This window comes from Arthrobacter sp. YAF17 (genome assembly GCF_052113365.1).
Taxonomy (GTDB): Bacteria; Actinomycetota; Actinomycetes; order Actinomycetales; family Micrococcaceae; genus Arthrobacter.
Map to the genome: position 1 here is coordinate 1 of NZ_JBFRDB010000004.1, position 114,348 is coordinate 114,348.

Annotated in this window: 99 protein-coding genes, 3 tRNA genes and 1 pseudogene; 43 read left to right on the forward strand and 60 right to left on the reverse strand. The window is 65.7% G+C overall.

Annotation, left to right across the window (positions count from 1 at the left end; genetic code table 11):
* Positions 1–138 precede the first annotated feature (138 nt).
* On the forward strand, positions 139–2,847 hold the full coding sequence (locus AB4Y67_RS05130) for a LuxR C-terminal-related transcriptional regulator (protein ID WP_441404712.1): 2,709 nt from the start codon (positions 139–141) through the stop codon (positions 2,845–2,847).
* A gap of 255 nt (positions 2,848–3,102) precedes the next feature.
* Here AB4Y67_RS05130 and AB4Y67_RS05135 read toward each other — a convergent pair whose 3' ends face one another.
* The 9 genes from AB4Y67_RS05135 to AB4Y67_RS05175 all read right to left on the reverse strand — a co-directional run bounded on the left by AB4Y67_RS05135 (position 3,103) and on the right by AB4Y67_RS05175 (position 14,258).
* Entirely contained in the window at positions 3,103–4,086 is a 984-nt protein-coding gene (locus AB4Y67_RS05135; protein ID WP_441404713.1) for a glycosyltransferase, read from the reverse strand.
* A 446-nt stretch (positions 4,087–4,532) separates the two neighbouring features.
* Positions 4,533–5,843: a M18 family aminopeptidase gene (locus tag AB4Y67_RS05140; RefSeq protein WP_441404714.1), complete on the reverse strand. Its 1,311-nt coding sequence runs from the start codon at positions 5,841–5,843 to the stop codon at positions 4,533–4,535.
* Between the two features lie 39 nt (positions 5,844–5,882).
* Positions 5,883–6,791: an intradiol ring-cleavage dioxygenase gene (locus AB4Y67_RS05145; RefSeq protein ID WP_441404715.1), complete on the reverse strand. Its 909-nt coding sequence runs from the start codon at positions 6,789–6,791 to the stop codon at positions 5,883–5,885.
* 209 nt (positions 6,792–7,000) lie between these two features.
* Positions 7,001–8,428: an amino acid permease gene (locus AB4Y67_RS05150; protein WP_441404716.1), complete on the reverse strand. Its 1,428-nt coding sequence runs from the start codon at positions 8,426–8,428 to the stop codon at positions 7,001–7,003.
* Positions 8,429–8,693: 265 nt separating this feature from the next.
* Positions 8,694–9,449 (reverse strand): response regulator, encoded by a 756-nt coding sequence (locus tag AB4Y67_RS05155; RefSeq protein ID WP_441404717.1) that lies wholly within the window; start codon positions 9,447–9,449, stop codon positions 8,694–8,696.
* Positions 9,446–10,771 carry a sensor histidine kinase gene (locus AB4Y67_RS05160; protein WP_441404718.1) on the reverse strand — a complete coding sequence of 442 codons (1,326 nt, stop codon included), beginning with the start codon at positions 10,769–10,771 and terminating at the stop codon, positions 9,446–9,448. Before AB4Y67_RS05160 ends, AB4Y67_RS05155 begins: the two co-directional genes overlap by 4 nt.
* 31 nt (positions 10,772–10,802) lie before the next feature.
* Positions 10,803–11,684 (reverse strand): ABC transporter permease, encoded by an 882-nt coding sequence (locus AB4Y67_RS05165; RefSeq protein ID WP_441404719.1) that lies wholly within the window; start codon positions 11,682–11,684, stop codon positions 10,803–10,805.
* A 2-nt stretch (positions 11,685–11,686) separates the two neighbouring features.
* Positions 11,687–12,631 (reverse strand): ABC transporter ATP-binding protein, encoded by a 945-nt coding sequence (locus AB4Y67_RS05170; protein ID WP_441404720.1) that lies wholly within the window; start codon positions 12,629–12,631, stop codon positions 11,687–11,689.
* Between the two features lie 130 nt (positions 12,632–12,761).
* Positions 12,762–14,258: a bifunctional phosphatase PAP2/diacylglycerol kinase family protein gene (locus AB4Y67_RS05175; RefSeq protein WP_441404721.1), complete on the reverse strand. Its 1,497-nt coding sequence runs from the start codon at positions 14,256–14,258 to the stop codon at positions 12,762–12,764.
* A gap of 120 nt (positions 14,259–14,378) precedes the next feature.
* Here AB4Y67_RS05175 and AB4Y67_RS05180 point away from each other — a divergent pair, with 120 nt between their 5' ends.
* On the forward strand, positions 14,379–15,092 hold the full coding sequence (locus AB4Y67_RS05180) for a phosphatase PAP2 family protein (RefSeq protein ID WP_441404722.1): 714 nt from the start codon (positions 14,379–14,381) through the stop codon (positions 15,090–15,092).
* Here AB4Y67_RS05180 and AB4Y67_RS05185 read toward each other — a convergent pair.
* The 6 genes and pseudogenes from AB4Y67_RS05185 to AB4Y67_RS05210 form a co-directional block, all read right to left on the reverse strand.
* Positions 15,028–16,341, reverse strand: a complete 1,314-nt coding sequence (locus AB4Y67_RS05185) for an MFS transporter (RefSeq protein ID WP_441404723.1) — start codon at positions 16,339–16,341, stop codon at positions 15,028–15,030. The genes AB4Y67_RS05180 and AB4Y67_RS05185 overlap by 65 nt on opposite strands.
* A pseudogene (locus AB4Y67_RS05190) lies at positions 16,287–16,985 on the reverse strand (DeoR/GlpR family DNA-binding transcription regulator); the annotation flags it as partial. The gene AB4Y67_RS05185 and the pseudogene AB4Y67_RS05190, both read right to left, overlap by 55 nt.
* A gap of 185 nt (positions 16,986–17,170) precedes the next feature.
* Positions 17,171–18,853, reverse strand: coding sequence for an ABC-F family ATP-binding cassette domain-containing protein (locus AB4Y67_RS05195; RefSeq protein ID WP_441404724.1), 1,683 nt, complete (start codon positions 18,851–18,853; stop codon positions 17,171–17,173).
* A 50-nt stretch (positions 18,854–18,903) separates the two neighbouring features.
* Positions 18,904–20,913, reverse strand: a complete 2,010-nt coding sequence (locus tag AB4Y67_RS05200) for a penicillin-binding transpeptidase domain-containing protein (RefSeq protein WP_441404725.1) — start codon at positions 20,911–20,913, stop codon at positions 18,904–18,906.
* 115 nt (positions 20,914–21,028) lie between these two features.
* Positions 21,029–21,685, reverse strand: a complete 657-nt coding sequence (locus AB4Y67_RS05205; protein ID WP_441404726.1) for a response regulator — start codon at positions 21,683–21,685, stop codon at positions 21,029–21,031.
* Complete coding sequence (locus AB4Y67_RS05210) at positions 21,682–23,025, reverse strand: histidine kinase (RefSeq protein WP_441404727.1); 1,344 nt, start codon at positions 23,023–23,025, stop codon at positions 21,682–21,684. Before AB4Y67_RS05210 ends, AB4Y67_RS05205 begins: the two co-directional genes overlap by 4 nt.
* A gap of 186 nt (positions 23,026–23,211) precedes the next feature.
* On the opposite strand from AB4Y67_RS05210, the gene AB4Y67_RS05215 reads away from it, so the two are divergent.
* Positions 23,212–24,333, forward strand: a complete 1,122-nt coding sequence (locus AB4Y67_RS05215) for an ABC transporter permease (RefSeq protein ID WP_441404728.1) — start codon at positions 23,212–23,214, stop codon at positions 24,331–24,333.
* A gap of 42 nt (positions 24,334–24,375) precedes the next feature.
* Positions 24,376–25,077, forward strand: a complete 702-nt coding sequence (locus AB4Y67_RS05220; RefSeq protein WP_441404729.1) for an ABC transporter ATP-binding protein — start codon at positions 24,376–24,378, stop codon at positions 25,075–25,077.
* A gap of 30 nt (positions 25,078–25,107) precedes the next feature.
* On the opposite strand, the gene AB4Y67_RS05225 is transcribed toward AB4Y67_RS05220, so the two are convergent.
* From AB4Y67_RS05225 to AB4Y67_RS05245, 5 genes are all read right to left on the reverse strand, one after another.
* Positions 25,108–26,547 (reverse strand): phytoene desaturase family protein, encoded by a 1,440-nt coding sequence (locus tag AB4Y67_RS05225; RefSeq protein ID WP_441404730.1) that lies wholly within the window; start codon positions 26,545–26,547, stop codon positions 25,108–25,110.
* Entirely contained in the window at positions 26,540–28,009 is a 1,470-nt protein-coding gene (locus AB4Y67_RS05230; RefSeq protein WP_441404731.1) for a glycosyltransferase family 87 protein, read from the reverse strand. Before AB4Y67_RS05230 ends, AB4Y67_RS05225 begins: the two co-directional genes overlap by 8 nt.
* 172 nt (positions 28,010–28,181) lie before the next feature.
* Complete coding sequence (locus AB4Y67_RS05235) at positions 28,182–28,322, reverse strand: hypothetical protein (RefSeq protein ID WP_346925904.1); 141 nt, start codon at positions 28,320–28,322, stop codon at positions 28,182–28,184.
* Positions 28,323–28,975: 653 nt separating this feature from the next.
* Positions 28,976–29,560 carry a histidine phosphatase family protein gene (locus AB4Y67_RS05240; protein WP_441404732.1) on the reverse strand — a complete coding sequence of 195 codons (585 nt, stop codon included), beginning with the start codon at positions 29,558–29,560 and terminating at the stop codon, positions 28,976–28,978.
* A complete protein-coding gene (locus AB4Y67_RS05245) occupies positions 29,561–31,027 on the reverse strand; it encodes a CCA tRNA nucleotidyltransferase (protein WP_441404733.1) in 1,467 nt (488 codons plus the stop codon).
* Positions 31,028–31,197: 170 nt separating this feature from the next.
* On the opposite strand from AB4Y67_RS05245, the gene AB4Y67_RS05250 reads away from it, so the two are divergent.
* The 5 genes from AB4Y67_RS05250 to trxA all read left to right on the forward strand — a co-directional run bounded on the left by AB4Y67_RS05250 (position 31,198) and on the right by trxA (position 37,122).
* Positions 31,198–31,746, forward strand: coding sequence for an NUDIX hydrolase (locus AB4Y67_RS05250; protein WP_441404734.1), 549 nt, complete (start codon positions 31,198–31,200; stop codon positions 31,744–31,746).
* Positions 31,747–31,815: 69 nt separating this feature from the next.
* Positions 31,816–33,864: a murein biosynthesis integral membrane protein MurJ gene (murJ, locus tag AB4Y67_RS05255; RefSeq protein WP_441404735.1), complete on the forward strand. Its 2,049-nt coding sequence runs from the start codon at positions 31,816–31,818 to the stop codon at positions 33,862–33,864.
* Positions 33,865–34,035: 171 nt separating this feature from the next.
* Positions 34,036–35,622 (forward strand): ABC transporter substrate-binding protein, encoded by a 1,587-nt coding sequence (locus AB4Y67_RS05260; protein WP_441404736.1) that lies wholly within the window; start codon positions 34,036–34,038, stop codon positions 35,620–35,622.
* Positions 35,623–35,799: 177 nt separating this feature from the next.
* The gene (gene trxB / locus AB4Y67_RS05265) at positions 35,800–36,756 is read left to right on the forward strand and encodes a thioredoxin-disulfide reductase (RefSeq protein ID WP_441404737.1); all 957 of its coding nucleotides are present in this window, start codon (positions 35,800–35,802) and stop codon (positions 36,754–36,756) included.
* A gap of 39 nt (positions 36,757–36,795) precedes the next feature.
* The gene (trxA, locus tag AB4Y67_RS05270; RefSeq protein ID WP_224048054.1) at positions 36,796–37,122 is read left to right on the forward strand and encodes a thioredoxin; all 327 of its coding nucleotides are present in this window, start codon (positions 36,796–36,798) and stop codon (positions 37,120–37,122) included.
* A gap of 5,244 nt (positions 37,123–42,366) precedes the next feature.
* Here trxA and AB4Y67_RS05275 read toward each other — a convergent pair.
* The 8 genes from AB4Y67_RS05275 to rpmH all read right to left on the reverse strand — a co-directional run bounded on the left by AB4Y67_RS05275 (position 42,367) and on the right by rpmH (position 48,058).
* The gene (locus tag AB4Y67_RS05275) at positions 42,367–43,593 is read right to left on the reverse strand and encodes a ParB/RepB/Spo0J family partition protein (RefSeq protein ID WP_441404738.1); all 1,227 of its coding nucleotides are present in this window, start codon (positions 43,591–43,593) and stop codon (positions 42,367–42,369) included.
* A 68-nt stretch (positions 43,594–43,661) separates the two neighbouring features.
* Positions 43,662–44,729 (reverse strand): ParA family protein, encoded by a 1,068-nt coding sequence (locus AB4Y67_RS05280; RefSeq protein ID WP_441404739.1) that lies wholly within the window; start codon positions 44,727–44,729, stop codon positions 43,662–43,664.
* Positions 44,730–44,815: 86 nt separating this feature from the next.
* Positions 44,816–45,466 carry a 16S rRNA (guanine(527)-N(7))-methyltransferase RsmG gene (gene rsmG, locus AB4Y67_RS05285; protein ID WP_441404740.1) on the reverse strand — a complete coding sequence of 217 codons (651 nt, stop codon included), beginning with the start codon at positions 45,464–45,466 and terminating at the stop codon, positions 44,816–44,818.
* 16 nt (positions 45,467–45,482) lie between these two features.
* Positions 45,483–46,085, reverse strand: a complete 603-nt coding sequence (locus tag AB4Y67_RS05290; RefSeq protein WP_441404741.1) for a Jag family protein — start codon at positions 46,083–46,085, stop codon at positions 45,483–45,485.
* On the reverse strand, positions 46,085–47,065 hold the full coding sequence (gene yidC / locus AB4Y67_RS05295) for a membrane protein insertase YidC (RefSeq protein ID WP_441404742.1): 981 nt from the start codon (positions 47,063–47,065) through the stop codon (positions 46,085–46,087). The genes AB4Y67_RS05290 and yidC overlap by 1 nt, the downstream gene beginning before the upstream one ends.
* A 16-nt stretch (positions 47,066–47,081) precedes the next feature.
* Positions 47,082–47,477 (reverse strand): membrane protein insertion efficiency factor YidD, encoded by a 396-nt coding sequence (gene yidD, locus AB4Y67_RS05300; protein ID WP_441404743.1) that lies wholly within the window; start codon positions 47,475–47,477, stop codon positions 47,082–47,084.
* Entirely contained in the window at positions 47,470–47,880 is a 411-nt protein-coding gene (gene rnpA / locus AB4Y67_RS05305) for a ribonuclease P protein component (protein ID WP_441404744.1), read from the reverse strand. The genes yidD and rnpA overlap by 8 nt, the downstream gene beginning before the upstream one ends.
* A 40-nt stretch (positions 47,881–47,920) precedes the next feature.
* Complete coding sequence (gene rpmH, locus AB4Y67_RS05310) at positions 47,921–48,058, reverse strand: 50S ribosomal protein L34 (RefSeq protein ID WP_003800212.1); 138 nt, start codon at positions 48,056–48,058, stop codon at positions 47,921–47,923.
* 463 nt (positions 48,059–48,521) lie between these two features.
* Between rpmH and dnaA the strand changes: the two genes are divergently transcribed.
* The 11 genes from dnaA (at position 48,522) to AB4Y67_RS05365 (ending at position 60,797) form a co-directional block, all read left to right on the forward strand.
* A complete protein-coding gene (gene dnaA / locus AB4Y67_RS05315) occupies positions 48,522–49,943 on the forward strand; it encodes a chromosomal replication initiator protein DnaA (protein ID WP_056428740.1) in 1,422 nt (473 codons plus the stop codon).
* Positions 49,944–50,473: 530 nt separating this feature from the next.
* Positions 50,474–51,598, forward strand: coding sequence for a DNA polymerase III subunit beta (gene dnaN / locus AB4Y67_RS05320; RefSeq protein WP_441404745.1), 1,125 nt, complete (start codon positions 50,474–50,476; stop codon positions 51,596–51,598).
* Positions 51,599–51,691: 93 nt separating this feature from the next.
* Positions 51,692–52,576 (forward strand): phosphogluconate dehydrogenase (NAD(+)-dependent, decarboxylating), encoded by an 885-nt coding sequence (gene gnd / locus AB4Y67_RS05325; protein WP_441404746.1) that lies wholly within the window; start codon positions 51,692–51,694, stop codon positions 52,574–52,576.
* Positions 52,577–52,602: 26 nt separating this feature from the next.
* Positions 52,603–53,820: a DNA replication/repair protein RecF gene (recF, locus tag AB4Y67_RS05330; protein ID WP_441404747.1), complete on the forward strand. Its 1,218-nt coding sequence runs from the start codon at positions 52,603–52,605 to the stop codon at positions 53,818–53,820.
* On the forward strand, positions 53,813–54,376 hold the full coding sequence (locus AB4Y67_RS05335; protein ID WP_441404748.1) for a DUF721 domain-containing protein: 564 nt from the start codon (positions 53,813–53,815) through the stop codon (positions 54,374–54,376). The genes recF and AB4Y67_RS05335 overlap by 8 nt, the downstream gene beginning before the upstream one ends.
* 412 nt (positions 54,377–54,788) lie before the next feature.
* Complete coding sequence (gene gyrB / locus AB4Y67_RS05340; protein WP_441404749.1) at positions 54,789–56,870, forward strand: DNA topoisomerase (ATP-hydrolyzing) subunit B; 2,082 nt, start codon at positions 54,789–54,791, stop codon at positions 56,868–56,870.
* Between the two features lie 61 nt (positions 56,871–56,931).
* A complete protein-coding gene (gyrA, locus tag AB4Y67_RS05345; RefSeq protein ID WP_441404750.1) occupies positions 56,932–59,643 on the forward strand; it encodes a DNA gyrase subunit A in 2,712 nt (903 codons plus the stop codon).
* On the forward strand, positions 59,640–60,290 hold the full coding sequence (locus AB4Y67_RS05350) for a DUF3566 domain-containing protein (protein WP_441404751.1): 651 nt from the start codon (positions 59,640–59,642) through the stop codon (positions 60,288–60,290). Before gyrA ends, AB4Y67_RS05350 begins: the two co-directional genes overlap by 4 nt.
* Positions 60,291–60,388: 98 nt before the next feature.
* Positions 60,389–60,462: transfer RNA gene (locus AB4Y67_RS05355), tRNA-Ile, on the forward strand.
* Positions 60,463–60,532: 70 nt separating this feature from the next.
* Complete coding sequence (locus AB4Y67_RS05360) at positions 60,533–60,649, forward strand: DLW-39 family protein (RefSeq protein WP_224048067.1); 117 nt, start codon at positions 60,533–60,535, stop codon at positions 60,647–60,649.
* Between the two features lie 72 nt (positions 60,650–60,721).
* Positions 60,722–60,797, forward strand: a tRNA-Ala gene (locus AB4Y67_RS05365).
* A gap of 77 nt (positions 60,798–60,874) precedes the next feature.
* Here the strand turns inward: AB4Y67_RS05365 and AB4Y67_RS05370 are convergent.
* Positions 60,875–61,243: a cupin domain-containing protein gene (locus tag AB4Y67_RS05370; RefSeq protein ID WP_441404752.1), complete on the reverse strand. Its 369-nt coding sequence runs from the start codon at positions 61,241–61,243 to the stop codon at positions 60,875–60,877.
* Positions 61,244–61,357: 114 nt separating this feature from the next.
* Here AB4Y67_RS05370 and AB4Y67_RS05375 point away from each other — a divergent pair, with 114 nt between their 5' ends.
* Positions 61,358–62,272: a DMT family transporter gene (locus AB4Y67_RS05375; RefSeq protein ID WP_441404753.1), complete on the forward strand. Its 915-nt coding sequence runs from the start codon at positions 61,358–61,360 to the stop codon at positions 62,270–62,272.
* A gap of 24 nt (positions 62,273–62,296) precedes the next feature.
* Here AB4Y67_RS05375 and AB4Y67_RS05380 read toward each other — a convergent pair whose 3' ends face one another.
* Both AB4Y67_RS05380 and AB4Y67_RS05385 read right to left on the reverse strand, forming a co-directional pair.
* Positions 62,297–63,172, reverse strand: coding sequence for a glycosyltransferase (locus AB4Y67_RS05380; RefSeq protein ID WP_441404754.1), 876 nt, complete (start codon positions 63,170–63,172; stop codon positions 62,297–62,299).
* A gap of 156 nt (positions 63,173–63,328) precedes the next feature.
* Complete coding sequence (locus tag AB4Y67_RS05385) at positions 63,329–64,309, reverse strand: hypothetical protein (RefSeq protein WP_441404755.1); 981 nt, start codon at positions 64,307–64,309, stop codon at positions 63,329–63,331.
* 156 nt (positions 64,310–64,465) lie between these two features.
* Between AB4Y67_RS05385 and AB4Y67_RS05390 the strand changes: the two genes are divergently transcribed.
* Together AB4Y67_RS05390 and AB4Y67_RS05395 are read left to right on the forward strand one after the other, a co-directional pair.
* Complete coding sequence (locus tag AB4Y67_RS05390; protein WP_441404756.1) at positions 64,466–65,011, forward strand: peptidylprolyl isomerase; 546 nt, start codon at positions 64,466–64,468, stop codon at positions 65,009–65,011.
* Positions 65,012–65,020: 9 nt separating this feature from the next.
* Positions 65,021–65,899 (forward strand): rhomboid family intramembrane serine protease, encoded by an 879-nt coding sequence (locus tag AB4Y67_RS05395; RefSeq protein WP_441404757.1) that lies wholly within the window; start codon positions 65,021–65,023, stop codon positions 65,897–65,899.
* 1,528 nt (positions 65,900–67,427) lie between these two features.
* On the opposite strand, the gene AB4Y67_RS05400 is transcribed toward AB4Y67_RS05395, so the two are convergent.
* Positions 67,428–68,033, reverse strand: a complete 606-nt coding sequence (locus AB4Y67_RS05400; protein WP_441404758.1) for a DNA-3-methyladenine glycosylase I — start codon at positions 68,031–68,033, stop codon at positions 67,428–67,430.
* A gap of 120 nt (positions 68,034–68,153) precedes the next feature.
* On the reverse strand, positions 68,154–68,405 hold the full coding sequence (locus tag AB4Y67_RS05405) for a cell division protein CrgA (protein WP_441404759.1): 252 nt from the start codon (positions 68,403–68,405) through the stop codon (positions 68,154–68,156).
* 284 nt (positions 68,406–68,689) lie between these two features.
* Here AB4Y67_RS05405 and AB4Y67_RS05410 point away from each other — a divergent pair, with 284 nt between their 5' ends.
* Positions 68,690–69,331, forward strand: coding sequence for an aminodeoxychorismate/anthranilate synthase component II (locus tag AB4Y67_RS05410; protein ID WP_441404760.1), 642 nt, complete (start codon positions 68,690–68,692; stop codon positions 69,329–69,331).
* Here AB4Y67_RS05410 and pknB read toward each other — a convergent pair.
* Genes pknB through AB4Y67_RS05445 form a run of 7 tightly spaced genes read right to left on the reverse strand, consistent with a single transcriptional unit; the run spans position 69,328 to position 78,964 of the window.
* Positions 69,328–71,304, reverse strand: coding sequence for a Stk1 family PASTA domain-containing Ser/Thr kinase (gene pknB, locus AB4Y67_RS05415; protein ID WP_441404761.1), 1,977 nt, complete (start codon positions 71,302–71,304; stop codon positions 69,328–69,330). The two genes, AB4Y67_RS05410 and pknB, sit on opposite strands and share 4 nt — an antisense overlap.
* Before the next feature lie 6 nt (positions 71,305–71,310).
* Complete coding sequence (locus AB4Y67_RS05420) at positions 71,311–73,122, reverse strand: protein kinase domain-containing protein (RefSeq protein WP_441404762.1); 1,812 nt, start codon at positions 73,120–73,122, stop codon at positions 71,311–71,313.
* On the reverse strand, positions 73,119–74,576 hold the full coding sequence (locus tag AB4Y67_RS05425) for a peptidoglycan D,D-transpeptidase FtsI family protein (RefSeq protein ID WP_441404763.1): 1,458 nt from the start codon (positions 74,574–74,576) through the stop codon (positions 73,119–73,121). The genes AB4Y67_RS05420 and AB4Y67_RS05425 overlap by 4 nt, the downstream gene beginning before the upstream one ends.
* Entirely contained in the window at positions 74,573–76,024 is a 1,452-nt protein-coding gene (locus tag AB4Y67_RS05430) for an FtsW/RodA/SpoVE family cell cycle protein (protein ID WP_441404764.1), read from the reverse strand. Before AB4Y67_RS05430 ends, AB4Y67_RS05425 begins: the two co-directional genes overlap by 4 nt.
* Positions 76,021–77,739, reverse strand: coding sequence for a PP2C family protein-serine/threonine phosphatase (locus AB4Y67_RS05435; protein ID WP_441404765.1), 1,719 nt, complete (start codon positions 77,737–77,739; stop codon positions 76,021–76,023). The genes AB4Y67_RS05430 and AB4Y67_RS05435 overlap by 4 nt, the downstream gene beginning before the upstream one ends.
* Before the next feature lie 2 nt (positions 77,740–77,741).
* Complete coding sequence (locus AB4Y67_RS05440) at positions 77,742–78,221, reverse strand: FHA domain-containing protein FhaB/FipA (RefSeq protein ID WP_441404766.1); 480 nt, start codon at positions 78,219–78,221, stop codon at positions 77,742–77,744.
* On the reverse strand, positions 78,218–78,964 hold the full coding sequence (locus tag AB4Y67_RS05445) for an FhaA domain-containing protein (protein WP_441404767.1): 747 nt from the start codon (positions 78,962–78,964) through the stop codon (positions 78,218–78,220). The genes AB4Y67_RS05440 and AB4Y67_RS05445 overlap by 4 nt, the downstream gene beginning before the upstream one ends.
* 376 nt (positions 78,965–79,340) lie before the next feature.
* On the opposite strand from AB4Y67_RS05445, the gene AB4Y67_RS05450 reads away from it, so the two are divergent.
* A tRNA-Leu gene (locus AB4Y67_RS05450) sits at positions 79,341–79,423 on the forward strand.
* 80 nt (positions 79,424–79,503) lie between these two features.
* On the opposite strand, the gene AB4Y67_RS05455 is transcribed toward AB4Y67_RS05450, so the two are convergent.
* Positions 79,504–80,193: a TetR/AcrR family transcriptional regulator gene (locus tag AB4Y67_RS05455; RefSeq protein ID WP_441404768.1), complete on the reverse strand. Its 690-nt coding sequence runs from the start codon at positions 80,191–80,193 to the stop codon at positions 79,504–79,506.
* A gap of 185 nt (positions 80,194–80,378) precedes the next feature.
* Between AB4Y67_RS05455 and AB4Y67_RS05460 the strand changes: the two genes are divergently transcribed.
* The 4 genes from AB4Y67_RS05460 (at position 80,379) to AB4Y67_RS05475 (ending at position 84,869) form a co-directional block, all read left to right on the forward strand.
* Positions 80,379–81,782, forward strand: a complete 1,404-nt coding sequence (locus AB4Y67_RS05460; protein ID WP_441404769.1) for a flavin monoamine oxidase family protein — start codon at positions 80,379–80,381, stop codon at positions 81,780–81,782.
* 48 nt (positions 81,783–81,830) lie between these two features.
* The gene (locus AB4Y67_RS05465; protein WP_441404770.1) at positions 81,831–82,745 is read left to right on the forward strand and encodes a universal stress protein; all 915 of its coding nucleotides are present in this window, start codon (positions 81,831–81,833) and stop codon (positions 82,743–82,745) included.
* On the forward strand, positions 82,742–84,262 hold the full coding sequence (locus AB4Y67_RS05470) for an APC family permease (RefSeq protein ID WP_441404771.1): 1,521 nt from the start codon (positions 82,742–82,744) through the stop codon (positions 84,260–84,262). The genes AB4Y67_RS05465 and AB4Y67_RS05470 overlap by 4 nt, the downstream gene beginning before the upstream one ends.
* Before the next feature lie 124 nt (positions 84,263–84,386).
* A complete protein-coding gene (locus tag AB4Y67_RS05475) occupies positions 84,387–84,869 on the forward strand; it encodes a pyridoxamine 5'-phosphate oxidase family protein (RefSeq protein WP_441404772.1) in 483 nt (160 codons plus the stop codon).
* 71 nt (positions 84,870–84,940) lie between these two features.
* On the opposite strand, the gene AB4Y67_RS05480 is transcribed toward AB4Y67_RS05475, so the two are convergent.
* Together AB4Y67_RS05480 and AB4Y67_RS05485 are read right to left on the reverse strand one after the other, a co-directional pair.
* Entirely contained in the window at positions 84,941–85,579 is a 639-nt protein-coding gene (locus AB4Y67_RS05480; RefSeq protein ID WP_441404773.1) for an NADPH-dependent F420 reductase, read from the reverse strand.
* Between the two features lie 67 nt (positions 85,580–85,646).
* Positions 85,647–86,279 (reverse strand): hypothetical protein, encoded by a 633-nt coding sequence (locus AB4Y67_RS05485; RefSeq protein ID WP_441404774.1) that lies wholly within the window; start codon positions 86,277–86,279, stop codon positions 85,647–85,649.
* A 156-nt stretch (positions 86,280–86,435) separates the two neighbouring features.
* On the opposite strand from AB4Y67_RS05485, the gene AB4Y67_RS05490 reads away from it, so the two are divergent.
* Positions 86,436–86,819: a VOC family protein gene (locus AB4Y67_RS05490; protein ID WP_441404775.1), complete on the forward strand. Its 384-nt coding sequence runs from the start codon at positions 86,436–86,438 to the stop codon at positions 86,817–86,819.
* A gap of 58 nt (positions 86,820–86,877) precedes the next feature.
* Here AB4Y67_RS05490 and AB4Y67_RS05495 read toward each other — a convergent pair whose 3' ends face one another.
* Positions 86,878–87,282, reverse strand: a complete 405-nt coding sequence (locus AB4Y67_RS05495) for a DUF5997 family protein (protein WP_441404776.1) — start codon at positions 87,280–87,282, stop codon at positions 86,878–86,880.
* Positions 87,283–87,372: 90 nt separating this feature from the next.
* Here AB4Y67_RS05495 and AB4Y67_RS05500 point away from each other — a divergent pair, with 90 nt between their 5' ends.
* The gene (locus AB4Y67_RS05500; RefSeq protein WP_441404777.1) at positions 87,373–88,125 is read left to right on the forward strand and encodes a LysR substrate-binding domain-containing protein; all 753 of its coding nucleotides are present in this window, start codon (positions 87,373–87,375) and stop codon (positions 88,123–88,125) included.
* A gap of 21 nt (positions 88,126–88,146) precedes the next feature.
* Here AB4Y67_RS05500 and AB4Y67_RS05505 read toward each other — a convergent pair whose 3' ends face one another.
* The 5 genes from AB4Y67_RS05505 to AB4Y67_RS05525 all read right to left on the reverse strand — a co-directional run bounded on the left by AB4Y67_RS05505 (position 88,147) and on the right by AB4Y67_RS05525 (position 92,733).
* Entirely contained in the window at positions 88,147–88,482 is a 336-nt protein-coding gene (locus AB4Y67_RS05505; protein WP_441404778.1) for a hypothetical protein, read from the reverse strand.
* A gap of 109 nt (positions 88,483–88,591) precedes the next feature.
* Positions 88,592–89,401, reverse strand: a complete 810-nt coding sequence (locus AB4Y67_RS05510; RefSeq protein ID WP_441404779.1) for an ABC transporter ATP-binding protein — start codon at positions 89,399–89,401, stop codon at positions 88,592–88,594.
* Between the two features lie 9 nt (positions 89,402–89,410).
* Positions 89,411–90,451: an ABC transporter substrate-binding protein gene (locus tag AB4Y67_RS05515; protein ID WP_441404780.1), complete on the reverse strand. Its 1,041-nt coding sequence runs from the start codon at positions 90,449–90,451 to the stop codon at positions 89,411–89,413.
* Positions 90,452–90,492: 41 nt separating this feature from the next.
* Positions 90,493–91,371 (reverse strand): ABC transporter permease, encoded by an 879-nt coding sequence (locus AB4Y67_RS05520; RefSeq protein ID WP_441404781.1) that lies wholly within the window; start codon positions 91,369–91,371, stop codon positions 90,493–90,495.
* A 261-nt stretch (positions 91,372–91,632) separates the two neighbouring features.
* A complete protein-coding gene (locus tag AB4Y67_RS05525) occupies positions 91,633–92,733 on the reverse strand; it encodes a LacI family DNA-binding transcriptional regulator (protein ID WP_441404782.1) in 1,101 nt (366 codons plus the stop codon).
* A 178-nt stretch (positions 92,734–92,911) separates the two neighbouring features.
* On the opposite strand from AB4Y67_RS05525, the gene AB4Y67_RS05530 reads away from it, so the two are divergent.
* Genes AB4Y67_RS05530 through AB4Y67_RS05540 form a run of 3 tightly spaced genes read left to right on the forward strand, consistent with a single transcriptional unit; the run spans position 92,912 to position 96,131 of the window.
* Positions 92,912–94,081, forward strand: coding sequence for a Gfo/Idh/MocA family protein (locus AB4Y67_RS05530; protein ID WP_441404783.1), 1,170 nt, complete (start codon positions 92,912–92,914; stop codon positions 94,079–94,081).
* On the forward strand, positions 94,081–95,295 hold the full coding sequence (locus AB4Y67_RS05535; protein ID WP_441404784.1) for a dihydrodipicolinate synthase family protein: 1,215 nt from the start codon (positions 94,081–94,083) through the stop codon (positions 95,293–95,295). The genes AB4Y67_RS05530 and AB4Y67_RS05535 overlap by 1 nt, the downstream gene beginning before the upstream one ends.
* The gene (locus AB4Y67_RS05540) at positions 95,292–96,131 is read left to right on the forward strand and encodes a sugar phosphate isomerase/epimerase family protein (protein ID WP_441404785.1); all 840 of its coding nucleotides are present in this window, start codon (positions 95,292–95,294) and stop codon (positions 96,129–96,131) included. Before AB4Y67_RS05535 ends, AB4Y67_RS05540 begins: the two co-directional genes overlap by 4 nt.
* 38 nt (positions 96,132–96,169) lie before the next feature.
* Here the strand turns inward: AB4Y67_RS05540 and AB4Y67_RS05545 are convergent, their stop codons facing one another.
* Positions 96,170–97,627 carry an MFS transporter gene (locus AB4Y67_RS05545; RefSeq protein WP_441404786.1) on the reverse strand — a complete coding sequence of 486 codons (1,458 nt, stop codon included), beginning with the start codon at positions 97,625–97,627 and terminating at the stop codon, positions 96,170–96,172.
* 176 nt (positions 97,628–97,803) lie between these two features.
* Between AB4Y67_RS05545 and AB4Y67_RS05550 the strand changes: the two genes are divergently transcribed.
* The 8 genes from AB4Y67_RS05550 to AB4Y67_RS05585 are packed head-to-tail and all read left to right on the forward strand — an operon-like array spanning position 97,804 to position 103,979.
* A complete protein-coding gene (locus AB4Y67_RS05550) occupies positions 97,804–98,106 on the forward strand; it encodes an urease subunit gamma (protein WP_441404787.1) in 303 nt (100 codons plus the stop codon).
* 9 nt (positions 98,107–98,115) lie between these two features.
* Entirely contained in the window at positions 98,116–98,445 is a 330-nt protein-coding gene (locus AB4Y67_RS05555) for an urease subunit beta (RefSeq protein WP_441404788.1), read from the forward strand.
* Complete coding sequence (ureC, locus tag AB4Y67_RS05560) at positions 98,442–100,241, forward strand: urease subunit alpha (protein ID WP_441404789.1); 1,800 nt, start codon at positions 98,442–98,444, stop codon at positions 100,239–100,241. The genes AB4Y67_RS05555 and ureC overlap by 4 nt, the downstream gene beginning before the upstream one ends.
* Positions 100,242–100,260: 19 nt before the next feature.
* Entirely contained in the window at positions 100,261–100,743 is a 483-nt protein-coding gene (gene ureE, locus AB4Y67_RS05565) for an urease accessory protein UreE (protein WP_441404790.1), read from the forward strand.
* Complete coding sequence (locus AB4Y67_RS05570; protein WP_441404791.1) at positions 100,724–101,413, forward strand: urease accessory protein UreF; 690 nt, start codon at positions 100,724–100,726, stop codon at positions 101,411–101,413. Before ureE ends, AB4Y67_RS05570 begins: the two co-directional genes overlap by 20 nt.
* Before the next feature lie 33 nt (positions 101,414–101,446).
* Positions 101,447–102,064: an urease accessory protein UreG gene (gene ureG / locus AB4Y67_RS05575; protein WP_441404792.1), complete on the forward strand. Its 618-nt coding sequence runs from the start codon at positions 101,447–101,449 to the stop codon at positions 102,062–102,064.
* Positions 102,061–102,927, forward strand: a complete 867-nt coding sequence (locus tag AB4Y67_RS05580; protein ID WP_441404793.1) for an urease accessory protein UreD — start codon at positions 102,061–102,063, stop codon at positions 102,925–102,927. The genes ureG and AB4Y67_RS05580 overlap by 4 nt, the downstream gene beginning before the upstream one ends.
* On the forward strand, positions 102,927–103,979 hold the full coding sequence (locus tag AB4Y67_RS05585; RefSeq protein ID WP_441404794.1) for a HoxN/HupN/NixA family nickel/cobalt transporter: 1,053 nt from the start codon (positions 102,927–102,929) through the stop codon (positions 103,977–103,979). The genes AB4Y67_RS05580 and AB4Y67_RS05585 overlap by 1 nt, the downstream gene beginning before the upstream one ends.
* Here AB4Y67_RS05585 and AB4Y67_RS05590 read toward each other — a convergent pair.
* From AB4Y67_RS05590 to AB4Y67_RS05620, 7 genes are all read right to left on the reverse strand, one after another.
* Positions 103,962–104,957: a DUF4862 family protein gene (locus AB4Y67_RS05590; protein WP_441404795.1), complete on the reverse strand. Its 996-nt coding sequence runs from the start codon at positions 104,955–104,957 to the stop codon at positions 103,962–103,964. The two genes, AB4Y67_RS05585 and AB4Y67_RS05590, sit on opposite strands and share 18 nt — an antisense overlap.
* A complete protein-coding gene (locus tag AB4Y67_RS05595) occupies positions 104,954–105,742 on the reverse strand; it encodes a fumarylacetoacetate hydrolase family protein (protein ID WP_441404796.1) in 789 nt (262 codons plus the stop codon). Before AB4Y67_RS05595 ends, AB4Y67_RS05590 begins: the two co-directional genes overlap by 4 nt.
* On the reverse strand, positions 105,743–106,492 hold the full coding sequence (locus AB4Y67_RS05600) for an amino acid ABC transporter ATP-binding protein (RefSeq protein ID WP_441404797.1): 750 nt from the start codon (positions 106,490–106,492) through the stop codon (positions 105,743–105,745). It lies immediately after the preceding gene.
* Entirely contained in the window at positions 106,489–107,190 is a 702-nt protein-coding gene (locus AB4Y67_RS05605) for an amino acid ABC transporter permease (RefSeq protein WP_441404798.1), read from the reverse strand. The genes AB4Y67_RS05600 and AB4Y67_RS05605 overlap by 4 nt, the downstream gene beginning before the upstream one ends.
* 8 nt (positions 107,191–107,198) lie before the next feature.
* Positions 107,199–107,999 (reverse strand): transporter substrate-binding domain-containing protein, encoded by an 801-nt coding sequence (locus AB4Y67_RS05610; protein ID WP_441404799.1) that lies wholly within the window; start codon positions 107,997–107,999, stop codon positions 107,199–107,201.
* A gap of 172 nt (positions 108,000–108,171) precedes the next feature.
* Positions 108,172–109,590: an amidase gene (locus AB4Y67_RS05615; RefSeq protein ID WP_441404800.1), complete on the reverse strand. Its 1,419-nt coding sequence runs from the start codon at positions 109,588–109,590 to the stop codon at positions 108,172–108,174.
* A complete protein-coding gene (locus AB4Y67_RS05620) occupies positions 109,587–110,261 on the reverse strand; it encodes a GntR family transcriptional regulator (RefSeq protein ID WP_441404801.1) in 675 nt (224 codons plus the stop codon). The genes AB4Y67_RS05615 and AB4Y67_RS05620 overlap by 4 nt, the downstream gene beginning before the upstream one ends.
* A 134-nt stretch (positions 110,262–110,395) precedes the next feature.
* On the opposite strand from AB4Y67_RS05620, the gene AB4Y67_RS05625 reads away from it, so the two are divergent.
* Positions 110,396–111,433, forward strand: a complete 1,038-nt coding sequence (locus AB4Y67_RS05625; RefSeq protein ID WP_441404802.1) for a bile acid:sodium symporter family protein — start codon at positions 110,396–110,398, stop codon at positions 111,431–111,433.
* A gap of 18 nt (positions 111,434–111,451) precedes the next feature.
* Here AB4Y67_RS05625 and AB4Y67_RS05630 read toward each other — a convergent pair whose 3' ends face one another.
* The 3 genes from AB4Y67_RS05630 to AB4Y67_RS05640 all read right to left on the reverse strand — a co-directional run bounded on the left by AB4Y67_RS05630 (position 111,452) and on the right by AB4Y67_RS05640 (position 114,327).
* Positions 111,452–112,819: an MFS transporter gene (locus AB4Y67_RS05630; RefSeq protein ID WP_441404803.1), complete on the reverse strand. Its 1,368-nt coding sequence runs from the start codon at positions 112,817–112,819 to the stop codon at positions 111,452–111,454.
* An 84-nt stretch (positions 112,820–112,903) separates the two neighbouring features.
* Positions 112,904–113,374 (reverse strand): RpiB/LacA/LacB family sugar-phosphate isomerase, encoded by a 471-nt coding sequence (locus AB4Y67_RS05635; protein ID WP_441404804.1) that lies wholly within the window; start codon positions 113,372–113,374, stop codon positions 112,904–112,906.
* Between the two features lie 8 nt (positions 113,375–113,382).
* Positions 113,383–114,327: a ribokinase gene (locus AB4Y67_RS05640; protein WP_441404805.1), complete on the reverse strand. Its 945-nt coding sequence runs from the start codon at positions 114,325–114,327 to the stop codon at positions 113,383–113,385.
* Positions 114,328–114,348: the final 21 nt, after the last annotated feature.

Sequence of the window (114,348 nt, forward strand, 5' to 3'; positions counted from 1 at the left end):
CTCCAACCCCGAGCGTGACCCGGGCCTTCGTTTTGCAACAAGCGTTGGCGTGCGGAGGTATTTATGTCAGTTCGGGACCTGGTTCTTCTCATCGGAAACCCCGGCTGAATGGTCTCTCGGGGTGGAATGGGGGCAGTCATGGTTTTGTTTGGCCGCAACAAGGAACTTGCGCGGATTCGTGCGCTAGTTCGTTGTCCAAGGGAATCCGCCCTGATTGTCACGGGAGGACACGGCAGCGGCAAGTCGTCATTGCTGGCCGAGGTTCCGAAATTGCACGAGCACCGAACAGTTCTCCTCCGGGCCAATCCTTCGGAATCCACCTGGCGTTTTTCCGGCCTGACTGCGTTGCTCCACGGAATCGATGACCCCGCACTCGAGCCCCTGGTCGACTATGTGGCATCCTCACCGCGCGGAAACCTCGACGCCGCAGACCTGTCGACGATGCTCCTCTCGGCCCTGCGGCAATGGTCTGGGCACCGGACGGTTGTAGGTATTGACGACGCTGAGGATCTGGACTCTGCCAGCCAGACTGTTCTCGGCTTCCTGGCCCGCCGTCTCGCGGGCACGGGGCTTGTGCTCATGCTCAGCATGCGCGGCGAGTCGCCGGACAGTCCGTTTGCCCGGATGGCCACTATTCACTTGGAGAATCTGAGCCATAGCGACACTGTGAGAATGCTCGAATCCACGACATCTGGACAGGTCGGCCAGACGGCTATCCATGCTATTGCCGCGGCCACTCACGGCAATCCTTTGGCATCGATTGAGCTCTACGATGAGCTGATAAGGCGCCAAGTCCAGGAGAATTGCGCCCTCCCCGTCCCTTTGCACTGGAATGGAAGCTTCGAGCCTGATCTGGTGGCATCGATTTCGGGGCTTTCGCCGCTTGCGCGGCGGGCAGTTGATCTCCTTTCCCTTTCTTCCCGGAGCAGCGCCAGCCTTCTGGAAGAAATGCCGGGGGACCTATGGGCGGGCGTGGATGAAATTGTTTCCGCCGGAATCGCCGTCCGAACCGGATCGCATGTCAGAATTCAGAACCAAATGCTGCGGGCCCATATTTTCTCGGCTATGCAGCCGGCGGAAAGAACCGCACATCACCGCGAGTTGGCTGCGGCCGCCGAAACCGCGGATCACCAGGCGTGGCCGTGGCATCTGAGCTACACCCCGGCGATGCGCCGGGACACGTCTTTCAGCCTGCTCCGGCATGCCGTTGAGCTTGTGCGGGCGGAGGAGACGCCATCCGCGGTCGAGTACATCGAGCGGGCCCTCGCCATCAACCCCTCGGAGGCGGAGACCGCTGCCAGGCTGGGCACGGTCGCGGAGCTGTTCTTCAGCAGAGGTGAATTCGTCCACGCGAAACGCTATCTGGACTGGGCCCAACGGATCACGAAAAACCGGGCCCTGACACTTCGGCTCACCGGGCTCGATTTCCAGATCGAACTGATGAAGGGCAATTCCATGAGGCCGAGCATGATGATTCGGCTGATCAAGGAATTCGGGCATCACGATCCGGGACTCTCTGCCTGCCTGCTGTCCGTCGGTGCCCTGCACATGGCTGAACGTTGGCAGGTCGAGGACGCCGGGCAACTGTTGGAGCATGCGGAGCAATTCCTGGGTGAAGCATCCGGCGAATCCGTGGCCGTGAACCAGCGCGCAAGGCTTCTGGCTGACGCCGTCAAGGGGAGCGTCGACCGGATCTCGCGAACTGCCGACGGCGGCGCCACCAGTTCCCCCGCGTCGCTGCTGCTCACGGGGCGCGTCCTGACGTATTCGGAGAACTACGAAGGAGCCCGCGACCTCTTTTCCCTTGTCCGGAACTTGAGCGCGGCCAGGGATGGGAACTGGAGTGAGACTGCAAGGTACTTCGCCGCCGACAACGAAATCCGCGCCGGAAACTTCCGTTCCGCCGTTGCACTCATCGACGAGATTGCCCGTTCTGCTTCCAGCCAGCAGTATCACCGCGGGATGCGCAACAATTTCCTACTCTGGCGGGCCCATTCAGTCGGTGACACGGTGGAGGCTCAGGCTTGTCTCGCAGAGGCCCAGAAGTTTGTCAGCGCCGACGCGCCTCCGCGGACGGTAGCGCAATTGTTCGCGTGGCAGGGGCATTTTGCGCTGATGCGCGGCGATCTTGAAGAGGCGGGTGCCCTACTGTCCAGGGCTGCCGAAATTGGCATGGACTTCAGCAACCCCGCCCTTTTGCGCTGCGAGTCGGACCTGGTTGAAGTGCTCGTCAGGTCAGGTCAACGGCGCGAGGCCACCCGTGCCCTCACCAGGATGGAATACAGGTCAGCCGGCCTGAAATCCAGATGGCTGCTGATGGCCGTGTCCCGCTCCCGCGCCTTGGTCGCGGAGGGGGAACGCTCCCTGGAGCTCTTCGTTCAGGCCCTGGATTCGTGGCAGAAGGACGATTCCCTCTTCGAGCGGGCCAGAACGCTTCTTTGCTACGCCGAGCGGCTGGAGTCTTCCGGCAGGCACAAGGACGCCAAGAACGCCCTTCTGAGGTCAAAGGCGCTTTTCGAAGAGTCGGGCGCCGCGTCCTGGACACAACATCTCGACGCCAGGTTGCTTGGCGACGGCGTGGGGAATACTCCGGAGATCCAGAGCCCGGCCCTGCTGCTGCTCTCGGACCAGGAGCGCGAACTTGTTCAGCTGGTGGCCCGGGGCCGGCGCAACAAGGAGATCGCCGCGACGCTGTTCGTGTCCGTTAGAACGGTTGAGGTGCGCCTCACCGCGATTTATCGGAAGCTGGCGGTCCAGTCCCGTTCCCAATTGACGTGCCTCGTGTCGGCCGTGGGAACCTCGCCATCACCGGAGTTGGCCCGCGAGGCGTCCCCGTTGGCTGTTTAGCGACCCCTCTGTTGTCCACGATCTAAGTGTTCTGCCGGAGCGGGCTGAGCCGCGTCCTCGGAATGGGGGCGCAGCCCCGCCATGTTCGTGGAGGCCACCTGCACAATCCCGCAGACTTCCCCTTCTCGGACCAAACGGACCGGTAAGTGGACCCGTCCTCATCGAGCAGCGTCGGGACAACCACCCCCAGCATTCTCGTGGGCCTGCCTGCCGCCCTCGAGTCCAGCGACCCGCCATTATGTTGGGGTGCCTGCGCTAGGGTTCTCCTTGGCTGCCTCGGCCACGGGACCAAAAACTCCTCAGCTGGTCCGCCCCCACCCGAACCGACACGGGCGGAAGCGCCGTTGCGGCCCCCTTCCCGACCGATTTGTGCGGCTCYAACTGGGCCACTTCGTCAAGCACTCCGTTTCCGCTGCCCGACAACTCAAGGGCCCTGCCGAGGCCCCTGCTAAGAATTTCCCGGGCAAAGTGCTCCTGGTGGTCATCCACATGCTCACCGTAGTGCGCCGACCGAACGGCTAGAACCGGAACGGCGCCGTTGTCCAACGCCTGCAGGACAGAACCCACACCGGCATGGCAAACAAACACGTCTGCCTCCCTAATGAGTTGCCCCATCTCCACCCAGGGCAATTCACGGTGTGCCGCTCCGCGCAGGTCATGACGTGACGTTGCCCCGAGCTGCCAGGTCACTGAACAGTCGTCGGGAAGCATCGCCTTCATCGCATCGACGGCCCGGTCGAATCGATACGGCTGGATGGTGCCCAGGCTAATCAGCACATTCTTGACCGGGGTCCCGCCGCCCCGAGACCGGACTTCCCAGTTGTCCAGCACGGATCCTGCGTATTTCCACCGGTCATTCGCCCAGCGTTCATATTGAGTGTAGGTCCGCACGGCAGGAAACAAGCCAAGGATCCGCCCCGTGGTGGACGCCGCGTGTGTTCTCGCCAAACTCTCCACATAAAGCGCTCGGACCCCCATCGCGGAAGCAACCGGCAAGAAGGAGACGGCTACTGCGGCTCCGGTGCTCACTACGTAGTCGAAAGACCCACTTCGAAGAATTCTGTATGCGGTCAGTAGCGTGCGCAGGGTGCCCAGCACATCCCGGGTTCCAACGGGGGAAATGAAGTGCACATTGTGGCCGGCGAGCATGGACTGGGCCTGAGGGGTGTCAAAGGTGACCCACATGGATTCTGGGTCCGGATCCGGATACAAGTCGGCAATCTTCTTCAGTTCGGCCAAGTGTCCACCGCTTGAAGATACCCACAAGACACGCTTGCCTGGCGCGATCAGTCCGCCCAATGTGGCCGTCACGATCTTTCAGTCCCAGAACAGGCGGACGAAAACCGGGTGCGGGAGAAAAATCCTAACGCAGACTTCATTTTCGGCTCCATCAGTCGCGGCACAACCACGCAGCGGCATGATCCCGGGGTCTACACACCCCTGTTCCTGCCAGCGGCACCGGCTTCCCGGTACCTGCTGTCGCGTTCAGCTAGTTGTTACGGGTGTCCTGCGGGTGGTGAGACGGTAAGTCTCTCCGCCATGCGGCCCGGAACCATTGGGCCGCATGCCCACGGGGCATCCGTATTTTTCCACCGTAGGCTTGGCCGGCCTCATCCACTAGGCAAGTCGGGAGACAATGTGGCTATCCGCACCAACTTTGTGGTCCGGATAAACAGCCCGGAGCCCTACGCCCGCGTGCGGAAGAAAACTTCCGTCACCTTCGCGAGCCGGTAGGGGTCCTCTACGCCGCAAAGTTCACGGGCGGAGTGCATCGAGAGCAGGGGCACGCCGACGTCGACCGTCCTGATGCCGAGCCGGGTCGCGGTGAGCGGCCCGATCGTCGAGCCGCAGGGCATCACGTTGTTGGAGACGAACTCCTGGTACGGGATGCCGGCGTCCGCGCACAGCCGCGCCCAGAGGGCGGCGCCGGTGGCGTCCGTGGCGTAGCGCTGGTTGGCGTTGATCTTCAGCAGCGGGCCGCCGTTCAACACCGGCCGGTTGGCCGGATCGTGCCGCTCGGCGTAGTTGGGATGGACGGAGTGCCCGGCGTCGGCGGAGACACAGAACGACGCCGCGAACGCCTGCCGCCGCTGGCTCGCCGAGGCGCCCAGGCCGTCGGAAATTCGCACCAGCATGTCCTCGAGGATGGGTCCGCTCGCGCCGGAACGGGAGGCCGAGCCGATCTCCTCGTGGTCGAACGCGGCCAGCACGGCGATCGGAGCCCCGGCCGGCAGGGGCCCGGCGGCATGGTTGATCAGCGCGGCAAGCCCGGCATGGGTGGCCGAAAGGTTGTCCAGCCGGCCGGAGGCGAAGAACTCGCCCTTCGCGCCGAACACGGCGGGGGCCTGGGTGTCCGCGATGACGACGTCGTAGCCGCCGATCTGCGCTGCGTCCACGTCCGCGCCCGCAACCCGGTCCGCCAGCAGCCCCAGCAGGTCTTCGCCCGCCGGATCCCCGAGCCCGTAAACCGGGTTCATGTGCTGCTGCTTGTCCAGGGCCAGCCCCTCGTTCACGGCGCGGTCCAGGTGGATGGCCAACTGCGGGAACCGCAGCAGCGGCCCCGTGGCGGTCAGGTGCTGGGTGCCGTCCCGCATCACCAGACGCCCGGCGAGCTGCAGTTCGCGGTCCAGCCAGGAGTTGAGCAGCGGACCGCCGTACACCTCGACGCCGGCCTGCAGCCAGCCGAACTTGCCGGTGGTGGGTTTGGGTTTGAGCTTGAACGACGGCGAATCCGTGTGGGCGCCCAGGATGTGGAAACCGGTGGTGGGACCGGCCGACGGCGGCGTCACCCAGGCGATGATCGCGCCGTCGCGGATCACGTAGAAGTTCCCGCCGCCGTCGGCCGTGTCCCAGGGCTGCAGTTCATCGAGGGCGGTAAATCCTGCCCCGTCGAGCCGGCGGGCGGCCTCGTGGACGGCATGGAAGCTCGACGGCGACGCGGCGACGTACGCGCCGAGGTCCTGGATGTGGGCTGCGGCGCTGGGCTGTGAAGGCATGGCTCCGAGTCTAGCGCCGCGCCGCTGGCCGTACGGTGCCTACACGGTGACGTTGAGTCCGGCCGTGTACCCGCCGGGCACCGATCCGGTCATCGTGGCGAGCTGGTGGATGCCGCCGTCGTCGCGGAACACATTGTCCGACTTCAGCGTGGTCCGGGGGAAGTTCCGGGCGCTGGCTTCATACCCGGCCGAGGCGTAGACGTCCTTGCAGGCGGCGTCCGTCAGCGCGATCTGGGACACCGCGAGGACCTGCCCGGCCGCCGTCGCATTGTCCATGGACTCGAAGACCTCGAAGTGGATGTGCGGCCAGCGCCCGCTGTACGCGCCGGGGAAGACCGTCCGGAAGGTGACCTGGCCGTTGGCGTCGGCCTCCTGCACGCCGCGGAGGTAGTTCTCGTTCTTCAGTCCGGCGTCGTACATGGAGTATTTGCCGTCCTTGTCGCAGTGCCAGGCGTACACGGCGGCCCCGGCCAGGGGTGCGCAGCCATTGGCGTTGTCGAGCAGGGTCAGGGTGACGGTGAGTGGCACGCCGTCGGCCGTGGTGCTGGAGGTTCCGAAGCTGGAGGTGATGTCCTGCCGGACCACGCCCGACGCCGCCAGCACATTGGGGCCGTTGGAGCCGTCGCCAGGATACGGGCCGGCGGTCTCCTGGGGGATTTCCACGCCGCACTCGGCGATCGCGCGGGTCAGCGTGGGCGAGGCGGAGGGTGTGCCCGTAGCCACCGCGCTGCCGGATGCTGCCGGCGTCGATCCCTCCGTGGCCGCGGCCGTCGCGGACGCGGCGCCCGTGGACGAGCCGCCCGGGGTGCAGGCGGCGAGGGCGGCGGCCGTGCCGGCACCAAGGAACATGCCCAGCGAGCGGCGGCTCATGAGGGTGGCGAGGTCGAATTCGAGGCCGCGGTCGTGGTTGGGGTGCGGTTCGTGCGGCGGCTGCGGAGTAGAGGTCATGCGTCCATGTAACCGCGGCGCACTATGCCCCGGCTAGGGCCTTCCTGTGAGGGCGCTGTGGTTGGAGCGGGAGCAGTCCCAGCCGCCGGCCGGTCGCGGGACATGCCCTCCCCTGGGAGCGTCGAACGGACATAGTGGCATTCTGTCCAACGCTCCGCGGCAGGAATGGGCATGTCCCGCGGTGCGGACGAGCCCGGTGCCTCCGGAAGCTACGACGCCGGTCCGGCACCCACCGTGGCGTCCTCGGCCGGTGCTTCCGCGGGGGACCCGGCGGGCGCCCCGGTCTTGGTCCCGTTCTTGCGGTACCGCCAGAGGCCGACACCCACGACGACGGCGGCGAGGGCCAGGGAGAGCAGCAGCGATTCGCGGGTGGAATCCAGGACCACCATGCCGACCAGCAGCGCGACGATGCTGACGATCGCCACCCAGGTCAGGTAGGGAAAGAGCCACATCTTGAGCTGGAGGTCCTTGGCCGCGGCGCCCATGCGGCGGCGCAGAATCAGTTGCGAGCTGGCGATCACGAGCCACACGAACAGGGCGATGGCCCCTGAGGTGTTTACCAGGAACAGGAACACAGTGTCCGGGGCGATGTAGTTCAGGCCGACCGTAATGAAGCCCACCACGGTGGAGGCCAGAACGGCGGCAGCCGGAACGCCCCGCTTGGAGATCCGCATCCAGGACTTCGGCGCGTCACCGCGGCGGGAGAGCGAGAACAGCATCCGGCTGGCGGTGTACAGGCCCGAGTTGAGGCAGGACAGCACGGAGGTCAGCACCACGATGTCCATGATGGTGCCGGCGCCGGGGATGCCGTAGAGCTCAATCACGGCAACGTACGGGCTCTTGGCCACGGAAGCAGAGTTCCAGGGCAGGAGGGTGACCACGATCGCGATGGAGCCGATGTAGAAGACGAGGATGCGCCAGACGGTCGATTTCACGGCCTTCTTGACAGCGTCAACGGGGTTCTCGGATTCACCGGCGGCGATGGTGGCGATCTCGGCGCCGAAGAAGGAGAAGACAACTACGAGGATGCCCGCCAGTACCGCGCCCGGACCGTTGGGCATAAAGCCGCCGTTTTCCAGCAGGTTGCTCACGCCGGGGGCAGGAACGCCCGGGATGAAGCCCAGGATTGCGGCAACGCCGAAGAGCAGGAACAGCACGATCGCCGCGACCTTGATGGAGGCGAACCAGAACTCGAACTCGCCGAAGGACTTCACCGAGCCCAGGTTGGTCAGGGTCAGCAGCACCATCAGGAGCAACGCCCAGACCCATTGGTCGATCCCCGGAACCCAGCGGTGCATGATCGCCGCCCCCGCGGTGGCCTCGATGCCCAGCACGATGATCCAGAACCAGGCGTACAGCCAGCCGATGCTGAACCCCGCCCAGCGGCCCAGGGCCTTGTCCGCGTAGGTCGAGAACGATCCTGTTTCCGGGTTGGCCGCGGCCATCTCACCCAGCATCCGCATGACCAGGATGACGACGAGTCCCGCCGCCGTGTACGCGACCAGGATGCCCGGGCCCGCCTGCTGGATCGCCGCGCCGGAGCCGACGAACAGTCCGGCGCCAATCACGCCGGCGATGGCGATCATGGACAGATGCCGGGGTTTCAGGGATTTGGAGAGCTGTGGGTCAGCCTGCATGAAGCGCCGTCCTTCGTGGATTGTTCGGCCCGCGGTGGATCGTGGAAAAGTTGTGCGGCGGACCACATTGACGTTTCACACTAGACCGGGCCGGGAAGCCCCCGTTCTGTGCAATCCCACAAATGACGGACGGGCTATCCGGGCACAACTCCAGGAACAGGGCCCATGAGACAAGAAAAGTTGCCTCATAGGCAATTCGGCAATGTGCCTGAAACCACTCTTTCAGGCTCCCCGCCCTGGCAAGCCGGCCTCGCCGGCCCTCGAATCAGTAGTCCGGATTGCTGGGCACCACCAGGCCGGTCTCGTATGCGTACACCACGGCCTGGACCCGGTCGCGCAGGTGCAGTTTGTTGAGGATCCGGCGCACGTGTGTCTTCACGGTGGCTTCGGAGAGGAAGTAGCGGTGCGCGATCTCGGCGTTGGAGAGCCCCTCGGCCATCGCTCCAAGCATCTCGGTTTCGCGCGGGGTCAGGTCCTCCAGCAGCGGATCCCCTGCCGGCCGGGCCCCGCCGGACGAGGCGGGCGATCCCTGGCCCGTGGCGCCGCCGGGTGCTGCCCCTGCGCGGCCGCTCCGGACGTACGTTTCCAGCAGCCGGCGGGTGATCCGGGGTGCCACCACCGCGTCGCCGCTCGCCACCACCCTGACGGCGCTGATCAGTTCGGCAGGCGCCACATCTTTGAGCAGGAAGGCCGAGGCGCCGGCCTGGAGCCCGGCGAAAGCGTATTCGTCGAGGTCAAAGGTGGTCAGGATAATGACCTTTGCCCGGGCACCGGAGGCGGTGAGGGCGCGCGTGGCCTCGATCCCGTCGAGCACCGGCATCCGCACATCCATCAGGACGACGTCGGGCGCGAGGAGCCGGACCTGGCGCACTGCCTCGGCGCCGTCGGACGCCTCGCCCACAATCTCCAGATCATCCTCGCCCTCCAGGATCAGGCGGAAGCCCATCCTCAGCAGCGGCTGGTCATCCACCAGCAGGATACGGACCGGACCGGTCCCGCTCAGCGGTTCCGAATGACTCATGTGCCCTCGCTTTCGTTGTTGCCGTTCCAGTGCAGGACGGCGTGGACGCGCCAGCCGCGGTCGGAGCTGCGTCCGGCCTCGACGGTTCCCGCGTAGATCCGGGCCCGCTCCAGCATGCCGGCCAGGCCCCGGCCGGAGCCCACGGACCCGGAGGAATCCCGCACCGGCGCCGCTGATCCGCCCGTGTCTACGGAGCCCCTGCCGTCGTCGACGACGTCGATGGTGACTGTGGACCCTTCCCGGGCAACGGCCACATCCACCCGGCCCAGGGAACGTCCGTAGCGCAGCACGTTGGTCAGCGACTCCTGCAGTATCCGGTAGACCGTCAGCTGGAACGCGGCGTCGTCCGGCAGCGATGGTCCGGTGTGGGTGTAATGCAGCGGCAACCCCGCGGCGCGGAAGCCTTCCAGCAGTTTCCCCAGATTGTCCCCGGCCACGAGCGGTTCCCGGGGGGCTTGGCCGGGGGCCGCGTCGTCGCGCAGCACGCCGAGGACGCGCCGCATGTCCGCCAGCGCAGTGCGGCCGGTGCGGGAGAGTTCCCCGAGGACTTCCGCCGCCCGCACCGGATCCTTCTTGACCACGACGGCGGCCCCGTCCGAAAGGCTGACCATCACCGTCAGTGAATGTGACACGATGTCGTGCATTTCCCGGGCGATTCGGTTGCGCTCCGTGACCGACCCGAGTTGGGCGGCCCTCGCGGCCCAGGCGGCAATCTCATGCTCATGCTCGCGCCGCTGACGGACCGAAATACCAATCCCGGTGGCAATGACGTTGGTGAGGGTGATGCTCACGGCGGCCGCAATGCTGCTGATGAGCTGAAAGTTCTCGGGCGTGCTCACTCCCATGTCCGGCAGCCGGCCATCCAGCGGACCAACAGCCAGCTGGAGATACAGAAACAGCAGCGGAGCCGTAGCTGCGGCCAGGGTCACCAGCGCGAAACGCCGGCTGCGCACCACCGCTACGGCGTAGAGCGCAAACCACAACCCGGCAGAGATGTTGGAGCCCCACGGGTGAAGCAGCGTCACGCCCACCTCGAGCAGCGTCACCACGGCCACCACGGGCACGGGATGGCTCCGCCGGAACGACAGCGCCGCCGCGGCCGCCGCGAGCAGCACGGCGACCAGCCAGACGCCGTCGCGCATTGATTCCGCCGCGGTGGGGGTGACCAGCAGCAAGTAGATGGCCACGACGACGGCATCCATGGCACGCGGGTGCTGGAACAGGTAGCGCCGGATCCGGCCCCGGTGCCGGGCGGTGATTTCAGCGAAGGACGCGTCAGCCTGGCCGGCTGGCGCGTCCTTCACTTCAACTGCATCGGTCATGCTCTGAGCCTAGACGGTGGTCCCGATGGGCTTAGACGTCCCGCTTCTTCAGCAGCACGGCGGCCAGGACCACCGGAATAACGACCCAGGCGCCCAGCACGAGGGCGGCCTGCCAGGCCTCCAGCGTGTCCGGAACGTGCTGCACGGCCGTCATCGGTTCGACAGTGTTCCCGGGCAGGTACTTGCGGGCCTCGACGAAGAAGTCGCCGGGGATCAGCTGGAAGGCGATCGGTGCCACGAAGAACAGCCCGACCAGGCTCATGATGCCGCCAGCGGAGTTGCGGATCAGTGAGCCCAGGGCCATGCCGATGGCGGCAACGGCGGCGACGTAGAGGCTGTTGACCAGCAGCATTTTCACCGACTGCGAGCTGGCCAGGTCCAGGTTCAGGTTGTAGTTGTCCAGAATCGGCAGCGACACAAGGCCGGCCAGGTACACGGAGGCCGCGGTGAGGACAAACGCCGTCACCATGACCACGAGCAGCTTGGCGGCGAACGCCGGAATCCGCTTGGGGACGGCCGCGAAGGTGGAGCGGGCCATGCCCGTGGTGAACTCGGAACTCATCAGCAGCACGCCCAGGGATCCCAGGATCAGCTGGGCGAACGCGATGCCGGACGTGGGGACGCCGACGGCGAGGTCCCCGCCCTGCGCGGCGAACGCGGCGGCGGCCTGCGGGTCGGATGCCGCGGCTTCGGCGAACTGTCCCGTGCCCCAGGCCGAGAGGGCTCCGAAGCCCACAACGACCAGGACGGTGCAGCCGAGCAGAATCAGCGTGGACAGAAGGGTGCGGAACTTGATGAATTCCGAGTTCAGCACCCGCAGGAAGCTGGGTCCCGGGCCGGTGCTGAGGCTGTCGCCGGCAGGGGTGCCGGCGTGGGCGCCGCGGCGGGAGGGTTCGAGGGTGGTGGAGCTCATGGCTAGTTGCCTCCGGTCTGGGCGGGGGCGGCAGCGCCCGTGGTGATCAGCGAGTGGTATTCGACCTCATCCTTGGTCAGTTCCATGTAGGCCTCCTCGAGGCTGGCCTGGAGCGGGGTGAGTTCGTAGAGCATGACGTGGCTGTCCAGGGCAGCGCGGGCGATCTGGCGCGGATCCAGGCCGGTGACCTCGAGCAGTTCGTGCTCCTGGAGCTCCACGGACACGCCGTCGCCGGCGAGCAGGTGCATCAGCTGGTCCGGCTGGTCGGTGCGGACGCGGGTGCGGATCCGGCCCTTGCCGTTGATGATGTCCTGGATCGGCGCATCGGCGATGATCCTGCCGCGGCCGATCACAATCAGGTGGTCCGCGGTCACGGCCATCTCGCTCATCAGGTGGCTGGAGAGGAACACCGTGCGCCCCTCGGAGGCCAGATACTTGACGAGGTTGCGGACCCAGACGACGCCTTCCGGGTCCAGGCCGTTAACGGGCTCGTCCAGGATGACGGTCTGCGGGTCGCCGAGCAGCGCCGCGGCGATCCCGAGCCGCTGGCCCATGCCGAGCGAGAAGCCGCCGACCTTTTTCCTGGCCACATCGGCCAGGCCGGTCATCTCGATGACTTCGTGCACGCGCTTCTTGGGAATGCTGTGCGTGGCGGCCATGGCCAGGAGGTGGTTGTATGCCGAGCGGCTGGTGTGGACGGCCTTGGCGTCGAGCAGCGCGCCGACGTCGCGCAGCGGCGCCGCGTGCCGGGCGAACGGTGCGCCGTTGACGGTGACGGTTCCCGACGTCGGCCGGTCCAGTCCCATGATCATGCGCATGGTCGTGGACTTGCCGGCCCCGTTCGGGCCCAGGAAGCCGGTGACCCGGCCGGCTTCGACAGTGAAGTTGACTCCGGCGACGGCGGTCTTTTCGCCGTAAACCTTGGTCAGGCCTCGTGCTTCGATCATGGAAGCGTTCCTTTACCTAGCAGTGGGGTGTGTACACACCACGCTACCGAGGTGGAAGGCGGAATTCGCCGGTCTCAGGGATGATTCAGGGTCGAATCAGGGTAGTCCGGGAGGATGACGGCGCAGGCAGTCAGGATGCCGGCGAGTAATACGTCAGCGCGCCCGGCAGAACGGAGAACTCAACGCTGCGGACCCCGGGCATGACCTCGCCGTCCACCGCCAGGACCATGGTGGTATCCCCCGGTTCCACGCGGATACTGCTTCTTTCGCTGAGGTGGGTGATCCGGGAGGTGGCAACGGTTCCGGTCAGCACGGACCAGAGCAGCCGGAGCCGGGCGAAGGATTCATCCGCCGTGATCAGCCGGAGGTCGAAGACACCGTCGTCCAGGACGGGCCGGACCAGCGGGGCATGGTCGCGGGGGTAGTACCTTCCGCGGCCAACGTAGAGGATCCAGAGTTTGTGCCGCACCCCGTCGACGATCAGGGTGGTGGGTGTCCCGGCGGCAAAGGTCCGGAACATCGCGATCACACCGGCCACGGGTTTGCCCAGCGATGGCTGCAGCAGTTCGCGCCGGCGCACCAGGTTCGGATAGAGGCCGATGCTTGCCGTGTTGAGCATGGTCAGATGCAATACCTCGGGGCTGTCGGGGAGTCCGCGCTCCACGGCCACCAGGCCAAGATCCGCCCGTGCGGCTTCGCCGCGGGTCGCGGCGGCAACAGCGGCCGTGAGGCTGGGGGTTCCGGCATCCCGGGCGAAGTGGTTCAGGGTCCCGCCCGGCAGGACCAGGAGCGGGAGGGAGTGCTCGACGGCGGTCGCAGCGGCGGTGCCGACTGTGCCGTCGCCTCCCCAGACGCCCAGGGCCACGACACCGGGCCTCGTGGCGACCCGGGAGATTTCGGCGACCAGGTCCCCGTCCTGGCCGACCTCCTTTATATACGCCTTGGGGAATATTTTTTGGAGGGCGTCGGTCGTTTCCTCGGCGTAGGAGCCGCCGAGGGTGTTGACCACAATGGCCAGACCTTCGCCCTCTGGCAGCTCTGCGGCTTCCACGGGGGTCCGCCGGACCTCGGGGAAGGGCGGCCGCACAGGCCACCACCTGCGGGTCGCCATGGCCGCCCCCGCCCCGATCGCCGATCCGAAGAAGACATCCGAAGGCCAGTGCGCTCCCGTGTGGACCCGGGAGTAGGCGACGCCCGCCGCGAGCGGGGCCAAGGCGGCGCCGAGGGCAGGCCGCACGAGCCCGACACCGAGGGCGAACGCCACGGCAGAAGCGGAGTGCCCCGAGGGCATGGAGGAGCTGGTGGGCTGGGGATGGACGAACCTGAACGCAGGAAGGTGCTCCGGCAGCGGGCGTGCCCGCGGCAGCAGGGTCTTGAAGCCGAGGTTCGTGACGGCGGAGGCCACGGCCTGCGCCAGCAGCCCGTGGAGGGCGGCCCGCCGCGTCCTCCCGGGGAAGAGTGCCAGGGCGGCCGCGATGCCGATCCAGAGCTTGCCATTGTTCGCCGCGGCGGACAGCTGCCGGAAGAACTCGTCGTGGCTGCCCGCCGGGAGGCCGGACACGGCGCGCACCAGCTTCCGGTCGAGTCTCTCGAATCGGCCCGGCGCCTTCCTCAGAATGCTACGCATCCGACCACTTTACTGCCGGCGCGGGCAGGTACGCAGTCAACTGAGGGAGGGGGAGTCGGGGAATGGTGCGGCGGCGGGTTCCGGCAGGGCCCGGCCGGCCCTGTTGGCTAGGATGGGGCAATGACCCGAGTGCTGGACCCTCAGCGATTGTCAACGGGCCGCGTGCTCGCGGCCAGCACCGTACTGCTCACTCTGGGCGTGGTCTTGGGGGGCCTTCTGGTGGCGGACGTGAGGCTGCCTCCCTTCCAGGGCGTGGACGAAGGCTGGTCCCGCTGGATCACTTCGCTGCGCAGCCCGTTCTGGGACGGAATCAACGGTTTCCTCAACGTGGCCGGCTACCGGGGTGTCCTGGTGGTCCACGGGCTGCTGGTCGTGGCGCTGCTGCTGCGGAGACGCCCGCAGACTGCCATCTTCGCTGCTGCCGCCGGCGTCGCCGTCCTGGTTTTTACGCAGATCCTCAAGGCCGGGATTCTCCGGGACCGGCCGGAGAACACGATTGTCCTGACCGACACCGGGTCCTTCCCCTCGGGGCATGTGGCCAGCACCGCGGCGTTCCTGGTGGTGGTGGCCCTGCTCGTGGGGCGCGCCTGGGTATGGGTCCTTGCCGGACTTGGCGTGCTCGTAATGATGATCAGCCGCACGTACCTGTCCGCGCACTGGCTGATGGACACGGTTGGCAGTGTATGTCTTGCCGTTCCGGTGGTGCTCCTGCTCTGGCTGTACTTCCAGAACATATGCATCCAGGAGAATGCAGACGCCCGGCGGCTGCTTACCTGGCGTGCAAGGGCTTCGCGGCGCCGGCGAGCAGCAGCGCACCCAGAATCGGAATCATGATGGCCAGCAGCGCCAGCCGGATTCCGATCAGGTCACCGAGGTAGCCCAGCAGCGGCGGGCCGGCCAGGAATGCGATGTATCCGATCGTGGAGACCACCGACACGCGCGCGGCCGCGTACTTCGGGTCATCGGCTGCCGCCGACATCCCCATCGGGAAAGCGAGGGCGGCCCCTGCTCCCCAGAGCACCGCGCCGGCCGTGGCCACCCAGAGGTCATCGGCCAGGACGAAGAGCCCCAGCCCTGCGGCCGCGGCGGCCATGCTGGTGCGCAGCACAGCCACCCGGCCGTAGGCGTCGATTGCCCGGCCGCCAAAAAAGCGCACTGCGGTCATTGCCAGCACAAAGGCGGCAAACAGCAGCGCGCCGGTGGACTCCGTGGCGTCCAGCCCGTCCACCGCGGCCTTGGCGATCCAGTCGTTGCCGGCACCTTCGGTGAGCGTCGCACCCAGCACCACGACGCCGATTAGCAGCGTGCGTCCGTCCGTCCAGGCCGAGCGGCCCTTGGCTTCCTTCGATTCCCCAGCCGCGGGAGCGGGGGCCGGGGCGTGCGGCAGGAAGTAGCGCGGCGCGACAAAGGTCAGAACGGCAACGATGCCGGCGATCACCAGCAGGTGCGCCGGGAGCCCGACGCCGAGTCCCGCCAGGCCCGCGCCGATCAGGGCGCCAAGGAACGCGCCGCCGCTGAATGCGGCATGGAACTGCGGCATGATGGTGCGCCCGAGTTTGTGTTCCACGTCAGCGCCCTCAATATTCTGGGACACGTCCCAGAGCCCGATCCCCATGCCGAAGAAGAACAGTGCGACGCCGGTCCCGGGGACGGACTCCGCCAGCAGCGCCAGCGCCACACCGACGCCGGCCACGGCGGCGACCAGGCCTGCGCCCCGGACGGCATTCGCCGTCCCGATGCGGCCCACCACGTGGCCGGCGGTGGGCAGGGCTATCAAAGAACCCCCCGCCACGCACAGCAGCAAGGTACCCATCTGCCCCGAGGAGATATGCAGGATCTCCGTCACGGCAGGGATCCGGGCGGCCCAACTGGCGAACACGAGCCCGTTGATTCCGAAAATCAGGAAGGTCGCCGCGGCGGCGGCATTAAGTTGCGGGCGGGTTGCCGTCTTGGTCATACGATCACTACTTCCACCGAGTGTTGGGCGAGCTGGGCAAGTTCTTCGGGACTCAGGTGCTTGTCCGTGACGAGGACGTCCACGGCGGCCAAGGAGGCGACAAGCGCAACGGCGCTGGCGTTCCATTTGCCTGCGGAGCAGGCCACGATCACCCTGCCCGCGGATTCCAGGCCGGCACGTTTGACGGCCGCATCGTCAAGGTCGTGGGCCAACAGTCCGTCCCGGAGGTCGAGCGCGCAGGGCGTCACGACAGCCGTATCAAACCGCAGCGAGCGGATGTTGGATTCCGTCATGGGCCCGCGGAAGGACAGTTCCCCGGGGGTCAGGGTCCCGCCCGGCAACAGCAGTTCGGGACGCCGGCCGGCAGCCGCGCCGCCGTCAGCAATCGCGTTGACGGCCTGCAGCGACATCGGCATCAGGGTCATTTCCCGTTGCCGCAACTGGCGGGCGACCTCGGTGGCCGTGGTGCCGCTGTCCAGCCAGACATGGGAGCGGTCCTTGAGCAGCGCGGCGACGCCGGCTGCAATCCGAACCTTGACGGCATGGTCCTCGAGTTCGCGCTGGCCGTACTCGGGATTCCCGCCCCGCAGCATCAGGCTCCGGGCGCCGCCGTGGACGCGGCGGAGAACGCCGTGGAGCGCCAGTACGTCCAGGTCACGCCGGATCGTGGCACCCGAGGCACCACATTCGGTCATGAGCTCTTCGACCGTCACGTGCTCCCGGTGACGCAGCAGCTCACCGATGCGGCGGTGGCGCTCTTCAGTACTCATGAACAAATGCTAACGCAGGATGCTCATTTGATCATTTCGCTGCGCATCAAACCCCTGGGCAGCACCGGGACCAAGCAAGCGAACGGCCCGACGCTCCCTCACATTTCGCACGAAAAACGCCAACGCTCCCTCACTAGGTGAGGGAGCGTCGGCGTCAAACGTGCCGGATGTGAGGGAGGGACGGCCTAGCGGGCGCGCTCCACGCGCTTCTCGTCCCAGACCGGCTCGGCCGATTCGTAGACCTTGCCGTCTGAGCCGAAGACCAGGAAACGGTCGAAGGTCCGGGCGAACCAGCGGTCGTGTGTGACGGCCAGGACCGTTCCTTCGAAGTGGTCGATGGCCCGTTCCAGCGCCTCGGCCGAATGCAGGTCGAGGTTGTCCGTGGGCTCGTCGAGCAGCAGCAAAGTGGCGCCGGAGAGCTGAAGGAGCAGGATCTGGAACCGGGCCTGCTGGCCGCCGGAGAGGGATTCGTACTTCTGCTCCGACTGCGAGGCCAAACCGTACCCGTCCAGGGCGCCGGCCGCAGCCTCGCGTCCCAGCCCGGAGCGGTGTTCGTCGCCCCGGTGCAGGATTTCCAGCAGGGTCTTGCCGAGAAGATCGGGCCGGACATGGGTCTGGGCGAAGAAGCCGGGCCGGATGCGGGCGCCGAGTTTCACGGTGCCCTCGTGCGGCACCTCGGCGATCTCGACGTCGGACACCGGCAGGTGCTCCCGTTCCGGGTCGGTGCCGCCGGTGGCGAGCAGCCGCAGGAAATGGCTCTTGCCGGAGCCGTTGGAGCCGAGCACCCCGACCCGGTCCCCGAACCAGACCTCGGTCGAGAACGGCTTCATCAGCCCGGTGAGCTCCAGCTTTTCGGCGACGACGGCGCGCTTGGCGGTGCGGCCGCCCTTGAGCCGCATCTGCACGTTCTGCTCGATCGGCAGCGCCTCGGGCGGGCCGGCCTCGAGGAACTTCGCGAGCCGGGTCTGCGCCGCGTGGTACCGGTTGGCCATGTCGGAGCGGAACGCGGCCTTGTTCTTGTACATGTTGACGAGTTCCTTGAGCTTCACGTGCTCCTCGTCCCAGCGCTTGCGCAGCTCCTCAAAGCGGGCGTTGCGGTCCGCCCGGGCATCCACGTAGGTGCCGAAGCCGCCGCCGTGGATCCAGGCGCCGGCGCCGTTGATGCCCGGCTCGAGGGTAACGATGCGGCCTGCGGCGTTGTTGAGCAGCTCGCGGTCGTGGCTGATGAAGAACACGGTCTTCTTCGACTCGTTCAGCTTCGACTCAAGCCAGCGTTTGCCCGGCACGTCGAGGTAGTTGTCCGGCTCGTCGAGGAGCAGGAGCTGGTCGGGGCCGGCGAACAGCGCCTCGAGCACCAGGCGCTTCTGCTCGCCGCCGGAGAGGCTCGACGCCGGACGGTGCTGCGCGCGGTCGAAGGGCAGGCCCAGGGCGGCCATGCAGACCTCGTCCCACACGGTCTCGACGTCGTAGCCGCCAGCGTCGCCCCAGTCGACGATCGCCTGCGCGTACTTCATCTGGGTGGGCTCGTCGTCGTGCTCCATCATGGCCAGTTCCGCCTCGTCCACGGCGCGGGCGGCGGCGGCGAGGGCGGGCGGGGCGGCGGAAACGAGGAGGTCACGGACCGTGGACTCGTCCCGGACCTGGCCGACGAACTGGCGCATGATGCCCATGTTGCCGGAGCGCCCGATCACTCCTTCGTCCGCTATGAGGTCGCCCGAAATGATCCTGAACAGCGTTGTCTTGCCGGTTCCGTTGGGCCCAATCAGTGCCGTTTTGGAGCCGTCCGGGACCTTAAAGGTCACGCCGTTAAGCAGCTGGGTGCCGTCGGAGAGGAAGTAATCAATATTGGAAACGTCAATATGAGCCACACTTCCATCCTCCCACGGCCGGGCCGCCCGGCCGTGGGTGCGGGGTGGTGTCAGCCTGCAGCGGTGAGGAATTCCTTGAGCAGCGGCCCGGACACGGTGGCGCCGAGCCCGCCTTCCTCGACGAACACGGCGACCGCCAGGTCCCCGTGCACGGCCACGATCCAGGCGTGCGTCTTGGGCGGGTTGTCGGAACCGAACTCGGCCGTTCCCGTCTTCGCGGCCACCGGGGCGCCCGGAACGGAGGCAAGGAATCCGGTGTGGCCGGAGGTCACCACCGCGCGCATCATGTCCGCCAGGGCGGCGGCCTCCGCTGCGGTGACCGGCGTGCCGGAGGTCGCCGCCGGGGCGGGGGAGGCCGACGACGGCGAACCGGCTGATGCGGCAGCCGACGCCGTCGAACCCGCCGACGGGGTGGCTGCGGCGCCGGTGGCTGCCCCCTCATCGGCCCCGGGGTTCAGGACAAGCTGCGGCGCCACAGGTGAGCCTTTGGCGACGGAACCGGCCATGATGGCGGCGGCCAGCGGGGACATAAGCACCTTTCCCTGGCCGATCATCGAGGCGGCGTGCTCGGTCCCTGACGCGTCGCCCGGAACCGAACCGAGGAAAGCGCCGGCCCCCAGGGCGGGGGCCTCCACGGCGACACCCAGGGACGTGGCAGCGGATTCCAGCTGGGCCTGGCTGACCTTGTCCCGTGCGTTGATGAAGGCGGTGTTGCAGGAGTGCGCGAAGGCATCGCGCAGCGTCACGGAGCCCAGCGAGGAGGCCGGGTAGCCTTCGGCGTTCTTGAAGGTACGGCCGTCGACGGTCAGGGTTGCGGGGCAGTCCACCGTGGAATCCGGGGTCATGCCGTTGCGGATCATGGCCAGGGAGTCCACGATCTTGAAGATGGAACCGGGGGCGTACTGGCCCAGCAGCGCAGTGTCGTAGCCGTTGCTGCCCGGGCCCGAGGCGGCGGCGAGGACGGCGCCGCTGGAGGGCCGGAGCGCGACGATGGCCGAGGCCGGGCCGACCTTGGCGAGAATGTTCTCGGCCAGCTGCTGGAGGTTGGGATCCAGGGTGGTCTGCAGCGGAGTTCCGACCTTCATCTCAACCTGGAAGAGGACCCGGCGTCCGCCGTTGAGCAGGGCCTGGCGTTCCTCGGCGGTGAGGCCGGCCTTTTCGGCGAAGACCTGGGTTCCGTCGCTGCCGCGCAGCTTCGCATCGTATTGCTGCTGGAGCCCGCCGCTGCCCGTTGTGACCCCGGCCCTCAGCGCTCCGCCGGATTTCTCGATCTGTTCGGCGTTGGCCTCGGCCGCGGTGCCCAGCAGGGCGCGGGCGAAGGTGCGGGTGGGGGCCAGGGGGAGGAAGTCGCGGATGGCGCGGGCGCCGGGAATCTCGCCGATCTGGTTGTCGGAGATGGTCCTGCCGTCCTCGCGCAGCGTGATGGCGGTGACAAAAGCCTCAGGACCGGCCGCCTGGACCTGCTGGGCGTAGGCCGCGGGGTCCACGCCCACGAGTCCGGCGAGCTGCGTGGCGGACGCCGCCGGGTCGGCGGCAGCCAGGAGCGGTTTGTCGATGCCGACGTTCACGACGGGCCGGTAGGTGACAAGCTTGGCGCCACCGGCACCCAGGATCTCCGCCCGTTGCGGGGACTGGGACGAGGTGCCAAGGATTTCACCCGCGGCCAGCCCGGGAACCAGCGTCGCCGGGTTCCAGACGGTCAGCCACTTGTCGCCGGACTTCTTCAGCTCGGCGTAGGTGGTGTATTTCCACTCGCCGGAGCCGATCTTCCAGCTGTAGTTCAGCGGGACGGTGGCGGTGTCCTTCTCCAGTGTCAGTTCGCCGCTTTCGACCCCTGGCTTGACCGGGTCCAGTGCCTTGAAGACCTCTTTGAGCTGCTCGTTGGCCGCCCCGGAGTCCTTGCCTTCGAACGCGACGGAGCCGACGTCGACCGCCGCGACAGCGGACGCCAGTTGCTTCGCCGCGTCCTGCGCGCCGGCGCGGCCGTCGGAGCAGCCCACCAACGAGCCGCCGATTATGAGCCCAACCAGGGCAAGTGAAAGTTTTGATGAGTTCCCCATCGCGCCATTATGCACCGGCCACCGGACAATTCCGTTGTCACAATTGTTCAGCAGGCTGCACGGCTGGCACCGGGTGACCGGGAAGGAGCGCTGCGGCCCGGGTCAGGGAGGCCGCTCAGAAGCGCCGGATGATCCTGCGCTGCGTCGCCACGGAGATGGCGGCGGTGCGGTTGTCCACCCCGAGCTTGCCGTAGATATGCACGAGGTGGGTCTTCACCGTCGCCTCGGAGATGAACAGCTGTTTGGCGATGGCCCGGTTCCCCAGGCCGGTGGCGAGCAGCTCCAGCAACTGAATCTCGCGGGCGGACAGGGCCGGTTGCGGATTGCGGATCCGGCCCATTAGACGGGCGGCCACCTCCGGGGCCAGCGCGGTCTGGCCTGCCGCGGCGGAGAGCACCGCCTGGCGGATCTGTTCCGGCGGCGCGTCCTTGAGCATGTAGCCGCTGGCCCCGGCTTCGACCGCGGCGAGGATGTCTGCGTCGGAATCATAGGTGGTGAGGATGAGCACCGGCGGGGCGGGCTGTCCGGCCTCGCCGGCCTTGATCCTGCCTGTCGCCGTGACGCCGTCCATGCCGGCGCCCATCTGCAGGTCCATAAGCACGACGTCGGCCGGCTCGCCGAGGGCATGGAGCCGGGAGAGCTCGGCGATCGCCGCGCCGCCGTCGGACGCCTCGGCGGCAACCGTGATGCCCTCGAAGTCGCCCAGCATGGCCTGCAGTCCGGCCCGGACCACCGGGTGGTCATCGACCAGGAGCACGCGGATGTCGTTCACGGGTCGTTCCTTGCCGCTGGATCCCCGAGCGGGAGCCGGATAGCCACTACCGTTCCCTCGCCGGGTGCGGATTCGATGTCCAGGCTGCCGGCCAGCGCCGTCACCCGCTCCTGGAGCGACTTGAGCCCGTATCCCGAGCCGTCGGGGCGGCCGGCAGGGGCCGTGACCGCCGCGGGATGGAACCCCGCGCCGTCGTCAAAAATATCCATCGCCACTTCGCTGCCGAGGAAGGACAGGGTTACGACGGCGGTGTCCGCCTTGGCGTGCACCCACACGTTGGCGAGGCTTGCCTGCGCGGCCCGCAGCAGGGTGGTCCGGTACGGGTTGGGCAGTTCCACCGGGATCCCCTCCAGGTCGAAGCGGCAGTGCAGCCGGGCGCCGCGGGCGGCTGCTTCGGTTTCGGTCTTTTCACAGAGCCGGCGCAGGCTGTTCACCAGCGGATCCTCCGGTGAGGTGCCCTCCGGATTCTCTGCGTTTTCCGAAAGGGCGGGGGGCTGCAGGCCGCGGACGAAGCTGCGGGCCTCGGCCAGATTGGCCGACGCGGTCTCCTGGACGGTCCGGAGCCGGTGGCGGGCCGTGGCGGTATCCCCGTCGTCGAGCGCTTTCTCCGCCGAACGGCCCATCAGCACGATGCTGGAGAAGCCCTGGGCCAGCGTGTCGTGGATCTCGCGTGCCAGCCTGGCCCGCTCGGCGAGCGTCCCGGCGTCGTGCTGGCTGCGGGCAAGTTCGGCGCGGGTGCGGCGAAGTTCCTCGGCCGCGAGCCGCTGGCTTTCGGCTTCCAGATAGAGCGCCCGGTACGCCAGCCCCGTGATCACGGCAAAGGCTGCCCCGAATGCCGGCCCCAGCACCATGGGCAGCTGCAGGGCACCCCCGTCCGCTCCGGTGTTGTGGAACCACAGGGCAACGATGACCAGCACCGTGCTCAGCGTGATCGCCGGCAGCGCCAGCCGCAGCGGCAATATGTGCAGCTGCAGGAAGAAGATCGGGAACGCCAGCCACACGAAGTCGGCGCTGGTCCAGATCAACAGCAGCCAGAGCAGGCAGACGGCCCCCAGCCACAGCGGCGAGTACGGCCGGGGATCGAAGTGGGATGGATCCGTGGAGTGGCGTTTCTCCAGGACGGTGCCCAGCAGGTAGACAGCGGCGAGCACCAGCGCAAGTCCCAGGCTGAGCCAGTCCGCGCCCCGGAGTCCCGGGCCTGCCAGCCGCGCAACAGCGACGAGCAGGAGCACGGCGAAGCCGCTGTGGAGGCACACCCGGAGGACGCGCAAGATCACGGCAGCATTCCTCGTGCCGCCCGGGGCGGCCTCCGCCGGCGCGCTGTGAGCCTTGTCCTCCATGCCTTCAGCGTAGTGCCGGGCCGGGCCGGCACCGCCGGAAATCCCCGCTGCGGCGCCACTATCAACCATTTGATTGACCCGCCCGTCAACCACTCCACCCGGAAGTCCCGGTCATGCGGCCGATGCCTGCCCCGCACCGCGGCGGAAGGCTTGAGGCAAGGCCACAACCCGTTGAAAAGGACTCTTATGTATCTCGCTCTCCGCGACCTCCGCTTCGCCAAAGGACGTTTCCTTTTGATGGGCGGTGTCGTCGCGCTCATCACCCTGCTGCTGGTGCTGCTCTCCGGACTCACCGCCGGTCTGGGCAACCAGTCGACGTCGGCCCTCGCCGCGCTGCCGGCGGACCAGATCGTCTTCGGGGCTCCCGCCGGGGACACCGCCAAGGCATCGTTCACCGAGTCCGAGGTCACCCGCGGTCAGCTGTCGGAGTGGGCAGCCCGCGACGGTGTCGCGCACGCAGAACTGCTCGGCATCAGCCAAAGCCGTTTCCAGGCGGTTGGCCCCGACGGAACCCCCTCCGGGACGGCCAGCGTGGCAGTCTTCGGAACCGACAGGACCGACGCCACCGACGGGTCCGGTGCGGCCGGCCTGGCGCCCCGTCCCGTGGCCGAAGGAACGGTGGTGATCGGCGCCAGCCTCGCCGAGGACCTCGGCCTGCACACCGGCAGCCGCGCCACCGTCGGCGGAACCGAACTGACGGTGTCCGGCGTCGTCCCGGACCAGTGGCATTCCCATACCGGCGTCGTCTGGACCACACTCGGCGACTGGCGGACGCTGGCGCATATCAGCGGGAACGACGCCGCCGCCACCGTCATCGCGGTGACCTCCGACGGCGGGCACACGCTCGACGACGACGCCGCCAACGCGGCCGCAGGGACGGTCAGCACCACCCGGGACGGGTCGTTTCAGGCCCTCGGGTCCTACAAGAGCGAAAATGGCTCCCTGTTGCTGATGCAGGCATTCCTGTACGGGATCTCGGCCCTGGTCATCGTGGCCTTCCTGACGGTATGGACCGTACAGCGCACGCGGGACGTCGCCGTCCTGAAAGCCCTGGGCGGCTCCTCCGGATACATCCTCAAGGACGCCATGGTGCAGGCGGCGATCGTGCTCCTCGCCGGGGCGCTGGCCGGGGGCGCTGCCGGCATGGCCGGCGGCGCCCTCGCCGGCAGCGCCGTGCCGTTCCTGCTGACCCCGCAGACCACGCTCCTGCCGGTCGGGGGCATCGTCATCCTGGGCCTCGCCGGGGCTGCCCTGGCGGTGCGGAGCATCACCCGGGTGGATCCGCTCCTGGCCCTCGGCGGCAACTAGCGCCCTGCACACCCCATCAACATTCCTGGAAAGGCATACACAATGAACACCGCCCTCAACCTCGTCAACGTCACCCTCGAATACCCCGACGGCGACGGCAGCCTCAAAGCGCTCGATGACGTCAACCTGAGACTCGCTGCCGGGGAATTCCTGTCCCTTGTCGGACCGTCCGGCTCGGGAAAATCCTCCCTCCTGGCCGTCGCTTCCACGCTCGTCAGGCCCACCGCAGGCCTCGTGCTGATCGGCGGGACCGATGCCGGCGGGCTGTCCGAGGCGGACCGCACCTCTCTGCGCCGGGAAAGGATCGGCATCATCTTCCAGCAGCCCAACCTGCTGCCGTCCCTCACAGCATTGGAACAACTGATGATAGGTGACCACCTGCGGGGCAAATCTGCGCGGGAGGCCGCCAGCCGCGCTGCAGCGCTCCTGGACCTCGTTGGCCTGGGCCCGGCGGCCGACAAACGGCCCCACCAGCTCTCCGGAGGCCAGCGGCAGCGGGTCAATATTGCCCGTGCCCTGATGGGGGATCCTGCGGTGCTGCTGGTGGACGAACCAACGGCCGCCCTGGACCAGGAACGCAGCGGGGCCATCGTGCGGCTGCTGCGCCAGGTCACGGACGAGTTCCGGGTGGCGACGGTCATGGTCACCCACGACACCGGTTTCGTCCCGCTCACCGACACGGTGGCCAGCATGCGCGACGGCAGGCTCTCCGCGCTGCAGCCGGTCAGCCCGGCCCTCGCCTGAAGGCAGGCCCGTTGCGGTGCCGCGGAGCCCCTACATTCCGAGGTGAGGCACCGCGAGGCCGAATATGTCCTTCAAGGCATATCTTGCGGCGTGGAATCCCGGCATGCCGGTCACGCCCGGGCCCGGCGGTGTGGAGGAGGAACACAGGTAGACGCCGGGCAGGGGCGTCCGCCAGGGGACCGGGCCCAGCACAGGCCGCCGGATGATCCCCCGCAGGTCCATCAGGCCCGCGCTGAAGTCCCCGCCGACGTAGTTTTCGTTGTACTCGCCCAGTTCAGCGGCCGTCGTGACGCGATGACTGACCACCAGGTCCCGGAACCCCGGGGCGAAGCGCTCCAGCTGGGCGATCACGGCCCCGGCCATGTCCACGGTGGACCCGGCCGGTACGTGGCAGTAGCTCCAGAGGATATGCCGGCCCCCGGGCGCCCGTCCGGCGTCGAAGCGCGAAGGCTGGGAGACCAGGACGTAGGGCCGGTCCGGGTGCATGCCCGCGGCAACGAGGTTTTCTGCCGCGGCCATCTCCGCCCGGGTGCCGCCCACGTGGACGGTGCCGGCGTCGGCCAGTCCGGACGCCGCCCACGGGACCGGACCGGAAAGGATGAAGTCGACCTTGCAGGCCGCGTTTCCGAACCGGAACGACTCGAGCGCGCGGCGGTAGCGGTCGGGGAGCGTGCCGCCGGCCAGTCTCAACAGGCCGGGTGGTGCCACGTCCAGCAGCGTGGCGCGGACCGGAGGCAGCTCGGCCAGGGATCCGATCCGGGCCCCGGTTTCCACGGCCCCGCCGTGCGCTTCAATGTCCGCCACCATGGCCTCGGCGATCGCCGCGGAGCCTCCTGCCGGGACGGGCCAGCCGACAGTGTGGGCCAACGTCCCCAGCATGAGGCCTGCTCCGGCCGCGGCGGGGGCCGGCAGTTGCGACACGGCGTGCGCGGCGACCCCGGCCAGCAGCGCGGGCGCCAGCTCCTCCCGGAACCTCAGACCCCATAGCGGTGAGCCCTGCTCCAGGACCCGGGCACCGAACAGGGCGGCCGCCACCGGGTCCTGCGGAATGCGCAGGAGCTGGTTCAGCGTCAGGTCGGCGATGCCGTCCGCGCGCTGCACGAGGGGGGCCATCAGCCGTCCGAAGGCGCCGCCGTCGCGCCCGAGATCCGCAACTGTCCGCTCGAGGGAGCGGTACGCCAGCGCAGCCCGCCCGCCGTCGAGCGGTGTGCCGTAGGAGACCTCGGGGACCTCCAGCCTGATCCGCCGGGACAGCTCGAACTGCCGGAAGAACGGCGAGGCCAGGGCCATCGGGTGGACCGCCGAGCACACATCGTGGAAGTGGCCGGGCTCGATGAGTTCGGCGGTGCGGAGCCCGCCGCCGGGGGTGGGCGCGGCCTCGTAGACGTGCACCTTCAGTCCGGCGCGGGCCAGGGTCACCGCCGCGGCGAGCCCGTTCGGTCCGGATCCGACGACGGCGACATCAGGCATCCGCGGCCGCCCGGCGCCAGGGCAGCACGGAAGCCGAGGGGCGCCGCAGGTCCACCCGCAACCGGTCCGGAACGCCTTCGAACGGCCCGCCCTGGGGATCATCCATCCCGTGCCGGCGGACCACATCATAGGTGGGGTCCCAGATGTCCCAGACCACCCGGGCCATCAGGTAACCGGTGGCGATCATGTGGAACACCACGGCGAGGACGTAGTAGGGCATATCAATATTGTGCTGGGCCACCCCGCCGCTCGTCACCTGCCCGAGGTACATCCAGACGGCCGCCCAGTGCAGCGCTTCGAAGGTCTGCCAGACCAGGAAGTCCCGCCAGCGCGGGCGGGCCAAGGCAAGCAGCGGAATGAGCCAGATGACGAACTGCGGCGAGTAGACCTTGTTCGTCAGGATGAACGCGGCGACGATCAGGAAGGCGAGCTGCGCAAGCCGCGGCCGGCGGGGCGCTGCCAGGGCAAGGACCCCGATCAGCACGCAGGCCAGCACGAACAGGTTCATTGCCAGGGTGTTGATCGCTTCGGGCTGCAAAGGGAACCAGCCCAGCCGCCCGGCGACTAGGTTGTAGGCAAACCAGGGTGAGCTGTAGCCGGCGGGCCGGTCCTCGGTGAACTGGTAGAAGTACTTCCAGCCCTCCGGATTCGCGGCGGCAACTGGGAGGTTGACGGCCAGCCATGCGGCGGCGGCGGCACCGGCAGTGACCAGGATGCCCCGGATCCGTCCGGTGCGCAGGGCAAGGAGCAGGACCGCACCAAGGACCAGCACCGGGTAGAGCTTGGTTGCGGTGCCCAGCCCGATGAAGATCCCGGCCAGCACGAGTTTGTTCCGGGAGAAGCAGTACATGCCCAGCGCCAGCAGCCCGACAGCCCACATGTCCCAGTTGATGGTGCCTGCCAGGATGATGCCGGGGGCCAAGGCCACCATGGCCGCGTCCCACGTGCGGCGCCGGGCCATGCGTGCCGTGGCAAGCACCGTGACGATCCAGACGGCCAGGATCAGGGCGGCGTTGATGTCGAAGTAGGCCAGGATGCGGGTGGCCGAGACGCCCTCACCGGGAACCAGCAGGGCCGTCGCGCCGGCAATGAACCCCATGAGGACGGGATATTCGAAGAACGTCCCCGGCGTGATGAAGGGGAAGGCGCCGTCACCGAGGCCGCGATTCTTGAACAGCTCCGGGAAGTCCGAATAACACGTCGCATAGAACTGGCCCGGGGTTTCCCAGCCCTTCGTGCGGCAATAAGACTTGAGGAGGATTCCGATCACGGAGGCCAGGACGGTGAGCAGGATCAGGACGCGTTCCACGGTGAAAAATCCCGGGGCGACGACGCCGGGGGCGGAGCGGTGGCCCAAGGGTCCGCCGATCAGCTCTGTGAAGTTCCTCAACAAGGGGTCGCTGCGGCTCGGGATGACCAGTCGGACGCGTCTGCGGTGCTCCGGCGGCTTTGTCTCCTGCATGTCCCCGAGCTTACCGGGGCAGCTGCGGCCAGCCGTGCCGCGCCGGGCCGGCGGCTCAGCAGGCGCTGAAGACGGCGCTTAAACGGGGGAGCCCACGCGTCGCCGCGTGGGCTCCTTGCGGATCAATTCCGGGATCAGTCATCAGTACTTCCTTCGATGGCCGGGACGTGCCTCAGCGGATGAGGCCCATCTGGTGCATAACGACGTAGACGTCTTCACGCTTCTGGTCGAGGAGTTGTCCGTTGAACAGCGTCGTGTGCCGTGGGGCCGGCTTGAGGCTCAGGCGCAGGAGCGACTGGAGTTTCTGTTTCATGGTGATCACCTCCCGTCGGCGTCTCGTGCCGCGTGCTCGGGGTGTGGTGCTGGCAATAGTCACGGTGGACCTTTCGTTGGTGCTAATGGGAACGGGAAGTAATTGGGCATGCCAATTAAGGTCTCTGTGAATTGAGGAAGAAAAGGCCTAAATTGGGCATAAGAATGCCCGGCGCTAATTAAACGATTTCGCAAAAGCGAAAGGATGGCCCCTGGACGCGAGAGTGCCGCAACCCCAACAAGAAGCTGGGTTCCGAACTTTGGGGATGCTGCGCAACCGCGTGGTTCCGCCTGGGTCAGTCCGCTGTTACGGAACTCCCGGGAAGGGGAGTGCCGGCATCGCCGTGGCTCCGGGCCTTAGGTTAGAAAACCAGGACGCGGGCTGAAGGGTCAGGAGGCAGTCGGGCCGAAATTTGGGCGCGGTTCAGCGACAGAGGCCGGGGTGGCGGCGGTGCTATACATCCATCCGCTAGTCAAAGTAATCATTTTTCCCAACCTCCTTTTCTGTTTTGACGTGGCTCCGGCTGACTGGCCGGGCGACGCGCGCCTCGACCCCGGCAAGACGCTCTGGGGTCAGAAATAAAAATACACCACAAATGCCGCACTTGACTACAGCATTCATAAACTTTCTTGAAGTTATTTTCTAAACCGCATTCACAGGCCCCAGCGGACAACTGCCGGGGTCTTCTTATCCCAGCCCAGCGTGCACACTTTCGCGGTTCCCAGGACGAAATGCCGGCCCTCGTGGGGATCGAGCCCCAGCCACCGGGCGGTGAGGATCCGGGAGAAGTGGCCATGGGCTACGACCAGCACGTTGTCCAGGCCCGATTCCAGCACCCGTGCCACGATCTTGTCCGCGCGCGCGGCGACGTCGTCGAGGGCTTCGCCGTTCGGCACGCCGTGGGTCCAGATCAGGTATTCCGGATTGTCCTTGCGGATGAGGTCCGAGCTGATGCCCTCGTAGTCGCCGTAATCCCACTCGACCGCGAGCGGCTCCAGCTGGGCGTCGGGGAAGCCGGCCAGTTCCGCGGTCCGTCGGGCCCGCCGCAGCGGGGACGTCAGCACCAGGTCAAAGTCGACGGCGTCGAGCACCTTGCGTGCCTCCACGGCCTGCTGCTCACCCTCCACGGTGAGGGGGAGATCGGTGAGGCCGGTGTACTGGCCGCTCTTGGACCATTCAGTTTCGCCGTGCCGCAGGATCCACAGCTGCGGGCGGGGGGCGTTGGTAGGTGCAATCACTTAGGACTCCTCAGTTGAGAGCGGAGCGGCGGACTCGGGCTGTGCCGCCCACCATTCGTGCAGTTTGGCTTCGGCCTGGGCGGGATCCAGCGGGCCATGCTCCATCCGTTCCTCCAGGAGGAACTTGTAGGCACGTCCGACGACGGGTCCGGGCTTGAGGCCCAGGAGTTCCATGATCCGGCCGCCGTCGAGGTCCGGGCGGACGGCCTCCAGCGATTCCTGCTCACGCAGGGCCGCGATCCGCGCCTCGAGGTCGTCGTAGGCGAAGGCGAGCCGCTCGGCCTTGCGCTGGTTCCGGGTGGTCACGTCCGAGCGGGTCAGCCGGTGCAGCCGCTCCAGCAGCGGGCCGGCGTCGGTGACATAGCGGCGGACGGCGGAATCGCTCCAGCCCGCGTCGCCGTAGCCGTAGAAGCGCATGTGCAGTTCCACCAGCTTGGCCACGGCCTTGGTGGTCTCGTTGTCGAAGCGGAGCGCCTTCATCCGTTTGGACGTCAGCTTCGACCCGACCATGTCATGGTGCCGGAAGCTCACGGCGCCGCCCGGCTCGAAGCGGCGCGTGGCGGGCTTCCCGACGTCGTGCATCAACGCCGCGAACCGCAGCACGAAGTCCGGTCCCGGCACGGCGCCGTCGGCATCCGTTTCGAGGGCACCGGCCTGCTCCAGGACCTGGAGCGAATGCTGGTAGACGTCCTTGTGACGGTGGTGTTCATCCGATTCAAGGCGCAGGGCGGAGACCTCGGGCAGCACGAAGTCGGCCAGCCCGGTGTCCACGAGCAGGTCCACGCCGGCGCGGGGGTGCGCCGCGCAGATGAGCTTGACCAGCTCCTCGCGGACGCGCTCCGCGGAGATCATGGTGATCCGTTCCGCCATCCGGGACATCGCGGCGCGGACGTCCTCGTGCACCGTGATGCCCAGCTGGGCGGCGAAGCGGGCGGCGCGCATCATCCGCAGCGGATCGTCGGAGAACGAGGATTCCGGGGCGCCCGGGGTGGCCAGGACGGAAGCGTGCAGGTCGCGGACACCGCCGAACGGATCCACGAGCTCCAGCGCGGGGAGCCGCAGTGCCATGGCGTTGATCGTGAAGTCGCGGCGCAGCAGGTCATCCGTCAGCGACTTCCCGAACGCAACCACCGGTTTACGGGAGTCGGGATCGTACGCCTCGGCGCGATAGGTGGTGATTTCGATCTGGAAACCGGCCTTGCGCATCCCGATGGTGCCAAAGGCGCGCCCGATCTCCCAGTAGTTGTCAGCCCACTTCCTGATCAGGGAAACCGTCTGGTCCGGTGTGGCGTCGGTGGTGAAGTCCAGATCGGGGGATACCCGGCCCAGGAAGAGATCACGCACCGGCCCGCCCACAAGGGAGAGTTCATGGCCGGCGTCGACGAACCGCTGCCCCAGCTCCAGAACCACAGGGTCTACCTGGAAATCAACGGTGTGCGAGTCAGTCTCGTGATGTACGTGCGCCATAGTTTCTTAAGCTTGTCAGAAATCCCGGCCAGCACCACACCGAATCCCCCGAAGTCCGGCCGTTGTCACCCGAACGCGGGGGCGGCGCGGGCGATCCACTTTCCCGGCCGTCCACTTTCCTGCCATGTTTAGGTCATCAAGTGCAGACAAGAGTCGTTAGAGTGGACTTCATGGCCCATCCCGTACCGAGCGCTCCCGGCAGGAGGACAAACGCACCGTTGCCGTCGGCAATAGGTGCCAACGTCGCGCCGGTGCAGCACTCCGGACAGGCCTCCCTCCCCACCGTGGAGGAAGTCTCCGCCGGCGGCGTCGTGGTTGACACGTCCGACGCCGAGCTCCGGGTTGCGATCATCGCCCGACTCAATCGCGGCGGACGGCTCGAATGGTGCCTGCCGAAGGGCCATCCGGAGGGAAAAGAAAGCAACGAGGAAGCCGCCGTCCGCGAAATCGCGGAGGAAACCGGCATCGAAGGCAAGATCCTCGCGCCGCTGGGAAGCATCGACTACTGGTTTACGGTCAGCGGACACCGCGTCCACAAGACCGTCCATCACTACCTGCTCCAGGCCACCGGCGGCGAACTGACGATCGAGAATGATCCCGACAAGGAAGCTGTCGACGTCGCCTGGATCCCCATCAATGAGCTCGCCCGTAAGCTCTCCTTCCCGAATGAGCGCCGCATTGCAGACCTCGCCAAGGAAGTCCTGCCCGATCACCGCTAGGGCCACGCAGGCCCCCTTAATCGACCCCGATGGCGCCTTAAGCAGTGCCCGGGTGAGACGATGAAGACGATGTCATCAGCCAAACCCACCCCAGCGCACTCCGGCCCCGCCGATTCCAATGCTGTCCAATCCGGAGAGGTCCGTTCCAGCGCCATCATGGCCGCGGGAACGCTGGTCTCGCGTTTCCTGGGATTCGCCAAAACCTGGATGCTGGCGGCCGCCCTCGGGTTGGGCTCCACCGTCAACGACACGTTCATCAACGCGAACAACCTGCCGAACCTGATCTTCCTGCTCGTGGCGGGCGGCGTCTTCAACGCGGTCCTGGTGCCCCAGATCATCAAGGCAAGCAAGGCTCCGGATGCGGGAGCGGACTACATCAGCCGGCTGCTGACGCTTGCGGTGCTGGTGCTGCTGACCCTCACGCTGGCGGTGACGCTGCTGGCGCCGTGGGTCATCGAGCTGACGACGCAGGGCTACTCCCCGGAGCAGAAGGCCCTCGCTGTGTCGTTCGCGTTCTGGTGCCTTCCGCAGATCTTCTTCTACGGGCTGTATGCCCTGCTGACCCAGGTGCTCAACGCCCACGGCGCGTTCGGGCCCGCGATGTGGGCGCCGATCCTGAATAACATTGTCGCCATTACCGGCCTCGGCATGTTTATCTGGGCCTTCGGCGCCAACGCGACCAACCCCCACACCCTCGACACCTGGGGTTCGACCCAGACCTTCCTGGTGGCCGGATTCTCGACCATCGGTGTGATTGCCCAGACCGCGATCCTCTTGATCCCGGTGTTCAGGCTCCGGCTCGGCCTGCGCCCACGCTTCGGCTGGCGCGGGGTCGGACTGGGCCAGGCCGCCAAGCTGAGCGTCTGGACCCTGGCGACGGCCGCCGTCGGACAGTTGGCATTCCTTTATGTCATGCGCATCGCCACGATTCCGGGTGCGGAGCGGCTCCGCCTGGAACAGGCGGGGGATCCGGCCGCGGACACGATGCCGGGCAACGCCGTGCTGGAGGTCGCGAGCCAGCTTTACCTGCTCCCACACTCCATCATTGCGCTGTCGCTGGCCACGGTGCTGTTCAACCGGATGACCCGGGCCTCGCAGGCTGGGGACCGGGCTGCGCTGCGCAGCGCGCTGTCCCACGGGTTGCGGACCATGGCTGTGGCCACGGTGTTCGGGGCGCTGGCCTTGTTTGCGCTGGCCGGACCGCTGGGTATGTTCTTCTCCGGCGGAGTGAAGCAGGACGGCGCCATGCTGGCCCAGACCCTCACCATCCTGGCCCTCAGCACGCCCTTTATGAGCGCCAACTTCATGATGTCCCGCGTGTTCTACGCCAACGAGGATGCCCGGACGCCGTTCTTCATCCAGCTGGTGCTGGCCACGGTGAATGTGGTTGCCGCCTTCACCATCCAGTTCCTGCCTTTCGACCAGATCATTTTCGCCATCGCCACCCTCTACACCGGCGGCAATATCCTCTCGGTGATTGTCAGTGCGGTCTTCCTGCGCCGGCTCCTGGGACACCTGGACGGCCCGCGGATTGCCAACTCCTATATCCGGATGGGTTACGCCGCGCTGGGTTCGGCCCTGGCCGGGGCGGGGGCTTTGTGGCTGCTGGGAAGCTACAGCCCGGACGGCTTTGCCTGGAGCACGCCGATCGCGGCACTGGTGACGATCGTCGTCGTCGGGCCCGTCATGCTGGCGGCGTACCTGCTCCTGCTCAAGCTGTTCCGGGTGACCGAACTGAGCGACCTGCTGCAGCCGCTGCTGGGCCGCCTGCGCCGGCGGGGGGCTGCCGGGCCTGCGGCCGGGGGCGGTCCGGAAGGTCCAGCCGTGCCCCGCACAAGGCCGGAACGTGCCACGGTCTCGGTGGACACCGGACTCATTCCGAGAATTTCGGGGGAATTCGACGCCGCCTCCTTCCGTGCTGGGCCGGACCTTGGAGAACAGGACGAGCGGGCCGGACGCGTCGGACCGGAGGGCGGCTACCTGCCTGCCGAGGATCTGCCCAGCACCGCTGAGGGCGGCTTGGGCCGGGGGGATGTCCCGCTGCCCGGGCGCCGAACGTACCAAGGACCGGCCGGGCACAATCCCCATTTTCCGTTTGGCGGCAAGAAGAAAAAATAGCATCCGGCAGGGTTAGCAGCGCCGTGTTTCCGCGGCGCGGACACTGCATCGGCTAGGATCGAAGACTAACAAGGGGAGTTGCAGACCAGGGGTCCACCGGCTTACCGGAGGACCTGTGGTCACTGATGAAGTGATCAGTTCGGCAACTCCCGGACAGTCTAGGAGGAGCCCGTGTCCCACCCGATCGATGTCGGATCAGTACTAGGTGGCCGTTACAAGGTCACTGCCACCGTACTGACCTCACATGACCAGGATCTGGTGCTGGACGGTGTGGACCAGGTACTGAACCGTGCCGTGAGCATCCTCGTGGCCGGACCCGGCAACGCGGATCAAGTGGCGCAGAGTGCCAGGGAAGTCGCCACCGGTGAGCGTCCCGGCAACGTGCAGATCCTCGACCTTGGGGTCAGTGAGGCGACGACTTACCTCATCACTAACCACACCTCGGCCGCCGACCTGCTGGACCTAGTTGTGTCCTCCAACCCGCCCTACATCGAACCGTTCTTCACGGACACACTGGGCAGCGAAATCTTCGGCCAGGCGCGTTCCCAGGAACCCGAAACCTACGACGGCCTCTACGACGAGGAAGAAGTCGACGCCGACTACATCAACTACGGACGGAACCAGCCCGCCGCCCCTGCATCCGGTGCCGCTCCGGCTGCACAGCCGGCTTCGCCCGCACGCGTGCCTTCGCGTCCGGGGACCTCACCCGCTGCCGGTGCGGCTGGCGTGGCTGCCGCCGCTGGCGCCGGTGCTGCTGCAGCGGCGGCGTCCTCGAAGGCAAAGTCCCCCGAGACTGCACCCCAGGAAGCCACCCCCCATGTGACGGCGCCCCAGCCGGTGCAGGGAGGTACCTCCGGTTCCGGTGCAGCCGTCTCCGGGCCGCCGGCTCCCGCCGAATCGCCCAAGGTTTCACTGTGGTCCGACGACGACTACGGTCACACGGACGACGAAGACCGGCAGACCTCGCACCAGGGCCATACCACCAAGTCCGCCGCCCTGGCCGGTGCCGGCGCCGCGGACCGGGCCCCGGGATTCTTCCCTGGTCCGGCCCGAAGCGGCGACTCCGCGGAGGATGACGAGTACTACGGCAAGGATGACGAGCCCCGGCGCGAGCCCCGCTCCATGCGCTGGCTGGTGGGCGGTCTCCTGGCGGCGGTCCTCGTGGTGGGCCTGGTTCTTGCTGTCACCAATCTTGGCAGTCTCTTCAAGGCCACGCCGCAGCCCAACGCCGGCGGCAACACCTCCACCAGTGCCCCCGGTGCGACTTCGGCAGAGCCGTCCGCGACCGGCAGCCCTGCGCCGGTCACCGGTCCGCCCGCCATTGAGGGCGTCACGCGACTTGGCGACTTCGATTTTGCCGGAACCTACGACGGCGATCTAGTCAAGACCTTCGACGGCAACGCCGCCAGCTATTGGTCGGACATGGAATTCGCCAATGAAAACTGGGGTGGCTTTGCCCCCGAGGGTGTCCCGCTGGTGGTCAAACTGAAGACACCGGCCGAGATTTCCTCGGTGACCCTGAGCCAGTTGGGGGCCTCGGGCGGCAGCATCAGTGTGTTCACCAACGACCGCCCGTCCCTGGACGGCGCCAAGCAGGTGGGCAGCAACAGCTTCACCTCCCCGGATCTGACGATGCCCCTGCCGGAAGCCGTCAAAGCGCAGTATGTCATCGTCCAGATCAAGAGCCTGCCCAAGCTGGCGGCGCCGAAGACGCGCTTCGGATTTGGCTTGCGTCTGGCCGAAATCAAGGTCCAGTAGCTGGCCCGTAACCCAGGCAGTAACCCCGCAGTCCTCGGTGCCAAAACGGTACCCTGAGTGGTGGCGTCCTCCCGTGACGCCCCGTCCGACCGGAATATTCAGCGCCGTACAGTAGTTGTGCCATGTGGCCGGCTACCACAGGCGGGCGCATCGACAAAGGAAGAGGTTCACCGTTCAGTGAGCAACGCAGAAAACACCGCGTCCGAAGTACGTGATGTCATCATCGTCGGCTCCGGCCCCGCGGGCTACACGGCCGCGGTGTACACGGCACGCGCCAATCTGAAGCCGCTGATGCTGGCCGGATCGGTAACCGCCGGCGGCGAGCTGATGAACACGACCGACGTCGAGAACTACCCGGGATTCCCGGATGGCATCATGGGCCCGGACCTGATGGAGAACTTCGAGAAGCAGGCCGCCCGGTTCGGCACGGAAATCCAGTTTGAGGACGTCACCGACCTGGATCTCGACGGCGACATCAAGACGGTCACGATCGGCTCGGGGGAGACATTCCAAGCCCGGTCCATCATTCTGTCGACAGGTTCTGCCTACCGCGAGCTCGGCCTGCCCAACGAGAAGCGCCTCTCCGGCCACGGCGTCAGCTGGTGCGCAACCTGCGACGGTTTCTTCTTCAAGGATCAGGACATCGTCGTAATCGGCGGCGGTGACTCCGCGATGGAGGAGGCACTCTTCCTCACCAAGTTCGCGAAGAGTGTCACGGTCGTCCACCGCCGCGATTCCCTTCGTGCCTCCAAGATCATGGCCGACCGCGCCCTGGCGCACGAGAAGATCAACTTCATCTGGAACAGCGGCGTCGAGGACGTCCTTGGACAGGACAAGGTCACCGGACTCCGGCTGAAAAACCTGGTGGACGGCACCGAGACCGAACTCGCCGTCACGGGCGTCTTCGTGGCGATCGGCAACGATCCCCGCACCGAACTCGTCAAGGGCAAGCTGGACTTGACCCCTGAGGGGACGATCGCCGTCGACGGCCGCACCTCCAAAACCAGCGTGCAGGGTGTCTTCGCCGCCGGTGACGTTATCGACCCCACCTACCGCCAGGCCATCACCGCGTCGGGCTCCGGCTGTGTAGCCGCCCTCGACGTTGAGCACTACCTCGCAGATTTCCACGCCTAAATCGGCGCGCAGCAACCAACCGAAGAGAGAGACAGGGCTATGAGCAACGCAAAAGACGTAACAGACGCTAGTTTCAGCACTGATGTACTGGCATCCGCCAAGCCGGTCATCGTGGACTTCTGGGCCGAATGGTGCGGCCCGTGCCGCAAGCTCGGGCCGATCCTCGACGAGATCTCCGTGGAGTACAGCGAGAAGGTGGACGTCGTCAAGGTAAACGTTGACGACAACCCCGCGATCGCGGCGCAGTACGGCATCACCTCCATCCCCGCCGTCTACTTGTTCGAAGGCGGAGAAGTGAAGGGCACCGTCATCGGCGCCCGCCCCAAGCAGTTCTTCGAGAAGGAATTCGCGGACGTCCTGTCCTAAGTTCCTCTATTGGTCAGCGGGCAACCGCTAATACCGACTTTGGGTGGCCTCACTTCCTGACCAGGAAGTGGGGCCACCTTTTTCGTGCGTAGTGTTCTGTCGGCCGGCACGCAGGACCGATGGTCCTAAGAGTCGTGGGTCGGCCGCGGAGCACGGGTCACAGTCGAACACGGTTGTTTTAGGCACTTGAATTGCCCTCTCCGGATCTGGTCGCATTGGCCAACTCACGATCGCACGGGCAGGGGAGACCCACAGCGGCTCACGCTCAGCGCCCGGCTCGCTTGGGGTCCTCGAAGACAGACGCCGCAGGAAGCGGTTGAGACCCCACGGGGGCCGGCCGATCTGCGTGCCTGTTTCACGTGAAACGACACCGTCTCTTTTCTGGCGATCCCCGCCTTGGCCGGAAGGCCAGGCAGATCGGGGGTTCTCTGTGTTTCACGTGAAACATTGCTGTCGCCGTTCGCCTCAGCGGACCAGCGCAGAAGCCGCCTCACAGCCGAAAAGACTAGTGGCCGCTTGGCCGCTCGTCTAATAGAACCGGGCTCGTTAGTCACCGGCTGCACAGCTCTGTTCTGGATCGGTCGTTGACAATTCAGGGTCAGCACAGATGCCGTCAACCGGAAAAGGCATACTTTAATGCAAACTCACTTGTTGCCAGACGTGTTTCAGGATATCGCAAGGACCTCCAACCGTGAGCGACCAGGATTCCCGCACAACATGTCGCATCTCACTCTGGAGTCACCGCGCATCCCTGATCGGGCCGTCGCGTGCCAAAGGAAGCTGCCAGCTGGGGGAGCTGCACCCAGCCAGTGAGGCCAGCATCAGGGCAGTGGGGCAATGTCCGCCGCCACAGCCCCCTAACTCGCATCGGCTCTCTAAGATGTCTTGCAGCAGCCGCCAAGCCCCAAGCCGCAACCAGCATGAAATCGATCACTGACACATGACTGCTCCGGCGGCTCGTCCGCAATGACACAAACACACGCGCCATGTTTCACGTGAAACTGCCACTCACGCGCGGGGGAAGGTAGAAGACCCAGGAATCGTGAACTCTGGACGAAGTCGGAATTTCGGTTCGATATATGAACCTTCTGTCCGCCGCCGCCGGGTAAATCAACCCAACATTCAGTCGTGTTTCACGTGAAACGGCGTCGACGGAAGCGATGCTCCTGAAAGCGCGGTTTGAGTAGGGAACTCTCAGAAGCAAGGCAGTGATGCGATACTGAACTCTCAGATATGGTCTTCTCATCCCAAGGTGAAATATCCGGAGGGGGCGCTACGCGCAATCCGTTAGTCTGGGGCCCTAGAGTCAGTTGCCGCAGACGCGAACCGTGCACGGTCCAAGCGTCCGCGGGCCGCCGTTCATCCGATACTTCATGCAGCCCACTCGGCTTATGGATAGGCCTCCCAGGGGCGCCGGACGTGTCAGTGTTTCACGTGAAACACAACCGAAAGCCCCAACGGCACCGTGCTAGCCACGACGTAGACTACGTTCCTGTTGGGATCCATGAGCCAACCAGTTCATAACTAGCCGCATCGAGGCCGCGATGGACTTTAGCGGCAGCACGTTGCAACCAGTCAAATGAACCGCTAAAGAAAGTAGTGAGGTTTGGGGGGCACGCGGAGCCGGTAAGCCATCAGCACGAAGATTCCGCAGCCTATACCGACAGGTAGCGCCCGCCACCCGGCCCAGCTGGCCACAGCCGGGCACACGGCACACACGACTCACCGGAGCGACCGCTCCGACGGAGCGCGAGGCAGCCCTGTCGTTGGCCCTAAACAGCGCACAACTACGCACTACATAGACACCTCCGCGGTCGGGCACTCCAGAACGCAGCCCGCTAGTCGGGTACACCGAACCGACACGTATCCCAACTAGGGACGGCATGTGCACTTGCATGCTTCTTCTGCAATGTTGGTAAGCGGCCAAAGGAAGCTGTTTGCCACCGCCTCGAGGGCGGACCACAGAGGCTGCATCCACGGCTCCTACGCGCAGTACCCTGAGGCGCAACGGCAGCCTGAAGGGCCGGCCGGGAAGGGGACGGGGCAGGTAGGGGAACAGAGGGTGCTCCACCGAGAGTTGGGCGGCGGCCTTTCGAAAGCACCGCCTTTCGTTCAGCGTGCTGTCTGCCGCCCGCATTTTGTGCCAGCCACCAGGTTCGAAAGCGCGGTCCCAGAACGCGCTTCGCATCCCAGCAGCAGATTCGGCCCCGCCTCAGGATCCAACATCCGGCTGCCTGGTGCTTGGTGCTTGGTGCCCACTCTCAGCAGCCACAACCCTCAAGATCCAGTCGTTCGCGTGATGCCGAGCGTGCTGGATCCACAGCATCTGCCGGCCCTCGCATGCGAGTCGGACTCCAAGAAGCAAATGGGCGCACCAGACAGTTGGAACGTATGACGCCCGGGCGTTGTCGCTGCCATCCCGCTAGCGTCGACTCTGGCTCCTTTATCACCGAACTGCAGCCATTCGATGACCGCCATCGGTTCGACCGAAAGCTCCCCTCTCCGTACCAGCGGGACAGTTTCCACAGGGTTCTCCACAGAAGTTATTCACATAGTTATCCACAGACAGTGAGGGATTCCTCACAGCTGAATATTTGGGTCGGGCGATGTGCACAGGGCAGGGATATTGTCCTCGCTCCGATGCACAGCTCAAGTCCGCCACTGACTTCAGTGGCCACCACCTGAGCCCGTGCCTGACTGCATCAGGTCTGGTCCACGAATTCGGTGATTTTCGACGCATAATTAACCAGCAACGGGGGATTTATGAAACACGGGCGGGTGTGAATCAATTCACTGAAAGAGCATCGAAATTGTTCCACGTGAAACGGTGTGGGCGCGAACGGTAGGGCGGGTGCTGGCGTCATCGTCCCGGCAGCGACATCGTCGGAGGTCAGTGACGTACGCGGCGTCCATCCACAAAGTAATCCACAAAGTTATCCACAGCGATATCCACCGGTCTATCCACCGGCCGTCATGACATCCTGCTAACGCCGGATCGGATGCTAGCGGACGAAGCGGGTCAAAGCAGCACCCCGAATCAAGACGAGCTTCGAACCGGGAGTCCCACAGTGGCGGACGAAGACTTGGTTCAATCCTCGATCTCGGACACCCAAACAGGCAGAGTCCCTGGCCCATCCTGCGCAGCACCGCTTCCGCTGGCGAAGGCGGAGTCCCACTGCGTCCCGGGTTCCCAACAGGAGGCGCCAGCCGGGCAACGCCGATGACTGGATGCGGGGGAGCACCCAGGGAGCACCAGTCTCGCCAGCGCGACAATTCCCAAGCTCGGCCTGTGTGACTGATGCCTGACTCGATGATCTGCCGCAGAATGAGCGCCAGCTACCCCATCCGGAGCAGGAGACACAGGTGGGGGGACAGGTGCCACTTTCGATCGACGATGGCCGAGCCCGGAGGCGGGGAGTTCCGCTGCTTCCAGGAACGCGAGGGAAGGTTCCGCTGCTTCTCGGAACGGGAGGAAGATTCCGCTGCTCCCAGGAACGGAAGCAAGATCCCGCAGCTTCCCAGAACGAACGGAGGCATATTCAGTCGTCTCTAAAATCCGATCGCAACGTGGATGCAAACGCCGCCCCGGCCGCGGCGATGTTCTGCCGTGTGGGGGCTGCAGCCGAGACCCTCACACTGTTCCCTTCACTACCAGCAATAAACACCACGTGAAGCCTAGTCCACTGACGGGCCGGCAGAACAGCGGTGACTACTCGCCCTCACTGCCCGGGAATCCCGCCTGCAGCACCCAGTTTGAAGCGGCTGATGTCCCTCGGCGCCGGCACAGTCCCAGTGCCCAGTGTCCTCATCTCTACTTCGGGCGAAGTCCGCCAACAGGAGGAGCAGGACTCATTGGAAAGATGCTACGCCCGGTGCATGCGCTGTGGTGTTCCCCGTTCCATATTCTGCGGCCCATGGAAGTCGGCACCACGGGCCTCCAAAGTGTTGGTTGCCGTACCTAACCCGTATTGCCTATTGCCGACCAAGAGTGACCGCGCTGTTCAGGCTGCTGGGCCAGCCCCGTCTACCGGCTGGGCTGCCAACGCGATCTAGAACGGGGGATTCCGTAGCCTGGAGGCGTTCTGTCAGTCCCTGGGGGGACCAGACGGCTCCTGCCCCCTCCTGATGCCAATAGCTGGCAGGCTGAGCCCTGTACGGCGTGACAGCCCTTGGAGGCCTGGAACAGTCTGCTGCGCTGTCCGTGGGCGTCCCATTGCAGGCGTCGACGCAGTTTGGAACCCGGACATCAGAAGCGAGGAAGCCTCGGAGCGGGCCGGGACCATCTCACCGAAGCCTGAATGTTTCACGTGAAACCGCACCGTTCATCCATACAGAATCCACGACCCCCTCCGTCGCCGGCGGATAGCACGCGAATCCGCGGACAACTCCTGCCCGGACCATTCAAGGGGCGACTCTCCTCAGCACGTGAATCCCATTGACCGTTGCATCAGGATGAGAGGAAAGGCGTGGGAACTCCATGAGTCGGGGCAGTGCGGGCTTTGGACCTCTCGCAATGGCCCGCAGATTGCGGCCGCGGAGCTATCCATAACGGAAAGACATCCAACTCAGGTGATTTTGCTGTATCTGCCTCCTCGTTCCACACTCTTCAGGTCGGACCCGAGGGGCGGGGGTTTCACGTGAAACACTGACTCTATGCTGTCTGTCCGGCAACGGTTGGCTCCCTTGTAGGTCCGGGTAAGCCCAGGCCAGGAATAGAATACACGGACCCGTTGACCGCGATTGCCCCGCTTTTAGGCCTAGACGGCCCTAAAAGTGCCATGGGCGACATCGTTGGCCTCCGATAGGGTCCAGCATGGAGGCCCTGACTTGAGCCATACCCATAGGGCGACTGAAAGAGCCAAGAGGCCCCGGGGCCCCGGGCCCGGTCTGTGTGGTGTACACCCTCGAATGTCGCCGGCCCAGCCCTCAGGAATACCACATGGCGATCCCGTCTCGGCCTTTGCACGCTAATCGCGGCCGAGAACCTACCGAGTGCTGCACTTACAAGGTGTCAGCAGAACCCGGAAGGAGGATCCGGGAGGGCATCTCACCTGCAGCTCATCTATGTGCGCAGGCAATCCGAGCAGATCCGCGCGAATTCAACGCCGGATGAAGTCACGCATGTCCAATACAGCCGCATGCAATGTGTCTCTGAACCAGAGATATCAACCAGCTCCAAAGCGGAAAACAACAAAAGAAGGGGCCCGTTTCACGTGAAACGGGCCCTTCTAAACTCTGGTGACGCTAGTTGGGCGACCCGGGCGTCAGCACATCCATGATCCGGTTAAGATCTTCCACGCTCGCGAACTCGATGCTCACACGTCCCTTGCGCGCGCCAAGGGAAATCTTGACGTTGGTATCGAGCCGGTCGGAGAGGGACGATGCCAGGTAATCCAGGCGTTCGTGCCGTGCACCGGGCCGCGGGATGTTGTTCTTCTGCGCTGCGGCAGGGTTCTGGTAGAGCGTCACTGCTTCTTCTGTCGCCCGAACCGACATGCCTTCAGCAACAATCTTCTGGGCGAGGCGTTCCATGGCAGCAGCGTCCGGGAGTGCCAGCAGGGCACGGGCGTGGCCGGCAGAGATGACACTTGCAGCGACACGGCGCTGGACCAGCGGCGGCAGCTTGAGCAGACGGAGGGTGTTGGACACCTGGGGACGCGAGCGTCCGATACGGTCAGCCAGTTGTTCGTGGGTGGTGCCGAAGTCCTCGAGCAGCTGCTGGTAGGCGGCGGCCTCTTCGAGTGGATTCAGCTGGCTTCGGTGCAGGTTTTCCAGCAGGGCGTCGCGAAGGAGGTCATCATCGGTGGTGTCACGGACGATTGCGGGGATGGTTTCGAGGCCAGCGGCCTGAACTGCCCGCCACCGACGCTCACCCATGACGAGCTCGTAGGGTTCGCCACCCTTTTCAGTTGAAGTCCGGACCACAATTGGCTGGAGGACGCCGATTTCGCGCACTGAGTGAACCAGCTCTGCCATGTCGTCCTCGTCGAAGACTGAACGCGGCTGCTTGCGGTTGGGGTGAATGTCGGTGACCAGGATTTCCGCGAAACGGACGCCCGGCACCTCAACGAGTTCAACTCCCTGATCATCCTCGTCGGGAGCGGCCACGGGTTCTACTTCGGACACTGTGCCGGACGAAGGCTTGGGCGCGGGAACCGGGGGCACGGCTTTGGCGGCAGGGGCCTTTCTCGCCGGAGCCTTCTTCGCGGCAGAGGCACTCTTCGAGTCCGGGGCGTCTGCTGGCGCAGCAGACTTCGGCGACGGCGCCTGCGACTCTGCAGCGACATCCTCGTCAGGGGCGACAACGGTCTCTTCCGTTTCAGGCATCTCGGCAGCAGGCGTCCGCTTCCGGGCTTCAGGGAAGAACAGATCCACGGGACGGGACGGCGCTGAACCGTTTCCGGACGCCGCGGCGGAACTTGGAATGAGTGCCCCAAGTCCACGGCCGAGGCCGCGTCGCTTATCGCTCATGGATAAATCCCTCCATTGGAAGAGCCTGGCATCACCGGACTCTAGCTAGTGCAATTCTTGAAAAGATTCTAACGTTCCGCGATTTCGGCTGCGGCTTCCAGGTAGGACAGTGCCCCGCTGGATGAGGGATCGTAGGTCATCACCGTCTGCTGGTAGCTGGGAGCCTCGGAAATGCGGACCGAACGGGGAACCACCGCTCCGAGGACCTGCTCCGGGAAGTGTTCCCGTACTTCGGCGGCAACCTGGGCGGCAAGGTTGGTGCGGCCGTCGTACATGGTGAGGAGGATGGTGGAGACAACGAGATCGGCGTTCAAGTGCTTCTGGATCATTTCGATGTTCTTGAGCAGCTGGCTCAGTCCTTCGAGGGCGTAGTACTCGCACTGGATCGGAATGAGCACCTCGTTGGCCGCGCAGAACGCGTTGACGGTCAGCAGACCCAGGCTCGGAGGGCAGTCGATGAAGATGTAGTCCAGCCGCTCCTCACCGTTCTTGGCGCGTTCCTTGGCGTACACGTCGATGGCGCGGCGGAGACGCTGCTCGCGGGCGACGAGACTGACCAGTTCAATTTCTGCGCCGGCGAGGTGGATCGTGGCCGGCGCGCAGATCAGGTTGTCGATGTCCGGGCAAGGTGCCACAACATCCTGCAACGGAATGTCGTTGATGAGCACGTCATAGATGCTGTCAACGTCGGCGTGGTGTTCGATTCCGAGGGCCGTCGAGGCATTGCCCTGCGGATCGATGTCGATGACCAGCACGTTCAAGCCGGCGGCCGCCAGGGCAGCGGCAATGTTGACCGTGGTGGTTGTCTTGCCGACCCCGCCCTTCTGGTTGGAGACGGTGAAGATGCGGGTCTTCTCCGGTTTCGGCAGCTCACGCCCCAGGAGCCGTTCGCGCCGCTTATTCTCATGGGCGAGCTCGCGGGCGATGGGACTGGAATCGTCGATGGAGTCCAGCACATTTCCGCTGGAGACAACAGATGTTTCACGTGAAACGCTTGCCATACCGGTTGTCTTCGCAACTGCAGCCGTGTGATTTCCGGAGTATTCGTGAGCGATGACAGGCGCAACAAAGGCCCGCGCGGACCCCAGGGACACAAACGGGGGGATCCGTTGTGTGGAGGCTTCGCTACTGGTCACTGTGACACACTCACTCTCGTTCGGCTCTTGCTGCCGGTTACTAGCCTAACCTCTTACCCTTGGACTCCGAGGGCACCGGGCTGATGCTAGGCAATCTTTTGAGGCTTATTCACAACGATTCGGACTACGGTGGTGGGTTCCTCAAGGAGGTCCTCGCCCACCAGGACGACAGACGTCTGGGTGCCGCCGAGCTTGCGGATAACCTTGGCGGCTTTTTCGATTTCCTCGCCTGCACTGCGTCCCTTGATGGCGACTACTTCACCCTTGCCCGCCAGGAGCGGAATGGTCAGTCCGGCGAGGTTGGAAAGTGCTGACACGGCACGTGCCGTCACGACGTCGGCGTTGACCATACCAACCGCGAGCTCAGCGCGGGTGCGCATGATCGTCACATTCTCGAGTCCGAGGTCGTCCACGACTTCCTGGAGCCAGATGACCCGGCGTTCCAGCGGTTCGATCAGGGTCAGTTCCAGATCGGGCCGGGCAATGGCCAGGCACAGGCCGGGCAGTCCGGCACCGCTGCCGACGTCGGCCACGTGGCTTCCCTCGGCAATCTGGCTTTCGATCACTGCGCAGTTCAGGACGTGGCGGCTCCACAGCCGCGGAATTTCGCGGGGACCAATGAGGCCCCGCTCCGTTCCTGAGGTGGCCAGGTGCTCCACATAGCGCTCCGCCAGGTCCAAGCGGTCGCCAAAGATCTTCTGTGCTGCCTGCAGTTCGGTAGCGGTGATTTCAACCATCAAGCTATCCGGCGGTTCAGTCTGCGGAAACGACGATGTGGCGGTCAGCGCCTTCGCCTTCGGACTCGCTGATGAGTCCCAGGTCAGCTACGGCGTCGTGCACGATCTTCCGCTCGTAGGCGCTCATCGGCGCCAATGCCACGGTCTCGCCGGATTCCTTGACGGAAGCGACGGCGTCCTCTGCTATCTTCTGCAGCTCGCCGGCCCGCTCTGAGCGGTAGCCGTTGATGTCCAGCACCAGCCGGGAGCGGTTTTCCGTTGCGGACAACACGGCCAGGCGGGTCAGCTCCTGAAGCGCTTCGAGGACTTCGCCGTCCTTGCCCACCAGGTTCTCGAGACCGGCTGCTTCTTCCTCAGCGACGATCGAGATGTAGGTGCGGCCGTTGCGGACCTCAATGTCGATGTCGCCGTCGATGTCGGCAATGTCCAGAAGTTCCTCGAGGTAGTCGGCAGCGACGTCACCCTCCTCTTCCAGGCGGCTAGCTGACGTGCCCTTGCCCTCCGAGTCCTCGGAGCCTTCTTCAGGGTCCTGGCCGGCGTCCTGGACCGCCGTCAAGGCGCCGTCCTGGTCCTCGATGGCTTCGGCGGAAATAGCGTTTTCGGTGCTCTCGGCGGACATTACTTCCTCTTCCTGTTCTTACGTTGTGGCTGGACGCGCTGGCTCTTGGCCACGATGGCGGCAGCGGCAGCAGCTTCGGCGGCTTCGGCCTCAGCCTTCTTAGCTCCCGTCAGGGGCAGGGCCGGCAGGCCTTTCGCGGCGCGGCGCTCAGCCAGGGCCTTGGCAGCGGGGGATCCCGGCGTCGGCATGCGGCGGATGACAAAGAACTGCTGCGCCATGGTCCAGAGGTTGGTGGTGGTCCAGTAAATCAGAACACCGATCGGGAAGTTGATGCCACCCACACCGAAGACGATCGGCAGGATGTAGAGCATCATCTTCTGCTGGCGCATGAACGGGCTGGCCATCGCCTCTTCAGACATGTTCTTGGCCATGATCTGCTTCTGCGTGATGAACTGTGAGGCCGTCATGGCCAGGATCATCACAATCGACAGGATCCACACGGCCACGACGTTGCCGCCGGGAGGCGTACCGTGCAGCAGGGTCGCGGAGAGCGGGGCACCGAAGATGCTCGACTCGTCAAACTGCACCACCTGCTCGTGGCTCATAGCGCCGATGCTCTTGCCGCTGTTGGCCGCCGTCGTAATGCCGGAGAGGACCTGGAAGAGGGCGAAGAAGAACGGCATCTGGATCAGCATGGGCAAACACGCCGAGAACGGGTTGGTGCCGTGCTTCTTGTACATGGCCATCTGTTCCTGCGCCATGGCCTGGCGGGACAGCTGGTCGGTCTTTCCCTTGTACTTGTCCTGAAGCTTCTTTAGATCAGGCTGCAGGAGCTGCATGCCTCGCTGGGCCTTGATCTGCTTGACGAACACGGGAATCAGGGCGGCCCGGATCACCAGCACCAGCCCGATGATGGACAGGGTCCACGTCCAGCCATTGGCGGCGGGCATGCCGATGGCGCTCAGGCCATCGTGGAAGACCACCATAATGGCGGACACAAGCCACTTGAACGGAAACATGATTGTTTCAAAGAAGTCCATACGATATCCCTATTCGTCAGGCCGCAGAGCGGCCTTCTCCATCAGTCTGAGCAACCAGGTACTTGTCCGGGTTGTTCAGCACAACAATTGTGGGGGTGCGGTCCGAGGGCCACTCGCATTTGCCGGCGGGGACATGGTCCACACCACCGGCGTTCCAGGGATGGCAGCGCAGCAGGCGCTTGGCCGCCAGCCAGCTTCCCTTGACCGCGCCGTGGACCGTGATGGCCTCAAGCGCATAGGCGGAACAGCTGGGAAAGAAGCGGCAGACCTGGCCGTACAGCGGTGAGATCACCTTGCGGTAGGCCAGAAGCAGCAGAATGAGGATATTGCGGGGCAAGTTCCAGACTGCCCGGCCCAACCAAACGGCTGCGGATCTTGCAGGAGGGACGACGGCGGCAGCAGAGTTATGCACGCGGGGTCCCTTCCTGTGGTGTCTCGTAAGAAACTGAAGAACCAGCCTTAGGAAGGCGGCTGCCCAGCCTTTTCATGTTGCTTTCAAGCGCGGCGTCATAGTCAGATCGCAACTGATCAAAGCTGGCACCGGCCGAGGCGGGCAGGGCCCGGACCACGATCGCGAAACCGCTGCCATATTTCTGCAATGACAACGCGCCGACTTCTCTCAGTCTCCTCTTAACGAGGTTCCTGACAACAGCGTTCCCGACACTCTTGGAAACGATGAATCCGATCCGGCTTGGTTCATCGGCAGCGAGAGCTGCCGTATATAACACTACGTTCCGGCGTCCATTGCGGACACCGGAACGTACAGTTGTTGAAAAATCGGTTGATGTCCTCAGACGGTTGCGGGTGGCCAGCACCGTTAAACTCGCACAGGGATGTGGACCGACGAGTCAGTATTTAAGCCGACAGTTCGGTGCGGCCCTTGCCACGACGGGCTGCCAGGATGGCACGGCCGGCACGGGTACGCATACGAAGGCGGAAGCCGTGCTTCTTGGCTCGACGGCGGTTATTCGGCTGAAAAGTCCGCTTGCTCACGTTAGTTACTCCAGTGGGATCAAAGGGGCGCCCACCCGATCAAGGGGAAGAACTGGTCGACGCTAAGTTTTGTATGTGCCGCTTCCCTCGACTCGCACGACGCAGGGCATCGGGAAAGATTCAAATGAGGCGAAAAGCGTACACATGGGACTTCACAACGTTAGGGCTTGCCGCCCTCCTGAGTCAAACCGGGGGTCGCCCCACACACTTTCCCCAGCTGTGGCTAACTGCCGCCGCAGCCTGTGGATGAAGTGGGTCACGTGGCCCGATTCCGAACTACAACCGTGTGATTATCCACAGGACAGATCCCAGCTATCTTCTGCTCTTTTCATCCCCTAGAGTGTCCCAGTAGCCGATTATCCACGGACTGTGCATAACCCTGTGGATTAAGCCGGGGCCAGCACACTGGTTCAGGACTTGTGGCTGCACGTAATGCAGGCAAGCAAGTTTGAGGAACTGATTGATGACAGTAGACGAAGCCAACCAAGCCAACACTGTCGGAAGTTCCTGGCGCCGGGTTGTGAGCCTGCTGGAAAACGACCACCGTGTATCACCGCGGCAGCGTGGCTTCGTCATCCTCGCCCAGGCCCAGGGCCTCATCGGTTCCACCCTGCTGGTGGCCGTGCCGAATGAACTCACCCGTGAAGTGCTGCAGACGCAGGTGAAGGAAGCCCTCGACGACGCCCTCCGGAACGTCTTTTCCGACGAAATCCGCTGCGCGATCGATGTCGATACCGATCTGGTGCCGCTCCACACGGAGCCGGAACCCGCCGTCGAGCTGTCCCTCGTGGCAGATCCCTCGGTCGAACTGAAGCCGCAGCCGATGCTGCCGAGCACATCCCACGAATTCGGCCGCCTCAACCCGAAGTACGTCTTCGACACCTTCGTGATCGGCTCCTCCAACCGCTTCGCCCACGCCGCTGCCGTCGCCGTCGCCGAAGCGCCGGCCAAGGCCTACAACCCGCTGTTCATCTACGGCGACTCGGGACTCGGCAAGACCCACCTGCTCCACGCGATCGGACACTACGCCCGCCGGCTCTACAGCGGCATCCGGGTCCGCTACGTCAATTCCGAGGAATTCACCAACGACTTCATCAACTCCATCCGTGACGATGAAGGCACCAGCTTCAAGACGACGTACCGCAACGTCGACGTCCTGCTGATCGATGACATCCAGTTCCTGGCCGGCAAGGACCGGACCCTGGAAGAGTTCTTCCACACCTTCAACGCCCTGCACAACAACAACAAGCAGGTGGTCATCACCTCCGATCAGCCGCCCAAGCTGCTCGCCGGCTTCGAGGACCGGATGAAGTCACGGTTCGAGTGGGGCCTGCTGACCGATATCCAGCCGCCGGAACTTGAGACCCGGATCGCGATCCTCCGGAAGAAGGCCCTCAGTGAGGGCCTGTCCGCCCCTGATGACGCCCTCGAGTACATCGCGTCGAAGATCTCAAGCAACATCCGCGAACTCGAGGGTGCCCTGATCCGCGTCACCGCCTTCGCCAGCCTCAACCGCCAGCCGGTCGACGTTGCACTGGCCGAGATGGTGCTCAAGGACCTCATCACCGATGACGGGGCCCAGGAGATCACTTCCGCGCAGATCCTGACCCAGACTGCCGACTACTTCAAGCTCAGCATGGAAGAGCTCTGCAGCAAGTCACGGACCAGGACTCTGGTGACTGCCCGGCAGATCGCCATGTACCTGTGCCGCGAGCTCACGGACATGTCCCTTCCCAAGATCGGGCAGGAACTCGGCGGCCGCGATCACACCACGGTCATCCACGCGGACCGCAAGATCCGTGAGCTGATGGCCGAACGCCGCGTGATCTACAACCAGGTGACCGAGCTGACCAACCGGATCAAGCAGCAGCAGCGCAATTCCTGAGCTGTTCCTGACCTGACCGGACGCGCACTCTTACCTTATTAACAGGCACCTGTGGACAAGCCTGTGGATAGTTAAGGGGACAACCGCGGTTAATGGGCTTAAAACCCTTAAGGCATCTGTGGATCGGCGGAACGGCCAAAAATGTTATCCCCATCCACACCCTGTTTAAAACCTCCTCCGCCCACAGTCCATGAACAGGGCTTAACCGCGGAATCGCACCGCCAAACAGGGTTATCCACAGTATCCACAGCAGTTATTAACACTACTAATCCCTAGAAAATGAAATTCCCTCAAATAACAACTTCCCTCCGCACTCCGCACGCAGCCCAGGACTGTCCCGGCCCCGGCCGGAAAGCGGCACTGGGCCGGGACGGCCGAACCACACGGATGTAAGCCGGGGATGGGAGAATCACACTTCTTGCGGCTAAGCTGTCTGCAGTGTGTCCGTCCTGGACACTTTTGTAATTCCTTGCCGGGCCGGTGGCCCGGCCACCAGCGATGACAGCAGCAATGAAAGGCGGCACCCTTCCGTGAAGTTCAGAGTCGAACGGGACGTCCTGGCAGAAGCCGTGACCTGGGCCGCCCGGTCGTTGTCTCCGCGGCCGCCAGTACCCGTACTTTCCGGCCTGCTCCTCAAGGCTGAAGCCGGTACCGTCAGCCTCTCGAGCTTCGACTACGAGACCTCCGCCAGGCTCGAAATCCCTGCTGACATCACCACCGAAGGCACGATCCTGGTCTCCGGACGCCTGCTTGCCGACATCTGCCGCAGCCTGCCCTCCGCACCGGTCGACATCGAGACCGACGGCAACAAAGTCACCCTCACCTGCCGCCGAAGCAGCTTCCACTTGGCCACCATGCCGGAAGCCGAATACCCGCCCCTGCCCGCTTTGCCCCCCATCAGCGGAACCGTCCAGGGCGATTCCTTCGCCCAGGCCGTCTCCCAGGTGATCATCGCGGCGAGCAAGGACGACACCCTGCCCATCCTCACTGGCGTGCGGATGGAGATCGAGGACGACCTCATCACGCTGCTGGCCACCGACCGCTACCGTCTGGCCATGCGCGAAGTCCCCTGGAAACCCGTCACTCCCGGCGTCTCCACCAGCGCACTGGTCAAGGCCAAAACCCTCAACGAGGTCGCCAAGACCCTCGGCGGCAGCGGCGACATCAACCTTGCCCTCGCCGACGACGACAGCCGGCTCATCGGCTTCGAAAGCGGCGGCCGCACCACGACGTCGCTCCTGGTCGACGGCGACTACCCCAAGATCCGCTCGCTCTTCCCCGAGTCCACACCGATCCACGCGACCGTGCAGACGTCCGAACTCGTCGAAGCGGTGCGCCGTGTCTCGCTCGTGGCTGAACGCAACACACCGGTCCGGCTCGCTTTCACCCAGGGCCAGCTGCACCTCGACGCCGGCACCGGCGAAGATGCCCAGGCTTCGGAAGAGCTCGAGGCCCAGCTCACCGGCGAGGACATCACCGTCGCCTTCAACCCGCACTACCTGATCGAGGGCCTGAGCGTCATCGAGACGAAGTTCGTGCGGTTCTCGTTCACCAGTGCGCCGAAACCGGCAATGATCACGGCACAGAACGACGCCGACGGCGAGGACCAGGGCGACTACCGCTACCTGGTCATGCCTGTCCGCCTGCCCAACTAGTCCCCACCGCCACCCTCGCCTCGCAAGCTCGGCCAGGGAACCCTGGCGGCGTGGGCCCACCCCGAAATCCCAGCGCAGAAAAGAGTTCATACCGTGCACATCGGACTAATCGGCCTTGGAAAAATGGGTTTCAACATGCGCGAGCGGCTGCGCAAGGGTGGAATCGAGGTCACCGGTTTCGACCGTAATCCGGACATCACCGACGTCGCGAGCGTGGACGAACTGATTGCCGCCGTGCCCTCACCGCGGCTGATCTGGGTGATGGTCCCCTCCGGCGACATCACCGACGCCGTCATCACCGAACTTGGCACCAAGCTCGACGCCGGTGATCTCGTGATCGACGGCGGCAACTCCCGTTTCACAGAGGACCAGAAACACGGCGCCGCGCTGGCTGAGAAGAACATCCGTTTCGCTGACTGCGGTGTATCCGGCGGGGTCTGGGGCCTGCAGAACGGCTATGGCCTTATGGCCGGCGGGGATGCCGCCGACATCGACCGCGCCATGCCCGTCTTTGACGCGCTCCGTCCCGAGGGCGACCGTGCGGACAGCTTCGTCCACGTCGGAGGGATCGGCGCAGGCCACTACGCCAAGATGGTCCACAACGGCATCGAGTACGGGCTCATGCAGGCCTACGCCGAAGGCTACGAACTCCTGGCCGCAAAGGACATCGTCACCGATCTTCCCGGCACCTTCCGCGCCTGGCAGAAGGGAACCGTGGTCCGGTCCTGGCTCCTGGATCTTATGGTCAAGGCCCTGGACGAAGATCCCGGACTGGAATCGATCGACGACTACGTCGAGGATTCCGGTGAAGGCCGGTGGACCGTCGAAGAGGCTATCGCCAACGCCGTGCCCGCTCCGGCCATCACGGCGGCACTTTTTGCCCGCTTCTCCTCCCGCGAAGACAATTCCCCGGCGATGAAGATGGTTTCCGCGTTGCGCCACCAGTTCGGCGGGCATGCGACCCGGCCGGCCAAATAGTCCTGCCCTGAAATCCTGAACCCGGCGTGTACCTAGAACAACTTTCGCTCACTGATTTCCGCAGTTATGCCCAGGTGGAACTGAGTTTCGAGCCCGGCGTCACCGTGCTGGTCGGTTCCAACGGCATCGGCAAGACCAACCTGATGGAAGCCATCGGCTACCTGGCCTCTCTGAGCTCCCACCGGGTCAGCTCCGATGCCCCGCTGCTGCGCTTCGGCAGCGAACGGGCCCTGATCCGCGCCAAACTTGTCCGGGGCGAGCAGTCCACGGTGCTCGAACTCGAAATCAGCAGCTCGCGCGCGAATCGCGCCCGGATCAACCGCAGCAACCCGGTCCGGGCCCGGGACATCCTTGGCATCTGCCAGACCGTGTTGTTCGCCCCGGAGGACCTGGCCCTGGTCAAAGGCGATCCGTCCAGCCGGCGCCGTTTCCTCGACGAGCTCCTGGTCAGCCTTATGCCGCGGCACGCGGCCACCCGGAGCGACTACGACCGGGTGCTGAAGCAGCGCAATGCGCTGCTCAAATCCGCCCGCGCCGGCAAATTCACGAGCGGCCACGAAGCCACCCTGGACGTCTGGGACCAGCACATGGCACGGGCGGGGGCCGAGCTGCTGCATGCCCGGCTCGAACTGGTGGAACGGCTCCGCCCCCACCTCAACAGCGCCTACGCGCAGCTCACTGACGGTTCCAAGGAAGCGGGGGCCATTTACCGCTCCACGCTGCAGGGAGCGCTGGAGGACGACGGCGGCATGCCGGCTGCCGATTCAGCTCCGGGCGACGGGCCGGCCGAGGACCTGCGCCAGCTCTCCGTTGACGAGCTCACCGAGCGCTACGTGAAGGCCTTCGCAGTGTCACGCCGCAAGGAACTGGAACGCGGGATCTCCCTCGTAGGCCCGCACCGTGACGAACTTGAACTCATCCTCGGCGCGGCCCCCGCGAAGGGTTACGCCTCGCACGGTGAAACCTGGTCCATGTGCCTGTCCCTGCGCCTGGCCTCGTACTACGTGATGCTCGATGATGCCCGTACCGGCGGATCCGCACCCATCCTGATCCTGGACGACGTCTTTGCCGAGCTTGACGTCCAGCGGCGGCGTAAACTGGCGGCAATAGTATCCGGCGCCGAGCAGGTGCTCGTGACTGCCGCCGTCGAGGATGATATCCCGGTGGAACTGGCCGGGCGGCGGGTGAAGGTTATCCCCGGAGGGATCGACGAGGAATCGATGAGCGGGAAGGTCGATGAATAAGGATACCGACGGCGGCCTGCAACCGGGACGCGATCCCGACGACATCGATGCTGCCCAGTCGGCCCTGAACAGGATGCGTGAGGCGGCCGCTTCCCGCGGTGAAATCCGGCGCAAGGCCCCGCCGCGTCCTGGCGCCACTCCGCAGAAGACCGGCCGGAGCACCAGCAGTACCCGCGGCTTCGGACAGTTTCACGGCACCGGCCGGGACCCGATGGGTCTTGGCAAAGTGGTCGGACGACTCGTCGCGGAACGCGGCTGGAGCTCTCCCGTGGCAGTCGGCTCGGTGATGGCGGAATGGGCAACCCTCGTGGGCCCGGAGATTTCCGCCCACTGCACGCCGGAAAGCTTCACCGACACCACCCTCCACGTCCGCTGTGATTCCACCGCCTGGGCAACTCAGCTCCGCCTGCTCAGCATCAGCCTGCTGGAGAAGTTCCGCACCGAACTCGGCGACGGCGTCGTGACCAAGATCCAGGTCCTCGGCCCTGCGGCGCCGAGCTGGCGCAAGGGCGGCCGGACCGTCAACGGACGGGGACCGCGGGATACGTACGGATAACTCCGGCGGCCCGGGAATCACTGGATCTGAAGCACTCCTTGCAAAACTCTTGAAAAATCTGCGAACGGCATGTAGGGCGCTCAGACGGCCGGGGGCCGTATAGGAACCTCATCCCGGTACCCCTGGAGCCTTGCAGGTGGAGTCTGTGGCCTCCCAGCGGCACTTTCCTTCCCGTTTGGGCCTCCAGAATGCGGGTTTCGCCCCTATAACACGGTAGAATCGTGGAAGATAACTGGGCGCCGGTGAAACGTTGACTGAGTCCGTTTCCGACGCAACATCCGCGTGCGGTAGACGGATCCTCGAGCCAGCAGCACCACCGGTGTCATCAGTGACGTGCCCGTTGGCAGTGGCTGTTTCCTCCGGGAAGCGGCAACGGCCGGCCTTTAGCGAAAAAGAGGAGTCGAAAGCGCCTGTGGCTAACGACAATGCAGAGATCCCGGCAGTGGACCCAGTAGCGGCAGAAGCGGTCACCCCGCCGGAGGCCGCGACTCCCCACGGCTACGGCGCCAGCGACATCACGGTGCTCGAAGGCCTGGAGGCTGTCCGGAAACGTCCCGGCATGTACATCGGCTCCACCGGTCCGCGTGGTTTGCACCACCTGGTCTATGAAGTGGTGGACAACTCGGTTGACGAGGCCCTGGCCGGGTACTGCACCCACATCGAGATCGTTTTGCAGGCCGATGGCGGGGTCAAAGTGGTCGACGACGGCCGCGGCATTCCGGTCGACATGCACCCGACGGAGCACAAGCCCACCGTGGAGGTCGTAATGACCATCCTGCACGCCGGCGGCAAGTTCGGCGGCGGCGGCTACGCCGTGTCAGGCGGCCTGCACGGCGTGGGCATCTCCGTGGTCAACGCGCTCTCGAGCCGGGTCGACACCGAGGTCCGCCGGCAGGGCCACGTCTGGCGGATGTCCTTCGCCGACGGCGGCAAGCCGCAGGGCAGCCTGGTCAAGGGCGAGGAGACCACCGAGACCGGCACCACCCAGACGTTCTACCCCGATGCCGGCATCTTCGAAGAGACGGATTTCGACTTCGAAACGCTCCGCGCCCGCTTCCAGCAGATGGCCTTCCTGAACAAGGGCCTACGCATCACGCTCACCGATGAAAGGCAAGCGGCGGAGGAACCGTCCGAGGACGGTGACCTCGATCTCGACGTCGTCCGCACCGAAGGTGAAGTCCCCGCAGAGTTCCACACGGTGGTTTACCAGTACGACAACGGACTGCTGGACTACGTGCAGCACCTGAACTCCGGCAAGAAGGTCGATGTGGTCCACGAGGACGTCATCGCTTTCGAAACCGAGGACACGGAACGGCACATTGCCCTGGAAATGGCGATGCAGTGGACCAACGCGTACTCCGAGAGTGTCCACACTTACGCCAACACCATCAACACCCACGAAGGCGGCACCCACGAAGAGGGTTTCCGCGCCGCGATGACCTCGCTCATCAACCGCTATGCGCGGGAGAAGAGCATCATCAAGGAAAAGGACGACAACCTCACCGGCGACGACATCCGTGAAGGCTTGACGGCCGTCATTTCGGTCAAGCTGTCCGAACCGCAGTTCGAGGGCCAGACCAAGACCAAGCTCGGCAACTCCGAGGTCAAGGGCTTCGTCCAGCGCGTCGTTACGGACGGACTCGGCGACTGGCTGGAGCGCAACCCGGGCCCGGCCCGCGACGTCATCCGCAAAGCCATCTCCGCCGCCCAGGCCCGGATGGCAGCCCGGAAGGCCCGCGACAACGCGCGCCGCAAGAGCCCGCTGGAGTCCTTCGGCATGCCGGGCAAACTCTCGGACTGCTCGTCGAAAAACCCGGAAAAGTGTGAGGTCTACATCGTGGAGGGCGACTCCGCCGGCGGTTCCGCCAAGCGCGGCCGCAACCCCGAGACCCAGGCCATCCTCCCGCTGCGCGGCAAGATCCTGAACGTGGAGCGGGCCCGGCTGGACAAAGCGCTGGGCAACGCCGAAGTCCAGTCCATGATTACCGCGTTCGGCACGGGAATCGGCGAGGACTTCGACCTGAGCAAACTGCGCTATCACAAGATCGTTCTGATGGCCGACGCCGACGTCGACGGCCAGCACATCACGACCCTCCTGATGACGCTGCTGTTCCGCTACATGCGCCCGCTGATCGAGAACGGCTACGTCTACCTCGCGCAGCCGCCGCTGTATCGGATCAAATGGTCCAACGCCCCGCACGACTACGTGTACAGCGACCGGGAACGCGATGCGCGGCTGCTCTCCGGCCAGGCCGCCGGCCGCCGTATTCCCAAGGACAACGGCATCCAGCGCTACAAGGGACTCGGCGAAATGGACTACACCGAGCTGTGGGACACCACCATGGACCCGGATCACCGCACCCTGCTGCAAGTCACCATGGACGACGCCCTGGCCGCGGACCAGACCTTCTCCACCCTGATGGGCGAGGACGTTGAATCGCGCCGAAACTTCATTCAGCAGAACGCCAAGGACGTTCGGTTCCTGGATATCTGACAGCCGCCAGACGGCTTGATATTCCCGAACTGATATATACCTGAAACGGAAAATATAGACTATGAGTGACGAAACACCAGAAGTTCCGGCCGGACCGGCCGACGGCGAGACCGTAGTTGAGGGCACCGTACTGGACACCGATGTGCTGACCGACCGCGTGGAACAGGTTGACCTGCAGACGGAAATGCAGCGCTCCTACCTCGACTACGCGATGGCTGTCATCGTGGGCCGCGCCCTTCCGGATGTCCGCGATGGGCTCAAGCCCGTGCACCGCCGTGTGCTGTATGCGATGTTCGACGGCGGCTACCGCCCGGAGCGCTCCTTCAACAAGTGCGCCCGTGTGGTCGGCGAAGTCATGGGCCAGTACCACCCGCACGGTGACACCGCCATCTACGATGCGCTGGTCCGCCTGATCCAGGACTGGACCATGCGCTACCCGCTGGCGCTGGGCCAGGGCAACTTCGGTTCTCCCGGCAACGACGGGGCAGCAGCACCGCGGTACACCGAAACGAAGATGGCCCCGCTGGCCATGGAGATGGTCCGCGACATCGACGAGGAAACCGTCGATTTCCAGGACAACTACGACGGCAAGAACCAGGAACCCACCATCCTGCCGGCCCGCTTCCCGAACCTCCTGGTGAACGGTTCCTCCGGCATCGCCGTCGGTATGGCCACCAACATCCCGCCGCACAACCTCCGCGAGGTTGCCGACGGCGTCCAGTGGTACCTGGCCAACCCCACGGTCAGCCGCGAGGAACTGCTCGAAGAGCTGATCGTGCGCATCAAGGGGCCCGATTTCCCGACCGGCGCCACGATCCTGGGCCACAAGGGGATCGAGGATGCATACCGCACCGGCCGTGGCTCGATCACCATGCGAGCCGTGGTCAACGTCGAGGAACTCCAGGGCCGCACGTGCCTGGTGGTCACCGAGCTGCCGTACCAGGCCAACCCGGACAACCTGGCGATCAAGATCGCCGAGCTGGTCAAGGACGGGAAGATCTCGGGCATCGCCGACCTGCGTGATGAAACCTCGGGACGCACCGGCCAGCGCCTGGTGATCGTGCTTAAGCGCGATGCCGTCGCCAAGGTGGTGCTGAACAACCTCTACAAGCACACCCAGCTGCAGGACAACTTCGCCGCGAACATGCTGGCTATCGTCGACGGCGTTCCCCGCACGCTGAGCCTGGATGCGTTCATCCGGCACTGGGTTACCCACCAGATGGACGTCATCGCGCGACGGACCCGCTACCGCCTGCGCAAGGCAGAGGAAGAAGCGCACATCCTGCGCGCCCTCCTGAAGGCGCTGGATGCCTTGGATGAAGTGATTGCGCTTATCCGCGCCTCGAGCACCACCGAAGCCGCGCGCGACGGCCTGATCGAACTGTTGGACATTGACGAGCTCCAGGCCCGCGCCATCCTGGACATGCAGCTGCGCCGGCTCGCCGCCCTGGAGCGCCAGAAAATCCAGGACAAGCACGCCGAACTAGAAGCTGCGATTGCGGAATACAACTCGATCCTCGCCTCCGAGGAACGCCAGCGCCAGATCATCAGCACCGAACTGGCCGAGATCGTCGACAAGCACGGCGATGACCGCCGCACCAAGGTCCTGCTGGGCTTCGACGGCGACATGTCGATGGAAGACCTGATCCCCGAAGAGGAAATGGTTGTCACCATCACCCGGGGCGGCTACGTCAAGCGCACCCGCAGCGACAACTATCGCTCGCAGCAGCGCGGCGGCAAGGGCATCAAGGGCGCACAGCTGCGCGGCGACGACGTCGTCGAGCACTTCTTCGTGACCACCACCCACCACTGGCTGCTGTTCTTCACCAACCTTGGCAGGGTTTACCGCGCTAAGGCATACGAACTCGTGGAAGCCGGCCGCGACGCCAAGGGCCAGCATGTGGCGAACCTCCTCGCGTTCCAGCCGGACGAGCACATCGCCCAGGTGCTGGACCTGCGGGATTACCAGCAGTCGCCGTACCTGGTGCTGGCGACCAAACGCGGTTTGGTGAAGAAGACCCGCCTGGAGGACTACGACACCAACCGCTCCGCGGGAGTCATCGCAATCAACCTGCGCGACAGCGACGAGCTGGTCTCCGCCCAGCTGGTCTCCGAGACGGATGACCTGATGCTCGTCTCCCGCATGGGCCAGTCGATCCGCTTCACGGCCACCGATGAGGCGCTGCGCCCGATGGGCAGGGCCACCTCCGGCGTCACGGGAATGAAGTTCCGCGAGGACGACGAACTGCTGGCTGCCGACGTCGTCACTGACGGTTCCTTCGTGTTTATCGTCACCGAGGGCGGCTATGCCAAGCGCACCGCCGTCGAGGAATACCGCCTCCAGGGCCGCGGCGGCCTCGGCATCAAGGTGGGCAAGTACCAGGAGGAGCGCGGCCACTTGGTGGGTGCGCTGATCGTGCAGGAGGAAGACGAGGTCCTGGTGGTTATGGAAGGCGGCAAGGTGGTCCGGTCATCCGTGGCCGGAGTGCCGGCCAAGGGCCGCGACACCATGGGTGTTATCTTCGCCAAGCCGGATAAGAACGACCGCATCATCGAGGTGGCGCGCAACAGCGAACGGGGCCTCGAAACCGACGAAGTACCCGAAGAGGATGGCGCCGAAAGCCAGTCATCGGCGGCTGATGACGTAACGTTGGCTGAAGAAACCGGATCCTTCGAGGGGTCCGCAGCGGAAGAATCAGCACCGGCCCCGGAGTCAGATGAGTCATCAGGCAATGCCGAGCTGGACGAAGACAACACCGGAGGTAACGCGTGAGTAATTCCGACTCATATCCCAAGCCGAACACCGGCGTTCCCGGCGGAGTGCGGCAACCTGCCGCCGCACCGCGGGTCAGCGCCCCGTCCCGCCCCGAGCAGCGCCCGGGTGTAGCGGGCGGCGCCAACGGTGCGGCCCAGCGGCCTCAGGTGCCGGGACAGCGTCCCGTACAGGGACGCCCGGCGGCTCCGGGCCAGCGCCCGGTAACCCCGGGACAACGTCCGGACCAGAGCCGTCCGGGCCAGAGCACCGCAGGGCTGATCAAGCCGGCGCCGAAGGCCAAGGTCCGCCGTGCCCGCCTGCTGGTGAGCAAGGTCGACCCCTGGTCCGTCCTGAAAATGGCCTTCCTGCTTTCCGTGGCCCTCGGCATCGTGACCGTCGTGGCCGCGATCGTGCTGTGGACGGTCCTGGACCTGACCGGAATCTTCGATCAGGTCGACGGCCTCCTGGGAACCCTGGCCGGTTCCGAGGGCGGCGGCTTCGAATTGAAGAAGGTCGCCTCGCTGGGGCAGGTGGCATCCTTTGCCACCATCATCGCCGTCATCAACGTCGTTCTGCTGACGGCGCTGTCGATGCTCTCGGCGGTGTTGTACAACATCTCGGCCACCCTCGTGGGCGGCATCGGCGTCACCCTGACGGACGACTAAATCCCGTAGTTTTCCCGGAATTTTCCCGGGGAAATGCCTCGATTTGAGATCGGGCCGGGATGTGCTGTAAAGTCGTATCTCGGCCCGATGAGGCATCGGGGCGTATAGCTCAGGCGGTTAGAGCGCTTCGCTGATAACGAAGAGGTCCCAGGTTCAAGTCCTGGTACGCCCACGGAATCTGTACTGATTCAAGTGGAGGTTCGGTTGATACTTGTTTATCGCTGAACCGGAACGGGGTGCATGTGAAGAAGTTGCTCGTTGTTGCAGCTACGATCGCAGGCGTCCTGCTCTACAAGAAAGTGCAGGAATCCGAAGCCCGGAAAACGGTCTGGAGCGAATCAACCGATACGGTTGACTAGCCCGGATTCCCCGGATCGGCAGTTGGAAAACAGCCCGTCGAACTAGGGTATGATTGTCGGGTTGCTTCTTATGGGGGCATGGCGCAATTGGTAGCGCACCTGCTTTGCAAGCAGGGGGTTCGGGGTTCGAGTCCCCGTGCCTCCACCATAGGAAAGGCCCCGGATCGCAGAAATGCGGTCCGGGGCCTTTTGCATGCCCGGCCCRGACTGCCGGGCAGCGGCTTCTCATTCCTTGGGTTTGGCGTAGTCATCCATGCCCTGCCAGTCGATGAAAACGTATGGCTCGTCACCGACGACCCAGGCGTCGTGCCCCGGCGGGATGAAGCCGTAGTCGCCCGGGCCATACTCCGTCTCCTCGCCGTCGTCCATAACGACCTTGAGCCGGCCTGAAATCGTGTAACCCTTGTGGGCAATCATGCAGCTGTCGGTCTGGGCGATCGGCTTAACGTGCTGCGACCACTTCCAACCGGGCAGGAACGTCGCACGTGCCACGGCGCCGGCGTCGAGGTTCACAAGCTCTACCTGGCCCATCCCGTCCTTGACGGGACGGGTTTCCTCCGGATTGTCCAGGCTCTTGCGGATGGTTGAAGCCATGATGGTCTCCTTTGCGGATGGTGGTGAGACCGGATTTAAGACTGGCACCGCCATATTTCGCCGTCAAGAACCCCTCTTCCGCCGAGCGCGCCAAAGCCCCACTACTGTGGGATCGTGAACTTCTTCCTTGCCGCCGTGGGCGTCCTCGGCGTGGCCTCCTCCGGGCCGCTTATCGCCGCTACCCTGGGGGCAACCTCCGTCAGCGCCCTGGCAATCGCCTTTTGGCGCAATGCGATCGGGTCGGTCGTCATGGCCGGACCCGTGCTGGTCCGGGACCCGCGCCAGTTCGGCAGGGTCACCGGCCGGGAGTTCCGCTGGTCACTGGCGGCAGCCGTCGCCCTGGCCCTGCACTTCGCCTGCTTCATCACCTCCCTGCAGCTGACTTCCGTCGCGGCAGCCACTGCCCTCGTCTGTCTGCAGTCCGGCTGGATCGCCATTTTTCAGCTCTTCCGGGGCGTCAGGCACCGCTGGCCGGTCCTGGCCGGGCTGGGGATAGCTTTCGGCGGCGTCATTGCGATCACCGGATTCGACATGGGCACCTCCCCGGATGCGCTGCTTGGTGACCTCCTGGCGCTGGCGGGCGGCGCCCTGGCGGGCATCTACACCCTGGCCGGCGGCCAGGCACGGCAGACCATGGGCACGGGCGTTTACACGACCCTCTGCTACGGGATGTGTGCGGCCGTGGTCGCCATCCTGGCGCTGTTCTCGCAGCAGCCCCTCGCGGGCTTCGAAGCCGCCGGCTGGGTCGGCATCCTGGCGATTACGGTGTGCGCGCAGCTGATCGGGCACACCGCCTTCAACCACCTGCTCGCGACGATGAGCCCGCTGCTGGTATCCATGATCATCCTGCTCGAGATTCCCGGTGCGGCGCTGCTCGCTGCGGCGTTCCTGTCAGAGACCCTGCCGGCCGGGACCTACGCCGGGCTGGCGATGATCCTGGTGGGGCTCGCCGTCGTCGTTGTGGGACAGCGGGGCTCCCGCTCCGTACGGCGCGGTGCGCCCCCTCTGGCCGAGCTCGGGACGGACTGACGACGGCGGCAGCGGCGCCGTGCGCTACTGGCCGCCGCGGCGGGCGGGCTGGGCCGTGTTGACCGTGTGGATGGCGCGCAGCAGCTTGGCCGGGAAGTACACGGAGAAGAACACCACCATGGGGGCCTTGAGCGCCATCTTCTTGACGTTGTGCGCCTTGTACGTGCGGTCGAAGCGCGTCACGTAGTAGCGGTAGTCGCGGGGGGAATCTTCCAGGCGGCGTGCGGACATGCCGGAGACCATCTGCGGCCAGTACTGGATCCGGAGCTCATTCTCGGCCAGGTGCAGGGACAAATCGATGTCCTCATGCATCTCATCCTTCTCATCCCGGCACGTCTCCAGGCGGATGATCTCCCAGGCTGAGCGGCGGAGGGCCATGTTGGACCCGAAGAGGAAGTGGTACTTGTGCTTGGCCAGCCTGAGCATCAGCTGGCGCATCTTGTCGTCGGCCTTCAGGCCGAAACGCCGCATGGGCATGTCGTAGTAAACCACCGGACCGGTCGCGGCATGGACGGACCTGTCCCGGAAGGCTTTCTGCACCTGTTCGACCCAGTCGGGCTCCAGCACGGAGTCGGCATCGATCCGGCCGAGGATGTCTCCGGTGGCGTGGTCGAGGCCAAAGTTGCGGGTGGGGATCAGGCCCTGTTCCAGATCCTGGCTGAGCAGGATGATGGGGCTCTCCGGATATTCCAGTTGCATCTGCCGGACGATATCGGCCGTGCGGTCCTTCGACATGTTGTCGACGACGATGATCTCGTGGGCCGGGACAGACTGGTACACGGCTGCGATGAGGCACTGCCGGATGACACTTTCCTCGTTATACGCCGGGATGACGATAGACACAGCCGGCATCTGCACAGCATCGTGTAAGGCATCCTCAGAGGATTTTTCGGGTGACATCCCCCCAAATTTAGCACCACACGGGTTTTTTCTGCCCGATACCGGGCAACGGACCGGCTACGAACTGGTAAACATCGCGCACAAGAAAAGGGAGGGATCCCGCCTGTGGCGGAATCCCTCCCTCAATGGCTCACTGAAGCCGTGGGTGCAAGCTGCTTAGGCGCCGGTGTTTTTGTCCGACCCGTTGTTAAGGCTCGCAGCGATGTTGCGGACTGCGGTCTTCGCGTCGGTAGCAACCTTGGCGGAAGCGTCTTTGATGTCCTCGGCAGCGTCCTTGGCTGCGTGCTTAGCCTTGTCGTCGGCGTCCCCGGCGGACTCGGCGACATCAGCCGAGGCGTCCGCAGCAGCGTCGGCGCCGGCAACTGCGGCCGCGCCAGCCTTGGCGGCAGTCGCCTGTACGGAATCCTTGACATCGTTGACGGTGGTGGCCGGCACCGGGGCGGGCGTCACCGGAGCCGGTGTCTTCCAGGGATCCTCGACCGGTTTGGAAGCCTTCCACGCAGCAGCAGCGGCGGCCGCGGCCGCGGCGATGATGCCGAAGATCAGCCACCCGCGGTGCTTGGACTTCTGCGGTTTGGCTACCTCTATATTGACGGCCTTGCCGGCCTTCCTCGCAGCTACCTTTACGTGCCCTCCGGCGGTCTTTGCCTGCTCCTGGACGGCGTGGATGATTCCAGCGTCACTGAGCCTCTGCGCAACCGCGTCGACGTGGGCCGGAGCACTCTCGAGCGTACGGTGCACGGCGTCGGACGCCTGGCCGAGCTGGGTGGAAAGCCTCGGCAGGTATTCGACGACGACCCGGTCCCGCGCGTTGGCGATGACCGGGGTGGCCTTGTCCACGGCCTCATGCAGGCGCGGGGTGGCTCCCTCAACGGCGTCGCTGATTTTCGGGGCGAGGTGCGCCAGGCTGTCCTGGAGACGCGGAGTTACCGTCGCGACGCCGTCGGCAAGGTTGTAGGCCGCGGACTTGAGGCCTTCCTGGATCTTGGGAGAAGCGGTATCCAGGCCCTGCTGCAGACGCGGAACGGCCCAGCTGACTGCTGCCTCAACCCGGGGGGTTGCCCAGTCTTTGGCGTTCTCTACTCCGGTGCTGACGGAATTCTCAAGCTCCCGGGCAATACGATCCGTTTTCTTCACAACTACCTCCCGATTAATGTGACGGTTCTGGAGTTAGCCTACGTGTCCCAGACCTCACCGGCTATTCTTCGGGGCTGATTTTAGGGGGATTTCACCCAGCGCGGAACTGGCGGAGGGGCCATGTGCGTAGGGGCGCGCCGTGGAAGAATGGGGCCTATGACTGCCATCGCAACCGCAAAAGCAACCATCCACACGAGCATGGGCGACATTGTCGTCAACCTCTTCGGCAACCACGCCCCCAAGACGGTCGAGAATTTCACCGGACTGGCCACGGGCGAGAAGGCCTGGACCCACCCGGAGTCCGGCGAGGACAAGACCGGTACGCCCCTGTATGACGGCACCATCTTCCACCGCATCATCAAGGACTTCATGATCCAGGCCGGCGACCCCCTGGGCCGCGGCGTCGGCGGACCGGGCTACAAGTTCGACGACGAAATCCACCCGGAACTGACCTTCAACGAGCCCTACAAGCTGGCCATGGCGAACGCCGGCATCCAGATGGGCCGCGGCACCAACGGCTCGCAGTTCTTCATCACGACCATCCCCACCGGCTGGCTGCAGGGCAAGCACAGCATCTTCGGTGAGGTGGCGGACGAGGAATCCAAGAAGGTTGTCGATTCCATCGAGGGTGTCCGCACCGGTATGGGTGACCGCCCGGTCGAGGACGTCACCATCAACAGCATTGATGTAGAAAAGCTCTAAGCCAAGCGCATGAGCTACGGAATTCCGGCGGCAGAGCCGTCCGCGCAGATCCCGGTGTGCCCGCGGCACCCGGACCGGCCCGCCTACGTGCGCTGCCAGCGTTGCGGGCGCCCTGCGTGCCCCGACTGCCAGCGGGCGGCCGCCGTCGGATTCCAATGTGTTGACTGCGTCAACGAGACAAAACGCACGACGCCGGACATCAAGACCGTCTACGGCGGCACCGTGACCACCGGAAAACCCTTGGTCACCTACTTCATCATTGGGCTCTGTGCCCTGGTATTTGTCCTCCAGTGGCTGGTCCCGAACGACGGGATCTACCGGAACCTGGCGTTCGCCACGGTCTACGCCTCCCCGGAGTACGGGGTCTTTGAACCCTGGCGGATGGTGACGTCCGCATTCCTCCATTCCCAGGGGTTCATCCTCCATATCGTGCTCAACATGTACATGCTGTGGATATTCGGTCAGGCACTCGAACCCCTTCTGGGTCGGATCCGCTTCCTGGCCGTCTACCTGTTGTCCGCTTTTGGTGGATCCGTGGGCTACCTCCTGCTGACTCCGGGCTATGTTCCGGGCCAGCCGCTGAGTGGCGTTGTGGGAGCTTCCGGCGCCATCTTCGGCCTGTTCGGCGCCATGCTGGTGGTCCAGCGACGCCGCGGTGGCGAGACCAAGCAACTCTGGGTGCTGATCCTCATCAACGGCGCCATCGGCTTCATTGTCCCGTCGATTGCCTGGCAAGCCCACCTTGGTGGTGCTGTCACGGGTGCCCTGTGTGCCGCCGTCATTGCGTATACGCCCCGCGGCCCGCGGCAGGGTCTGCTACAGGCCGGCGGCCTCGTTCTGGTGCTCGCCCTGCTGATTGCCGTCTCCGCCCTCCGGGTGGCCAGCTAGCCCACCCGTCCCCGCTTCCGGGGCAGCTGACCCGGGGCGCTTCCGGGACGGCCAGTTGGCCCGGCCGCGCTTCCGGGGTGGCCCGGGTGGCCAGCTTGCCCAACCGGCCCCGCTTCCGGGGCGGCCCCGGGTGGCCAGCTTGCCCAACCKGCCCCGCTTCCGGGGCGGCCCCGGGTGGCCAGCTTGCCCAACCTGCCCCGCTTCCCGGACGGCAGCTGACCCCGGTTGGCTCCGTTTTCCTTCCGCCGATGACTGACGCAGCACGCGAAGGAGACGCTCCAGCCCAGGTACCCCGTGCCTGACTACGTCTCCGCATCCTGAAACCGCGGGTTTCCGCGGGTGCGCCGGCGGGGAGCAGGAAGTAACTGGGCAGGAGCGTCACGCCGGGGCCCRTCTGCGGTGCCGAGGTGCCCTCCTGCGAGCCAGCGCCGGGGCCGGCCTTCATGCCGAGCTGCTCTCCTGCGGGCCACCGCCCGAGCGGGGCTCCTCTTATTTGCCAGGACCGAAGCGGCACCCGATGGAGACGCTCCAGCCCAGTTACTCCGTGTTTAAGCCGGGTCCACCGTCCTCTAACGGCGGGATTCCGCGGGTGCGCCGGCGTGGAGCAGGAAGTAACTGGGCAGGAGCGTCGCGGCTTCACGGAGCCTTCTCCCAATGGCCCTCTAAACAGACCCAGGCGCGACCTGGAGCGTCGCGGTGCAAGGGTTTCCCACAGCATTTTCCCCTTATCCACAGCTCGTCCTGCGCGGCGCGCTCTTTTGCGTTGCAGTAATTGCGGCCCTCCCCGCCCCAAAGCGGTTGCCGGGCACGGGCCCGGTGAAGTTGTCCACAGGGGTTATCCACACTGTTGGTAACTTACAACGCTGTAGTTCACACCGGAGTGCCGGATCTGAGGGCCACAACTGGCGATTTTGCACCGAAGGTCTCGAGAATTTCCACAATTGTGGATAACTCCTGTGGGTGGTCCTGTGGTTAAGTGGACAACCCTGCCGGAAACGCGGGGAAATGACAGTTCTAAGCGGGCGGGGACGCTCACAGCAGCGAGGCTGAGCGCTCTACAGCGACACCGACGGCCTGTTCAAATCTGATTTCAACAGGGTTATTCACAGTGTTAATAACGTCGTCCTCGATGTTATCCGAGGAGATTTCCCGCCACGGGGCGCCAGGGCTGCGGAATCAAGGCTCGGATCGTGCACTTATCCCCAGATGTGGATAACTTGTGGGTACTGGGGTGTTGTTAAGTGGATAACCCGGCCGCGGCGCCCGGCGGAACGAGAGGGACCCCGCAATTGCGTGCTGCGGCCTCGGATTTCAGCTCCGGGGGCCAGAACAGGGCCAATGAGTTCACTTATCCACAGTCAATCCACACTGTTAATAACTCACACGCATGTAATTCAGCCGGGATGGCCGGGTGGAGCGTGCTTCTGAGGGCCACAGGGCACGGGGATGGTGGCAAGCCCGGTGGGAGCCCAAGGGAGTTATCAACAGTGTGGATAACTCCCCGCGGAGTTGTGCACAGCGGACGCCGTCAGCGGGGCCAGATTCCTGAGGCTCCGCGGCGGTGGCTGTCCAGCAGATGAGTATCGATCATGCCGATCGCTTCCATCAGGGCATACATCGTTGTGGGGCCGACAAACGCGAAACCCCGCTTCCGCAGCGCCTTGGACAGGGCGACCGACTCTGCCGACGTAGTGGGGATCTCCTCGTGGGAGGTCGGCTCAGGAGTGGAATCGGGCTGGAAGGCCCAAACGAAGTCAACCAGTCCGCCGTCGTCCCTCAGCGCAATCGTGGCCTGGGCGTTCGTGATGGCGGCCCTGATTTTGAGCCGGTTGCGAACGATCCCGGCGTCCAGGAGGAGACGCTCAACATCGGCTTCGGTGAACGCGGCCACGGTCTCGGGATGGAAGTCATGGAAGGCAGCCCGGAACGCGGGCCTTTTCCGGAGAATTGTGGCCCAGGAGAGTCCGGCCTGGAAGGCCTCGAGGCTGATGCGCTCGTACAGGCCCTGCTCGTCGCGTACCGGAAGCCCCCACTCGGTGTCGTAGTACTCGCGCAGCAGCGGATCCACGGCCGCCCACGGTGGCCGGGCCAGGCCGTCGTCGCCGATCACTGAGCCGATTACTGCCGCTGCCATCCGGTTTCCTTCCCTCGCGTTGTCCTCCGTTCCAGCATTATCGGTCCCCGGTCCGACATCCCGTTAACGCGAAAGACCGGTACACAGGGTGTACCGGTCTTTCGAGGGTTGCGGCGGGCCCTAGGAACGCCAGCGGGTGGTCATTAGGAAGCCGATGATGGCGATGCCAAAGCCGGCGATGATGTTCCCGGATCCCCAGGCTGCTACCGGAAGGGTGCCTTCGCTGATGTAGAAAGTGATGATCCACAGGAGGCCAATGATCATCAGGCCGAACATCACCGGCTTGAACCAGACGGGGTTGGGCTTATAGGCCTGGGCGGAGGTCTGCGGCGTTGCGTCGCTGGTCCTCTTACGGCGCTTTGACTCGGGCACGGGTCCTCCTGGGCGGCTGGAACAGGAGCGGGACCGTGGCTTGATATCCTGCAAGAAGGAATACACCGGCGGTCAGCGCGCTCTTGGTCATGTATGAGTTCTTATTCGGAGCCAATTCTAGCTGGAGTTCAGGCCACAGTGGTGTCCGCCGCGAACGTCCGGGAGGAGAAGCCACGTGCTGCAGCTGCAGGAATGATTCCGGGTGTTGATGGTTCAGTTCCTTTTCCCTGGATGGCACAATTCACCCAGTTCAGCGATTCAACGATTGGTTCAGCAAGGCATCCATGAGCACAACCAAGATCCTCGTCGTCGACAACTACGACAGCTTTGTCTACACCCTGGTGGGTTATCTCCAGGAACTCGGCGCGGAGACCACCGTGGTCCGCAACGACGACGTCACCCTGGCCGAGGCGATCGAGCTCGCGGAAGCGCGCGACGGCGTCCTCATCTCCCCGGGTCCCGGAAACCCCGCCGGCGCAGGAGTCTGCATCGAGCTGATCAAGTGGTGCGGCAGCCATAACAAGCCGATGCTGGGCGTCTGCCTCGGCCACCAGGCGCTGGCGGAGGCCTACGGGGGAACCGTGACGCATGCGCCCGAGCTGATGCATGGCAAGACGTCCCTCGTGGAGCATCACGGCGACAGTGTGTTTACCGGGCTGCCTTCGCCCTTCACGGCGACCCGCTACCATTCCCTCGCCGCCGTCCGGGAGAGCATCCCGGAGGTCCTGGAGATCACCGCGGAGACGGCCACCGGAGTGGTCATGGGGCTCCAGCACCGCACCGCGCCCCTCTGCGGGGTGCAGTTCCACCCGGAGTCCGTGCTCACCGAAGGCGGCTATCAGATGCTCGGCAACTGGCTCGAATCCCTCGGCATGGCCGGTGCGGCGCAGCGGGCCGCGGCGCTAAGCCCGCTCATTAAGCACTAGCGGGAGAACCCGCCCAGGAGCGATCCGCCTTCCTTTGCGCCCTTGCTCGACGTCGGGGTCGGAGTCGGCGTGGGACTCGGCGGCGGCGCGGGGGCCTTCGCGACGGTGACGCCGACCGTCTTGCCCTGTTCGACCAGGGCCTCCGCGGCGTCAGTTTGCCCGGTGACCTTGCCCGGTTCCACCTGGGAGTTTTCGACTTCAGTGACATTCATGCCAAGGCCCAGGGCCTTCAGCGCGGCCTCAGCCTCGGCGACGGGGAGGCCGACGAGCTGAGGGACCGCCACCTTCCCGGTGGACACGATGATTTCCACCGGGCTTCCCGCCGCAACGTTCTGCCCCGGCGCCGGGTTTGTGGTGATCACGATTCCGGCCGGGACCGTGGCACTGTTGGCCATGGTGGTGCCAGGTGCTCCGGCAAGACCCTTCTGGCGCAACACATCGCGGGCGGCAGCCTCCGTCCGCCCGGGAAGGTCCGCGGGGATGGTGATGACGCTGGGCCCCTCGGAGATATTGAGGGTGATGTCCGAATTCGGGTCCAGTGAGGCCCCCGTTGCCGGCACAGTGCCGACGGCGATGCCCTTGGCGATGGTCTCGTGCTGCATCCGGCTGAGCTGGGGTTTGAGCCCCGCGTTGTAGAGCTTCTGGAGGGCTTCGCTCTCGGTCAGTGACGTCACCGAGGGCACCAGGACCTTTGCCACGGGCGGCGGAGCCTGGTTCATCATGTTGTAAAGCCACAGGCCGCCGCCTGCCAGCACGAGGACCGTGAGGATCACCAGTGTCGTTATCCATGTCCGACGGCGGGACTTCTGTCCCGGCGTGTGTTCGCGCTCCGGGGGCAGGACCAAAGGCAGGCTGCCGGTATCCGCCGCGTCATAGGCGACACCTTCGGCCGCCAGGGCGTCGTCGTCATCAGCCGATGAATCCAGCGGCGGCCGGAGCCTGCCGGTGGGGGTCTCATCAAGGAACTTGGCGCCGGTGACCGAGAAAGCGGCTGTCGGTGTGCTGTCCGGAGTCGGGATGGTGTTCTGGGGATCGGTGGCAGCTTCGCTCGCAGCCGGAGGGACCACTCCGACTCCGCTCCGCGCCGCCCGGAGGGCCCGGCGGAATGCAGCGGCGTCCTGGAATCGGTCCGCACGGTTTTTCTGCAAAGCCTTCATCAGCACGCTGTCCAGCGCCTCTGAGACGTCCGGATTCAAGCTGCTGGCAAGTTCGGGGATTTCGCGCACGTGCTGGTAGGCCACGGAAACAGGGCTGTCGCCGATGAACGGCGGCCGGCCGGCCAGCATCTCGTACAGCAAACATCCGGCGGAGTACAGATCGCTCCGGGCGTCCACGGTCTCCCCGCGCGCCTGTTCCGGTGAGAGGTACTGGGCGGTCCCCACCACGGCCTGGGTCTGCGTCATGGTCGCCGCAGAGTCAGCCATGGCGCGGGCAATCCCGAAGTCCATGACTTTCACGCTGTTGGAATCCGGGCAGAACATCACATTGGCCGGCTTGATGTCGCGGTGGACGATCCCGGCCTTGTGGCTGTAATCCAGGGCAGCGAGGACGCCCAGGGTGAAGTCGATCGCCTGGTCGATGCTGACGTCCTTGGCCCTGATCAGGTCCCGGATCGTCTTCCCGGAGACGAACTCCATGACGATGTACGGCACCCGGACCGTGTCCTCGTGGTCACCGGGCACGGCATGGTCGCCGGTGTCATAGATGGCAACGATCGAGGGATGGTTCAGGGCGGCCACCGACTGCGCCTCGCGCTTGAACCTGGCCTGGAACTGGGGGTCCCTGGCCAGGTCCGGACGCAGCAGCTTGACCGCAACGGTGCGTCCCAGGCGGGTGTCGACGCCTCGGAAGACATCGGCCATGCCGCCGCGGCCGATCAGCTCACCCAGCTCATAACGCCCACTGAGGACGCGCTGCGTGTTCACGGGGCCGCGGTCCTCCCGGTGTGATGGGGTGCGGGGTGAATTGGACATGGTGGCCTACGTTCCCGTGGGGCTCGGGGTGGTGGTTGAAGCAGCTGCGGCGGCTTTGGCCAGGTGGTAGGTCACGAGGGAACCGGCAGGCACCTTGCTGCCGGACGCGGGCTCGGAGCTGACGAAGGTGCCGGCCTTTTCTTTCTTGTTGGTGGGGTCGACAGGCTCGCCCTTGGCCCAGCGGAGACCGGCACCCTCGATGGCCTGCTGGACGGCGGCTTCGCTTGCGCCGGACTGTATTGACGGGACCGTCACTAATTCCGGGCCCTTGGAGTACGACACGGTAATAGTCGTGCCGGGCTGGACCCGGCCGGCCGGGTCGATGTTGGTAACCGTTCCGGGCGCGGAAGCGTCGAAGACTTCTGCTCCGGTGACGCCCAGGCCAAGGCCGATCAGTTCGCTGCGGACATCGTTGTAAGGCCGGCCCAAGTAGCTTTCCGGGACCAGGTTGATGGCCGCCGGGGTGGACTGGGTCGGGGTCGCGGAGCTGCTGGTGGGGCTGGCGCTCGTAGACGTGGGCGAGGCCTTGGTGGTTGTCGGCGCGCTGGTGGTGGCCGCACTGCTCGCCGGTGTCTCCGGGAACAGGATTCCGGCCTGGGTGAGCACGACGCCCACCAGCGAGAACAGCACCAGCAGGATCAGGGCGATCAGGGGCCAGGTCCAGGGGCTGCGGCCGCGGCGTTCCGGCTCATCGACGGGCTCGTCGTAGTCGTCGTCCTCCTCCTGGACCCACGTGCGTTCCGCGGCGAGGGCATCGGCGCGCGAGAGCGTGTTGCGGGCGCCATAAGCACTGGCCGCGGCCGCTCCGGCAGCCAGCCCTGCCGCGGCGCCCGCGCCGGCGGCCCCCACAACAGGCAAAGCCGACGTGGCCGACGTCGTACGGTCTGCCGCGCCAATGACACCGGTCGCGGCCGTGGGCAGGTCCACTGGCGCGGTGATGGGACCCGTTGTCTGCTCGAAGAGCAGCATGCCCGGAACGGCGGCGTGCGCTGCGGCGATGTCGCCGTTGCGGATGGCTTCGGCGGCCTCGGAGAGTTTGAGGGCGTCGGCCGGGCGGTTCTTGGGATCCTTGGCCAGCATGGACATCAGCAGGGCCCGGACCGGCTTGGGCAGGGTCTCCGGCAGAGGCGGCGGCGCGTCGTTGACCTGGGCCAGCGCGATGGCGATCTGGGACTCGCCGGAGAACGGGCGGTGCCCGGTGAGGCACTCATAGCCGATCACGCCGAGGGCGTAGATGTCCGAGGCGCCGGTGGCGAGCTGGCCGGTGGCCTGTTCGGGAGCGAGGTACTGGGCAGTGCCCATCACCTGCCCGGTCTGGGTGAGCGGGACCTGGTCCGCGAGGCGGGCGATGCCGAAGTCCGTGACCTTGACGCGGCCGTCCGGCGTGATCAGCAGGTTGCCCGGCTTGATATCGCGGTGGACCAGGCCCTGGGCGTGTGCCACCGACAGCGCGCGCGCCGTCTGGGCGATCATGGACAGGGTCCGGTCCGGGGAGAGCACCTGTTCGTGCTCGATGATGCTGCTCAGCGGCTGGCCCGGAACCAACTCCATGACGAGGTAGGCGGAGCCCTCTTCCTCGCCGTAGTCAAAGACGTTGGCGATGCCCACGTGGTTCAGGAGCGCAGTGTGGCGTGCCTCTGCCCGGAACCGCTGGAGGAAACCGGGGTCGCCCGTGTACTCCTCTTTGAGCACCTTGATGGCGACGATGCGGCCAAGGATCAGGTCTTTGGCTTTCCAGACTTCTCCCATGCCGCCGATTGCAATACGGGTGGTCAGCTGAAACCTGCCGCCGAGGGTGATTCCTGATGAAGGCCTCACTTATTCAACACCGCCTCAAAAATCTTCTTCGCATTCGGACTGGTTAGCTTTGCGCCGGTGGTGATGTCTACGCCTTCAATGACGATGGTGACAGCCACTTGCGGGTCATTCGCCGGGGCAAACCCGGTAAACCATGAGTTGTTCAGGCCGTTGCCGAGTTCCGCGGTACCGGTCTTGCCGGCCACCTTGACGCCGGGCACCGCCGCCTTGCTGGCGATGCCGTCGTCGACAACGCTGACCATCCACTCGTTGATCTGCCGGGCAATGTCAGGCGTGGTGGAGGTCCGCAGGGCCCGGGGTTTGGGCTCGCTGATCGGCCGCAGGTCCGGGGAACGCACAGCCTTGATCAGGTTCGGCTGCATCTGCACACCGTTGTTGGCGATCGCAGCGGTCATCTGGTTGATCTGCAGCGGGGTGGCCCGGACGTCCCGCTGGCCGATCGACGACTGGGCGAGGCTGGCGTCATCCAGTTTTTCGGTCGGGAAGAAACTCGCCGCGGAGTCCAGCTTCAGGTCCTTACCCCAGTCCTCCCCGAAGCCGAACTTCTCGGCCTCGTCCGCTATTGCCTGCTGTCCCAGGTCCAGGGCGATGCTGGCAAACGGGGTATTGCAGGATTGCTGCAGGGCGAAGGCAAAAGTCGCGGTGTCGCGGGTGTAGCAGTTGCCGCCGGCGTAGTTGGGCAGCGTGTACTGGATTCCCGGGAAGGTCATCTCCGCCGGGTTGGGCAGGATGCTGTCCTTGTTGTACTTTCCGGATTTCAGCGCCGCGGATGTGTCGATGAGCTTGAAGACTGACCCCGGGGCCAGCAGTTCCCCGGTGGGTCCGCTGACGTTCTGGTTCAGGTTGATCCCGGGAATCTTGTTCAGCTCCGCGAAGTTGGCGGCCTCAGCCACCGGGTCCTGGGTGGCGATCAGGTTGGGATCGTAGGAAGGCTTGGACACCATGGCGATGATCGCGCCGGTCTTCGGGTTAGTCACCACGATTGATCCGCGCTGGCCGTCCGGGATGAGGTCGAAGGCGAGCTGCTGGATTTTGGGGTCGAGGGTGAGTTCCACCGAGGCGCCCTTGGGCTGGTTGCCCAGGAAGAGCTGGCCCGCACGGTCCAGGAACTGCTGGTCCGAGCTGCCCGCAAGCTCCTTGTTCATTGTGCTCTCCAGCCCGGTCACGCCGAAGCTCCTGGAGAAGTAGCCGGTGATCCCGGCGTAAGGCTCGGGCTGCGTGTAGGTGCGCTGGAATTTGCAGCTCTCCGACGCTGGCACGGACTCGGCCACGGGGGTGCCGCCAACGATGATAGCGCCGCGGTCGTTGCAGTAGTTCTGCAGGAGCGTGCGCTTGTTCCAGGCGTTGGCCTCGAGGGCGTCGGCGCCGATCACTTGGACGTAGCTGAGGGCGCCGAAGATCAGCACGAACATGGCGATTGAGGCTATCCAGGCATTGCGGATGGCTTGGTTCACAGCTTCACCGCCTCGGTGGGAGCGTCCGGACTGTTCCGTCCGCCGCCGGGAAGGGCGGCCGGCTTCGAAGGCATGGCAGGAGTGGCTTTCTGTGCGTCGGGTTCTTCGCCGGGGGCCAGCGGGGTGGTATCCACCGGGCCGCGCGCCGAGTGCGAGATCATCAGCAGCAGACCGACGATGATCCAGTTGGCCAGCAGCGATGAACCGCCCGCGGCCAGGAACGGGGTGGTGAGGCCGGTGAGTGGAATAAGCCGGGTGACGCCGCCGATCACGACGAAGCACTGCAGGGCTATGGCGAAGGAGAGCCCGGTGGCCAGGAGCTTCCCGAACGCGTCCCGGGTGCCGAGTGCCGCGCGGAAGCCCCGGGTGAAGAGCAACAGGTACATCAGGACGATCGCGAAGAGACCAATCAGGCCCAGTTCCTCACCAAAGGAGGCAATGATCATGTCGCTGTTGGCGAAGGGCACCAGATTGGGGCGTCCTTGGCCGAGGCCGGTGCCCACCAGTCCGCCGTTTGCCATGCCGAACAGTCCTTCGACGATCTGCAGGCTGCCGCCGAACTCCCGTCCGTAGACCTCGTCGGTGAATGCGTTGATCCAGCCGTCAATCCGGAGCGCGACATGGGAGAAGACGCGGGAGGCGACGAATCCGCCGACAGCGATGAGGCCGACGCCGATGATCACCCAGCTGATGCGGCTCGTTGCGACGTAGATCATCACCAGGAAAAGGCCGAAGAACAGGATCGAGGAACCCAGGTCGCGCTGGAAGATCAGGACGCCGATGCTCACCAGCCAGGCGGCGAGCATCGGGCCCATGTCCTTGAACCGCGGGAATTGGATGGGTCCGACTTTCCGGCCGGCCAGCAGGATGAGATCCCGGTTGGAGGAAAGATACCCGGCGAAGAATATAGCGAGCGTGATCTTGGCTATTTCACCGGGCTGGAAGGTCATGGATCCGAACTTGATCCAGACCCGCGCCCCCAGGATTTCACCGGCCGAAATTCCGGGTACCAGCGGCAGGATCAGCAGGACCGCACTGACGGCAAGGGAAATATAGGTGAAACGACGGAGGACGCGGTGGTCCTTGAGGAACCATATGACGGCGATCGAGACAGCCATCGCCACCAGGGTCCAACGCAGCTGGTTGTTGCCCGTGTCTTCCCCGACCCGGTCCAACCGGTGGATCATCGCCAGCCCGAGGCCGTTGAGGGCCACCACCAGTGGAAGTATTACCGGGTCGGCATATTTTGCGCGCAGGCGCAGCACCAGGTGGAACGCCAGGGCGGCCGCGGCCAGCAGGCTCGACTGGAACCAGAAATCGGTATCGAAGGCCTTCTGCTTGTCGACGCCCACCAGGGCGTTGGCGCCGATGCCGACGGCGAGGGCCAGCACCAGCAGGAGCAGCTCGATATTGCGCCGCGGCTTGGGAGTGGGGTCGATGGGGGTCACTGGCCCACCCCGCAGAACGGAGCAGAGGGTGAAGGTGTGGAAGTGCCGGCCGTGCCGGGGCTCGCCGTGGCACCCGGGCTCGCTGTCGCGGCGGGCGTGGCGGGGGTCGGGGAGGGAGTGATGCACTCGTCCGCCGGGGCGGTGGTGCCGGTGCGCTCGAGGTTCTTGACGATCCGCTGGGCGTCATAGAGGTCGCGGGCCGGGACGGTCTGGCGCACCCGCTGCTGGGAGAATTCGGGGAGATCTGACATCCGGATTTCGGTCTCCGCTTCGAGGGTTGAAAGCTGGATGGGTCCCAGGCGCTGGGAGACCCCGTTGAAGATGGCCACGTGCTGGTTGTGCTCCCCGATGTAGTACCGCGTCTGGGTCCACGCATAGCCGAGCCACAGACCCACCGTCAGTAGTGCCACGATGGCGGCGGCAATGGAGACCGTCACCCAGCGGCGGGGCCGGCCGGCCGGGCTGTACTCCTCAGCCTCTTCCTTCGCCTGCTCCGACTTGTGGGTCAGGACGGTGGCTGCCCGGCGCGCCATGGTCCGTCCCGCGATGGTGGGGATGGAACCGGACTCCGCGGCAGACGCAGCGGCGCCCACGAGTTCGTGGGGGCGGCCGGACAGTTCCTCGCGGAGCACTTCGGCGGACAGGTGCTCACCCAGGTGCGGATCAGTGGAAGTCGCCGGTTCGCCCTTGCCGGCGGCACCGCCATTCGGATTTTCTCCCGCCGGGCCGGCCTCGGTTGGAGCGTCCGGTGCTGTGCGCGGGACAGTGGCTGTTGCTTCGCCGCCTTCGGAGGTCTTGAGCGGTGCTTCAACAGTCTTCGCTGCCCCAAAGGTGCTTCCGGTCCGCCGCGGGGCGTCCCCGGACACCGTCGCGGTCACGGTGGAGACCGGCGTGGCGGGGACAATTTCGACGGCGGCGGTGCGGACGTCGTCGATCGTCTGTTCGGCGATTTCCAGCATCACAACGGTGACGTTGTCCGGGGCGCCGGCCTCGAGGGTGAGATCAACCAGCAGTTCGACGCATTCGCGCAGGTTCCTGGTCTCCCGGACGGTGCGCTCCACGACGTGGCCGGCCACGTAGTTCAGGCCGTCGGAACAGAGCAGCCAGCGCTCACCCGCTTCGACGTCGAGGGTATCCAGGTCCAGTTCCGGGCTTGCGTCGACGTCGCCGAGGACGCGCATCAGGACGTTCTTGTGCGGATGTGTTTCCGCCTCTTCGGGCCGGAGCCGGCCTTCGTCGATGAGGCGCTGGACGAACGTGTGGTCCACGCTTACCTGTTCGAATTCGCCGTTCCGCAGGCGGTACGCGCGGGAGTCGCCAATGTGGGCGAAGTGCAGCTTGCCTTCGGCCAGGAGGAGGGCCGTGACGGTGGTGCCCATGCCCGCCAGCTTGGGATTGATGTGCACGAGCTCGGAGAGCAGCGAATTGGCGGTCTGGATCTCGTCGGCCAGGACGGTGCCGGCGTCGCCGTCGTAGTCGTCGTTGTCGAGATGGATCATGTCGAGCACCGTGGCGGCCGAGGCGACATCGCCGCCGGCGTGTCCGCCCATGCCGTCGGCAACGACGGCGAGGTGGCGGCCGACATACGCGGAGTCGTCGTTTTTCGCACGCACACGGCCGACGTCGGAACGCGCGGCGTAACGCATGATGAGCGGCCGCGACGGGGCAGTTGGTTTGCCTTCGGCCCTGTCCGCGGGAAGATCCGGGGCAGCCATGGCTACGGCCTCAATTCGATGACCGTCTTGCCGATTCTCACGGGGACACCGAGCTCAACGGGCAGTGCCCTGGTGAGCTGCTGATCGGCCAGGTAGGTGCCGTTGGTGGAGCCAAGATCCTCGATGAACCAGCGGCTGCCCTGCGGGAACAGGCGGGCGTGGCGTCCCGAGGCGTAGTCATCCTCCAACACGAGGGTGGCTTCCTGGGCGCGGCCGAGCAGGATGGGGCTGGCTGCCAGCGGGATCGTGGTGCCCTTGAGGGGACCTTCGGTCACCACCAGCTGGCGCGGCTGCTGCCTAACGGGGGCGGCCGGTTCGGCCAGCGCGGGGTTCTTGCGGACCTGCCGCGCCGTGGGGGCGCCCGCTGCTGCCTTGCGGCCGACCATGAGGTCGCGTCGCATGGCGGCAACAATGCTGAAGATCAGGACCCACAGGAGCAGGAGGAAACCGAAGCGCAGGGCGGTGATTGTCAGTTCGCTCACTGGCGGCCGCCTGGGCTGGCGGGCAAAAGGCGGTAGATAATCTTGGTCCGTCCCATTGTGATCGTGGAGCCGTCGGTGAGTTCCGAGGACCCCACGATCTTGTGGCCGTTGACGTAGCTGCCGTTCGTGGAACCCAGGTCGACGGCCTGCGCAGTGCCCGGCCCCGTCCGGATTTCCAGATGGCGGCGGGAAACGCCGGTGTCGTCAATGAGGATGTCTGCGTCGGAGGAGCGGCCGAGGACGATCGAGGGCGCGTTCAGCGAATAGCGCTGGCCGTCGATGTCCAACACCGGCTGCATCCGTGAGGGCTGGCGCGTCGGCGCGGCAGGCATCCCGCCGTGTGCCGGCTGGGCCGGTGCGGACGGGGAGGAGGACTTTTCGGTTCGCGACTTGATCTCGAAATCTCCGGCGCGGCGTTCCTCATCGCGGCGGAAGCTGATCCGGACGGGACCCTGGAGAGTGTAGCCCTGGCTGCGCACGTGGTTGATGACGACGTCGCACAGTTCCTCGGCCAGCGGGGTGCCCCATTCCTGGGCCCGCTGGAAATCGTCCTCGCTGAGGAGGACGTCGAAGACGTTGGGTGCCAAGGTGCGTCCCGCGGCGATAGTGATGGCCTTGTTGTCCACCTCGCGGCGGAGGTGGCTCGCGATCTCGACAGGCTCAACCTGGGCACGAGAACCGGTGGAGAAGACTCCGCGGACGGCCTTTTCGATGCCGCGCTCGACTTTGTCCAGCAATCCCATGGTCCTTCTCCTTTCGTGACGGCTGCAGGGCAGCATTCGTTCCGGAACTCGGTTTCCCACATCTGCGGGAGCCCGCTGGTAACGGGCACTCCTACATCAGATACTACTGGGCGAGTCTGGGAATGGCCTTAATGAGCGTCGCCACTCCGTGCCGGAAAATTACGTCGGACCGGCCCTGACATGCGCTGACGGCGCTGCGCTCCGCCGGTCCGGGCAGGCCTTCATCCGGTCTGGGCGGGGTCCGCCCGCCCACCCTTTACTGCCCCTCCGGGGGCCGATTGGTGTTTTCCCGCGGTTGTCCGTTATGCTTGATCTCGCTGCTTTTACGAGGTTGACGGTCCGGATTCCGGGCCAATAATTGAGTGGAAGAAGTTGCGCGCGAGTGGCGGAACGGCAGACGCGCTGGCTTCAGGTGCCAGTGTCCGAAAGGGCGTGGGGGTTCAAATCCCCCCTCGCGCACGCATTAGAACCCCGGTCTTCGGACCGGGGTTCTTTCATTTAACACCGGGCCGCCGAGCTGGCCGGGCATGGCCGCCGGCTTACCCGCGCAGGGCCCCGAATCCGGTAATGAGCGCCTCCAGACCGAGTTCAAAGGCAACGTCGGCCTGGTTTTCGTACCCCTGGTCGCCCAGGCGCGCCACGGCGGCCGTGAAGTTCGGCGTCGATTCCGCCATGCTTCCGGAGTCGAAGATGTCCGCCGGAGCGGTGACGTCGTAGGCCGAGCCGAAGATGAAGGACTCCAGGGCCACGATCGCCGAAATGATGCGCTCCTGGGGGAAGCCGGCCCGGCTGAATCCGGCGCTGACAGCCTCGTACATGGCCAGCGTCTTCGGCGCATCGGTCACCGGCAGCACGGCGATGACCGGGATCAGCGGCGTGTGCTTGGAAAAAACGTCGCGGTAGCTCCAGGCCCAGCTGCGCACCGCCTGGTCCCACGGTTCGGCGTCGAACGCGGACACATCCACGAAGGACGTCAGGTGGTCCTGGACCAGGACCAGGACGTCCCGCTTGGACGAGACATGGTTGTACAGGGCCGACGGCGCCACGTTCAGCGTCCGCGCCAGGGCCGCCATGGTGAACCCGTCATAACCGCTCTTTCCGATGAGCTGCAGCGTCGCCGAAGTAATGCCGTCCTGGTCGAGAACGGCGGCGGGCGGCCGGCCCACCCTGCGGCGCGGCTTCGCGTCGTGCCGGTGCGGATCTGCAGGGGCGCTGGTTGATGCCGGCATTGCTCTGCCCTTTCTGGCGTCGCTGGGGTGGTCCCATTCTGCCCCTACTTTACGGGCACTTTTACGGCGAAATTTTCTTGCGCAGGGGGTCTTCCCTGATGCATCCGAAGGGTCTATAGTCAATTCTAAATGAACGGCATTCATTTAGTGGTCCGCATCACTTTCGCGGACGCAGAGAGGACATCATGCTGGAACTTGACCGCGACGTCGTCATCGTCGGAGCAGGCCCCTCCGGGCTGACCGCTGCCCGCGAACTGAAGAAGGCCGGCCTGAGCGTCGCCGTCCTGGAGGCCCGCGACCGCGTCGGCGGCCGCACCTGGACCGACACGATCGACGGCGCCATGCTGGAAATCGGCGGCCAGTGGGTCTCCCCGGACCAGACCGAGCTGCTGGCGCTCCTCGACGAACTCGGCCTGAAGACCTACTCCCGCTACCGCGACGGCGAATCCGTCTATGTCGGCGCCGACGGCAAGCGCACCCTGTACACGGGCGACTCCTTCCCGGTCGGCGAAACCACCGCAGCGGAAATGGACAAGCTCACCGCCCTGCTGGATTCCCTCGCCGCCGAGATCGGCCCCGCGGAGCCGTGGGCGCACCCCAAGGCCCGCGAACTGGACACCATTTCCTTCCACCACTGGCTGCGCGAGAACTCCCCGGACGAGGAGGCCTGCAACAACATCGGCCTCTTCATCGCCGGCGGGATGCTGACCAAGCCCGCCCACGCCTTTTCCGCCCTGCAGGCAGTGCTGATGGCAGCCTCCGCCGGATCGTTCTCACACCTCACCGACGAGGACTTCATCCTCGACAAGCGGGTCATCGGCGGCATGCAGCAGGTCTCCCTGCTGATCGCCGAAGAACTGGGAGACGACGTCGTGCTGGACAGCCCGGTGCGCACCATCAACTGGCGCGCGGCCGCGCCAGGGGACAACGCGGGGGGCCACACCGTGACCGCCGTGTCGGAACGCGCCACGGTGAACGCACGCTTCGTGATCATGGCCGTGCCGCCGAACCTCTACTCCCGGGTCTCCTTCAACCCGCCGCTGCCGCGCCGCCAGCACCAGATGCACCAGCACCAGTCACTCGGCCTGGTCATCAAGGTCCACGCCGTCTACAGCAGCCCGTTCTGGCGCGAGGACGGCCTCTCCGGAACCTGCTTCGGTGCCGGCGCCCTCGTCCAGGAGGTTTACGACAACACCAACCACGAGGACGAGCGCGGGACGCTGGTCGGCTTCGTGTCGGATGAAAAGGCCGATGCCATGTTCGAACTCAGCGCCGAGGACCGCCGCCGGGCCATCCTCGAATCGATTGCCGGGTTCCTGGGGGACAAGGCCCTCGAACCGGAGGTCTACTACGAATCCGACTGGGGGTCGGAGGAATGGACCCGTGGCGCCTATGCCGCCAGCTACGATCTCGGCGGCCTGCACCGCTACGGCAAGGACCAGCACGCGCCGGTCGGCCCCATCTACTGGTCCTGCTCCGACCTCGCTGCCGAGGGCTACCAGCACGTTGACGGCGCGGTCCGGATGGGTCGCCACACAGCGGCCCGGATCGTCGCAGCGGCCGACCGTACTTCCGTGGCGTCCAACTAGCCCGGCGCTTCCAGACAATCCACCTAAAGTTCAGAAAGGACCGGCCAGATGCGTTACGTAGTGGGGTATTCAGCCAATGCCAGAGGCCATGATGCCGTCAATCTGGCCGTGGCCCTGGCGCGCGGCCGCGGTGCCAGCCTGGACCTCGTATTGGTGGTCCCTGAAGTGCAGCAGTTCGGCGCGGCGCACGCACCCAAAGCCGGTTTCGAGACCGTCCTGAACGAGCAGGCACGTGAATGGCTCGACGAGGCCCTCAAACTCGTTCCGGCCGACGTCCCCGCGAAGGCGCATATCCGCAGCGGCGACTCCGACTCGCACGCGCTGATCGAGGCGGCCGAGGAACTAGGGGCGGACGTCCTGGTCATCGGGGCAACCAGCAACGGGCTGTTCAAGCGGTTCACCATCGGTTCGGTGGCCAGCGCGCTGCTCCACGCGTCCACCGTGCCTGTGGCACTGGCTCCCCACGGCTACCACCGCACGGAGGCCCTGACCCGGATCAGCTGCGGCTTGGGAACCAGGGCAGGGGCCGAGAAGCTGCTCGATTTCGCGATCGGCATGGCGGCGTACCGGAAGGTCCCGTTGCGGGTGGTGTCCCTGCTCGCGCTCGACGGCGGCAACGTAACCGATGCGGCCGAGGCCGCCCGCGAGTATGCGGAGAAGGCCCTCGCCGCAGCCGCGCCGGTCGACCCGTCCGGCGTCCAGTTGGCGGCAAAGACGGACGTCGCCGTCGCACATGGCCGGAGCATCGAAGAGTCCGTGGACGACCTCGACTGGGAAGACGGCGAAGTCCTGGTGATCGGCTCCAGCCGCCTCGCCCAGGCCCGCTCCATCTTCCTGGGCAGCACCGCGAACCGGATCCTGCGCGCCCTCCCGGTGCCGATGCTCGTGGTTCCCAGCGGCTACGAACTCAAGCACCAGAACCACTCAACGTCGAATGACACGTCCGGAGAGGCACACCAATGAGCACTGAACACGTGACGGCCAAAGCCTCGCACGACACCCACGCAGGACTGAGCGCCAAGGGCCTCAAAGCCGGATCGGTAGGCCTGATCGGCGCCGTCGTCATCGGTGTGTCCTGTATTGCTCCCGCCTATACGCTGACCGCGGCCCTGGGCCCCACCGTCGCCGAAGTCGGCGTCCAGCTGCCGGCCATCTTCCTGGTGGGCTTCATTCCGATGCTGCTGGTTGCCTTCGGCTACCGGGAACTGAACAACGCCATGCCCGACGCCGGAACCTCCTTCACCTGGGCATCACGCGCCTTCGGCCCCTGGATCGGCTGGATGGGCGGCTGGGGACTGATCGCAGCGACGATCATTGTGCTCTCCAACCTGGCGGCAGTGGCCGTGGACTTCTTCTACCTCATGCTGGCCCAGCTGTTCGGCAACCCCGAACTGGCGGACCTGACGCTGAACCTGCCGCTGAACATCGCCACCACGCTGGTGTTCATCGCGTTGGCCTGCTGGATCTCCTACCGCGGCATGGAAACCACGAAGGGTGTGCAGTATGTGCTGGTCGCGTTCCAGCTTCTGGTGCTCGGCTGGTTCGCTGTCGCCGCATTCAGCCACGTCGCCAACGGCACGGCCTTCGATGCCACGGCGATCACGCCCGAGTGGTTCAACCCGTTCGCCGTCCAGTCCTTCTCGGCCTTTGCCGCGGGCGTCTCCCTCTCGATCTTCATCTACTGGGGCTGGGACGTCACCCTGACCATGAACGAGGAAACCCGCAACCCGGAGAAGACCCCGGGCCGTGCGGCTACCGTCACCGTGCTGGTCATCGTGGTCATCTACATGACCGTCGCACTGGCCACGCTGGCGTACGCCGGCATCGGCCAGGAAGGCCTGGGGGCCGGAAACCCGGAAAACCAGGGCAGCATCTTTGCCGTCCTCGCCGGGCCGGTCATGGGCCCCTTCGCCATCCTGATGTCCTTGTCCATCCTGAGCAGCTCGGCCGCGTCCCTGCAGTCGACCTTCGTCTCACCGGCCCGGACGCTGCTGTCGATGGGGCACTACAAGGCGCTGCCGGCCCAGTTCGGCAAGATCAGCCCTACGTTCAAGTCCCCGAGCTACGCCACCATCGCCGCTGCCATCGCCGCCGCCGCGTTCTACGTCATCACCCGGACCACCTCCGAGAACGCTTTGTGGGACACCATCACCGCTCTCGGCATGATGATCTGCTTCTACTACGGCGTCACCGCCCTGGCCTGCGTCTGGTTCTTCCGGGCCGAGGCCTTCAGCGGGGCGCGGGCGTTCTTCTTCAAGTTCCTCTCCCCGCTCCTGGGCGGCGTCATCCTGCTGGTGATGTTCTTCAAGACCGCCTATGACTCCATGGACCCGGCCTACGGGTCCGGATCCTCCGTCGGCGGGATTGGCCTCGTGTTCGTCCTGGGCATGGGAGTGATCTTGCTCGGCGTGGTGCTCATGCTGGTCATGTACAAGATCCGCCCGGAGTTCTTCAAGGGCAAGGTTCTGGCAAGGGGTTAGTCGGCTCCCGCCGCCCTGCACCGGAAGGTCCTCCTACCGCCCGCCATTGGAAAGTAAGCAAACTTACCAATAGGCTGACGGGAGGGGGACCTTCCCCCGTTCGGAACCAGAACGAGGTGGCAGCATGTCGAACGCAGAGAACATCAGCAAAGTCACGGACATCATCAACGATTCAAGGATCGGGATGTTCACCACCGTCAACGAAGAAGGCGCGCTGGTCAGCCGGCCGCTGGCCGTCCAAAAGGTGCTGGACGACGGCGATATGTGGTTCTTCACCTCCGCCACCACCTCGCAGGTGGCCCATGTCCAAGCAAACCCGCGCGTCAACGTGTCCTTCGGGAAGCGGACGGAGTGGGTGTCGGTGGCTGGGACGGCTCAGGTCGTCGCCGACCGCCAGAAGATCCATGAGCTGTGGAACCAGACGGTGGAGGCCTGGTTCCCGGACGGCCCCGACACCCCCGAGGTGGTGCTGCTGCACGTCGATTCGGATTCCGCCGAATACTGGACCAGCCCGGGAGGAACCGCCGCGACCGTGCTGCAGTGGGTCAAGTCCAAGGTCACGAACAGCCGGATGAGCGTCGGCGAAAGTGGCACGGTCGAGCTCTAAGTGCCGCACCCCGGCGGGTCCCTATCCGCCGGGCACTTATCCGCCCGACCCGGGGGCATCCCTGCGTCGGCCTAGTCGATGATCTTCAGCCCGGTCGTCCAGTTGAAATCCGCGTACGCGGGGTTGGCCTGCAGGGCCATCACAAGGAGCTGGAATCCCTCCAGCTCCCGCGCATGCCTCAACCCGCCCACCCGCAGCGGCCGGAGACCGGCGGCTGCAGCGAACGACGCGACCGTGTTGGCTGCGTCCTCGGAGTCCGAGGCGATGAAGACATCCAATGGCATCCCGCCCGTGACGCCGGCTGTCAGCGGGGCGGCGAATGTGGTGTTGAAGGCCTTGACCACTGCTGCGCCCGGAAGCAGCGCGGCGATTTCCTCGGCGGCCGAGGAACCCGGTTCGACGATGAGGGAATCGAAGGTCTCCGGGTCAGTCGGGTTGCTGATCTCCACGACGGTCTTGCCGCTGAGGGTGTCGCCGTAGTGCGTCGCGACTTCCTTGGCCGGTCCGAAGTACAGGGCCAGCACCACGATGTCCCCTTCCGGGATATCGCCGAGTCCTCCGGAGGCGGTGTCAGCGCCCAGCCCGGCCGCGAGTTCGGCAGCGTGTTCCGGGGACCGGCTGAGGATCTGGAGCGAGCGTCCGGCTGCCACGGCCCGGGTTCCGATCGCCCGGGCCATGTTGCCGCTGCCGATGATGGTGATGTCTGTCATGGGGCTTCCTTCCGGGGCTGACTGTGAAATACAGGGGCGTGGAGCTCAGCGCTTGGGGTGCGCGGTGTCAGCCGAGTGCCGGACCCGCAGTGGGAAGTCCGGCGGGCCGGGTCGGGGTGTCGTGCCGGACGCCCGCAGCCCGTTCGGCGTCGGCGAGGGCCTGTTCCAGCCGGTCGACGGCCGGGGCATAGGCGGCGTCCGAGCCGCCGCGGAGCTGCTCCGCGGCCTTCATTGCCCGGATCAAGGCGGCGGTCTCCGGCTGGCGCGCGTCACTCATGGCCGGGTAGTCGATGCTGTGCGCGGGGTCCAGTTCGTAGCGCTGCCATCGGGCCAGGACGCTGCGGTGCCGGGCCGCGGCAGCCTCGTTGCTGGCGGCGATGTCCCGAGAAGCGCGCCGGGCCTCCTGCCGGCTGAAGACCCGTGGCGACCAGAAGTAGGAAGCGGCAGCGGCAGCGGCGGCAAGAACCCCCAGCAGCAGGCCGGCCCACGGTGCTGCCAGGGCGGGAAGGACCACGGCCGGCGCCACGATGGCGAGTCCGGCAAAACCATCCCAGAACACCGAGTCCGGCAGGCCGTCGTTACCATCGGCCGAATGCTTCCGGATGAGATACACCGAAGCTCCGGAAGCGCACACAACGATGACAGCCAGGGCAAACAATTGCCACAGCGGGAATGGGGCGGGCTCGAACAAGAACGGCATTCCAACACCTCCAGGGATCCGCCCCGGGCGGGCGCGGTTCCGCTGATTCCATTGGAATCCATTGGAGGCGGGCCGTCAATGGCCCCGGAACTGTGCGAAGCCCCGTGCGGTGGGTTCGGTTCACAGCCGGGTCCGTCGCGGCGTAGCCTAGGGCCCATGCGACTGAAAATGTGCAGTATCCACGTCAAGGACCCCGCCGCCGCCTTCGAGTTCTACACCGGAATCCTGGGCTTCGAGAGCCTTCTGGCTATGCCGGAGCACAACCTGTTCATCGTGAAAGACCCGGCCGGGTCCGGCAGCGGATCAGCCGGGCTCCTGCTGGAACCCAGCGACAACCCGATCGGGGCCGCCTATATGAACGGCTGCCACGACGCCGGGATGCCCGCGATTGTCCTGGGCGTACCCGACGTCCGGGCCGAGTTCAAGCGGCTTACGGCTAAGGGCGTGATTTTCCAGGGCGAGCCCTCCGACGGTCCCGGCGGCACCACTGCGGTGTTCGACGACGGGTGCGGGAACTTCGTCCAACTCCACCAGGACTAGCCGGCCAAGGATCGCGCCGGCCGGGAGCCGGGCCGTGCCCCGGGCAGGGCGGCAGCGGCTACTCGGCCGCGGCGCGTGCCTTCTTGGCGTCCTTCTTCGCAGCCTCGTCCTTGACCCGCTGGGCCTCGGCGCGGACGGCGGCGTGGGTGGAACGCTCGGCGACCAGCCAGGCCGGGGGAGCCTGCAGCAGCGCGGTGATTTCCGCCGTCGTGAGCGCTTCCTCAACGCCGCCGCGGGCCAGGCCGCTGATGGAGACGTTGAGCTTCTGGGCGACTACCGGGCGGGGGTGCGGGCCGTTGCGCCGCAGTTCCGCCAGCCACTCCGGCGGGTTGGCCTGGAGCTCGGCGAAATCGGCGCGCGTGATGACCGAATCCTGGAACTCCTGGGGTGTTGCGGGCAGGTAGATGCCAAGCTTCTTGGCAACGGTGGCCGGCTTCATGGACTGGGAGTTTGCAGAGGTCATGCTTCAAGGGTATCCGGCCAGAGGCTGGCTGGGCACCGGCACTGAGCCCTGACACCCGCCGTGCACCGGGCCGGGCGGTACTGTGAACATGTGTCCGCAGCAGAAGAAGCACCCCAGACCCCCGACGAAACCGCCGCAGAACCGGCCGAAGCAGCCGTGCGGGAGCTGCGTTTTGCTTACGTCGCCGGCGTCACCCCGGGCAAATGGGTCCGGCGCTGGGAAGAGCGGATGCTGGATGTTCCGCTGCGCTCCTTTATGTCCGACGACGGCGCGCAGCTCACGGTCCTGCGCGACGGGTCCGCGGACCTGAGCTTCGTCCGGCTCCCGGTGGAGCGCGAGGGCCTGAGCGTCATCCCGCTGTACGAAGAACAGCCCGTGGTGGTGGCGCCCAAGGGACACGAGATCTCCGTGTTCGAAGAGGTAGCCCTGGCAGACCTGTCCAAGGAGACGTTCCTGGACGTGGCTGAACTCGGCGGACCGGAGATGGCCGTGCAGGTGGTGGCCACAGGCGCCGGTCTGGTGATCCTGCCGATGTCCGTCGCACGGCACTTCAACGTCAAGGACACCGTGGCGCGGAAACTCACCGGCGCACCCACGACCCAGATCGCCCTGGCGTGGCCCAGTGACAGCACGGATGAGGTGATCGAGGAGTTCATCGGGATCGTCCGCGGGCGCACCGCCGCGAGCTCCCGGCAGCCCTCCTCCCAGCAGGAAAAGCCCAAGAAGGAACCGAAGCCGGACCGGCGCGGTCCCGCCGTCAAGAAACCCAAGGTGGCGCAGCGCTACGCGCCGAACCCGGACAAGGGCCGCGGGAAGGGCTCCCGGAAGAAGGGCAAGCGTTAAGCGAACCCCGGATCGCTGGCGCTACTTGGCGCAGGCGTCCTGGAGGGCCTTGACGGAGTCGCCCGGAACCTGGTCGCCGGAGTCGGCGATCTGGCGCAGCGGCGTGGTGATCTCGGCGGGAACACCTGCGGTCTCCGCGCCGGCGACGAGGCCGCCCAGCAGTTCCTTGTCCTTGACGCTGACCAGCCCGTCCTCGACGAGCGTGCAGGCCTGCTTCTTCACTTCACTGCCGGCCGCCGTGGCTACCTGGGATGCGCCGTCGCTGACTGCCTTGTTCGCGGCATCCTGCACCTGGCCGCAGCCCGTCAGGGCAATCAGAAGGGTGGCAGCGGCAAGGGCGGCGAGGCGAAGTTTCATTCGACCAGCGTAACAAGCGCGCAGCTCGTGCCGGGTTCAAGGGATGCCCGTGGGCAGAGGAACCGCCGGCTGGTGCCGGCGGTTCCTCTGCTGACAGCTCCCTGGCTGATCAGTCAGCGGCGTGGGTTGCGCCCAACAGGTCACGGACCCGCGCTGCGATACGGACGAAGTCCGGGTTCTCCATGGTTTCTCCGTAGTCGCGGTCGTTGCCGAACGGGACGTCGATCGTCTCGAGGATGCGGCCCGGGCGGGGGCTCATGACGACCACCCGGTTGGCAAGGAACACGGCTTCCGCCACGGAGTGGGTCACCAAGATCACGGTGGTCCCGGTTTCGCGCCAGATCCGGTGAAGTTCGATGTTCATCCGTTCCCGCGTCAGCGCATCGAGGGCACCGAACGGTTCATCCATGAGCAGCACGTCGGGCTCGTGGAGCAGGGCCCGGCACAGTGAGACGCGTTGTTGCATGCCGCCGGACAATTCATGTGGCATCGAATTTTCGAATCCGGCCAGGCCGGTCATCTCGATGAGTTCATCCGCCCGCCGGGCCGCCTTCGCCCGGTCCATTCCCCGCATCTCTGCCTGGAGCAGAATGTTTCCGCGCACATTGCGCCATTCCAGGAGTGCGGCACGCTGGAACACGTAGCCGATATCCCGCCGCGGCCCCTTCACTTGCTGGCCGCGGAGTTCCACCGTGCCGCCGCTGGCCCGGGTCAGGCCTGCGACGACTTTCAGCAGCGTTGATTTGCCGCAGCCGGAAGGCCCTGCGATCGACAGGAATTCGCCGGGCGCGACTGACAGGTTGATTCCTTCAAGGGCAGTCACTGTTCCGCGCTTTGAGGAAAAGGTGACATTCATGTTCTCGATCCCGACTACGGGCGATGTGCCCGTGGCGAGGATGTCCGGAACGGTCGCGGTCATATCGTCCCCCTACTTCGGCTGGTACTGCGCGTCGTAATACTTGGCGGYGTCGCCGGCGCTACCGAGCAGTCCCGCGCCATTGAGCGTGCTGATGGTCGCGGCCCAGTCGGCCGGATCATTCACCCCCGGCTTCTTGCCTGAGGTCGCCGGTGTGTGGAGCAGCTTGATGGTTTCCGTCCACTGCGCCAGGACGACGGAGGCCGGCGGGATCTGAGGATCCTTGCCTTCCATCGATTTCGCCGCCGCCTCAGGGTTCTTCACTGCAGCTTCAAAGGATTCCGAGACGGCCGCCATCATTTCGGTGGCCAGGTCCTTATTCTTCGACAGGTAGGAGTCGGACGAGATCAGTCCGTTTGAGTAGAAGTTCACGCCTGCGTCGGCGTACTTGAGGTACGTCATCTCTTTGCCGCTCTTGTTTGCGATTGTGGGGCCCTGATCGTGGGCGAAGCCGATCAGTCCGTCCACTTTGCCCGAAAGCACGGAGGCAACCTTGCCGGCAGCATCCAGGTTCTGCTGTTTCACGTCGTCCGGGGCCAGGCCTGCCGCCTTGAGGAAGATTGGAAAGGTGACCGTCGGAGCGTCACCGGCTGAGACGGCGATTGTCTTGCCTTTGAGGTCCGCAGGCGTCTTGATTCCTGAGTCGCTAAAGACCTGAACGGCCGAAGGGGTGGTCTGCAGGTAGACGCCCAGACTCTTGACCTTGACGCCCTTGTCCACGTTCGCCAGCACGGCGGGTGTATCGGCCCATCCGAAGTCCACCTGACCCTGCCCGGTCGCCTGAACTGTTTTGGTGGAACCCTGTCCGGCCTTGATGGTCAGGTCGATGCCGTGCTTCTTGAAGATGCCTTGTTCCACGCCGTAGTAGAAGGCGGCATGTTCGCCGTACGGGTACCAGTTGAGCATCAGCGTCACCGGCCTGCTCTCTCCGGCGGCAACGGATCCTGCTCCTGCCGCACCGGGGGAGGCGCCCGCTCCGCCCCCACAGGCTGAGAGCGCTACGGCTGCGGCTGCGATGCCGGCAGTCAGAATTGATCTGCGAACGACGTTCATGTTGGTTCCTTAATACTAGGAGCAAGCAAGGGCTGGGAAGACTAGGAAGTAACGGTGGAGGACCCGAGGGACCGCCGCGAAGCGTGCCACGGGATGAGGAACCATTCGGCGATTTGAATCACTGCGAACAGGAGTACTCCGAGCAGCGACATGATGATCAATGCGGCAAAAAGCATGGCCGTGTCGATGTTCCCGTTGGCCTGCAGGATCACGTAGCCCAGTCCCTCGTTGGCACCGACAAACTCACCGACGACGGCGCCGGTTACTGCCAAGGTGGCGGCCACCTTCAGCCCGGAGAGCAGCTGGGGCAGGGACGCGGGGAGCCGGATCTTCCAGAAGGTCTTCAGCGGGTTCGCGCCCATCGTTGAAGCCAGCTCGAGGATCTCCGGGTCCACGGATTTGAGCCCTGCCATGCCGGAAATCACGATGGGGAAGAAGGCCATCAGCACGGCGACAAACACTTTCGGTTCGAGCCCGAATCCGAGCCAGACGACGAAGAGCGGAGCAATGGCGATCTTGGGGACGACCTGGGCGAAGAGGATCAGCGGGTACATGGTCTTTTCCAAAGACTTGGAGTAGATCATCAGTACCGCCACCAATTCGCCGACGATGAATGCGATGACGAACCCGAGGACTGTCTCCAGTGTTGTCACCCCGGTGTGCTGGAGGAGGTATGCCGAGTGCTCAACCGCCGTGTCCACGGTCGCCTGCGGACTCGGAAGGATGAAGGGCGGGACCAGTTCCTGCGCGGTCACCCACCACCAGGCAGACAACAGTGCGAGCACGAACACCGCGGGCCGCCAAAATTCGGACAGCAACTTGGCCGTGGTGGCTGAGGTGCTGCGGCGGGGACGGGCCTGCCGGGTCGGCGGCCCGGACGATCCAGTGCTGGGCTGAATCTCGTTTACAACAACTGTCATGCTGGCTCCGCATCATTGCTGGATGGCTGTTGGTTGGGAAGCGTGGACCCATCTGGGAATGCGCTTTCCGCCTCGGTCCAAGCTAAGGTGTCCTTCATCACATGTCAACCCGGCGCCGTCGCAAAGTCGTGACACTCACTGGATGGCATCTCACGGCCGGGGGGACGCCGGGGGTAGGGGCCAGGGCCGAGTGGCGAGGGGCGCTTCGGGACCCCGGCTGGCAGCATTGCTCCCGGATCCCGCGACGGGCCGCCCTGCGCTCTAGCTTTGGGCTGAGGGCGACGCTTGGGTGCTGCGGCGCAGGGTCACCTGGCCGGCGATGGCGGCGCTGCCGTTCATGTCGTCGGCTCCGGTCCACCCGGTGGTGCCGCCCAGGGCAGCGAGCCTGCCGATCTCCTCGAGGGGCAGGCGGACCGTCGATAGGGGAGGGCGGAAGTCCCGCAATGTTTCGATGTCGTCGAATCCTGCGATCAGGGCATCGCGGGGAATCCGTAATCCCTGGGCGCGGAGGGCCGCCACGGCGCCTATGGCCATGACGTCGTTCGCGGCAAAGATGCACGGCCGCGATTCTTCGCCGGCTGGCGTTCCACCGCCCTTTCGCGCATCGATGATTCGCTTGGCGAGCGTGGTGCCGGCCTCGTAGCCGCCGGTGCGGTCAAAGCCGGCGCGGAGGATCTCGGCGGGCGGCAGGCCGGCTGCTTCCAGGCCGGTCTGGTACCCGCGGATGCGGTCGTCGGAGGTGAGCAGACCCTCAGGGCCGCCCAGGATGACGAATTCCCCGCTGTGGACCTGGGCCAGTGCCCCGGCAAGCTCGGCCGCCAGCTCCTCGTTGGGGACCGCCACAACGTGATACCCCTCGTGGGCCGACGCTCCAACGATGCCGTGCCCCAGCACGCCCACCCTCCCGCCGTTTCGGCAGTATCGGTCGAGTTCGGCCGCGAGTTCGGCATTGCTGTTCTGGTCGCCGGGCCGGCTGGAGCGGGAGCCGGCAATCACGATCGAATCCGCCCGGCGGGCCGCGAAGGCTGTTACAGCGGCATGCTCGTCGGCCGGTGTTCCCCCGGTTGTCGCCAGCAGAAGCATCTTTCCTTGCTCCTGGGCGGCCGCCTGAACGCCGCGGGCAATGGCGGCGAAGTAGGGGTCGGCGATGTCGTGCACAATCAGCCCGATGAGCCCGGACGTGGACCTCGCCAATCCCTGCGCCTGAGCGTTCGCAACGTAGCCGAGGGAGGCCGCGGCCTGCCTGACGCGGTCCGCTACGTCTGGGCCGGGCTTCCTGGCGGAACCATTGAGAACGCGGGATGCGGTGGCCGGCGAAACCCCGGCCAGCCGGGCTACTTGGGCGAGCGTGCTTGCGGCCACGGAAACTCCTGTTCTAACGGCTCTGTTTCGGGCGGATTGAAGGCCGCCCGGTCTCCCCAGCTTACGCAAGTGCTGGAATGCGCTTGCCATGCCGGGCCCGACAATGCATCATAAACGGAGTGGGAATGCGCTTTCCCAAATACGCCACTGGCTTTATGCCAAGAACCGTGGAGGACCCGTGGGCACCGAAAAGAAGACGATCCGAATCGCCATGAACGGCATTACCGGCCGAATGGGCTACCGCCAGCACTTGCTGCGCTCCATACTTCCGATTCGCGAAGCCGGGGGGTTCACCCTTGAGGACGGAACAAAGGTCGAGGTTGAGCCCATCCTGGTGGGCCGCAATGAGGCCAAGATCCGCGAGCTCGCGGAGTTGCACAAGATCTCCGAATGGACCACGGACCTTGAGTCCGTCATCGATGACCCCACCGTTGACGTCATCTTCGACGCCTCCATGACCAGCCTGCGGGCCGCCACGCTGAAGCGGGCCATGCACGCCGGGAAGCATATCTTTACCGAAAAGCCGACCGCGGAAACCCTGGAGGAAGCCATCGAGCTGGCCCGCATCGGCAAGGGAGCCGGAATCACCGCGGGCGTGGTGCACGACAAGCTGTACCTCCCGGGTCTGGTCAAGCTCCGCAGACTGGTGGAGGAAGGCTTCTTCGGACGCATCCTCTCCATCCGGGGCGAGTTCGGCTACTGGGTCTTCGAAGGCGACATCCAGGCCGCGCAGCGTCCCTCCTGGAACTACCGCAAGGAAGACGGCGGCGGCATGACCACGGACATGTTCTGCCACTGGAACTACGTCCTGGAAGGCATCATCGGCAAGGTCAAGAGCGTCAACGCCAAGACAACCACCCACATCCCCGCCCGCTGGGACGAGGCCGGCAAGGAATACCAGGCCACCGCTGACGATGCGGCGTACGGAATTTTCGAACTCGAGACTCCGGACGGTGACGACGTTATCGGCCAGATCAACTCGTCCTGGGCCGTCCGCGTCTACCGCGACGAACTGGTCGAGTTCCAGATTGACGGCACACACGGCTCGGCAGTTGCCGGCCTGAACAAATGCGTCGCGCAGCAGCGCGCCCACACACCCAAGCCCGTCTGGAACCCGGACCTCCCGGTCACCGAATCCTTCCGGAGCCAGTGGCAGGAAGTCCCCGCCAACGCGGAGCTGGACAATGGCTTCAAACTGCAGTGGGAAGAATTCCTGCGCGACGTCGTTGCCGGCCGCGAACACCGCTTCGGCCTGCTCTCCGCCGCCCGCGGGGTCCAGCTGGCAGAGCTTGGACTGCAGTCCTCGGCGGAACGCCGCACCTTCGATGTACCGGAGATCACGCTCTGATGACCTCCTTAATCCTTCCCACCGCCGACGGCGGAACCCGCCAGTACCGCCTCAGTCCAGCCCCCCGCTGGACCAAGCCCGCCGCTCCCATCACCTCCCGCCGGGCCTACGCCGCTGCGCACGTCATCCCCGAAGTCACCGCCGACAACACACCCGGCGCACCCGCTCAGCTCGATTGGGACGCCACGATGGCTTACCGGCACGAACTCTGGTCCTACGGCCTGGGCGTCGCCGATGCGATGGATACCGCCCAGCGCGGCATGGGCCTGGACTGGGCTGCCACCCAGCAACTCATCAAGCGCACCGGCGTGGAGGCAGCCTCGGTCGCAGCCGGAGGGAACGCCGCTACCGCCGGGCGCTCCGTCCGGGACCTCCTTTCCTGCGGCGCCGGAACCGACCAGCTGGACATCGATTCCCTGCCCTCCGGGGCAGCCGGTGTGCAGGCCGTCCTGCATGCCTATCGGGAGCAGATCGCCGTTGTCAGCGAAGCCGGACCCAAGGTGATTCTGATGTCATCACGCGCCTTGGCAAAGGTGGCAAGTGGTCCGGACGACTACCTGCACGTCTACTCCACACTGCTCCGGGAAGTCGACCAACCCGTCATCCTGCACTGGCTGGGCACCATGTTCGACCCTGCCCTGGCCGGCTACTGGGGATCCGATGACATCTCCCAGGCCACCGAGACGTTCCTCACCCTGATCCGCGAGAACGCTGACAAGGTGGACGGGGTCAAGGTTTCGCTGCTGGACGCTGCGCATGAAGTCTCACTTCGGGCGGCGCTGCCGGACGGCGTCCGGCTCTATACCGGCGATGATTTCAACTATCCGGAGCTTATCGACGGGGACGGCACGCGCCACTCCGACGCGTTGCTGGGCATCTTCGCGGCGATCTATCCGGCCGCTTCGGCCGCCCTGCAGGCCTACGACGACGGCGAAGCCGCCAAAGGCCGTGCCATCCTGGACTCCACCCGCGAACTGGGCAAGCACATCTTCAGTGCGCCCACGTTCTACTACAAGACGGGAATCGCTTTTCTGTCCTGGCTGAACGGACATCAACAGGGCTTCCAAATGGTTGGCGGGCTGCATTCGGGCCGCTCGGTGGTCCACTTGGCCCAAACTTTCGAACTGGCAGACCGGGCCGGATTGCTCAAGAATCCTGACCACGCCGCGTTCCGGATGTCCGATTTCCTTCGTATTAATGGAGTAGCAACATGAGCGACTTTTCACGGTTGTCCCTGAACTCGGCCACAACCAAGAAATGGACCCTCGCAGAGGCCGTCGACGGGTGTGTCCGGGCAGGCATACCTTCGATCGGGCCCTGGCGCGACATCGTCGCCGACGCCGGGCTGGACAAGGCGGCCCGGCTCATCAGCGACGCCGGACTCCAGGTGTCCTCGCTGTGCAGGGGCGGGTTCCTCACCGCGGTCGACCAGGCCGGTCAGGCAGCAGCCCTCGCCGACAACCGCGCCGCCGTTCTGGAGGCGGCTGCGCTCGGCACCACCGAACTTTTCCTGGTGGTCGGTGGTCTGGCGCCGGGGGAGAAGGACGTCGTCGCGGCCCGCCGCCGCGTGGCCGATCGTCTGGAGGATCTGGTGCCGTTCGCCGTCGAACACGGCGTGCGGCTGGTGCTGGAGCCTCTGCACCCGATGTATGCGGCGGACCGTGCCCTGATTTCCACCCTGGGGCAGGCCCTCGATCTGGCCGCACCCTACGATGCGGCGGCTGTGGGCGTCGCCGTCGACACCTTCCACGTCTGGTGGGACCCGGAGCTGAAGGCACAAATCGAACGTGCCGGCCGCGAGAACCGGATCGCGTCCTACCAAGTGTGCGATTTCAACCTCCCCATAGCGGCGGACGCCCTGCTGTCCCGCGGCATGATGGGCGACGGCGTCATCGACTTCGCGACCATCGGCACCTGGGTCCGCGACGCCGGGTACACCGGTGTCATCGAAGTCGAAATCTTCAATCAGGAGATCTGGGACGCCGACGGCGACAGCACCCTGACCACGATGAAAGCCCGGTACGCGGAACTGGTTCTGCCCTACGCCTGACCGGGGGCGTCAGCCCTCGCCGACGGCGTCTGCCGGGCCTACCCGGAAGACGCCGTCGCTGACGCTTCTGCCGTCGTCCGCGCATACGACGCCGAGACCCGGCGGTAGACCGGAGTCAGGAAGGCCAGCAACGCGGCCACGATCATGATGATCCCGGCCACCAGGAACACCAGGGCGATGCCGCGGGAGGTGCCCTCGCCCAGCAGCGGGGCCAGCTGGGCGGCACCCTCAGGGGAGCGCGCGAATGGGATGATCCAGACCTGGGCGATCGGCGCGATAAGGAACGCGGTGATCGGTGCCGCCGCGGACTCGAACGCCATGGCGAATCCGAAGACCCGGCCCTGCCGGTTCAGGGGCACCACCTGTTGGATGACCGTCTGCTCGGCGGCCTCCACGAAGGGGACCAGGACGAGGTACAGCCAGATGCCGGCAATGTAGAGCCAGGCCCATTCACGCAGCGTGAACACCGCACCGAGGACCCCCATCAGGACTACCGCGATGAGCATGGTGCGCAATGGGTTGGACCCGAGCCCGAACTTGCCGATCAGCGCGCCGCCCACGATGAACCCGGTGGCGCCCACCGCGAAGTACGTCCCCCACAGCTCCACGGGGAACATCTCCAGGCCGTAGGGATCCATCAGCGCCATGTAGACGCCACCGATGAAGTTGTTGAACGTCGAGAAGACGATCAGCGCAAACAGTCCGGAAATGCCCAGCACGGCCGCGAAGGAGCCGCGCAGGTCGAATCCGCCGTGCGCGTCCGTGGCGGCAGCGCGCACTTCCTCGGGCATGCGCAGCGTGAGCAGGTGCGCGAATGCCAGCACCGTGAGCACCACGGCGACGGCGACCGTCCAGCCCATGCCCAGCAGCCCGACCGAGAGTCCGGAGAGCACCGAGGTGACGATGAACATCAGTCCCTGCACCATGCCCACCAGCCCGTTCGCGTTGGCCCGGCGATCCGGATCGATCAGGATGGTGACCGTCGTGGAGAGGGCAATGTTGCGCATGTTTTCCACCACCGCGCCGACCAGGATGATCAGGGCGAAGACCCAGAACCAGGGCTGTGCCAGGTCCAGCAGCCAGGCCGTGGGGGTCAGCAGGAACATCACCCCGGCGAGCACAAACATCACAAGGGTGAACCCGGCGGCAAAGCGCATCACTGCCAGCTTGCGGTAGCGGTCCACGAAGGTGCCGAAGCTGATGCTGGAAAGGGCGATCAACAGCATGTACGCCCCTCCGATTACCCCGGTGGCGATCACGTTGCGCGTCTCCAGGTACACCCAGAACGTCAAGGCGAACCACAGGTAGCTGGTGGTGATGTTGGCCAGCGCGGTGTTCACCAGGATCCCGGCGAAGGTGCGGGACCGCTGCGCAGGACTGCGCAACGTCGTGTCGATGGCGGCCGGCATGGGGCTGCCGGCCACGTCCTCGCGTAGGTCAACGTTGTGGTCGGGAGCCGCAGCGGCCCCTGGAAGGGCCGGTTCCTGCTCGGTCATGCGACCCAGTGTACTGACAACTGCCGGGCACGGACACGGCCGCCGGCCGGTCGGGCAGTGAGCAGGCCGGCACGAGTTTGTGACATAAGGAAACCTGCAGGAAACGTTCCCCGTCTACGCTGTCAACACCGCGGCGCCGCCAGGCCCCGCGACCGCCGGTGTGAAGGGATTCCGTCATGCATCTGCTGCCCCGTGAGCAGGAAAAGCTCATGATCGTGGTCGCGGCCGACCTTGCCCGCCGCCGCCAGTCGCGCGGACTGAAACTGAACTTCCCGGAAGCGGTGGCCATCATCAGCTACGAACTGATCGAGGGGGCCCGGGACGGCCGGACCGTCGCGGACCTGATGAGCTACGGCACCACGTTGCTCGGCCGCGAAGACGTCATGGAGGGCGTGCCGGAGATGATCCACGACGTCCAGATTGAAGCCACGTTCCCCGACGGCACCAAACTCGTCACCGTCCACGATCCGATCCGTTAGGAGCCCACCATGATTCCCGGAGAGTACGTTCTCGGCCCGGAGCCTGTGCCGGTCAATGCGGGGCGTGAGGCGATCGACGTCGTGGTGACGAACACCGGTGACCGTCCCGTGCAGGTGGGCTCGCACTTCCACTTTTCCGAAGCGAACGCCGCCCTGTCGTTCGACCGCCGTGCCGCCTACGGCCGGCGCCTGGACATCCCGGCGGGCACGGCAGCCCGTTTCGAACCGGGGGACAGCAAGACCGTCCGGCTGATCGAACTGGCCGGCCGGCGCGAGGTCTACGGCCTCAGTAACGCGGTCAACGGCCGATTGTCCCCGATAGAGAGCGCACGCAGATGAGTTTCGAATTGTCCCGGAGGCAGTACGCGGACCTGTACGGCCCGACGACGGGCGACGCCATCCGCCTCGCCGACACCGATCTTTTCCTCGAGATCGAGAAGGACCTGACCGTGTACGGCGAGGAGGTCGTGTTCGGCGGCGGCAAGGTGATTCGGGACGGCATGGGCCAGAACGGCCAGCTGACGCGGGACGGGGACGGGAGCAGTGATCCCGGCGGTATCGGATCCGGCAGTATCGGTTCCGGCGGCGGGTTGCCGGACACCGTCATCACCAACGTCGTGATCCTCGACTACACCGGCATCTACAAGGCCGACGTGGCGCTCCGGGACGGCCACATCTTCCGGATCGGCAAGGCCGGCAACCCGCAGATCACCGACGGCGTGGACATCGTGATCGGGGCCAGCACCGAAATCATTGCCGGCGAGCGGAAGATCCTGACCGCCGGCGGCGTCGACTCCCACATCCACTTCATCTCCCCGGACCAGGTTCCCGCCGCCCTGTGCAGCGGAGTGACCACCATGATCGGCGGCGGCACCGGCCCGGCCGAGGGCACGAAGGCCACCACCGTCACACCCGGCAAATGGCACATCCAGCGGATGCTGCAGGCCGCCGAAGGGCTCCCCATCAACATCGGCCTGTTCGGCAAGGGGCACGCGTCCGCCGTCGAGCCTTTGGCTGAGCAGATCCGCGCCGGTGCGATCGGGCTGAAGGTGCATGAGGACTGGGGCTCCACGACGTCCTCGATCGACACCTCGCTCAAGGTAGCGGACTTATTTGACGTCCAGGTGGCCATCCACACCGACACCCTGAACGAGTGCGGCTTCGTGGAGGACACCATCCGGGCCATCGACGGCCGCGTGATCCACACCTTCCACACCGAGGGCGCCGGCGGCGGGCACGCCCCGGACATCATCAAAATCGCCGGGCTGCCCAACGTCCTGCCGGCCTCCACCAACCCGACGCTGCCGTACACCCGGAACACCATCGAAGAGCACCTGGACATGCTTATGGTCTGCCACCACCTCAACCCGGACGTCCCGGAGGACGTGGCCTTCGCGGACTCCCGCATCCGCGCCGAAACCATCGCCGCCGAGGACGTGCTGCAGGACCTGGGGATCTTCGCGATCACTTCCTCGGACTCCCAGGCCATGGGCCGGGTGGGCGAAGTAGTGATCCGCACGTGGCAGGTGGCCGACAAAATGAAGCGGCAGCGGGGTGTCTTGAAGGACCCGGACGGCGGCGTGCACGGGGCGGAGTCAGGCCTGGGCGCAGAGAGCGACAACTTCCGCCTGAAACGCTACGTGGCGAAATACACCATCAACCCCGCCATCGCGCAGGGCATGGCGGACTCCATCGGCTCGGTGGAGGTGGGAAAGTTCGCGGACCTGGTGCTCTGGGATCCGGCGTTCTTCGGCGTCAAGCCGGAACTGGTGCTCAAAGGCGGGCAGATCGCCTACGCGCTGATGGGGGACGCCAACGCCTCCATCCCCACCCCGCAGCCGCGAACCATGCGGCCCATGTTTGCCGCCTACGGCAAGGCCCTGCAGCAGTCCTCCATCACGTTCCTCTCCCAGGCCGCCATCGACGCCGGGGTCCCGGCGGAGCTGGGTCTCGAGAAGGTCATCCGGCCCGTGTCCGGCATCCGAGGCCTCACGAAGGCGGACCTCAAGTACAACGGCGCCACCCCGGAGATCGAGGTGGACCCGGAAACGTACCGGGTGACGGTCGACGGCGAGGACGTCACCTGCGAACCGTCCGACGTGCTGCCCATGGCGCAGCGTTACTTCCTTTTCTAGGCTCCCGGAGGAGACAGGCATGATCATCGAAAAGGTCCTCGGCAACACCCACGACCGTCCCCCCGGTCCTGACCCCTACTTCGGGCTCCACCGGGAGAAAGTGGTGCTGCCTAGCGCCCAGCTGGTCAAACGCGTCCAGCGCGTCACCACCGACCACGGCAAGGAACTCGGCATCCGCCTCCCCTCCGGTTCCGGGGACCTGCGTGACGGCGACATCCTGCACTTAGCGGAGACCAACATGATCGTGGTGTCGGTGCTGCCTACCGATGTCCTCGTGATCGCGCCGCGCTCCATCCACGAGATGGGGGTGGTGGCGCATTCGCTCGGCAACCGGCACCTGCAGGCCCAGTTCTTCGACCACTCCTCGGAGTATGGGGCAGCGGTGATGGTCTGCCAGTACGACCACACAGTGGAGGACTACCTGAAACACGTCGGAGCGCCCTATGACCGCCAGGAGCGCGTACTGCCCGTCCCCTTCCGCCATGCCGAACACTCGCACTAGCCCGGCGTCCTACCAGCTCGCGCTGCAGCAGCTGACGGATTCTGCGCTGCCCACCGGGGCCTTTGCCCACTCGCTCGGGTTTGAGACTTACATCGAGCGCGGCCTGGTGCGGGATGAAGCGTCGTTCGGGGTGTGGCTGGCCTCATTCATGTCGCAGCAGCTCACGTACTCGGACGCCTTGGCGATCCGGTTCCTCTACGAGGGTGACGCGCCAGCGGAGCTGGATTCGCTGCTGACAGCACAGCTGTTGCCGCGGCAGCTGCGCGAGGCAAGCATCAAGATGGGTGGCCGGCTGCTGGAGATCGGCGCCGGGATCTTTCCGTCCGCTGAGCTGGCCGAGTACCGGCAGCTGGTGGGTTCCGGCCGCGCCGCCGGCCATCAGCCGCTGGCGTTCGCCGTCGTCGCCCGGTCCCTGGGTGTCCCGTTCCCCGAGGCCCTGGCCGCCTACCTGTTCGCCACGGCCACGACATTGACGCAGAACGCCGTCCGGGCGATCCCGCTGGGCCAGAACGCCGGCCAGCGGCTGCTGCGGAAAGCGTCCGACGACGTCGCTGCCGCGGTGGAACGCGCCGGGCAGCTGGACCGGTCCGACTTTGGCGCGGTCAGTCCCGGACTCGAAATTTCGCAGATGCGGCACGAGCGACAGCGTGCTCGCATGTTCATGAGCTAACCGCACACCTTAGAAATATGTCTGGAGAAGAATATGTCTGAACCCATCAAAATCGGCATCGGCGGCCCGGTGGGTGCCGGCAAGACGCAGCTCGTGGAGCGCCTTACCCGCCACATGAGCCGGGAAATCTCCATGGCCGCCATCACCAACGACATTTACACCATCGAGGACGCCAAGATCCTCGCGGCGAACGGGATCCTCCCGATCGACCGGATCATCGGCGTGGAAACCGGCGGCTGCCCGCACACCGCCATCCGCGAGGACACGTCCATGAATACCGCGGCCATCGAGGAGCTGAAGAAACGGCACCCGGACCTGCAGGTGATCTTCGTGGAATCCGGCGGGGACAACCTCTCTGCAACGTTCAGCCCCGAACTGGTGGACTTCTCCATCTACATCATCGACGTGGCCCAGGGCGAGAAGATCCCGCGGAAGGCCGGCCAGGGCATGATCAAGTCCGACCTCTTCATCATCAACAAGACCGATCTCGCGCCGCACGTCGGCGCGGACCTCTCCGTCATGGAGCGGGACTCCAAGGAATTCCGGGGCGGGAAGCCGTTCTGCTTTACGAACCTCAAGACCGACGAAGGGCTGGAGCGCGTCATCGAATGGGTGCGGCGCGATGTCCTGATGCTCGACCTGGCGTCATGAGCACGACGGCGGCCATTGAGCCTCTTGCTGCCGCAGTACCCATGGGGGAGCTTGCTTTGCTGGTCGCCGAGCGTGGTGGACGGTCCGTGGCCGTGCGTCAGTTCCATCGCGGCGCCTTGCGGGTTTTGCGGCCGCATTATCTGGATGATTCCGGGCAGGTTTGTTATGTGGTGGTGAATCCCGGCGGGGCGTATCTGGGGGCCGACCTTTATGTCATTGATGTGGAGGTGGCGGAGGGTGCGAAGCTGCTGCTGACCACACAGTCGGCCACCAAGATCTACCGGACGCCGGGTTCGTTTGCCGAGCAGCGGATGCGCCTGCGGCTGGGGTCGGGGGCGCAGCTGGAGCTGGCTCCGGACCAGGTGATCGCCTACCGGGAGGCCAGCTACCGGCAGAACACGCACATCACCCTGCACCCGACATCGAGCCTGGTCATGTCCGAGGTCATTACCCCCGGCTGGTCGCCGGACGGGGCGTCGTTCCGCTACGAGGAATTGCGGCTCCAGACCGAAATCCGCATCGAATCCGGCGGGCTGCTGGCGCTCGACAACCTGCTGATCCGGCCGCCGCAGCACGACGTCACCGGCCTGGGGTTCATGGAGGGCTTCAGCCATGTGGGATCGCTGATTGTTGTCGATCGCCGCGTCGACCAGGCACTCGCCGACGAACTGCATGTGCTGACCGACGGGCATGATGCCTACACAGGAGTCTCCCTGACTGCCACAGTTGATGGCATCAGAGGCCTGGTTCTCCGGTCCCTCTCGAACAGCACCGAAGAACTAAACAGGCTGCTGGGCGCGTGCAGCGCCCTGCTCCGTCGGCGGTGGCATGGCACGGCGCCCCTGGACCTAAGGAAATACTGATGACGACCTTGACCGAGTTCGCCGCCATGTACCGTCAGCGCGAGCAGCTCCCGCTGCGGACCAGGTTGCTGGTGACCTTCGGCGCCGTCGTTGCCCTGCACGCGGCCGCCGTCGTGCTTCTCCTGGCCGGTCTGGTGACGGCGGGGGAGCCGCTGGCTCTTGGCCTGGTGCTGACTGCCTATATGGCCGGCATCAAGCACAGCTACGACTGGGACCACCTCGCCGCCATCGACAATTCGACCCGGAAGTTCGTGGCCCAGCGGAAGGACCCGGTGAGCGTCGGCTTCGCGTTCAGCCTGGGCCACAGTTCGGTGGTGATCCTGGCCGGGCTCCTTGTGGTGGGCGGCGCCGCAATGGTGGGACAGTTCATGGAGGACGGCACCACAGGAAACCTTGTGCTGGGACTGATCGGCAGCGGCGTCTCCGGGATTTTCCTGCTTGCCATGGGGCTGTTCAACGGATCCGCCTTCCTCCGGGCCGCGAGGGCCTACCGGAGCGTGCAGGCCGGCGGAGACGTGCGGGACCACGACCTTGAGGCCGGGGGATTCGTTGCCCGGCTGCTGGCGAAGCCCCTGGCCGGGGTCCAGCGGCCCCGGAACATCTACGTCCTTGGGTTCCTTTTCGGCCTGGGGTTCGACACCGCCACCACCATCGGGCTGCTGGTCATGGCGACGGCGGCCTCCCTGGCAGGGGTTTCCCCGCTGGCCCTCCTGGCGCTTCCGCTGGCATTTACCGCGGCCATGACACTGTGCGACACCACCAACGGCGTTGCCATGATGCGGATGTACAGCTCCGCCATCCACAACCCCCAACGGCGCCTGGGCTTCAACGCACTGATCACCGGCATCTCCGCGGTGTCGGCCCTGTTTATTTCGTTCATCACCTTGGGTGGCTTCTTTAACGCAGCATTCGGGCTCGAGGATCCGGTCACCACCTGGCTGGGCGGGATCGACCTGGGCGAGGCAGGTCTCTTGCTGGTCGCCTGCCTGCTGATGGTCTGGGGTTTGGCCTCCGTGCGCGGGCGGCTGCCCGCCTCACGCCGGGGAAACTAGCCAGCCGGCGGCCAGGGCCGCTGCGAGCGAAGCCGCCACGACGGCGACCCGCTCCTGCCAGTCCGAGCCGGGCGGGGCTGAGACCTTCAGGCCGCGGTACGGCGGAGCTGGGGAACCGGGGCGCTGCAGAACGGCGGCAAAGTCACGGATCCGCGCCGCGGTGAGGAGGGAAGCGTGCGCCACTGGCGCAGGCGGGAGATGGACATCGTCCCAGGCCGGACCGAAGGCCGTGTCCACCGGGGCGCATCCGGACAGGACTGCGCCGGCCAGTACCCCGGCCTCCAAAGCCAGCCGGGCATGCCGAACCGGCGCAGCAGCGTCGCGCTGTTCTATGACCGAACGGGCCCAGTTCACGGCGAGTCCGGTCCCCGCCCCGGCGGCCAGCGTCGCCGAGATCTCGTCTTCCAACGGGAGGAATCCCTTAATGCCGGGCCCGTGGCCGCCCGCCGCGTCGCAGTGCTCCAGGACTAGCCGGGCGCCGTCCCAGCGGTAGCCTGCCAGTTCGGCCAGTGATGCGCGGAGCGCCCCGGCGTCGGCCCCCTGTCCAGGGGCGTCCGGGCGGGGCGAGCTGAAGATGTGGACTGCGGTCACGGCCTGCCGTCCGGCGGCGTCGTTCAACCGCCGGACCGCGTCGGCTGCCCGGGAGGCGTTCCCCAGGGCCTTTTTTCTGCCGGTCTGATCGGTGGACGCCAGGCCGACGGCGGGGTCCCGCGCCATGCTGTCCATGGTGTCCGGAATCGTGGTGAGGGTGAACTGCAGGCGGGGCGGGAGCTGCGGCACAGCCGCCAGGAAGCCGGCACTGTCGTGACGGTGCAGTCCGTCGCCGTAGAAGGGGATTTCGAGGCCGCCCACTCCGGGAAGGGCGGAGACGGCGGCGAGATAGGCGGCCTCGGCGGCCGGGTCRCAGGCATCAAGGGCCGGGGCTGCGTTGTAGGCGCTGAGGACCAGACCAGTGGGCGGCCCGGGGGATCCCGTCACCGGGGCCGGCGCCCCGGGCGGGACGTGACGGGATTCGTCAGGACCCCGACGCCGGGAATGTCCACGGTGACAATATCGCCCGGGCGGAGTTCCAGGCCGGATTCGTCGGCTGCGAAGGGTGTGCCGGTGAGGATGACATCGCCAGGGTAGAGCGTCATAAAACGGGAGCAGAAAATGATGAGCTCGGCCACCGTGAACACCATGTCCGCGGTGGGTGCGTCCTGGACCGCTGCCCCGTTGATCCGCGTGGTGATCCGCAGTTCCTGCAGATCGGGCAGCTCATCGAGGGTGACGAGTTCCGGTCCCAGCGGGCAGAAGAAGTCCAGGCTCTTGCCCCGTGTGGACTGGACATCCGCGGCCTGGAGGTCCCTGGCGGACACGTCGTTGGCCACGGTCACGCCGGCCACGGCGGACAGGGCGTCCTCCGGGCCGGCCGCGTCCCTGAGCGTCCGTCCCATCACCACGGCCAGTTCCCCTTCTGCCACCACTGTGGCTGAAAGGTCCGGGTCCAGCACGATTTCCTGCCCGTCGGCGGCGAGGCTGCCCGGAAACTTGCCGAAAACCAGGGGGATCCGGTCCCGGGACCGCCGGTACGGGGCGGTGCCTCCGGCGGTCCCGGGCCAGAAGTTCTCCCCGATCCCGATCAGCTGGCCCGGCAGCTGCACGCCCGGGAGGGCGTCACAGCTCAGGAACGGCCGGACGTCCGGACGCGCGGACCCGTGCGGGTGTCCACTGGAAGCAGTACCGGCCGCCGTCGTCGTCAGGGAGAACGGGTAGCGTGCCACTTAGTGGCTCAAATGCGAGGCGTAGACGCGGAGCCGCGGGTGCTGAAAGACCTCTTCCGGCGGCCCTTCCGCGACGATCCCGCCGTGTTCCATGAAGATCACCCGGTCTGCCACTTCCCGGGCGAATTTCATTTCGTGCGTCACGATCACCATGGTCATGCCGCTGCGGGCGAGCTTGGCCATGATGTCCAGGACCTCGTTGACCAGTTCGGGGTCAAGGGCCGAGGTTGGCTCGTCGAAGAGGATGGCCTTGGGATCCATCATGAGGGCCCGGCAGATGGCCACGCGCTGCTGCTGTCCGCCGGAGAGGTCCGCCGGGTAGGCATCGGCCTTTTCCTCGAGGCCCACGGAGCGGAGCTTCTCCAGGGCGCGGGGCTCGGCGTCGGCCCTCTTCTGGCGCTTGGAAATGACCGGCCCTTCCAGCAGGTTCTCCAACACCGTCCGGTGCGGCCAGAGGTTGAACTGCTGGAACACCATGGAGATTTCCCGGCGCAGCCAGGTCAGCCGGAACTGGTCCAGTACACCCAGGTTCCCGCGCGCATTGGGCGTGTAGAACACCTGCCGGCCGTCAACGTGGATGCGCCCGGAGTCGGGAACCTCCAGCATGTTGATGCACCGCAGCAGGGTGCTCTTGCCGGCGCCGCTGGGGCCGATGATGGCCACCACCTCGCCCGGCAGGATCCGCAGGTCAACGTCCTTGAGCACTTCCTTGGAGCCGTAGCTCTTGGTCAATCCGGTGATGCTGATCATGCCATGCTCCCTACAGCCTCGCGCAGTGATTTTGTGGTGCCCATCTTGCGGCCGGTCTTCTTCTCAATGACGACCTGCAGGGCCATGAGGAGGCTGGTCATCACGAGGTACATCGCGGCGACTACGCCCAGTGTTTCCATCACGTTGTAGGTGGAGTTGTACGCCTTCTGGCCCTGGAGCATGAGGTCCGGCACGGTGATGACGGAGATCTGCGCCGATTCCTTGAGCATGATGATGCAGTTGTTGATGTAGGGCGGCGTCATGAGCCGGATCCCTTCGGGGCCGGTGACGCGCAGGAATTTCTGGACGGGATTCATGCCGACGGAGTCCGCGGCCTCCAGATGTCCGGTGTTGACCGATTTGATCCCGGCCCTGATGATTTCCGAGAAGAACGACGCCGAGTTCAGGCTCATGGCGATCAGGCCCGCGGTGAACGCGTCCAGGGTCAGCCCGAACGGTTTGGTGTAGTAGAAGAAGAACAGCGACAACATCAGCGGCAGGCCGCGGAAGAACCAGACGTAGGCTGCTGCGAAGATCCGCAGGCCCCGGATCCGGGAGAGCCGCAGGGTCGCGATCACGTAGCCGAGGACCGTGGCGCAGACTATAGCTGCCGCCACGATTCCCAGGGTGGTGAGGGCGCCGCTCAGGAAGATCGGGAAGTATTCGGCGGCTACAGCGCCGGGCTCAGAGACGTTCATGGAGTTGGTTACCCCGCCGGGATTTCGACCGTGAAGCCGAACCACTTCTGGTTCAGTTTCGCCAGGGTTCCGTCAGCCTTGAGTTCGGCGATGATCTTGTCCACCTTCGGCTTCATCTCGGTGTCGTTCTTCGGCAGGCCGACGCCGGCGGGCTTGGTTCCGTAGACGTCCCCGACGATCTTCAGCTCCGAGGCCGTGGGCGAGTTCTTCATGAAGTTCTCGGCTGCGATCCGGCCGGTCGCAAAGACGTCGATGCGGCCGGCGGCTACATCGGAGAAGCCTTCAGGGGCGCCCGGGTAGGCCTTCAGCTCGCTGAAGCCGCCGATGCCCTTGACGTCGGATTCGGTGCCGGAGCCGCCGATTGCCCCCACCTTGAGGCCGTCGAGCTTGCTCACGTCCTGGACGGTGGAGTTGTTTTTGGAGACGACAGCGACGGCGCCGTCTGCGAGGTACGGGGTGGAGAACGTGATGGACTGCTTGCGCGGTTCGGTCATGGTGAGACCAGACATGACGGCATCGAATTTTCCGCTGTTGAGGCCCGGGAGCAGCCCCGACAGCTGGCCCTCGACGAACTCCGCCTCCATGCCCAGCTTGTCGGCGATCAGTGTCCCAACCTCGATGTCGAACCCGGTCAGCTTGCCGCTTTCGGAGAAGGTGATGGGGCGGAACGTGCCGCTGGTGGCGATGGTGAACTTCTCTTTGGCTGTTGAGTCAGCGGCGGCGCTGGTGCTGGCGGAGCAGCCCGTCGCGGACAGGGCCAGTGCGGCCAACGCTGCTGCCAGGGCGGGCTTGCTCTTGGGTGAAAACATGCGGTGCGTCCCACTTTCAGTGATCTCGATGCCAGTGATGTTGGCCTGACGAGTAAGACGCTATGGCTCCCGTGTGTCGGGAAACCGCCTGCTTCGTTTCCGGTTTGTAAATTGTGAATTCTGTAGACAGTCTTACGATCGGAGATACTGCCAGGGCTTGCAGACGCTGCGATCAGAGCCCGAGGATTTCCAGCTGCGCGGCGAACTCCAGGGCCGATAGCTCGCCGCCGGGTCCGGTCACAACCTGTACCGACAACGGCCAGCCTTCGGCGGAGAGCGCCACCGGCAGCGACACGGCGGGGCAGCCGGTCAGGGTGACGGCGCGGCAGTGTCCCATTATTTCCCAGCCCTCCACGGCCCGGCCGTCGATGTCCAGCTGCCCGTCCGGGTCCGAGGYGGGCCCGCCGGCCACGGGCAGCAGGACGACGTCGAAGGCCGTGATGTGCTGGACGGCGGCGGCCCGGGCCGCCTGCGCTGCGCGCCAGGCCTGCTCCACGTCCGCCTGGGGCGCCGCCAGGGATGCAGTGATGGTCTGCAGGTTTGCCGCTGTGATCTTGTGTTCGAGGCCCGTGACCGCGGCCGCGTGGTCCAGCATCGGATCGACCGCCCGCAGGGTGTTGTAGCTGGGCAGGCAGTCGGCGAGCAGTTCAGGGGTGTGGTGGACGTCGTGGCCTTCCGCAGCCAGCCGGGAGGCGAGCCGTTCCATGAGGGCCGTGACCTCCCGGCGCACCGGCCCCAGCACGGCGCCGTCGGTCCAGGCGATGCGGAGTTTGCGCGTGCCGGGCTGCCCGGAAGCGGTGACCGTCCCGGCGTCGGGCAGCCCGGACATCACCAGAAAAGCCGTGCGGAGGTCACGCACGGAGCGTGCCATGGGTCCGATGGTCTGGAAGACTCCCTGCATTCCGGGACCGGCGGCCGGCACGGTCCCGTCCGCGCCGAAGTTTCCGCCTGCGCCAGGTACCTGGCCGTCGCCGGGAATCGTGTCCAGTCCGGGGCGCAGGGCGGCAACGCCAACGCATTGTGCCGGCCAGCGCACGGACCCGCCAAAGTCCGTGCCGACACCGAGGGCGGAGATGCCGGCCGCAAGGGAGGCCGCTTCGCCGCCGCTGGATCCTCCCGGGGTGGTTTCCGGGAAGCGCGGATTGGCGGTCCGGCCCAGAAGCGGGCTGTCGCAGGTCATACCGAACGCAAACTCGGGGCAGTTCGTTTTGCCGAGAATGATCGCGTCGGCGTCCAGCAGGCGCTGCACCGCGGGCGCCGTCGTTGTGGCCACCGTCTTGGCGAACGCCGGGCTGGCTGCCGTCACCGGTAGCCCGGCCACGGCAATCACGTCTTTGACGCTGAACGGAACGCCGGCCAGGGGGCCGAGCGCTTCGCCGGCAGCACGGCGTCGGTCGAGGTCCGCGGCAGCGGCTTCCGCCGCGTCCCAGTCCTCCGTGATGAAGGCGTTGAGCGCTGATGCGCCGGTGGACGCGGCGCGGGCCTCGGCCAGAACGTCGACGGCGGTGCGGGAGCCGCCGCGCACAGCGTCGGCGATCGCCGTCGCGTCGGGGAAGCCTGTGTTCAGCGTTGCCAGGAGCGGGGGCGTCATGCCTTGGTCGCCCCAGTGCCGCCTGCTACCGCGTTCCGGTCCAGGTAGTCCCGCTCGCCATGTTCCGCGAATTCCCGCCGGATCCGGTCGGCGTCGCCGGTGCGCAAGCACTCCAGCAGGGCGGCGTGCCGGTCGCAGCCCTTGGTCAGATCGCCTTTGGTGCGGGCCTCGCTGCGCACGTTCGCCGCCATGCTCAGCTGCATCTGGAGCATAAGGGTCCGGTACGCGTCGGTCAGCCGCCCATGCCTGGCCGCCTCAACGATTCCGGTGTGGAACTGGACATTGGCCTGGACCACGCCGGCGCTGTCGCCGCGCTTTGCGGCCGCGCGCATAGTGGCCATGATCGGGTCCAGGGCGTCGAAGGCGGCCGCGTCGTGCTGGGCCAGCAGCAGGTCGAGGGCGAACATCTCCAGTGCCCGCCGCAGCGAGTAGATCTCCTCGACGTCGGCGTCGGTCATTGCCACAACGCGGTAGCCGCGGCGGGGGGTCTGCTCCAGGAGGCGCTCGCTTTCGAGCACTCGCAGGGCTTCGCGCAGCGGCGGCCGGGAGATGCCCAGGCGCTCGGCGAGGGGAGGTTCGTTCAGTTTGTCGCCCGGGCCCAGTTCCCCGCTGACGATCAGCTTCCGGATCTCATTTGCGGCGAGGGAGACGAGGCTTTCCTGCAGGATCATCGTTAAAGACTACTGTCTACAGATTCACCCGGTAGCTGTTAGGTCCGGAATTTACCCAAGGTTTACACAGTTCGTCTTTTTGTATAAGTGTCTACAGTATTCTTAGTTGCACTTGTCGATCCGAAGGAAACCTGATGAATGCTGTTCGACGCGCGGCGGGCTGGTTCCGCACCCGGTTTTCCTGGCTGGATCCGTTTGTTGTCGCGCTCCTGCTGACGCTGCTCGCTGCGGCGCTGCTGCCCCCGAACGCCGCCGCCCAGGGGGTCCTCTCCGTGGCGGGTACGGCGGCGATAGCCGTCCAGTTCTTCATCAGCGGACTGCGGCTCTCGACGGCTGAGGCGGTGGGCGGCCTGCGCGTCTGGCGGCTCCATCTGCTGATCGCGGGGTTCTCCTTTGTCTTCTCCCCCCTGCTTGGATTGGGTGTGGCCGCCGGATCATCCTGGTATTTGACGCGGGAACTCGTCGCGGGCCTGCTGTTTCTGACGATGCTGCCGACAGCAGTGCAGACCGCCGTCACGTTCACCACGATTGCCCGGGGGAACACCGCCGCTGCGGTGTGCGCCGCCTCGATCTCCAATCTGCTGGGCATCGTGGTGACGCCCCTGCTCGTGGCCCTGTTCCTCGGCTCCTTCAGTGGCATGAATGCCGCATCGGCCCTCCGGATCGTGCTGCAGATCGTTGTGCCGTTCCTCCTGGGCCAGCTGCTGAACCGGCGGTTGGGCCGCTGGGCCGAGCGCCGGGCCGCGCCCCTGAAGCTGGTGGACCGCGGGGCCATTCTCCTGGTGGTGTATGCGGCCTTTGGTACTGCAGTGGCCAACGGCGTCTGGGACCGGTTGCCGCGGCATCAGCTGGTCGTGGCAGCCGGAATCTGTGCGCTGATGCTGGGCCTGATGCTGGCTCTCACGTTCTTCGTGGCGCGGAAGATGCGCTTCGACCGGGCGGATGCCACCGCGATCATGTTCGGCGGCTCCGAGAAGAGCCTCGCCGCGGGGCTGCCGATCTCGGCGATCCTCTTCCCTGGCCCGCTGGCCGGCGTCGTGATCCTGCCCGTGATCATGTATCACGCCATGCAGCTGGTGCTCTGTGCCGTCATTGCGCGGCGGATGGCGAAACGTGCGGCGCCGGTTCCGGATGCGGCGGCTGCCCTGGAGCCGGGCAAAGTGGCGGCCTGACGTCCGTGCGCCCTGCCGTTAGCGGACGGCGGAATCCTCCGACCGGCCAGCGGCGACGGCGACCGGCTCGCCAGCGATGATCGCGTCGACTTCAGCCTTTTCCTTGGCGCCCCAGGTTTCGCGGGTGTTTAGCACGCCGATCAAGCCGATGACACCCACCAGGACGTACAGCGAGGCGCCGCCGGCCCAGCCGAAGACCGAGGCCAGGAGCACGGCCAGGAAGGGCGCGAATCCGGAGATCGACGCGGCGACCTGATACCCGATGGAGGCGCCGGACGTCCTGGTGTTGGTCCGGAACAGCTCCGCGAACCAGGCGCCCTGCGTGCCGGTGAACGTCGCGTGGATGATGCCGATGCCGATCACAAACGCCAGGACGATCAGGAACGGGTTGCCGGTGTTGCTGAGCAGGAACATCGGGAAACCGAAGGCAATGACGGCAATGGTTCCGCCGAGGTAGAGCTTGCGCCGGCCGATCCGGTCGGTCAGCGCGCCGGCGATCAGTGTGACGGGGATGGCAAGGAGGCTGGCGATCACAATGCCGGTGAGGCCGATGGCCCGGTCGTCGGGGTTGTTCTTCGCGATGTAGGACAGCAGGAAAGTGGCCGTCACGTAGTACGCGCAGCTCTCCACGATCCGCAGTGAGATCACCCGCAGGATGTTCTGCCAGTCGTTCTTGATCACGGTGGTCAGCGGGTTCTTGACGATCGCGCCCATGGCCTTGGTGTGTTCGAACTCGGGGGATTCCTCGAGCTTCATCCGGACAACCAGGCCGACGACGATCAGGACGGAACTGGCGAGGAACGGCAGCCGCCAGGCCCAGTCGGTCTGCAGGGAGGCGGAGAGCAGGAACGCGGCGTTGGCCAAGGTGATGCCCAGCGGGTTGCCCGCCTGCGGGATGGCGGCGAAACGGCCGCGCTGCTTCCACGGTGCGTGCTCGAACGTCATCATGACGGCGCCGCCCCATTCAGCGCCGAAGGCGAGGCCCTGGATCATCCGGATGATGACCAGCAGAATGGGCGCAGCGATGCCGACCTGGGCGTAGGTGGGGAGGCAGCCGATCAGGACGGTGGCGATGCCCATGGTCAGCAGCGCGCCGACGAGCACTGGCTTGCGGCCGTACTTGTCGCCGAGGTATCCGCCGACGGCTCCGCCGATGGGCCGCATCAGGAATCCCACCGCCAAGGTGGCGAAGGCCAGGAGCGTTCCGACCACGGGGTCCGTGTTGGGGAAGAAGACCTTGCCGAAGTACAGGGCCGCGGCCGTGCCGTAAGCGACAAAGTCGTAGTTTTCCACGCACGTACCGGCGGCCGAAGCCATCGCGGTCTTGATCTTTCCGGGGGAACCGTGGGCGGCCTGGCGCGGCCTATCGGTGATTTCTGCCGTCATGTTCTATATCTCCTTTGATATTGCTGGACAGCCCTGGGCAATGTGCCGAAGGCCAGGTATACGTTTGTCGTGCAGACCGGTCGGTCAGATTTCGGCGGCCAGTTCCCGTGCTCCCTCGAGCTCCATTTCGCGCAGCTTCTGGACCCGCCGGATGGTGTCCTCGTCGTTGTCGAACTTCGCGTCGAGGAAGGACTGGAGGACTTCTTTGGCGGTGGCCCGGCCGATCAGCCAGGCACCCATGGCGATGGCGTTCGCGTCGTCGTGCTCCACGCTCTGGTGGGCGGAGTAGACATCGTGGCCCAGTGCGCAGCGGATCCCCGGGATCTTGTTCGCCGCCATGACGGCACCGACGCCGGTCCCGCAGACGAGGACTGCCCGCTCCGCCTCGCCGGAGCGGACCAGATCGCAGGTGGCGCGGGTGATGTCCGGGAAGTCGACGGGGGCTTCGCTGGGGGCCCCGCAGTCGAGGACCTCGTGGCCGAGGTCCTCCAGGACTGACTGGACAAACGCCTTCAGGGGGAAGCCGGCGTGATCGTTGCCGAGTGCGATTTTCATGGGTCTCCTTAGTTCGGGACGACGAGGCTGGGCATTGCGGGGAGCGGCGCGGACGCCTGTACTTCATGACGCCATGGAATCGATTCCATAGCGCCGTTGCGCGTGACTGCGAGAGCCGAAGCGCGGGTGGCGTGAACCATTGCGGCAGGCAGTCCGCGGGGGTCGCCTGCCAGGGACGCGGCGAGGTAGCCCACGAACGTGTCGCCGGCTCCCGTGGTGTCCTTGGCGGCCACCTTCGTCGCCGGGACGTGCACAGGGTTGCCGTCGAGGACCGTATGGGAGCCTTCTGCGCCGGCGGTGCAGATGATGGCCGGACCAAGGATTGGCGGGAGCGTCCGGACGAGGTCCAGGTGGCTCCCGCGTATCCCGGCGAGGCCCGCCAGGACTTCGATTTCCTGTTCGTTCACCACCAGGAGGTCGACGTCGTCGAGCAGTCCGTCGACCTCCCGGGGAGCGGGGGCGGCGTTGAGGATGACGAACGCCCCGCGGCCCTTCGCGGTCCGCGCGGCCTGCCGGACCAGCGCCGCCGGGATCTCCAGTTGAAGGACCAGGACGTCGCCGGCGCGCACGGCGGCGAGTCCGGCTTCGACGTCGCCGGCGGTGACCCCGGAGTTTGCGCCGGGACTGACGATGATCTGGTTTTCGCCCTGGTCGTCGACCGCAATGACGGCTGTTCCCGTGGCGGCGGTGCCGCTGACCCGCACATGGCCGGTGTCGATGCGGGCCTCGGAGAGGACCTCGAGGATCCGGCGGCCGTGGACATCATCGCCCACTGCGCCGGTGAATTTCACCGTGGCGCCGGCCCTGGCCGCGGCGACGGCCTGATTGCCGCCCTTGCCGCCGGGGCTAAACGTTGCGTCCGATCCCGGGACGGTTTCGCCCGCCCGGGGCAGGGCTCGCACGCGGATGTTCTGGTCGATATTGAGGCTGCCGACCACAAAAACCGTGTTCATTGGACCTGCTCCTTCGGTGGT

What these genes read in the sequence shown, in the direction of transcription:
- AB4Y67_RS05130 (WP_441404712.1), top strand. Translation starts at nt 139, where the DNA reads ATGGTTTTGTTTGGCCGCAACAAGGAACTTGCGCGGATTCGTGCGCTA.
- AB4Y67_RS05140 (WP_441404714.1), bottom strand. Translation starts at nt 5,843, where the DNA reads ATGCCTTCACAGCCCAGCGCCGCAGCCCACATCCAGGACCTCGGCGCG.
- AB4Y67_RS05145 (WP_441404715.1), bottom strand. Translation starts at nt 6,791, where the DNA reads ATGACCTCTACTCCGCAGCCGCCGCACGAACCGCACCCCAACCACGAC.
- AB4Y67_RS05150 (WP_441404716.1), bottom strand. Translation starts at nt 8,428, where the DNA reads ATGCAGGCTGACCCACAGCTCTCCAAATCCCTGAAACCCCGGCATCTG.
- AB4Y67_RS05155 (WP_441404717.1), bottom strand. Translation starts at nt 9,449, where the DNA reads ATGAGTCATTCGGAACCGCTGAGCGGGACCGGTCCGGTCCGTATCCTG.
- AB4Y67_RS05160 (WP_441404718.1), bottom strand. Translation starts at nt 10,771, where the DNA reads ATGACCGATGCAGTTGAAGTGAAGGACGCGCCAGCCGGCCAGGCTGAC.
- AB4Y67_RS05165 (WP_441404719.1), bottom strand. Translation starts at nt 11,684, where the DNA reads ATGAGCTCCACCACCCTCGAACCCTCCCGCCGCGGCGCCCACGCCGGC.
- AB4Y67_RS05170 (WP_441404720.1), bottom strand. Translation starts at nt 12,631, where the DNA reads ATGATCGAAGCACGAGGCCTGACCAAGGTTTACGGCGAAAAGACCGCC.
- AB4Y67_RS05175 (WP_441404721.1), bottom strand. Translation starts at nt 14,258, where the DNA reads ATGCGTAGCATTCTGAGGAAGGCGCCGGGCCGATTCGAGAGACTCGAC.
- AB4Y67_RS05180 (WP_441404722.1), top strand. Translation starts at nt 14,379, where the DNA reads ATGACCCGAGTGCTGGACCCTCAGCGATTGTCAACGGGCCGCGTGCTC.
- AB4Y67_RS05185 (WP_441404723.1), bottom strand. Translation starts at nt 16,341, where the DNA reads ATGGAACGCCAGCGCCGTTGCGCTTGTCGCCTCCTTGGCCGCCGTGGA.
- AB4Y67_RS05200 (WP_441404725.1), bottom strand. Translation starts at nt 20,913, where the DNA reads ATGGGGAACTCATCAAAACTTTCACTTGCCCTGGTTGGGCTCATAATC.
- AB4Y67_RS05210 (WP_441404727.1), bottom strand. Translation starts at nt 23,025, where the DNA reads ATGGAGGACAAGGCTCACAGCGCGCCGGCGGAGGCCGCCCCGGGCGGC.
- AB4Y67_RS05215 (WP_441404728.1), top strand. Translation starts at nt 23,212, where the DNA reads ATGTATCTCGCTCTCCGCGACCTCCGCTTCGCCAAAGGACGTTTCCTT.
- AB4Y67_RS05220 (WP_441404729.1), top strand. Translation starts at nt 24,376, where the DNA reads ATGAACACCGCCCTCAACCTCGTCAACGTCACCCTCGAATACCCCGAC.
- AB4Y67_RS05225 (WP_441404730.1), bottom strand. Translation starts at nt 26,547, where the DNA reads ATGCCTGATGTCGCCGTCGTCGGATCCGGACCGAACGGGCTCGCCGCG.
- AB4Y67_RS05230 (WP_441404731.1), bottom strand. Translation starts at nt 28,009, where the DNA reads ATGCAGGAGACAAAGCCGCCGGAGCACCGCAGACGCGTCCGACTGGTC.
- AB4Y67_RS05235 (WP_346925904.1), bottom strand. Translation starts at nt 28,322, where the DNA reads ATGAAACAGAAACTCCAGTCGCTCCTGCGCCTGAGCCTCAAGCCGGCC.
- AB4Y67_RS05245 (WP_441404733.1), bottom strand. Translation starts at nt 31,027, where the DNA reads ATGGCGCACGTACATCACGAGACTGACTCGCACACCGTTGATTTCCAG.
- AB4Y67_RS05250 (WP_441404734.1), top strand. Translation starts at nt 31,198, where the DNA reads ATGGCCCATCCCGTACCGAGCGCTCCCGGCAGGAGGACAAACGCACCG.
- murJ (WP_441404735.1), top strand. Translation starts at nt 31,816, where the DNA reads ATGTCATCAGCCAAACCCACCCCAGCGCACTCCGGCCCCGCCGATTCC.
- trxA (WP_224048054.1), top strand. Translation starts at nt 36,796, where the DNA reads ATGAGCAACGCAAAAGACGTAACAGACGCTAGTTTCAGCACTGATGTA.
- AB4Y67_RS05275 (WP_441404738.1), bottom strand. Translation starts at nt 43,593, where the DNA reads ATGAGCGATAAGCGACGCGGCCTCGGCCGTGGACTTGGGGCACTCATT.
- rsmG (WP_441404740.1), bottom strand. Translation starts at nt 45,466, where the DNA reads ATGGTTGAAATCACCGCTACCGAACTGCAGGCAGCACAGAAGATCTTT.
- AB4Y67_RS05290 (WP_441404741.1), bottom strand. Translation starts at nt 46,085, where the DNA reads ATGTCCGCCGAGAGCACCGAAAACGCTATTTCCGCCGAAGCCATCGAG.
- yidC (WP_441404742.1), bottom strand. Translation starts at nt 47,065, where the DNA reads ATGGACTTCTTTGAAACAATCATGTTTCCGTTCAAGTGGCTTGTGTCC.
- dnaA (WP_056428740.1), top strand. Translation starts at nt 48,522, where the DNA reads ATGACAGTAGACGAAGCCAACCAAGCCAACACTGTCGGAAGTTCCTGG.
- AB4Y67_RS05335 (WP_441404748.1), top strand. Translation starts at nt 53,813, where the DNA reads ATGAATAAGGATACCGACGGCGGCCTGCAACCGGGACGCGATCCCGAC.
- gyrA (WP_441404750.1), top strand. Translation starts at nt 56,932, where the DNA reads ATGAGTGACGAAACACCAGAAGTTCCGGCCGGACCGGCCGACGGCGAG.
- AB4Y67_RS05370 (WP_441404752.1), bottom strand. Translation starts at nt 61,243, where the DNA reads ATGGCTTCAACCATCCGCAAGAGCCTGGACAATCCGGAGGAAACCCGT.
- AB4Y67_RS05380 (WP_441404754.1), bottom strand. Translation starts at nt 63,172, where the DNA reads ATGTCACCCGAAAAATCCTCTGAGGATGCCTTACACGATGCTGTGCAG.
- AB4Y67_RS05390 (WP_441404756.1), top strand. Translation starts at nt 64,466, where the DNA reads ATGACTGCCATCGCAACCGCAAAAGCAACCATCCACACGAGCATGGGC.
- AB4Y67_RS05395 (WP_441404757.1), top strand. Translation starts at nt 65,021, where the DNA reads ATGAGCTACGGAATTCCGGCGGCAGAGCCGTCCGCGCAGATCCCGGTG.
- AB4Y67_RS05400 (WP_441404758.1), bottom strand. Translation starts at nt 68,033, where the DNA reads ATGGCAGCGGCAGTAATCGGCTCAGTGATCGGCGACGACGGCCTGGCC.
- AB4Y67_RS05410 (WP_441404760.1), top strand. Translation starts at nt 68,690, where the DNA reads ATGAGCACAACCAAGATCCTCGTCGTCGACAACTACGACAGCTTTGTC.
- pknB (WP_441404761.1), bottom strand. Translation starts at nt 71,304, where the DNA reads ATGTCCAATTCACCCCGCACCCCATCACACCGGGAGGACCGCGGCCCC.
- AB4Y67_RS05435 (WP_441404765.1), bottom strand. Translation starts at nt 77,739, where the DNA reads ATGGCTGCCCCGGATCTTCCCGCGGACAGGGCCGAAGGCAAACCAACT.
- AB4Y67_RS05445 (WP_441404767.1), bottom strand. Translation starts at nt 78,964, where the DNA reads ATGGGATTGCTGGACAAAGTCGAGCGCGGCATCGAAAAGGCCGTCCGC.
- AB4Y67_RS05455 (WP_441404768.1), bottom strand. Translation starts at nt 80,193, where the DNA reads ATGCCGGCATCAACCAGCGCCCCTGCAGATCCGCACCGGCACGACGCG.
- AB4Y67_RS05460 (WP_441404769.1), top strand. Translation starts at nt 80,379, where the DNA reads ATGCTGGAACTTGACCGCGACGTCGTCATCGTCGGAGCAGGCCCCTCC.
- AB4Y67_RS05465 (WP_441404770.1), top strand. Translation starts at nt 81,831, where the DNA reads ATGCGTTACGTAGTGGGGTATTCAGCCAATGCCAGAGGCCATGATGCC.
- AB4Y67_RS05470 (WP_441404771.1), top strand. Translation starts at nt 82,742, where the DNA reads ATGAGCACTGAACACGTGACGGCCAAAGCCTCGCACGACACCCACGCA.
- AB4Y67_RS05475 (WP_441404772.1), top strand. Translation starts at nt 84,387, where the DNA reads ATGTCGAACGCAGAGAACATCAGCAAAGTCACGGACATCATCAACGAT.
- AB4Y67_RS05480 (WP_441404773.1), bottom strand. Translation starts at nt 85,579, where the DNA reads ATGACAGACATCACCATCATCGGCAGCGGCAACATGGCCCGGGCGATC.
- AB4Y67_RS05485 (WP_441404774.1), bottom strand. Translation starts at nt 86,279, where the DNA reads ATGCCGTTCTTGTTCGAGCCCGCCCCATTCCCGCTGTGGCAATTGTTT.
- AB4Y67_RS05490 (WP_441404775.1), top strand. Translation starts at nt 86,436, where the DNA reads ATGCGACTGAAAATGTGCAGTATCCACGTCAAGGACCCCGCCGCCGCC.
- AB4Y67_RS05495 (WP_441404776.1), bottom strand. Translation starts at nt 87,282, where the DNA reads ATGACCTCTGCAAACTCCCAGTCCATGAAGCCGGCCACCGTTGCCAAG.
- AB4Y67_RS05505 (WP_441404778.1), bottom strand. Translation starts at nt 88,482, where the DNA reads ATGAAACTTCGCCTCGCCGCCCTTGCCGCTGCCACCCTTCTGATTGCC.
- AB4Y67_RS05510 (WP_441404779.1), bottom strand. Translation starts at nt 89,401, where the DNA reads ATGACCGCGACCGTTCCGGACATCCTCGCCACGGGCACATCGCCCGTA.
- AB4Y67_RS05520 (WP_441404781.1), bottom strand. Translation starts at nt 91,371, where the DNA reads ATGACAGTTGTTGTAAACGAGATTCAGCCCAGCACTGGATCGTCCGGG.
- AB4Y67_RS05535 (WP_441404784.1), top strand. Translation starts at nt 94,081, where the DNA reads ATGACCTCCTTAATCCTTCCCACCGCCGACGGCGGAACCCGCCAGTAC.
- AB4Y67_RS05540 (WP_441404785.1), top strand. Translation starts at nt 95,292, where the DNA reads ATGAGCGACTTTTCACGGTTGTCCCTGAACTCGGCCACAACCAAGAAA.
- AB4Y67_RS05545 (WP_441404786.1), bottom strand. Translation starts at nt 97,627, where the DNA reads ATGACCGAGCAGGAACCGGCCCTTCCAGGGGCCGCTGCGGCTCCCGAC.
- AB4Y67_RS05550 (WP_441404787.1), top strand. Translation starts at nt 97,804, where the DNA reads ATGCATCTGCTGCCCCGTGAGCAGGAAAAGCTCATGATCGTGGTCGCG.
- AB4Y67_RS05555 (WP_441404788.1), top strand. Translation starts at nt 98,116, where the DNA reads ATGATTCCCGGAGAGTACGTTCTCGGCCCGGAGCCTGTGCCGGTCAAT.
- ureC (WP_441404789.1), top strand. Translation starts at nt 98,442, where the DNA reads ATGAGTTTCGAATTGTCCCGGAGGCAGTACGCGGACCTGTACGGCCCG.
- ureE (WP_441404790.1), top strand. Translation starts at nt 100,261, where the DNA reads ATGATCATCGAAAAGGTCCTCGGCAACACCCACGACCGTCCCCCCGGT.
- AB4Y67_RS05570 (WP_441404791.1), top strand. Translation starts at nt 100,724, where the DNA reads ATGCCGAACACTCGCACTAGCCCGGCGTCCTACCAGCTCGCGCTGCAG.
- ureG (WP_441404792.1), top strand. Translation starts at nt 101,447, where the DNA reads ATGTCTGAACCCATCAAAATCGGCATCGGCGGCCCGGTGGGTGCCGGC.
- AB4Y67_RS05580 (WP_441404793.1), top strand. Translation starts at nt 102,061, where the DNA reads ATGAGCACGACGGCGGCCATTGAGCCTCTTGCTGCCGCAGTACCCATG.
- AB4Y67_RS05585 (WP_441404794.1), top strand. Translation starts at nt 102,927, where the DNA reads ATGACGACCTTGACCGAGTTCGCCGCCATGTACCGTCAGCGCGAGCAG.
- AB4Y67_RS05600 (WP_441404797.1), bottom strand. Translation starts at nt 106,492, where the DNA reads ATGATCAGCATCACCGGATTGACCAAGAGCTACGGCTCCAAGGAAGTG.
- AB4Y67_RS05605 (WP_441404798.1), bottom strand. Translation starts at nt 107,190, where the DNA reads ATGAACGTCTCTGAGCCCGGCGCTGTAGCCGCCGAATACTTCCCGATC.
- AB4Y67_RS05610 (WP_441404799.1), bottom strand. Translation starts at nt 107,999, where the DNA reads ATGTTTTCACCCAAGAGCAAGCCCGCCCTGGCAGCAGCGTTGGCCGCA.
- AB4Y67_RS05620 (WP_441404801.1), bottom strand. Translation starts at nt 110,261, where the DNA reads ATGATCCTGCAGGAAAGCCTCGTCTCCCTCGCCGCAAATGAGATCCGG.
- AB4Y67_RS05625 (WP_441404802.1), top strand. Translation starts at nt 110,396, where the DNA reads ATGAATGCTGTTCGACGCGCGGCGGGCTGGTTCCGCACCCGGTTTTCC.
- AB4Y67_RS05630 (WP_441404803.1), bottom strand. Translation starts at nt 112,819, where the DNA reads ATGACGGCAGAAATCACCGATAGGCCGCGCCAGGCCGCCCACGGTTCC.
- AB4Y67_RS05635 (WP_441404804.1), bottom strand. Translation starts at nt 113,374, where the DNA reads ATGAAAATCGCACTCGGCAACGATCACGCCGGCTTCCCCCTGAAGGCG.
- AB4Y67_RS05640 (WP_441404805.1), bottom strand. Translation starts at nt 114,327, where the DNA reads ATGAACACGGTTTTTGTGGTCGGCAGCCTCAATATCGACCAGAACATC.